The sequence below is a fragment of the Pseudomonas fluorescens genome, assembly GCF_000967965.1.
GTDB lineage: Bacteria > Pseudomonadota > Gammaproteobacteria > Pseudomonadales > Pseudomonadaceae > Aquipseudomonas > Aquipseudomonas grandcourensis.
In genome coordinates this window covers 1-97,056 of record NZ_LACC01000029.1, presented here as the reverse complement: position 1 = coordinate 97,056, position 97,056 = coordinate 1, and the positions used below count along the sequence as shown (strand labels likewise).

The 97,056-nt window shown below is 59.8% G+C and carries 100 protein-coding genes and 1 pseudogene; 53 read left to right on the top strand and 48 right to left on the bottom strand.

Going from position 1 to position 97,056, the window contains the following annotated elements; translation table 11 throughout:
• Positions 1-67: 67 nt before the first annotated feature.
• Positions 68-784 (bottom strand): response regulator transcription factor, encoded by a 717-nt coding sequence (locus tag VC35_RS22860; protein WP_046042736.1) that lies wholly within the window; start codon positions 782-784, stop codon positions 68-70.
• 170 nt (positions 785-954) lie between these two features.
• On the opposite strand from VC35_RS22860, the gene VC35_RS22855 reads away from it, so the two are divergent.
• Positions 955-2,490, top strand: coding sequence for a sensor histidine kinase (locus tag VC35_RS22855; RefSeq protein WP_046042735.1), 1,536 nt, complete (start codon positions 955-957; stop codon positions 2,488-2,490).
• Positions 2,491-2,706: 216 nt separating this feature from the next.
• On the opposite strand, the gene VC35_RS22850 is transcribed toward VC35_RS22855, so the two are convergent.
• From VC35_RS22850 to glyQ, 4 genes are all read right to left on the bottom strand, one after another.
• Positions 2,707-3,486 carry a lysophospholipid acyltransferase family protein gene (locus tag VC35_RS22850; RefSeq protein WP_046042739.1) on the bottom strand — a complete coding sequence of 260 codons (780 nt, stop codon included), beginning with the start codon at positions 3,484-3,486 and terminating at the stop codon, positions 2,707-2,709.
• An 83-nt stretch (positions 3,487-3,569) separates the two neighbouring features.
• Positions 3,570-4,109, bottom strand: coding sequence for a D-glycero-beta-D-manno-heptose 1,7-bisphosphate 7-phosphatase (gmhB, locus tag VC35_RS22845; protein WP_185754839.1), 540 nt, complete (start codon positions 4,107-4,109; stop codon positions 3,570-3,572).
• A gap of 4 nt (positions 4,110-4,113) precedes the next feature.
• Positions 4,114-6,168, bottom strand: a complete 2,055-nt coding sequence (glyS, locus tag VC35_RS22840) for a glycine--tRNA ligase subunit beta (RefSeq protein ID WP_046042733.1) — start codon at positions 6,166-6,168, stop codon at positions 4,114-4,116.
• On the bottom strand, positions 6,165-7,118 hold the full coding sequence (gene glyQ / locus VC35_RS22835) for a glycine--tRNA ligase subunit alpha (protein ID WP_003187265.1): 954 nt from the start codon (positions 7,116-7,118) through the stop codon (positions 6,165-6,167). The genes glyS and glyQ overlap by 4 nt, the downstream gene beginning before the upstream one ends.
• An 81-nt stretch (positions 7,119-7,199) precedes the next feature.
• Here glyQ and VC35_RS22830 point away from each other — a divergent pair, with 81 nt between their 5' ends.
• The 3 genes from VC35_RS22830 to VC35_RS22820 all read left to right on the top strand — a co-directional run bounded on the left by VC35_RS22830 (position 7,200) and on the right by VC35_RS22820 (position 8,997).
• Positions 7,200-7,757 (top strand): DNA-3-methyladenine glycosylase I, encoded by a 558-nt coding sequence (locus VC35_RS22830; RefSeq protein WP_007985082.1) that lies wholly within the window; start codon positions 7,200-7,202, stop codon positions 7,755-7,757.
• Between the two features lie 40 nt (positions 7,758-7,797).
• Positions 7,798-8,685, top strand: a complete 888-nt coding sequence (locus tag VC35_RS22825; RefSeq protein ID WP_046042732.1) for a lysophospholipid acyltransferase — start codon at positions 7,798-7,800, stop codon at positions 8,683-8,685.
• Between the two features lie 72 nt (positions 8,686-8,757).
• Positions 8,758-8,997: a pilus assembly protein PilZ gene (locus VC35_RS22820; protein ID WP_046042730.1), complete on the top strand. Its 240-nt coding sequence runs from the start codon at positions 8,758-8,760 to the stop codon at positions 8,995-8,997.
• On the opposite strand, the gene VC35_RS22815 is transcribed toward VC35_RS22820, so the two are convergent.
• From VC35_RS22815 to def, 5 genes are all read right to left on the bottom strand, one after another.
• Positions 8,998-9,315, bottom strand: coding sequence for a tetratricopeptide repeat protein (locus VC35_RS22815; RefSeq protein ID WP_185754838.1), 318 nt, complete (start codon positions 9,313-9,315; stop codon positions 8,998-9,000).
• A 144-nt stretch (positions 9,316-9,459) separates the two neighbouring features.
• Positions 9,460-10,836 (bottom strand): Trk system potassium transporter TrkA, encoded by a 1,377-nt coding sequence (trkA, locus tag VC35_RS22810; protein WP_046042728.1) that lies wholly within the window; start codon positions 10,834-10,836, stop codon positions 9,460-9,462.
• 22 nt (positions 10,837-10,858) lie between these two features.
• Positions 10,859-12,169, bottom strand: a complete 1,311-nt coding sequence (gene rsmB, locus VC35_RS22805; RefSeq protein WP_046042725.1) for a 16S rRNA (cytosine(967)-C(5))-methyltransferase RsmB — start codon at positions 12,167-12,169, stop codon at positions 10,859-10,861.
• A complete protein-coding gene (gene fmt, locus VC35_RS22800; protein ID WP_046042724.1) occupies positions 12,166-13,125 on the bottom strand; it encodes a methionyl-tRNA formyltransferase in 960 nt (319 codons plus the stop codon). The genes rsmB and fmt overlap by 4 nt, the downstream gene beginning before the upstream one ends.
• Before the next feature lie 69 nt (positions 13,126-13,194).
• Positions 13,195-13,701, bottom strand: a complete 507-nt coding sequence (def, locus tag VC35_RS22795; RefSeq protein ID WP_046042723.1) for a peptide deformylase — start codon at positions 13,699-13,701, stop codon at positions 13,195-13,197.
• Positions 13,702-13,885: 184 nt separating this feature from the next.
• Here def and VC35_RS22790 point away from each other — a divergent pair, with 184 nt between their 5' ends.
• From VC35_RS22790 to tsaC, 3 genes are all read left to right on the top strand, one after another.
• Positions 13,886-14,710 (top strand): hypothetical protein, encoded by an 825-nt coding sequence (locus tag VC35_RS22790; RefSeq protein WP_046042722.1) that lies wholly within the window; start codon positions 13,886-13,888, stop codon positions 14,708-14,710.
• Positions 14,711-14,791: 81 nt separating this feature from the next.
• On the top strand, positions 14,792-15,898 hold the full coding sequence (gene dprA, locus VC35_RS22785; protein ID WP_046042721.1) for a DNA-processing protein DprA: 1,107 nt from the start codon (positions 14,792-14,794) through the stop codon (positions 15,896-15,898).
• A 54-nt stretch (positions 15,899-15,952) separates the two neighbouring features.
• Positions 15,953-16,510, top strand: coding sequence for an L-threonylcarbamoyladenylate synthase type 1 TsaC (gene tsaC / locus VC35_RS22780; RefSeq protein WP_046042720.1), 558 nt, complete (start codon positions 15,953-15,955; stop codon positions 16,508-16,510).
• A 151-nt stretch (positions 16,511-16,661) separates the two neighbouring features.
• Here tsaC and VC35_RS22775 read toward each other — a convergent pair whose 3' ends face one another.
• Positions 16,662-17,639, bottom strand: a complete 978-nt coding sequence (locus tag VC35_RS22775; RefSeq protein WP_008045747.1) for an NADPH:quinone reductase — start codon at positions 17,637-17,639, stop codon at positions 16,662-16,664.
• A gap of 163 nt (positions 17,640-17,802) precedes the next feature.
• On the opposite strand from VC35_RS22775, the gene hemF reads away from it, so the two are divergent.
• Together hemF and aroE are read left to right on the top strand one after the other, a co-directional pair.
• Positions 17,803-18,717 (top strand): oxygen-dependent coproporphyrinogen oxidase, encoded by a 915-nt coding sequence (gene hemF, locus VC35_RS22770; protein ID WP_046042738.1) that lies wholly within the window; start codon positions 17,803-17,805, stop codon positions 18,715-18,717.
• A gap of 13 nt (positions 18,718-18,730) precedes the next feature.
• Positions 18,731-19,552 carry a shikimate dehydrogenase gene (gene aroE / locus VC35_RS22765; RefSeq protein ID WP_046042719.1) on the top strand — a complete coding sequence of 274 codons (822 nt, stop codon included), beginning with the start codon at positions 18,731-18,733 and terminating at the stop codon, positions 19,550-19,552.
• Positions 19,553-19,557: 5 nt separating this feature from the next.
• On the opposite strand, the gene VC35_RS22760 is transcribed toward aroE, so the two are convergent.
• The 3 genes from VC35_RS22760 to betC all read right to left on the bottom strand — a co-directional run bounded on the left by VC35_RS22760 (position 19,558) and on the right by betC (position 23,768).
• Positions 19,558-21,126: a SulP family inorganic anion transporter gene (locus VC35_RS22760; RefSeq protein ID WP_046042718.1), complete on the bottom strand. Its 1,569-nt coding sequence runs from the start codon at positions 21,124-21,126 to the stop codon at positions 19,558-19,560.
• 190 nt (positions 21,127-21,316) lie between these two features.
• Positions 21,317-22,237 (bottom strand): choline ABC transporter substrate-binding protein, encoded by a 921-nt coding sequence (gene choX / locus VC35_RS22755; protein ID WP_046042717.1) that lies wholly within the window; start codon positions 22,235-22,237, stop codon positions 21,317-21,319.
• A gap of 16 nt (positions 22,238-22,253) precedes the next feature.
• Positions 22,254-23,768, bottom strand: a complete 1,515-nt coding sequence (gene betC, locus VC35_RS22750; RefSeq protein ID WP_046042716.1) for a choline-sulfatase — start codon at positions 23,766-23,768, stop codon at positions 22,254-22,256.
• A 114-nt stretch (positions 23,769-23,882) separates the two neighbouring features.
• On the opposite strand from betC, the gene VC35_RS22745 reads away from it, so the two are divergent.
• Positions 23,883-24,833, top strand: coding sequence for a choline sulfate utilization transcriptional regulator (locus VC35_RS22745; RefSeq protein ID WP_046042714.1), 951 nt, complete (start codon positions 23,883-23,885; stop codon positions 24,831-24,833).
• On the opposite strand, the gene VC35_RS22740 is transcribed toward VC35_RS22745, so the two are convergent.
• Positions 24,830-25,492, bottom strand: a complete 663-nt coding sequence (locus tag VC35_RS22740) for an NAD(P)-dependent oxidoreductase (RefSeq protein WP_046042713.1) — start codon at positions 25,490-25,492, stop codon at positions 24,830-24,832. The two genes, VC35_RS22745 and VC35_RS22740, sit on opposite strands and share 4 nt — an antisense overlap.
• An 86-nt stretch (positions 25,493-25,578) precedes the next feature.
• Between VC35_RS22740 and VC35_RS22735 the strand changes: the two genes are divergently transcribed.
• Entirely contained in the window at positions 25,579-25,905 is a 327-nt protein-coding gene (locus VC35_RS22735) for a DOPA 4,5-dioxygenase family protein (RefSeq protein ID WP_046042712.1), read from the top strand.
• Here VC35_RS22735 and VC35_RS22730 read toward each other — a convergent pair whose 3' ends face one another.
• On the bottom strand, positions 25,906-26,307 hold the full coding sequence (locus tag VC35_RS22730; protein ID WP_046042711.1) for a GFA family protein: 402 nt from the start codon (positions 26,305-26,307) through the stop codon (positions 25,906-25,908).
• 321 nt (positions 26,308-26,628) lie between these two features.
• Between VC35_RS22730 and VC35_RS22725 the strand changes: the two genes are divergently transcribed.
• The 9 genes from VC35_RS22725 (at position 26,629) to VC35_RS22685 (ending at position 36,983) form a co-directional block, all read left to right on the top strand.
• A complete protein-coding gene (locus tag VC35_RS22725; protein ID WP_046042710.1) occupies positions 26,629-27,936 on the top strand; it encodes a CitMHS family transporter in 1,308 nt (435 codons plus the stop codon).
• Between the two features lie 85 nt (positions 27,937-28,021).
• Positions 28,022-28,789 (top strand): TerC family protein, encoded by a 768-nt coding sequence (locus VC35_RS22720; RefSeq protein WP_046042709.1) that lies wholly within the window; start codon positions 28,022-28,024, stop codon positions 28,787-28,789.
• Between the two features lie 293 nt (positions 28,790-29,082).
• A complete protein-coding gene (locus tag VC35_RS22715) occupies positions 29,083-30,741 on the top strand; it encodes a Na/Pi cotransporter family protein (RefSeq protein ID WP_046042708.1) in 1,659 nt (552 codons plus the stop codon).
• Between the two features lie 56 nt (positions 30,742-30,797).
• Positions 30,798-32,174, top strand: coding sequence for a M16 family metallopeptidase (locus VC35_RS22710; RefSeq protein ID WP_046042707.1), 1,377 nt, complete (start codon positions 30,798-30,800; stop codon positions 32,172-32,174).
• Positions 32,175-32,391: 217 nt separating this feature from the next.
• A complete protein-coding gene (locus VC35_RS22705; protein WP_046042706.1) occupies positions 32,392-33,420 on the top strand; it encodes a DUF5924 family protein in 1,029 nt (342 codons plus the stop codon).
• A 54-nt stretch (positions 33,421-33,474) separates the two neighbouring features.
• Positions 33,475-34,623 (top strand): ABC transporter permease, encoded by a 1,149-nt coding sequence (locus tag VC35_RS22700; protein WP_046042705.1) that lies wholly within the window; start codon positions 33,475-33,477, stop codon positions 34,621-34,623.
• Positions 34,620-35,423, top strand: coding sequence for an ABC transporter ATP-binding protein (locus VC35_RS22695; RefSeq protein WP_046042704.1), 804 nt, complete (start codon positions 34,620-34,622; stop codon positions 35,421-35,423). Before VC35_RS22700 ends, VC35_RS22695 begins: the two co-directional genes overlap by 4 nt.
• Position 35,424: 1 nt before the next feature.
• Positions 35,425-36,363: an MlaD family protein gene (locus VC35_RS22690; RefSeq protein ID WP_046042703.1), complete on the top strand. Its 939-nt coding sequence runs from the start codon at positions 35,425-35,427 to the stop codon at positions 36,361-36,363.
• On the top strand, positions 36,360-36,983 hold the full coding sequence (locus VC35_RS22685; protein ID WP_046042702.1) for an ABC-type transport auxiliary lipoprotein family protein: 624 nt from the start codon (positions 36,360-36,362) through the stop codon (positions 36,981-36,983). The genes VC35_RS22690 and VC35_RS22685 overlap by 4 nt, the downstream gene beginning before the upstream one ends.
• 37 nt (positions 36,984-37,020) lie before the next feature.
• Here VC35_RS22685 and VC35_RS22680 read toward each other — a convergent pair whose 3' ends face one another.
• Entirely contained in the window at positions 37,021-37,671 is a 651-nt protein-coding gene (locus VC35_RS22680; protein ID WP_046042701.1) for an HAD family hydrolase, read from the bottom strand.
• Between the two features lie 26 nt (positions 37,672-37,697).
• The gene (locus VC35_RS22675) at positions 37,698-38,243 is read right to left on the bottom strand and encodes a gamma carbonic anhydrase family protein (protein ID WP_046042700.1); all 546 of its coding nucleotides are present in this window, start codon (positions 38,241-38,243) and stop codon (positions 37,698-37,700) included.
• 88 nt (positions 38,244-38,331) lie between these two features.
• On the opposite strand from VC35_RS22675, the gene prlC reads away from it, so the two are divergent.
• Positions 38,332-40,383 (top strand): oligopeptidase A, encoded by a 2,052-nt coding sequence (prlC, locus tag VC35_RS22670; protein ID WP_046042699.1) that lies wholly within the window; start codon positions 38,332-38,334, stop codon positions 40,381-40,383.
• Complete coding sequence (locus VC35_RS22665) at positions 40,380-40,667, top strand: YheV family putative zinc ribbon protein (RefSeq protein WP_008018424.1); 288 nt, start codon at positions 40,380-40,382, stop codon at positions 40,665-40,667. The genes prlC and VC35_RS22665 overlap by 4 nt, the downstream gene beginning before the upstream one ends.
• Positions 40,668-40,709: 42 nt before the next feature.
• Here the strand turns inward: VC35_RS22665 and VC35_RS22660 are convergent, their stop codons facing one another.
• From VC35_RS22660 to VC35_RS22650, 3 genes are all read right to left on the bottom strand, one after another.
• Positions 40,710-41,354, bottom strand: coding sequence for a dual specificity protein phosphatase family protein (locus tag VC35_RS22660; protein WP_221174495.1), 645 nt, complete (start codon positions 41,352-41,354; stop codon positions 40,710-40,712).
• A gap of 108 nt (positions 41,355-41,462) precedes the next feature.
• Positions 41,463-42,002, bottom strand: a complete 540-nt coding sequence (locus VC35_RS22655) for a hypothetical protein (RefSeq protein ID WP_046042697.1) — start codon at positions 42,000-42,002, stop codon at positions 41,463-41,465.
• 86 nt (positions 42,003-42,088) lie between these two features.
• Positions 42,089-42,391: a hypothetical protein gene (locus tag VC35_RS22650; protein WP_046042696.1), complete on the bottom strand. Its 303-nt coding sequence runs from the start codon at positions 42,389-42,391 to the stop codon at positions 42,089-42,091.
• 223 nt (positions 42,392-42,614) lie between these two features.
• On the opposite strand from VC35_RS22650, the gene VC35_RS22645 reads away from it, so the two are divergent.
• From VC35_RS22645 to VC35_RS22635, 3 genes are all read left to right on the top strand, one after another.
• A complete protein-coding gene (locus tag VC35_RS22645; protein ID WP_046042695.1) occupies positions 42,615-43,673 on the top strand; it encodes a PA0069 family radical SAM protein in 1,059 nt (352 codons plus the stop codon).
• 244 nt (positions 43,674-43,917) lie between these two features.
• Positions 43,918-44,649, top strand: a complete 732-nt coding sequence (locus VC35_RS22640) for a carbonic anhydrase (protein ID WP_008045785.1) — start codon at positions 43,918-43,920, stop codon at positions 44,647-44,649.
• Positions 44,650-44,739: 90 nt separating this feature from the next.
• Entirely contained in the window at positions 44,740-46,266 is a 1,527-nt protein-coding gene (locus VC35_RS22635; RefSeq protein WP_046042693.1) for a SulP family inorganic anion transporter, read from the top strand.
• Positions 46,267-46,383: 117 nt separating this feature from the next.
• On the opposite strand, the gene VC35_RS22630 is transcribed toward VC35_RS22635, so the two are convergent.
• A complete protein-coding gene (locus VC35_RS22630) occupies positions 46,384-47,034 on the bottom strand; it encodes a hypothetical protein (protein ID WP_046042692.1) in 651 nt (216 codons plus the stop codon).
• 369 nt (positions 47,035-47,403) lie between these two features.
• Here VC35_RS22630 and coxB point away from each other — a divergent pair, with 369 nt between their 5' ends.
• The 4 genes from coxB (at position 47,404) to VC35_RS22610 (ending at position 51,878) form a co-directional block, all read left to right on the top strand.
• Positions 47,404-48,531, top strand: a complete 1,128-nt coding sequence (gene coxB, locus VC35_RS22625; RefSeq protein ID WP_046042691.1) for a cytochrome c oxidase subunit II — start codon at positions 47,404-47,406, stop codon at positions 48,529-48,531.
• Between the two features lie 82 nt (positions 48,532-48,613).
• Complete coding sequence (gene ctaD, locus VC35_RS22620; RefSeq protein ID WP_046042690.1) at positions 48,614-50,206, top strand: cytochrome c oxidase subunit I; 1,593 nt, start codon at positions 48,614-48,616, stop codon at positions 50,204-50,206.
• A gap of 207 nt (positions 50,207-50,413) precedes the next feature.
• Complete coding sequence (locus tag VC35_RS22615) at positions 50,414-50,965, top strand: cytochrome c oxidase assembly protein (protein WP_046042689.1); 552 nt, start codon at positions 50,414-50,416, stop codon at positions 50,963-50,965.
• Positions 50,966-50,990: 25 nt separating this feature from the next.
• Complete coding sequence (locus VC35_RS22610) at positions 50,991-51,878, top strand: cytochrome c oxidase subunit 3 (protein WP_046042688.1); 888 nt, start codon at positions 50,991-50,993, stop codon at positions 51,876-51,878.
• Positions 51,879-51,894: 16 nt separating this feature from the next.
• On the opposite strand, the gene VC35_RS22605 is transcribed toward VC35_RS22610, so the two are convergent.
• Positions 51,895-52,098: a twin transmembrane helix small protein gene (locus tag VC35_RS22605; protein ID WP_007969817.1), complete on the bottom strand. Its 204-nt coding sequence runs from the start codon at positions 52,096-52,098 to the stop codon at positions 51,895-51,897.
• Positions 52,099-52,169: 71 nt separating this feature from the next.
• On the opposite strand from VC35_RS22605, the gene VC35_RS22600 reads away from it, so the two are divergent.
• Genes VC35_RS22600 through VC35_RS22580 form a run of 5 tightly spaced genes read left to right on the top strand, consistent with a single transcriptional unit; the run spans position 52,170 to position 56,069 of the window.
• Positions 52,170-52,910 carry an SURF1 family protein gene (locus VC35_RS22600; RefSeq protein WP_046042687.1) on the top strand — a complete coding sequence of 247 codons (741 nt, stop codon included), beginning with the start codon at positions 52,170-52,172 and terminating at the stop codon, positions 52,908-52,910.
• Positions 52,876-53,469 carry a hypothetical protein gene (locus tag VC35_RS22595; RefSeq protein ID WP_046042686.1) on the top strand — a complete coding sequence of 198 codons (594 nt, stop codon included), beginning with the start codon at positions 52,876-52,878 and terminating at the stop codon, positions 53,467-53,469. Before VC35_RS22600 ends, VC35_RS22595 begins: the two co-directional genes overlap by 35 nt.
• Positions 53,470-53,479: 10 nt before the next feature.
• Positions 53,480-54,550, top strand: a complete 1,071-nt coding sequence (locus VC35_RS22590; RefSeq protein ID WP_046042685.1) for a COX15/CtaA family protein — start codon at positions 53,480-53,482, stop codon at positions 54,548-54,550.
• Positions 54,538-55,437 (top strand): heme o synthase, encoded by a 900-nt coding sequence (gene cyoE / locus VC35_RS22585; RefSeq protein WP_008045805.1) that lies wholly within the window; start codon positions 54,538-54,540, stop codon positions 55,435-55,437. The genes VC35_RS22590 and cyoE overlap by 13 nt, the downstream gene beginning before the upstream one ends.
• The gene (locus VC35_RS22580; protein ID WP_046042684.1) at positions 55,434-56,069 is read left to right on the top strand and encodes an SCO family protein; all 636 of its coding nucleotides are present in this window, start codon (positions 55,434-55,436) and stop codon (positions 56,067-56,069) included. The genes cyoE and VC35_RS22580 overlap by 4 nt, the downstream gene beginning before the upstream one ends.
• A gap of 87 nt (positions 56,070-56,156) precedes the next feature.
• Here VC35_RS22580 and VC35_RS22575 read toward each other — a convergent pair whose 3' ends face one another.
• The 7 genes from VC35_RS22575 to zur form a co-directional block, all read right to left on the bottom strand.
• On the bottom strand, positions 56,157-56,927 hold the full coding sequence (locus tag VC35_RS22575) for a MetQ/NlpA family ABC transporter substrate-binding protein (RefSeq protein ID WP_046042683.1): 771 nt from the start codon (positions 56,925-56,927) through the stop codon (positions 56,157-56,159).
• 63 nt (positions 56,928-56,990) lie between these two features.
• Entirely contained in the window at positions 56,991-57,665 is a 675-nt protein-coding gene (locus VC35_RS22570; protein WP_046042682.1) for a methionine ABC transporter permease, read from the bottom strand.
• Positions 57,665-58,672 carry a methionine ABC transporter ATP-binding protein gene (locus VC35_RS22565; protein ID WP_046042681.1) on the bottom strand — a complete coding sequence of 336 codons (1,008 nt, stop codon included), beginning with the start codon at positions 58,670-58,672 and terminating at the stop codon, positions 57,665-57,667. The genes VC35_RS22570 and VC35_RS22565 overlap by 1 nt, the downstream gene beginning before the upstream one ends.
• 295 nt (positions 58,673-58,967) lie before the next feature.
• Positions 58,968-59,684 (bottom strand): PA5502 family lipoprotein, encoded by a 717-nt coding sequence (locus VC35_RS22560; RefSeq protein ID WP_046042680.1) that lies wholly within the window; start codon positions 59,682-59,684, stop codon positions 58,968-58,970.
• Between the two features lie 37 nt (positions 59,685-59,721).
• A complete protein-coding gene (gene znuB, locus VC35_RS22555) occupies positions 59,722-60,510 on the bottom strand; it encodes a zinc ABC transporter permease subunit ZnuB (protein ID WP_046042679.1) in 789 nt (262 codons plus the stop codon).
• Complete coding sequence (gene znuC / locus VC35_RS22550; protein ID WP_046042678.1) at positions 60,503-61,288, bottom strand: zinc ABC transporter ATP-binding protein ZnuC; 786 nt, start codon at positions 61,286-61,288, stop codon at positions 60,503-60,505. Before znuC ends, znuB begins: the two co-directional genes overlap by 8 nt.
• Entirely contained in the window at positions 61,288-61,770 is a 483-nt protein-coding gene (zur, locus tag VC35_RS22545) for a zinc uptake transcriptional repressor Zur (protein WP_046042677.1), read from the bottom strand. Before zur ends, znuC begins: the two co-directional genes overlap by 1 nt.
• A 66-nt stretch (positions 61,771-61,836) precedes the next feature.
• Between zur and znuA the strand changes: the two genes are divergently transcribed.
• Entirely contained in the window at positions 61,837-62,757 is a 921-nt protein-coding gene (gene znuA / locus VC35_RS22540; RefSeq protein WP_185754837.1) for a zinc ABC transporter substrate-binding protein ZnuA, read from the top strand.
• 53 nt (positions 62,758-62,810) lie between these two features.
• Here the strand turns inward: znuA and VC35_RS22535 are convergent, their stop codons facing one another.
• Entirely contained in the window at positions 62,811-63,761 is a 951-nt protein-coding gene (locus tag VC35_RS22535; protein WP_046042674.1) for a homoserine kinase, read from the bottom strand.
• A 60-nt stretch (positions 63,762-63,821) separates the two neighbouring features.
• Positions 63,822-64,109 carry a DUF2782 domain-containing protein gene (locus tag VC35_RS22530; protein ID WP_046042673.1) on the bottom strand — a complete coding sequence of 96 codons (288 nt, stop codon included), beginning with the start codon at positions 64,107-64,109 and terminating at the stop codon, positions 63,822-63,824.
• A 74-nt stretch (positions 64,110-64,183) separates the two neighbouring features.
• Between VC35_RS22530 and polA the strand changes: the two genes are divergently transcribed.
• Positions 64,184-66,988 carry a DNA polymerase I gene (gene polA / locus VC35_RS22525; RefSeq protein WP_046042672.1) on the top strand — a complete coding sequence of 935 codons (2,805 nt, stop codon included), beginning with the start codon at positions 64,184-64,186 and terminating at the stop codon, positions 66,986-66,988.
• A gap of 409 nt (positions 66,989-67,397) precedes the next feature.
• Here the strand turns inward: polA and yihA are convergent, their stop codons facing one another.
• A complete protein-coding gene (yihA, locus tag VC35_RS22520) occupies positions 67,398-68,042 on the bottom strand; it encodes a ribosome biogenesis GTP-binding protein YihA/YsxC (RefSeq protein ID WP_046042671.1) in 645 nt (214 codons plus the stop codon).
• A 191-nt stretch (positions 68,043-68,233) separates the two neighbouring features.
• Here yihA and VC35_RS22515 point away from each other — a divergent pair, with 191 nt between their 5' ends.
• From VC35_RS22515 to VC35_RS22485, 7 genes are all read left to right on the top strand, one after another.
• On the top strand, positions 68,234-68,524 hold the full coding sequence (locus VC35_RS22515) for a c-type cytochrome (protein WP_008002190.1): 291 nt from the start codon (positions 68,234-68,236) through the stop codon (positions 68,522-68,524).
• Positions 68,525-68,569: 45 nt separating this feature from the next.
• Positions 68,570-69,199: a c-type cytochrome gene (locus tag VC35_RS22510; protein WP_046042670.1), complete on the top strand. Its 630-nt coding sequence runs from the start codon at positions 68,570-68,572 to the stop codon at positions 69,197-69,199.
• A 200-nt stretch (positions 69,200-69,399) separates the two neighbouring features.
• Positions 69,400-70,041, top strand: a complete 642-nt coding sequence (locus VC35_RS22505) for a thiol:disulfide interchange protein DsbA/DsbL (protein ID WP_046042669.1) — start codon at positions 69,400-69,402, stop codon at positions 70,039-70,041.
• A gap of 14 nt (positions 70,042-70,055) precedes the next feature.
• Positions 70,056-70,934, top strand: a complete 879-nt coding sequence (locus VC35_RS22500) for an endonuclease/exonuclease/phosphatase family protein (RefSeq protein ID WP_046042668.1) — start codon at positions 70,056-70,058, stop codon at positions 70,932-70,934.
• A complete protein-coding gene (locus VC35_RS22495) occupies positions 70,931-72,910 on the top strand; it encodes a GGDEF domain-containing protein (RefSeq protein ID WP_046042667.1) in 1,980 nt (659 codons plus the stop codon). The genes VC35_RS22500 and VC35_RS22495 overlap by 4 nt, the downstream gene beginning before the upstream one ends.
• 103 nt (positions 72,911-73,013) lie before the next feature.
• Positions 73,014-73,793, top strand: coding sequence for an N-acetylmuramoyl-L-alanine amidase (locus tag VC35_RS22490; RefSeq protein ID WP_046042737.1), 780 nt, complete (start codon positions 73,014-73,016; stop codon positions 73,791-73,793).
• Positions 73,794-73,869: 76 nt separating this feature from the next.
• Positions 73,870-75,483 (top strand): EAL domain-containing protein, encoded by a 1,614-nt coding sequence (locus tag VC35_RS22485; protein ID WP_046042666.1) that lies wholly within the window; start codon positions 73,870-73,872, stop codon positions 75,481-75,483.
• Between the two features lie 7 nt (positions 75,484-75,490).
• On the opposite strand, the gene VC35_RS22480 is transcribed toward VC35_RS22485, so the two are convergent.
• Together VC35_RS22480 and algB are read right to left on the bottom strand one after the other, a co-directional pair.
• A complete protein-coding gene (locus VC35_RS22480) occupies positions 75,491-77,281 on the bottom strand; it encodes an ATP-binding protein (RefSeq protein ID WP_046042665.1) in 1,791 nt (596 codons plus the stop codon).
• Between the two features lie 10 nt (positions 77,282-77,291).
• Positions 77,292-78,638 carry a sigma-54-dependent response regulator transcription factor AlgB gene (gene algB / locus VC35_RS22475; protein WP_046042664.1) on the bottom strand — a complete coding sequence of 449 codons (1,347 nt, stop codon included), beginning with the start codon at positions 78,636-78,638 and terminating at the stop codon, positions 77,292-77,294.
• Positions 78,639-79,073: 435 nt separating this feature from the next.
• Between algB and VC35_RS22470 the strand changes: the two genes are divergently transcribed.
• The 4 genes from VC35_RS22470 (at position 79,074) to VC35_RS22455 (ending at position 83,115) form a co-directional block, all read left to right on the top strand.
• The gene (locus tag VC35_RS22470; RefSeq protein WP_046042663.1) at positions 79,074-79,361 is read left to right on the top strand and encodes a hypothetical protein; all 288 of its coding nucleotides are present in this window, start codon (positions 79,074-79,076) and stop codon (positions 79,359-79,361) included.
• Between the two features lie 72 nt (positions 79,362-79,433).
• On the top strand, positions 79,434-79,598 hold the full coding sequence (locus tag VC35_RS29170; RefSeq protein ID WP_003177151.1) for a DUF1328 domain-containing protein: 165 nt from the start codon (positions 79,434-79,436) through the stop codon (positions 79,596-79,598).
• Between the two features lie 840 nt (positions 79,599-80,438).
• Entirely contained in the window at positions 80,439-81,770 is a 1,332-nt protein-coding gene (gene gltP, locus VC35_RS22460) for a glutamate/aspartate:proton symporter GltP (protein WP_046042662.1), read from the top strand.
• A gap of 115 nt (positions 81,771-81,885) precedes the next feature.
• Positions 81,886-83,115 (top strand): nucleoside recognition domain-containing protein, encoded by a 1,230-nt coding sequence (locus VC35_RS22455; RefSeq protein ID WP_046042661.1) that lies wholly within the window; start codon positions 81,886-81,888, stop codon positions 83,113-83,115.
• Here VC35_RS22455 and VC35_RS22450 read toward each other — a convergent pair.
• The gene (locus tag VC35_RS22450) at positions 83,097-84,191 is read right to left on the bottom strand and encodes an aminopeptidase (protein WP_046042660.1); all 1,095 of its coding nucleotides are present in this window, start codon (positions 84,189-84,191) and stop codon (positions 83,097-83,099) included. The genes VC35_RS22455 and VC35_RS22450 overlap by 19 nt on opposite strands.
• Before the next feature lie 58 nt (positions 84,192-84,249).
• On the opposite strand from VC35_RS22450, the gene VC35_RS22445 reads away from it, so the two are divergent.
• Together VC35_RS22445 and VC35_RS22440 are read left to right on the top strand one after the other, a co-directional pair.
• Positions 84,250-84,672, top strand: coding sequence for a PA0061/PA0062 family lipoprotein (locus tag VC35_RS22445; protein ID WP_046042659.1), 423 nt, complete (start codon positions 84,250-84,252; stop codon positions 84,670-84,672).
• 41 nt (positions 84,673-84,713) lie between these two features.
• Positions 84,714-85,136, top strand: coding sequence for a PA0061/PA0062 family lipoprotein (locus tag VC35_RS22440; RefSeq protein WP_046042658.1), 423 nt, complete (start codon positions 84,714-84,716; stop codon positions 85,134-85,136).
• 4 nt (positions 85,137-85,140) lie between these two features.
• Here VC35_RS22440 and VC35_RS22435 read toward each other — a convergent pair whose 3' ends face one another.
• Positions 85,141-85,374 (bottom strand): DUF1161 domain-containing protein, encoded by a 234-nt coding sequence (locus tag VC35_RS22435; RefSeq protein ID WP_046042657.1) that lies wholly within the window; start codon positions 85,372-85,374, stop codon positions 85,141-85,143.
• A 180-nt stretch (positions 85,375-85,554) separates the two neighbouring features.
• A pseudogene (locus tag VC35_RS29165) lies at positions 85,555-85,638 on the bottom strand (OsmC family peroxiredoxin); the annotation flags it as partial.
• A 219-nt stretch (positions 85,639-85,857) separates the two neighbouring features.
• Between VC35_RS29165 and VC35_RS22430 the strand changes: the two are divergent.
• Complete coding sequence (locus VC35_RS22430; protein ID WP_046042656.1) at positions 85,858-86,859, top strand: LLM class flavin-dependent oxidoreductase; 1,002 nt, start codon at positions 85,858-85,860, stop codon at positions 86,857-86,859.
• Between the two features lie 68 nt (positions 86,860-86,927).
• Here the strand turns inward: VC35_RS22430 and VC35_RS22425 are convergent, their stop codons facing one another.
• Both VC35_RS22425 and VC35_RS22420 read right to left on the bottom strand, forming a co-directional pair.
• Complete coding sequence (locus VC35_RS22425; protein ID WP_046042655.1) at positions 86,928-87,149, bottom strand: DUF1161 domain-containing protein; 222 nt, start codon at positions 87,147-87,149, stop codon at positions 86,928-86,930.
• Between the two features lie 121 nt (positions 87,150-87,270).
• Positions 87,271-87,486, bottom strand: coding sequence for a dodecin (locus VC35_RS22420; protein ID WP_008045871.1), 216 nt, complete (start codon positions 87,484-87,486; stop codon positions 87,271-87,273).
• Between the two features lie 157 nt (positions 87,487-87,643).
• Between VC35_RS22420 and VC35_RS22415 the strand changes: the two genes are divergently transcribed.
• Positions 87,644-87,967 carry an ElaB/YgaM/YqjD family protein gene (locus VC35_RS22415; protein ID WP_046042653.1) on the top strand — a complete coding sequence of 108 codons (324 nt, stop codon included), beginning with the start codon at positions 87,644-87,646 and terminating at the stop codon, positions 87,965-87,967.
• Here the strand turns inward: VC35_RS22415 and VC35_RS22410 are convergent.
• Positions 87,964-88,857 (bottom strand): LysR family transcriptional regulator, encoded by an 894-nt coding sequence (locus VC35_RS22410; RefSeq protein ID WP_046042652.1) that lies wholly within the window; start codon positions 88,855-88,857, stop codon positions 87,964-87,966. The genes VC35_RS22415 and VC35_RS22410 overlap by 4 nt on opposite strands.
• 124 nt (positions 88,858-88,981) lie before the next feature.
• Here VC35_RS22410 and trpB point away from each other — a divergent pair, with 124 nt between their 5' ends.
• Entirely contained in the window at positions 88,982-90,202 is a 1,221-nt protein-coding gene (gene trpB, locus VC35_RS22405) for a tryptophan synthase subunit beta (RefSeq protein WP_008002146.1), read from the top strand.
• Entirely contained in the window at positions 90,202-91,014 is an 813-nt protein-coding gene (gene trpA / locus VC35_RS22400) for a tryptophan synthase subunit alpha (RefSeq protein WP_015092933.1), read from the top strand. The genes trpB and trpA overlap by 1 nt, the downstream gene beginning before the upstream one ends.
• Positions 91,015-91,121: 107 nt before the next feature.
• Here the strand turns inward: trpA and VC35_RS22395 are convergent, their stop codons facing one another.
• The 7 genes from VC35_RS22395 to VC35_RS22370 all read right to left on the bottom strand — a co-directional run bounded on the left by VC35_RS22395 (position 91,122) and on the right by VC35_RS22370 (position 96,818).
• Positions 91,122-93,083 carry a DUF7844 domain-containing protein gene (locus tag VC35_RS22395; protein ID WP_046042651.1) on the bottom strand — a complete coding sequence of 654 codons (1,962 nt, stop codon included), beginning with the start codon at positions 93,081-93,083 and terminating at the stop codon, positions 91,122-91,124.
• Positions 93,080-93,400, bottom strand: a complete 321-nt coding sequence (locus VC35_RS22390; RefSeq protein ID WP_008002141.1) for a DUF2388 domain-containing protein — start codon at positions 93,398-93,400, stop codon at positions 93,080-93,082. The genes VC35_RS22395 and VC35_RS22390 overlap by 4 nt, the downstream gene beginning before the upstream one ends.
• A 27-nt stretch (positions 93,401-93,427) precedes the next feature.
• Entirely contained in the window at positions 93,428-93,745 is a 318-nt protein-coding gene (locus VC35_RS22385; RefSeq protein WP_046042650.1) for a DUF2388 domain-containing protein, read from the bottom strand.
• A 107-nt stretch (positions 93,746-93,852) separates the two neighbouring features.
• Positions 93,853-94,179 carry a DUF2388 domain-containing protein gene (locus VC35_RS22380; RefSeq protein WP_046042649.1) on the bottom strand — a complete coding sequence of 109 codons (327 nt, stop codon included), beginning with the start codon at positions 94,177-94,179 and terminating at the stop codon, positions 93,853-93,855.
• A gap of 142 nt (positions 94,180-94,321) precedes the next feature.
• Entirely contained in the window at positions 94,322-94,531 is a 210-nt protein-coding gene (locus VC35_RS29160) for a DUF1127 domain-containing protein (protein WP_080925372.1), read from the bottom strand.
• 258 nt (positions 94,532-94,789) lie between these two features.
• Complete coding sequence (locus VC35_RS22375; RefSeq protein ID WP_008018491.1) at positions 94,790-95,005, bottom strand: DUF1127 domain-containing protein; 216 nt, start codon at positions 95,003-95,005, stop codon at positions 94,790-94,792.
• A 319-nt stretch (positions 95,006-95,324) separates the two neighbouring features.
• Complete coding sequence (locus VC35_RS22370; protein WP_046042648.1) at positions 95,325-96,818, bottom strand: acetyl-CoA hydrolase/transferase family protein; 1,494 nt, start codon at positions 96,816-96,818, stop codon at positions 95,325-95,327.
• Positions 96,819-97,056: the final 238 nt, after the last annotated feature.

The window sequence follows — 97,056 nt, the reverse complement described above, 5'->3', positions numbered from 1 at the left end:
GGAACCGTACGTACGGTGGTGTGAGAGGACGGCGGGGTCAACCCCGCCTCCTACTCGATCCTGCGTTTCACTCGCTCGCTGGCGCCACACTCTCCAACCGATACCCATACCCGTAAATCGTCAGCAACTGCCAACCGCGATCCGCCGTCAGGCCAAGCTTGTTGCGCAGGCGATAGATGTGGGTGTCCAGCGGCCGGGACGACGACATTTTTTCATGGGGCCACAGTCGTTCGTACAGGTAATCCCGTGACAGCGGTCGGCCGAGGTTGCTGAACAGGCAATGCGCCAGGCGGTATTCGCGTTCGGTCATGACAATCGGTTTGCCGTCGCGGGTGATGGTCAGTTCGGCGTCGTCGAAAACCAGATCATTGAAGCTCAACCCTTCGGCCGCCGCGCGCTGCTGGCCATGTCGGCGCAGGACCGCGCCAACACGGGCTTTCAGTTCATTGGGGCGGAAGGGTTTGCTGACGTAGTCATCGGCGCCGGCATTCAGGGCCTGAACGATATCGCTTTCGCCGTCCCGACTGGTGAGCATGATTGCCGCAGGCGGCGCTTCCATGTGCTCGCGGGTCCAGAGCAGCAATGATAAACCCGTGAGGTCGGGCAGTTGCCAGTCGAGTATCAGCAGATCGAAAGTCTCCCTACGCAGTTGGCGCAGCAGGTCTTCGCCTCGTTCGAAGCTGTACAGCGACCACGGCTGCTCTCCGGCTTCGGCCATTTGTTGCAGGGTTTGCTCGACCCGGCGCAGTTCGGCGGGCTCATCGTCCAGAATCGCTACGCGCATACAGGGTGATTCCTTGTCGCTTGGGCAGCTCTTTATCGACCATAGCGGCTCAATCGAAACAGGGAAAGCAAGTGGCCCGCCGTTGGTCGCGGCGTCCGCTATGATTCTTTGAGTCGAAACTTCAGGCGTAGTAATCATGAAACCGTTTACCCCGTCCTGCCCTGTTGGCCATGTTTGACCAACGCCGCCGTGAAATCCGAGAGCCAAGCCAGGTACAGCGATTGTTTCGGCAATTGGTGCGCGAGTGGTTGTGGATAAGTCTTGTGCTGTTACCGCTGACGACGTTGCTGTCTTATCGCGTGCAAATCAACCTGGGCGATGCGTCCCCAGGTCTGAGCGCAGGGCTTTCCCTTGTTCTGGTGACGTGCGTGCTCGGGTTGTTGCTGTGGCGCCCGCGCCTGGCGCTCTGGTTGACGCTCACGGGGATGGCTTGTGCGTTGCTGACCAGCGCCGGCCTTGCGGAGTTCAAGCGCTGGTGGTGGTCACCGACGCCTGCGGTGCTGGGGATGCTGTTTGGTTATCTGATCTGGAACTGGCGGCGCCTCAGTGTGGTGCTGACCTATTTCGGTTGGGAATTGGCGCGGTTGGACAGCGAGCCGAAAGTGTTTCCGGAGCGCCGTCGTGCCCAGTATCCCGGTGGCGACCGTTTGCAGAAGCAGATCATGGCGCTGGAACAAGCCATGAGCCTGACCCGCGATACCCACCGATTCATCGCCGATGGTCTGGAGTACTTGCCGGTGGCCACCTTGATCAGCGATCCCCAAGGGCAGATTCTGCTCGGCAACCGCAAGGCTCGCGACCTGTTTGGCGGGGATCTGGTCGGCGATGATGTGCTCGGGCGACTTAAACAGCTCGGTTATCCGGATATGAGTCGTGGGCCGGGCTCGTCTTTATCGACACTGCCGCTGCTGGAGTTTCGCGACCTAAGGGAACGCAGCCTGCGTCTGGAGCGTGGCGGGTTGTTGCCGGTAGACGGTGATATTCCGGTCGGCTGGCTATGGAACCTGACTGATTTGAGTGTTGAGCGCGAGGCGGAGGAACAGCGCGCGATCCTGTTGCGGTTCCTGTCCCACGACCTGCGGGCACCTCACTCGGCCATCCTCGCGTTGCTCGATGTCCACCGTCATCAAGTGGGCGGTGATGCGCAACTCTTTGATCAAATCGAGCTACAGGTACGCCGGGCCCTGGAACTGACTGACGGTTTTGTACAACTGGCGAGGGCCGAGTCCGAGGCTTATCAGTTTCAGCCGAGCCTGTTTGCGATGCTGGTGCTGGATGTGTTCGACCAGGCGCTGCCCATCGCGCAGCTGAAACAGATCGAACTGGTTCATCAAGTGGAAGAGGAAGCCCAGGAAAGTCTGGTTCTTGCGGATCAGGCGCTGCTGACCCGGGCGTTGTTCAATCTGCTGGAAAATGCCATCAAATACAGTGTTTCAGGTACTCGTATCCGTTTGCGCGTCAGTCAACGCGACGGCTGGCTGATCTGTGATCTCATCGATCAGGGCAAAGGCATCGCCGCTGAGGAATTACCCGAATTGTTTAGCCAATACCGACGCTTTTCTTCCGCCCAGGGTATCGATGGCGTGGGGTTGGGATTGTCGATGGTCAAAGCCGTGGTTGATCGGCACGGCGGGCGAATCGAGTGTCAGAGCGAGGTGGGTCGGGGTACGAGATTCAGGCTGCAATTTCCGCTGCTTGCCGAATGAACGCGAGTGATTCAGGTCGCTCCGTCATAACGGAAGTCAGCAATTGTTCCGGGCATAAAAAAACCGGCTATATCAGCCGGTTTTTTTACGTCCAAAAAAAACTTATGCACGTTTTTATGGTTTTTATCATTCTAAGAAATATATAAAAAAATCATAAAGTTACGTGCAATAAACGACGTTTTTCGATGAAACGGTACACAGGTTATCCACAGAATCTCAGACAGCCACCTGATCGTTTGAAACCGGCGCTTGCGGAGCCGGTGGCAGCGAGCCCATTTCCCGTTGCATCTGCTCGTTCCACGCCTGGACCCGGTCGTTCAATTCAGCAATGGCTCGCGGTCCGGTGCCTGCGGCATACATCGGCTTGCCAATGATCACAGTGATGACGCCCTGCTTCTTCACCCAACCGGTTTTCGGCCAGAACTTGCCTGCGTTGTGCGCAATCGGCAGCACCGGCAATTCGGCATTGACCGCCAAGGCGCTGCCACCGCGCGAGAACTTTCCGACGGTGCCGAAAGGAACGCGCGTGCCTTCAGGGAAGATCAGCACCCAGACATTGTCCTTGAGCAATTCATCGCCCTTCTTCGCAACATGCTTGAGTGCGGCTTTCGGGTTGTCGCGATCGATGGCGATCGGTCGCAGCATGGCCATGGCCCAACCGAAGAACGGCACATAGAGCAATTCACGTTTGAGCACCTGGCTCAGCGGTGAAAAGTAAGCAGAGAGAAAGAACGTCTCCCACGTGCTCTGGTGGTTCGACTGAATGACGCAAGGCTGTTCAGGTACGTTCTCGGCACCTTTCACTTCGTAACGGATACCCAGAAACACTTTGCTCAGCCATAGGGCGCAGCGGCACCAATACACGTTGATGAAGCGATAACGCGCCTTGAAAGGCAAAAACGGCGCGATAAAAAAACTCAGGCTGCACCACAGCAAGGAACTGGTGCCCAGCAGCAGGTAAAAGAGGAAGGTTCTGATGGCCTGCAATATCGACATGGTGACGTTTACCGTTGCGGGCATTGCCCGCCTGTATAAAGCGCACTCCTGATGGATCCTTTATCAGGAATTTCAGAAGCACTCTAATTGTGGATAAGTTCTGCGGCAATCGCCGCCAGATCGTCAAAAATCAATGTGCCTACCGGTAGGGTCTTGCCCAAAGTCTTTTCGCCTTTCCCGGTCTTTACTAAAACTGGCTGTGAATCGACGGCTTTGGCGGCTTCCAGGTCACCAAGGCTGTCGCCGACGAACCAGAGATTGGTCGGCGACACGTTGTAATGAGCGGCGATGGTTTTCAACATCCCGGGTTTCGGCTTGCGGCAATCGCAGCCTTCGTCCGGCCCGTGGGGGCAGTAGACGATCAGCCCGACTTCACCGCCCTGCTCCGCCACCAGCGCGCGCAAGCGCTCGTGCATGGCATCCAGGGTGGCGAGGTCGTAATAGCCGCGAGCGATGCCCGACTGGTTGGTAGCGACCGCTACCGTCCAGCCGGCCTTGCTCAACTGCGCGATGGCTTCGATCGAACCGGGGAGCGGAACCCACTCCTCCACCGACTTGATGTAAGCGTCGGAGTCGTAATTGATCACTCCGTCCCGATCGAGAATCAGCAGTTTCAACAGCAGTCCCTCAACCCAGCAGCGAAATGTCGGCGACGCCGAGGAACAAACCACGCAGGCGCGCCAGCAACGCATAACGGTTGGCGCGGACTTTTGCGTCCTCCGCGTTGACCATCACGGCTTCGAAGAACGCATCCACCGGCTCGCGCAGTGCAGCCAGGCGTGCCAGGGATTCGCTGTACTGACGCGAGGCGGCCATTGGCTGTACAGCCTGGTCAGCCTGCTGGATCGCCGAGTACAGGGAGAACTCGTTGGCGTTGTCGAAGTACTTGGCTTCCACGACTGTCGGAACGGAGCCTTCGACCTTGCTCAGCAAGTTCGACACGCGCTTGTTCACGGCGGCCAGGGCGGCAGCTTCCGGCAGTTTGCGGAAAGCCTGTACCGCTTGCACGCGCTGGTCGAAGTCCAGGGCCGAGCCTGGCTTCAGGGCACGTACCGACAGGTAGGTCGCAACATCGACGCCTTCGTCTTCGTAACGGGCACGCAGGCGGTCGAAGATGAACTCCAGCACCGATTCGTTCAGGCCGGCAGCCTTGACCTTGGTCCCGAATGCATTCACAGCGAAGGCCACCGCGTCGTTCAGGTCCAGATCCAGTTGCTTCTCGATCAGGATACGCAACACACCCAGTGCGGCACGGCGCAGGGCGTACGGGTCTTTGCTGCCGGTCGGCAGCATGCCGATACCGAAGATACCCACGAGGGTGTCGAGCTTGTCGGCGATGGCCACGGCCGCACCGGTCAGAGTGCTCGGCAACTCAGCGCCGGCACCGCGCGGCATGTACTGCTCGTTCAGCGCCAGTGCGACATCTTCCGGCTCGCCGTCGTTGAGGGCGTAGTAGTAACCGGCGACACCTTGCATCTCCGGGAACTCGCCGACCATCTCGGTCGACAGGTCGCACTTCGACAGCAGGCCCGCACGGGCTGCCCACGCAGTGTTGCCGCCGATGCGCTGAGCGATGAACGCGGCGAGCTTGGAAACGCGTTCGGCCTTGTCGTAGACGCTGCCGAGTTTCTCCTGGAACACCACGTTCTGCAGGCGCAGGTTGAAGTCTTCGAGCTTCTGCTTCTTGTCTTGCTTGAAGAAGAACTCGGCGTCGGTCAGGCGTGGGCGAACCACTTTCTCGTTACCGGCGATGATCTGCTGTGGATCTTTGCTCTCGATGTTGGCCACGGTAATGAAACGTGGCAGCAACTTGCCGTCGGCATCCAGCAGGCAGAAATATTTCTGATTGTCCTGCATGGTAGTGATCAGGGCTTCCTGCGGCACGTCGAGGAAGCGCTCCTCGAACGAGCACACCAGCGGCACCGGCCATTCGACCAGCGCGGTCACTTCATCGAGCAGGGCTGGCGGAACGATTGCCGTGCCTTCCTGGCGGGTGGCCAGCTCTTCGGTGCGCTTGCTGATGATCTCGCGACGCTCGTTGGCGTCGGCCAGCACGTAGGCGGCACGCAGGTCGGCCAGGTAGCTGGACGGCGAACCGATGCGCACGTTTTCCGGGTGATGGAAGCGGTGGCCACGGGAGTCGCGGCCGGCCTTCTGGGCGAGGATGGTGCAGTCGATGACCTGGTCACCGAGCAGCATCACCAGCCACTGGGTCGGACGAACGAACTCTTCCTTGCGCGCACCCCAACGCATGCGTTTCGGGATCGGCAGATCGTTCAGGGAATCTTCGACGATGGTCGGCAGCAGGCTCGCGGTCGCCTTGCCGGCGATGCTCTGGCTGTAGCGCAGTTTCGGGCCGCTCTGATCGATTTCGCTCAGGTCGACGCCGCACTTCTTGGCAAAGCCCAGTGCCGCTTGGGTCGGGTTGCCTTCGGCATCGAACGCGGCCTGGCGTGGCGGGCCGTCGAGGTTGATGCTGCGATCCGGCTGCTGGGTGGCCAGTGCGGTGATCAGCACGGCCAGGCGGCGCGGCGCGGCGTAGACGGTTTTGCTCTCGTAGTTCAGGCCGGCAGCTTGCAGGCCCTTGTCGATACCGGCGAGGAACGCCTCGGCCAGGGTGTTCAGGGCTTTGGGTGGCAGTTCTTCAGTGCCCAGTTCAACCAGAAAATCCAGAGCACTCATTGTGCAGCCTCCAGCTTGGCCAGTACTTCATCACGCAGGTCCGGGGTCGCCATCGGGAAGCCCAGCTTGGCGCGAGCCAGCAGGTAGGCTTGCGCAACGGAACGCGCCAGGGTGCGTACACGCAGGATGTATTGCTGACGCGCGGTCACCGAGATTGCCCGGCGCGCATCCAGCAGGTTGAAGGTGTGGGAAGCCTTCAACACCATTTCGTAGCTCGGCAACGGCAGCGGCTGGTCGAGTTCGATCAGGCGCTTGGCTTCGCTTTCGTAGAAATCGAACAGTTCGAACAGCTTGTCGACGTTGGCGTGTTCGAAGTTGTAAGTGGACTGCTCCACTTCGTTCTGGTGGAACACGTCGCCGTAGGTCACTTTGCCGAACGGACCGTCAGCCCAGACCAGGTCGTAGACCGAGTCCACGCCTTGCAGGTACATGGCCAGACGCTCGAGACCGTAGGTGATCTCGCCGGTCACTGGATAGCACTCGATGCCGCCCGCTTGCTGGAAGTAGGTGAACTGGGTCACTTCCATGCCGTTGAGCCAGACTTCCCAGCCCAGACCCCAGGCGCCGAGGGTCGGCGATTCCCAGTTGTCTTCGACGAAGCGGATGTCGTGGACCAGCGGGTCCAGGCCGACATGCTTGAGGGAGCCCAGGTACAGTTCCTGGAAGTTGTCCGGGTTCGGCTTCAGGACCACCTGGAACTGGTAGTAGTGCTGCAGACGGTTCGGGTTTTCGCCGTAGCGGCCGTCAGTCGGACGGCGGCTTGGCTGCACGTAGGCAGCGTTCCAGGTTTCCGGGCCGATGGCGCGCAGGAACGTTGCGGTGTGGAAAGTGCCGGCGCCTACTTCCATATCGTAGGGCTGAAGTACCACACAACCTTGCTCGGCCCAGTATTGCTGGAGGGCGAGGATCAAGTCTTGGAAGGTACGCACGGCTGGCGTAGGCTGGCTCACGAAATTCACCTGTTTCTTGGGCTGCGATTTAAAGAGCGGGAGTATACCCGATTCATTGCTGCGCACGCCCCCTGGAGCCTTATGCCACGCTGCTTTTGGTGTTCAGAAGATCCGCTGTACATGGCATATCACGATCAGGAGTGGGGCACGCCGCTACGCGATGCGCAGGGTTTGTTCGAGTTGCTTTTGCTCGAAGGGTTCCAGGCCGGGCTTTCCTGGATCACTGTGCTGCGCAAACGCGAGCATTATCGCCAGGTGATGTTCGGTTTTGATGTCCAGCGCGTGGCGCAGATGAGCGATGCTGAAATCGACGAGTTGATGCTCGATCCCGGCATCATCCGCAACCGCCTCAAGCTCAATGCGGCCCGGCGCAATGCCCAGGCCTGGCTGGCGCTGGAGGACCCGGTGGCGTTTCTCTGGTCGTTCGTCGGTGGCACGCCTGTGATCAATCATTTCAAGGATCGCAGCGAAGTCCCGGCCGTGACGCCGACCGCCGTGGAAATGAGCAAAGGCTTGAAAAAAGCCGGTTTCACGTTCGTCGGGCCGACCATTTGCTACGCGCTGATGCAGGCCTCGGGCATGGTCATGGATCACACCCGGGACTGCGACCGCTACGCGCAGTTGGCGAACGGCGGTTAGAATGGCCGCCTCGCGCACAGCACAAAATCAGGAGTGACCTGTGGATAAGTTGAAAGGCGCCTTGCTGGTAGGCGCTCTGCGGCTGTTTGCCCTGCTTCCGTGGCGGGCCGTGCAGGCCGTGGGCTCGGCGATTGGCTGGGTCATGTGGAAAACCCCGAACCGTTCCCGCGACGTGGTGCGGATCAATCTGTCCAAGTGCTTTCCGGACATGGACCCCGTCGAGCGCGAACGTTTAGTCGGACAGAGCCTTAAGGACATCGGCAAGTCACTGACCGAAAGCGCCTGCGCCTGGATCTGGCCGGCCCAGCGCTCCATCGACCTGGTGCGCGAGGTCGAAGGCCTCGACATATTGAAGGACGCCCTTGCCTCCGGCAAAGGCGTGGTCGGCATCACCAGCCACCTGGGCAACTGGGAGGTGCTGAACCACTTCTATTGCAGTCAGTGCAAACCGATCATTTTCTATCGTCCGCCGAAGTTGAAGGCGGTGGATGAATTGCTGCAAAAGCAGCGGGTGCAGTTGGGTAACAAGGTCGCCGCTTCCACCAAGGAAGGCATCCTCAGCGTCATCAAGGAAGTGCGCAAAGGTGGTGCAGTGGGCATTCCCGCTGACCCGGAACCGTCCGAATCCGCCGGGATCTTCGTGCCGTTCTTCGCCACCCAGGCACTGACCAGCAAGTTCGTGCCCAACATGCTGGCCGGCGGCAAAGCAGTCGGCGTGTTCCTGCACGCCCTGCGCCTGCCGGATGGTTCAGGCTACAAAGTGATCCTTGAAGCCGCGCCAGAGGCCATGTACAGCACCGATACGGCGGAGTCCTGTGCGGCCATGAGTAAAGTGGTCGAGCGCTATGTGCGGGCGTATCCGAGCCAGTACATGTGGAGCATGAAGCGCTTCAAGAAGCGTCCACCGGGTGAAGAGCGTTGGTATTGATTCAATTGGCATGATCTGTGGATAACCCTGGACTTGGGGTTATCCACAACCGTTCATTCAAGGGCGCAGAAGATGTCCGAACACCGCAAGTCATTGCGCATCAAGATCAGTCACGAAAGCTTTGGCGATTGCCTGGGGCAGACGCGCAACCTGTCTACCACTGGTGTTTACGTCAAGCATCCGCAACTGTCGGCGCTGCCCCGGGGGGCGGTGGTATACGGTCAGGTGCAGGAATTACCCACAGGCGCGCCGCGGGTACGCATGGAAGTGGTGCTGGTGGATGCCGAGGGTATCGGTTTGCGTTATCTCTGATCAGTGAGCCTGACGCTCAAGCTTCTTCAGGAACACCGTCATTTCCTTCTCGGCCTGCTTGTCGCCATGGCCGCGAGCAGCTTCCAGGCCTTGCTCCCAGGCCTGCCGCGCGGCCGTAAAGTCCGCCAGCGCCAAATGGGCCTTGCCCAGTAGTTTCCACGCCGCTGAATACTTCGGATCGAATTCGACGCAGCGTTGGAAATGCTCCGCAGCCTTGGCGTTTTCCCCCAGATCCAGATAGCCCTTGCCCAGGCCGAAGCGCAGCAATGAGTTATCCACACCCTTGGCGAGCATTTTTTCCAGGGATTCGATCATCAGTGGATTCCTTGATAGAGGTGAATCAGGGGTTGATGGATTCCAGTGAAATTGCTATCGCGAGCAGGCTCACTCCTACAGGGGAATGCATTCCAAATGTAGGAGCGAGCCTGCTCGCGATGGGGCCAGTGCAGTCGCTGCAAAACCTCAGAAGAAGCTCAACCCCACATGGAACAGCTTCTCCACATCGCGAATATGTTTTTTATCCACAAGGAACAGAATCACATGGTCGCCCGCTTCGATCACGGTGTCATCGTGGGCGATGATCACTTCTTCGTCGCGGATAATCGCACCAATGGTAGTGCCCGGCGGCAGGCCGATGTTTTCGATGGCCTTGCCGATCACCTTGCTCGATTTCGCATCGCCATGGGCAATCGCCTCGATGGCTTCTGCCGCGCCCCGGCGCAGTGAGTGCACGCTGACGATGTCGCCTCGGCGCACGTGGGCCAGCAAGGTGCCGATGGTCGCCAGTTGCGGGCTGATGGCGATGTCGATGTCGCCGCCCTGGATCAGATCGACATAGGCCGGGTTGTTGATGATGGTCATCACCTTCTTCGCACCCAGGCGCTTGGCCAGCAGCGACGACATGATGTTGGCTTCGTCGTCGTTGGTCAGGGCCAGGAAAAGGTCGGCGTCGGCAATGTTCTCTTCCATCAGCAGGTCGCGGTCCGAGGCGCTGCCTTGCAACACCACGGTGCTGTCGAGGTGGTCTGAGAGATGACGGCAGCGTGCCGGATTCATCTCGATGATCTTTACCTGATAACGGCTTTCGATGGCCTCGGCCAGGCGCTCGCCGATCTGCCCGCCACCGGCGATGACGATGCGTTTGTAGGTCTCATCGAGACGGCGCATTTCGCTCATCACCGCGCGAATGTTCGCCTTGGCGGCGATGAAAAATACTTCGTCGTCGGCCTCGATCACCGTGTCGCCCTGGGGCAGGATCGGCCGGTCACGACGGAAAATCGCCGCGACGCGGGTTTCCACGTTCGGCATGTGTTCACGCAATTGCCGTAGTTGCTGGCCCACCAGCGGCCCGCCGTAGTAAGCCCGCACTGCCACCAGTTGCGCCTTGCCTTCGGCGAAGTCGATTACCTGCAAGGCGCCGGGATGCTGGATCAGGCGCTTGATGTAGTTGGTAACCACTTGTTCGGGGCTGATCAGCACGTCCACCGGAATCGCTTCGTTCTGGAACAATTGCTCTTCGCGGGTCAGGTACGCGGCTTCGCGCACCCGGGCGATCTTGGTTGGAGTGTGGAACAGGGTGTGGGCGACCTGGCAGGCGACCATGTTGGTTTCGTCGCTGTTGGTCACGGCGACCAGCATGTCGGCGTCATCCGCTCCGGCCTGGCGCAACACGGTCGGGAATGAGCCGCGACCTTGTACGGTGCGGATGTCCAGGCGGTCGCCGAGATCGCGCAGGCGTTCGCCATCGGTGTCGACCACGGTGATGTCGTTGGCTTCGCTGGCCAGGTGTTCCGCCAGCGAACCGCCGACCTGCCCTGCTCCGAGGATGATGATTTTCATCCAGTCACTCCATTGAATCCGTTTAACCGCGAGCGGCGGCGATCTTGATCAGCTTGGCGTAGTAGAACCCGTCGTGGCCACCTTCCTGGGCCAGCAACTGGCGACCATGGGGCTGCTTGATGCCGGCCGCCGTGGCGAGGTCCAGTTCACGAGCACCCGGCGTGCGGGCGAGGAAGGCTTCGATGACCTCGGTGTTCTCGGTCGGCAGCGTGGAACAGGTGGCGTACAGCAGGATGCCGCCGACCTCCAATGTGTTCCACATGGCGTCGAGCAACTCGCCCTGCAGCAGCGCCAGCGCGGCGATGTCGTCGGGCTGGCGGGTCAGCTTGATATCGGGGTGACGACGAATCACACCGGTGGCCGAGCATGGCGCGTCCAGCAGGATGCGCTGGAACGGCTTGCCGTCCCACCACGCCTGAGTGTCGCGGCCGTCGGCGGCAATCAGTTCGGCGCTCAGTTTCAGGCGTTCGAGGTTTTCCCGCACCCGCACCAGCCGCTTGGCTTCCAGGTCTACCGCCACGACGCCGGCCAGTTTTGGCTCGGCTTCGAGGATGTGGCAGGTCTTGCCACCGGGGGCGCAGCAGGCGTCGAGCACCCGTTGGCCCGGCGCGAGGTCGAGCAGATCGGCAGCCAGTTGCGCGGCTTCGTCCTGCACGCTGATCCAACCCTCGGCGAAACCCGGCAGGCTGCGCACATCGGCGGCGGCGTCGAGCACGATGCCGTCGCGGCTGTACACGCACGGCGTGGCGGCAATACCCGCCTCAGTCAGCAAACCGAGGTAGGCATCACGGCTGTGATGGCGACGGTTGACTCGCAGGATCATTGGCGGATGCGCATTATTCGCCGCGCAAATGGCTTCCCATTGCTCCGGCCAGAATGCCTTCAGGGATTTTTGCAGCCAGCGCGGGTGAGCGGTGCGCACCACCGGATCACGTTCCAGCTCGGCGAAAATCGTTTCGCTTTCGCGCTGAGCATTACGCAGCACTGCGTTGAGCAACGCCTTGGCCCAAGGCTTTTTCAACTTGTCGGCGCAACCTACGGTTTCACCAATGGCGGCATGGGCCGGGACGCGGGTGTAGAGCAACTGATAAAGCCCGACCAGCAACAGCGCCTCGACATCGGCGTCGGCGGCCTTGAACGGTTTCTGCAGCAGCTTGGCCGCCAGTGCCGACAAGCGTGGCTGCCAGCGCGCGGTGCCGAACGCCAGGTCCTGAGTGAAACCGCGATCACGGTCTTCGACCTTGTCCAGTTGAGTCGGCAGTGAGCTGTTGAGCGAGGCTTTTCCGCTCAGGACGGCAGCGAGTGCCTTGGCGGCGGCCAGACGCGGGTTCATTGAGCGTCCGCCGCTTGACCGAGGACAGTGCCGATGGCGAATTTCTCACGACGGCTGTTGAACAGGTCGCTGAAGTTCAGCGCCTTGCCGCCGGGCAATTGCAGACGGGTCAGGCACAAGGCCTGCTCGCCGCACGCGACGATCAGGCCTTCCTTGCTGGCGCTGAGGACTTCACCCGGGGCACCTTTGCCTTCGGCAAGGTTCGCGGCCAGCACTTTCAGGGCTTCACCGTTCAAGGTGCTGTGGGTGATCGGCCACGGGTTGAAGGCACGCACCAGACGCTCCAGCTCAATCGCCGGGCGACTCCAGTCGATGCGTGCTTCGTCCTTGTTCAATTTGTGCGCATAGGTAGCGAGGCTGTCGTCCTGCACTTCGCCCTTCAACGTTGCGGCGGCGAGGCCGGCAATCGCCTTGACCACGGCCGGCGGGCCCATTTCGGCCAGACGATCGTGCAGGCTGCCGCCGGTGTCTTCGGCGCTGATCGGCGTGGTGACCTTGAGCAGCATCGGCCCGGTGTCGAGGCCGGCCTCCATGCGCATCACGGTCACGCCGCTTTCGGCGTCCCCCGCTTCCACGGCGCGCTGGATCGGCGCCGCGCCACGCCAGCGCGGCAGCAGCGAGGCGTGACTGTTGATGCAACCCAGGCGCGGAATATCCAGCACCACTTGCGGCAGGATCAGGCCGTAGGCGACCACTACCATCAAGTCCGGCTTCAGTGCAGCCAGTTCAGCCTGAGCATCTTCGTTGCGCAGGGTCGGCGGTTGCAACACCGGGATACTGTTCTCTAGAGCAAGCTGCTTGACCGGGCTCGGCATCAGTTTTTGCCCGCGACCGGCCGGACGATCCGGTTGGGTGTAGACCGCGACGATCTCGTAAGGGCTGTCGAGCAGGGCCTTGAGGTGTTCGGCGGCGAATTCGGGGGTGCCGGCAAAGACGATGCGCAGTGGCTCAGTCATGGGTGTTCTCTATTGCAAAGCATCTTGAAAAGAAAAAGGCTTGCCGTGGCAAGCCTTTGAAGGAGGGCATCAAGCGTTTTGGCGATGCTGTTTTTCCAGCTTCTTCTTGATGCGGTCGCGTTTGAGCGTCGACAGGTAATCGACGAACAATTTGCCGTTGAGGTGGTCGCATTCGTGCTGGATGCACACGGCGAGCAAATCTTCGGCGATCAGTTCGTAAGGTTGGCCGTCTCGGTCCAGGGCCTTGACCTTGACCCGTTGCGGGCGATCGACGTTTTCGTAGAAACCCGGCACAGACAGGCAGCCTTCCTGATACTGGCCCATCTCGTCGGTCAGCGGTTCGAACTCGGGGTTGATGAACACTCGCGGTTCGGTGCGGTCTTCGGAGAGGTCCATCACGACGATACGTTTGTGCACGTTGACCTGGGTAGCGGCGAGGCCGATGCCAGGCGCTTCATACATTGTTTCAAACATGTCGTCGACCAACTGACGCACTTCGTCGTCCACTACGGCCACTGGTTTGGCAATAGTGCGCAGACGCGGATCAGGGAATTCGAGGATGTTTAAAATGGCCATAAGCTTGATTAGTGCACGTGTGAAGTAAGGTCGGGTCGATGGTCTGGCGGTCCGAAGATGCAGGCTACCGTTGTAAAACGTAGCTCCCTTCTGTTGACAAGCAAGTTTTGACAAGCAAGCCGGGAGCGAGCCACTGAGGGCTCTGGCGTTTCACGCGAACGTACATAATAAAGGGATTCACCGCATGAGGAAATCACTACTCGCCCTGCTGCTCCTGGCCTCGGCCGGTCTGGCGTACGGGCAAGTGCCACTTCGGGAAGATATTCCCACCATAAAGCTGTCGCCTCAGGTGCGCAGCAGCCCGGTAACCGAGGCTATCCCCAGCATTGCGCTGAAATCGATCAACAGCTTTCTGCTGAGCAACCGCATCGTCGACAAGGCCGAGGATTTCGACAAGGCGCCCTACGTCGTCGCCGGTGATGCCGAACGGGTGCTCAGCGGCGCGGGTGACCGCATCTTTGCCCGCGGCCATTTCGATCCGGCGCAACCGGCGTACGGCATCTTCCGCCAAGGCAAGGTCTACACCGATCCGCAGAGCAAGGAAATACTGGGGATCAACGCCGACGACATCGGCGGCGGTGAGGTCGTGGCCATTGAAGGTGACGTCGCCACCCTGGAATTGCAACGCACGACCCAGGAGGTCCGCCTCGGCGATCGCTTGTTCAGCGGTGAAGAGCACGCGATCAACTCGACCTTCACGCCCAGCGCACCGAGCCACGAAATCAATGGTTTGATCATCGATGTGCCGCGTGGGGTCACGCAGATCGGCGAGTTGGACGTGGTTACGCTGAACAAGGGGCAGCGCGACGGCCTGGCCGAAGGCAATCTGCTGGCGGTGATGAAGACAGGCGAAACGGTGCGGGACCGGATCACCGGTCAGCCGTTGAAAATTCCCGATGAGCGCGCCGGTCTGCTGATGGTTTTCCGTACCTACGACAAACTCAGCTATGGGCTGGTGCTCAGCGCTTCGCGCTCGCTGTCGGTGATGGACAAGGTGCGAAATCCGTAAGAGTGCTTCACAAGTTACCAACAGAGTTATCCACAGCTTATTCCCGTTTGTATGGGTGCTCATAACGATCAAGGATGATCCATGTCGCTGTCTGCCGTTACACCGGTTTCCCCTGCGGAACTGGAAGCTCGTTTACGTCTGCACCGTTTGCCGGAACTCGGTCCGGCGCGTTTCAAGAAGTTGCTCGAAGCCTTCGGCTCGGCATCCAAAGCCCTCAGTGCGCCACCCAGTGCCTGGCGCGCGCTGGGTTTGCCACTGGCCTGTTCAGAGGCCAGGCGTAGCACTGAGATCCGTGATGGCGCCAGTCATGCATTGGCCTGGCTGGAGCATCCGGCCCAGCATTTACTGATGTGGGACCAACCGGACTACCCGGCACTGCTGGCACAAATCAGCGATGCACCGCCGCTGTTATTTGTCGCGGGCGATCCGGGCATTCTGGAAAAACCACAACTGGCGATGGTCGGCAGCCGTCGCGCTTCCCGGCCGGGAATGGATACCGCTGCCGCGTTTTCCCGCAGCCTGGCCGGTGCCGGTTTTGTCATTACCAGCGGCCTGGCCCTGGGCATTGACGCCGCCGCGCACCAGGCCGCGCTCGACGTCGGCGGGCAAACGGTCGGTGTGCTCGGTACGGGGCTCGAAAAGTTTTATCCACAGCGAAATAGACGCCTGGCGGACGCCATGATCGCATCAGGTAGCGCAGTGCTTTCGGAGTTTCCACTGGATGCAGGCCCCAGCGCCGGCAACTTCCCCCGGCGCAATCGGATCATCAGTGGTTTGTCTCTCGGGGTGCTGGTGGTCGAAGCCAGTGTCGCCAGCGGTTCACTGATCACCGCGAGGCTGGCGGCGGAACAGGGGCGCGAGGTGTTTGCGATGCCCGGGTCGATCCATCACCCCGGCGCCCGCGGTTGCCATCAATTGATCCGTGACGGTGCGGTGCTGGTGGAAACCATCGAACATATCCTCGAAGCTTTGCGCGGTTGGCAACGACTGTCGTTATCTACAGAAACCTGCACCCCTGCAACGACTCACCCTCTGTTGAAGTTGTTGCATGCCGCGCCTCACACCAGTGAAGCGCTGGCCGATGCAAGCGGCTGGGCTCTGCCGAAAGTGCTGGTGGCGTTGACAGAACTGGAAATGGATGGCCGCGCCGTGTGCGAAAGCGGGCGCTGGTTTGCGCGGGTGAGCTAGGTTTTATAAACAAGATCGGTAAACTGCGCAGAGCCTTAGTCTGGAGTGTTTTTCATGGTCAACAGTTGGCGTGTGCAACAAGCCGCGCAAGCAATTCGCGCCGGGGCGGTGATTGCCTACCCAACCGAAGCGGTCTGGGGCCTGGGTTGCGACCCGTGGGACGAGGAAGCGGTGGAACGTCTGCTGCTGATCAAGGGCCGGTCTATGGACAAGGGGCTGATTCTGGTCGCCGACAACATCCGTCAGTTCGATTTCCTCTTCGAAGACTTTCCCGAGTTGTGGATGGACCGCATGGCCAGCACCTGGCCGGGTCCGAACACCTGGCTGGTGCCGCACCAGAACCTGCTGCCAGAGTGGATTACCGGCGTGCATGAAACCGTGGCGTTGCGGGTCAGCGATCACCCACTGGTGCGGGACTTGTGCGCGCTGGTCGGGCCACTGGTGTCGACGTCGGCCAACCCGCAGGGGCGCCCGGCGGCACGTACGCGGATTCGCGTCGAACAGTATTTCCGTGGCCAGGTGGATCTGGTGCTGGGTGGCAATCTGGGCGGGCGCAAGAACCCGAGCGTGATTCGCGATCTGGCCACCGGGAGGGTTGTGCGCCCGGACTAAAGCTGGATGAACATGTGGCGAGGGAGCTTGCTCCCGTTCGGGTGCGCAGCGCCCGCAAAAACTGCAGGCGCGTTGTAACTGAAACTACACAGTTGCCGAATGCAGGGCTGCTGCACAGCCCAACGGGAGCAAGCTCCCTCGCCACAGAGGGTTATGGCAACAAAACAACCGAACCGGTCGTGCGCCGCGCCGACAACTCGGTCTGCGCCTTCGCCGCGTCAGCCAGTGGATAACGCTGGCTGATGTCCACGGTCAGCTTGCCGCTGATGATCATCTCGAACAACTCGTCGGCCATGCGTTGCAGGTTCTCGGCGTTGTTCGCATAAGTGCCCAGGGTTGGCCGGGTCACGTACAGCGAGCCTTTCCCCGCCAGGATCCCCAGGTTCACGCCGTCGACCGCGCCGGACGCATTGCCGAAACTCACCACCAGCCCGCGCGGCGCGACGCTGTCGAGTGAAGTCAGCCAGGTGTCCTTGCCAACACCGTCGTACACCACCGGGACTTTTTTGCCGTCGGTCAATTCCAGCACGCGCTGAGCGACATTTTCATGGCTGTAGTCGATGGTCGCCCAGGCGCCGTTGGCCTTGGCCAGCGCGGCTTTCTCCGCCGAGCTGACGGTGCCGATCAGCTTCACGCCCAAGGCCCTGGCCCATTGGCAGGCCAGGGAACCGACCCCACCGGCCGCCGCATGGAACAGGATGGTTTCGCCACCTTTGAGTTCATAAGTCTGACGCAGCAGGTACTGCACGGTCAGGCCCTTGAGCATCACGCCGGCGGCCTGTTCGAAGCTGATGGCGTCCGGCAGTTTCACCAGATTGGCCTCGGGCAAGACGTGAACGTCGCTGTAGGCGCCCAGAGGGCCGCTGCCATAGGCGACGCGATCGCCGATCTTGAAGCGGGTCACGTCGCTGCCCACCGCCTCGACCACGCCTGCACCTTCTGAGCCGACACCCGACGGCAGGGACGGTGGCGGGTACAGGCCGCTGCGGTAATAGGTGTCGATGAAGTTCAGGCCGATGGCCTTGTTGGTCACGCGTACTTCCTTCGGACCTGGCTCGGCAGGCTGGTAATCCACATATTCGAGCACTTCGGGGCCGCCATGGGCGCGGAACTGGATACGCTTTGCCATCAGAACTCTCCATAGGTCGTTTTACCAAGCTCCCTATCGGACTCCTAAGCTTGATCTTCGTCAACTGCGGCGAGGTGACTTGCGATGGTATGCTACGCGCCCATTTGCGCAGGCTGAGCTCCAATGGAGCGCCGCGTTGTTTTGCCCGATTCAAGGTGATGACATGACGACCCGCACCGAGGCCGTAAAAGCCTACCTGCTCGACCTGCAAGACCGTATTTGCGCCGTCCTGGAAGCCGAAGACGGTGGCACGCAATTCGTCGAAGATGCCTGGACCAGGCCGGCGGGCGGTGGCGGTCGCACCCGTGTGATAGAAAACGGCGCGGTGATTGAAAAGGGTGGCGTCAATTTTTCCCATGTCTTCGGCAGCGGTCTTCCACCGTCTGCCAGCGCTCATCGACCGGAACTGGCCGGCCGTGGCTTCGAAGCCCTCGGCGTGTCGTTGGTGATTCACCCGCACAACCCGCACGTGCCGACTTCCCACGCCAACGTGCGCTTTTTCATCGCTGAAAAAGAAGGTGAAGAACCGGTCTGGTGGTTTGGTGGCGGCTTCGACCTGACCCCGTATTACGGCAACGAAGAAGACTGCATCCACTGGCACCGCGTCGCCGAGCAGGCCTGTGCGCCGTTCGGCCCGGACGTCTACCCGCGTTACAAGGCCTGGTGCGACAGCTACTTCCACATCAAGCATCGTCACGAGCCGCGCGGCATCGGCGGGTTGTTTTTCGACGACCTGAACGAGTGGGACTTCGATACCACCTTCGCCTTCATGCGCGCCATCGGTGACGCGTACATCGACGCCTATCTGCCGATCGTGCAGCGCCGCAAGAACGATGCGTTCACCGAAAAACAGCGGGAATTCCAGGAGTTCCGCCGTGGGCGCTATGTCGAGTTCAACCTGGTCTACGACCGCGGCACGCTGTTCGGCCTGCAATCGGGTGGGCGTACCGAGTCGATCCTGATGTCGCTGCCACCGCAAGTGCGCTGGGGCTACGACTGGAAGGCCGAGCCCGGCAGCGAAGAAGCGCGCCTGACCGAGTACTTCCTGCAAGACCGCGATTGGTTGGCCGAAGCCTGAACGAGGAATACTGATGGACCGTTATGTCGTTTTCGGTAACCCGATTGGCCACAGCAAGTCGCCGTTGATCCATCGCCTGTTCGCCGAGCAGACCGCGCAAAAGCTGGACTACAACACGCTACTGGCGCCACTGGACGACTTTTCCACCTGTGCCCGGACGTTTTTCCTCGAAGGACGGGGCGCCAATGTGACGGTGCCGTTCAAGGAAGAAGCCTATCGGCTGGCAAACAGCCTGACGGCGCGGGCGCAAAGGGCCGGAGCGGTGAACACCCTGAGCAAACTGGCCGATGGCAGTCTGCTGGGCGACAACACCGACGGCGCCGGACTGGTGCGCGACCTGACGGTCAATGCCGGGTTCAGCCTCAAGGGCAAACGCATCCTGCTGCTCGGTGCCGGCGGCGCGGTGCGCGGTGCTTTGGAGCCGTTGCTGGCCGAGCAACCGGCATCGGTGATCATCGCCAACCGCACGGTGGAAAAGGCCGAGTTGCTGGCGGAACTGTTCTGCGATCTGGGGCCGGTCTCGGCCAGTGGCTACGACTGGTTGCAGGAGTCGGTGGACCTGATCATCAACGCGACCTCCGCGAGCCTGACCGGTGATGTACCGCCGATTGCTGCCAGCCTGATCGAACCGGGCAAAACGGTGTGCTACGACATGATGTACGGCAAGGAGCCGACCTCGTTCTGCCGCTGGGCCAGCGAACATGGGGCGGCGGTGGCGATGGATGGCTTGGGGATGCTGGCCGAGCAAGCGGCGGAAGCGTTTTTCCTGTGGCGCGGCGTGCGTCCGGAGACGGCGCCGGTGTTGGCTGAACTTCGCCGACAGTTGGCCCTTTAAAGTCTTTAATCCTCAAACCGGATCGGGCACTTCTGCGCCCCTTCCAGCTTTCTCAGTTCTTCCACCACCTGCGGTCGGGCCCGGCGCAAGGTCAGGCTGCGGTTCTGGCGAAGCAGGCGCCGCGCTTCCTGGTGCAGCATTTCCACCCCGGAATAGTCGATGAAGTTGATCTGCTGCGCCTCGATCACCACGCGCGCGCCGTTCATGCGTTGTAGGCGCACTTGCAGGTAATGGCTGGCGCCGAAAAAGATCGAGCCGCCGACCCGCAGAATGTCTTCCTCGCCATCTCGCACATGCTGCACCCGTGGTTGCGATGTGCGCTTGAGGTAGAAAAAAAGCGAGGCCAACACGCCGGCGTAGATCGCCGTTTGCAGTTCCAGCAGCAAGGTGGCGACGCAGGTCAGCGCCATTACCACGAACTCAGCGCGGCTGACCCGCAACAACGCGCGAATGCCGCGATGGTCCACCAGCCCCCAGGCGATCAACAGAATGCTGCCCGCCATGGCCGGAATCGGGATGTGCGCGATCAGGCTCGCGCCGAAGATCGCAAACAGCGCCACCCACAATGCCGAAAAAATCCCGGCCAGGGGCGAACAGGCACCCGCTTCATAGCTCAGGCCTGAGCGAGTGAAGGAACCGGCTGACAGCGATCCGGAAAAAAACGCACCGACGATGTTCGACAGGCCTTGGGCACGAACTTCCTGATTCGCGTCGAGTATTTGCTGCGAACGTGCGGAGATCGAGCGGGCAATCGACAGGCTGGTCACCAGACCGAGCATTCCGACCGCCACCGCGCTGGGCAGCAGGCGCAGGATCAGATCGAGGTCCAGCGGCAACGGACTGAAAGGAGGTAGCTTGCCGGTAAAGGCGCTGACCAGTTGCACATGGCCGAACATGGATGGCCAGAGCCAAACCAGCAAGCCGCCGAGAACCAGGGTGATCAAGAGCGTCGGCCAGCGTGGCAGCAGCAGCTTGAGGATCACGCCCACCACCACCGTCGCCAGCCCCAGTGCCAGCGAAGGTTTGTCGATTTTGCCGAGATGGCGCAACAAGGTAATGAAATTATCCAGCGCGGTGGCCTGGCTGGGCAAGTCCAGCCCCAGCAGGTTAGGCAATTGACCGATGGCAATGACCACGGCGGCACCCAGGGTGAAGCCGAGTACCACCGAGTGAGAGACGAAATTCACCAGTGCGCCAAAGCGCAGCAACCCCAGCAGCCACTGAAAGAGGCCGGCCAGAAACGTCAGCAACAGGATCAACATGACGTAGTCCTGCGACGCTGGAACGGCCAGAGGACTGACGCTGGCGTACAAGACAATGGAGATGGCCGCCGTAGGACCGCAGATCAGATGCCATGACGAACCCCACAGGCAGGCAATTAGCACCGGAATGATTGCGGCGTACAGGCCGTATTCCGGCGGCAGGCCGGCAATCAGTGCGTAGGCAATGGATTGCGGCAACGCGAGAATTGCGCCGCTGAGGCCAACGATCAGGTCACGACCGACACTGGCGCGGGTTTGCCGGGGTAGCCAGGTGAGGAAGGGGAAGAGTGAATGGCGGCTTGGCAGGGCCATGGGGCCTCTCGGGTGGAGTTTTACGGAAGAGTATCAGGCCCAGGCAATCATTGTGGCGAGGGAGCTTGCTCCCGCTGGACCGCGTAGCGGTCCCAAAAGGGCAATCACGATGTGTCTGACTCATCGAGGTAACCGGATTGCGTCTGCTGCGCAGCCGAGCGGGAGCAAGCTCCCTCGCCACAGGTAATCATCAGAGTTTGGCTTTGACTGCCGGCAACGCATCCTGCCCATCCACGGTCTTCACTCCATCGAGCCACTTGTCCAGCACCGCCGGGTTGGCCTTGATCCACGCCTTGGCGGCGTCGGCATTGCTGACTTTCTTGTTCACCACCTCGGCCATGATGCTGTTCTCCATGTCTTGGGTGAAGCTCAGGTTGGTCAGCAGTTTGCCGACGTTCGGGCAGGCCTGTGCATAACCTTTGCGGGTCAGGGTATGCACGCTGCCGGTGTCGCCGAAGTATTTCTCTCCGCCCTTGAGGTAATGCATCTTCAGTTGCACGTTCATCGGGTGTGGGGTCCAGCCAAGGAAAGTCACGAATTTCTGTTTTTTCACCGCGCGGGACACTTCCGCCAGCATGGCCTGCTCGCTGGACTCGACCAGTTTCCACTGGCCCATGTCGAAATCGTTTTTCTTGATGATCTCTTGCAGCGAGATGTTTGCCGGCGCGCCGGAGCCGATGCCGTAGATCTTGTGGTCGAACTTGTCGGCGTATTTGTTCAGGTCGGCAAAGTTATGCACACCCGCGTCCCACACGTAGTCCGGAACGGCGAGGGTGAATTCGGTGCCGTCGAGGTTCTTCGCCAATTGCGTGACATCGCCGCTGGCGACGAACTTGTCATAGAAGCCCTGCTGCGCCGGCATCCAGTTACCCAGGAACACATCGACCTGGCCATCCTTGAGTCCGCCAAAGGTGATCGGTACCGCGAGGGTGTCGACCTTGGCCTTGTAGCCCATGCCGTCCAGCAGAAACCCGGTGATGGCATTGGTCGCGGCAATGTCGCTCCAGCCCGGATCGGCCATTTTCACGGTCTCGCAACTCTGATCGGCAAACGCCGATGCACTACCCAGAGCCAGGAGCCCGACCGTCAGTACTGTGGATAACCTTTGCATGGACTTCCCCTTAACATTATTGGTTTTGGCAGGGTTGTGGATAACGTGCTTTACGCTCCAGATCGTCGAGGTCGATGTGGTTGCGCATGTACTGCTGACTGGCGTCCACCAGCGGCTGGTGATCCCAGCTCTTCAGCTTGCCGAGGGTCAGCGCCTCGGCTACGAAACGCCGGCGCCGCTGGCTGGCGAGCACCTGCTGATGAATTGCCGGAATGTTCCATTTGGCCCGTGCTTCGGTGAGAAAGCCGTCGAACAGCTGGCGATGTTGCGGCGATTGGCTGAGTTCTTCCAGTTCACGAGGGTCATTCTTTACGTCGAAGAGCAGGCAGGGGTCGTCTTCGCTGTAGATGAATTTGTAGGCACCGCGGCGGATCATCATCAACGGACTGATGGTGCCTTCGGCCATGTATTCACCGAACACCTCGTCGTGACCGCCCTGCCCTTGCAGGTGAGGGACCAGCGAGCGGCCGTCCAGTGGCAAGCCGGGCTCCAGCGAGCCGCCGGCCAATTCAACAAACGTTGGTAACAGATCCGACGTGGAAACACTGGCGCTGACCCGACCGGCGCCGAACTGCCCCGGTGCGCTGATCAGCAGTGGCACTCGTGCGGCCATTTCGTACCAGTGCATTTTGTACCAGAGGCCGCGCTCGCCGAGCATGTCGCCGTGGTCACCGGAAAACACGATGATGGTGTCATCGATCAGCCCGGTATCCTCGAGCGTTTGCAGGAGTTTGCCGACGTTGCTATCGATATAGCTGCACGCGCCGAAATAGGCGCGGCGGGCATCGCGGATCTTATCCACAGGCAGTGGCTTGTCCCACAAGTCGTAGACCTTGAGCAGACGTTGCGAGTGCGGATCGAGGTTCTGCGGGTCCGGGGTTGCAGGCAGCGGGATATCGGCATCGTCGTACAAATCCCAGAAAGCCTTGGGAATTGTGTACGGGTCGTGTGGGTGAGTCATGGAAACGGTCAGGCAGAACGGCTGGTCGCCATCCTCGCGGATATGGTCGAACAGGTACTGCTGGGCCTTGAACACCACCTCTTCGTCGAAATCCAGTTGATTGGTGCGCACGCACGGGCCGGCTTGCAGCACCGACGACATGTTGTGATACCAGGTCGGGCGCACGTCCGGTTCATCCCAGTTCACAGCCCAGCCGTAGTCGGCCGGGTAGATGTCGCTGGTCAGGCGTTCTTCGTAGCCATGCAGCTGGTCTGGCCCACAGAAATGCATCTTGCCCGACAGGGCAGTGCGGTATCCGAGGCGGCGCAGGTAGTGGGCGTAGGTCGGTACGTCGGCGGGGAAATCGGCTGCGTTGTCGTAGGCGCCGATCTTGCTCGGCAACTGGCCACTGACCAGGGTGAAACGCGACGGCGCGCACAGGGGGCTGTTGCAATAAGCCGAGTCGAACACCACGCCTTGTGCGGCGAGGCGGCTGAGATGAGGCAGTTTGATGGGCGAAGGGCCGTAGAACGGCAACATTGGCGCGGCCATTTGATCGGCCATGATGAAAAGAATGTTCTTGCGCTTCATGTGATCGCGGCATTCCATAGTGGATGTTTATGCGAGAGTGCTGGCTTCGAGAATGAAACCCTCGCATCTTGCGGTAAAGCCCGCGCGCGGCAATGACTAGGATAAGCACAGCTTATGTATGACGCCCTTGGTGACCTGTCACTGGATCTGCTTCGTGCCTTCGAAGCGGCGGCCCGTCAGCGCAGTTTTACCGCCGCGGCGGTTGAGTTGGGCACCACGCAACCGGCCATCAGCCAGCAGATAAAGCGCCTGGAAGAGCAACTGGCGACACGCCTGTTCGACCGTATTTATCGCGGTATCGAGTTGACCGAGGCCGGGCAGATACTTTTTGAGCAGGTTCAGCTCGGTTTGCAGAATATCGATGCAGGATTGAGCGCAATCAGCGCACAGCAACAGCATGAAGTGCTGCAGGTGGCCACGGATTTTGCCTTCGCCGCCTATTGGCTGATGCCGCGTTTGCACCGCTTTCACGCGGCCAATCCGCAGGTGGATGTCAGCCTGGTCACCAGTGAACGCAGCCATAACATGCTACGTACCGATATCGATGTGGCGGTGCTGTTCGGCGATGGCCGCTTCAAGCAGGGTGAAAGCCACTGGCTGTTCAGCGAGGAAGTGTTTCCGGTGTGCAGCCCGCAGTTGTTGAGCGAACGCACTCTGCCCTTGCCGGCCCAGGCATTGCTGGAGTTTCCGTTGCTGCACCTGCGTGGGGAGCACAGCAGTAATTGGTTCGACTGGAGTGGTGTGTTCCGCGAGCTGGGCATCACTTCTCCCCCGGCGCCCGGGCAGTTGCGCTTCGACAATTACACTTTGTTGATTCAGGCCGCGATTGGCGGCCAGGGCGTGGCCATCGGCTGGCGCCACCTTGTGGATAACTTGCTGGCGCAAGGGCTGTTGTGTCGACCGATCGGTGAAACGGTGATGTCGAGGCTGGGTTACTACGTGGTGTTGCCCCAGCGCAAAAGACGTAGAGCATTGATCCAGCAGTTTGTGGATTGGTTGATGGCCGAACAGGCCAGTAGTGCGCAATCGCTCAACGGCCTGACGCTGCCGTCCATTGCGGTTTAGCTGTCGGTGGCGATGAAGTTGACGTGCTCTCGGATGTGCAGGTTCAAGTGCAATTCATCGGCAATGCCCACGGCGGTGCGGGCCAGGCGTCCGAGCGGTTCGGACAACCCCGGCTCGAGGTTGCCGCCGGGTTTGGCGAAATGTTCGATGGTCAGCCCAGGTACCCCGCGCGGCTCGTTAACCAGCGTCCACTTCAATGGACTGCTCTGCAGTGCCTCGCGGATTTCCTCGGCGGCGTGACGTTGCAAGCTGTCCTCGGATTCCGGTTCGTCCAGCACGTCGAAATCACCCACCAGAAACAATCGGGCGATGTTTGCTGCCTGCATGCCATCGATTAGCGCATCCACTGCCAGTACCTGCTCGACCGGGCCCGGCACGATGTTTTTTTCTACGTGTTCGCTGTTGAAGGGTAAGCCTGGAGCGTCCAGTAAGCAGATGACCACGGAACTGCCGGCCACACTCTGCTTGACCCGTTGCGCATCGAACAGGTCGCCAGTCTTGGTGCGCAGCCCCGGGCGGGGTGCCAGCGCATTGAGGTCATCGAGAATTGCGATCACTTCATGCTGGCGTCGCAGCATTTCAGCCATCAGCGCACTGCCCAGGCTACTCATGGCACCATAAAGCACCACTTTCACGACGGGGGTTTCGGCATTTTTCATGGCTGGGCTTCCTGTTTTCCAGCGCCTATATGATGTTTGACCCGCAGGAACCGGCGAGGGTTCGAACAGTTTTCAGAGGGGTTCAGATGCAGCAGATCACGGGTTACCACGCCCACGTTTATTTCGATGCCAGCACGATCGGGCAGGCGCGGGCCTTGTGTGAGCAGGCAGCGCGTTTGTTTCCACTGAAAATGGGTCGCGTGCACGAGCGGCCGGTCGGTCCGCACCCGGACTGGAGCTGCCAGTTGGCGTTCGAGCCGCAGGTGTTGGGCGACGTGCTGCCGTGGCTGGCGCTGAACCGCAAGGGGCTGGTGGTGTTTCTGCACCCGGACACCGGCGACGATTTGCTTGACCACACCGAGCATGCGATCTGGATGGGCGCTATTCGGCCGTTGGACCTGTCTATTTTTTGATCAGAGTGTTTCTTGAGCCTCACCGGGTAAGTGTTCGTCCAGATGCAGCCATGGCAAACGGCTGTCAGTCCAGATGTGCCGCTCGGCCGGTGCTTGCTCGGGATGGTCGAGGGTGGCGATGGTCAAGTCGATGCTTTCCGGGCTCAGGTGCGTCACCAGCGCCAGTTGCGCCCCACAGTGGCCGCAGAAATATCGTGCGCAGGTGGATGAAGAATCGTACCGCGACGGCGTCCCGGCCAGCCATTGAAAGGCCGATGCCGGCACGGTGATCCAGGTGGTCACGATGCCGCCGCTGACCCGTCGGCAAATCGAACAATGGCAGTGGGCGATATCGTGCAGCGGCCCGCTGAATTGATAGCGCAGTTGCCCGCAGTGGCAGCCGCCGGTGTGAAGTTTGACCATGCTTCGACCTCCCGCCCTGTGTTCAGGGACTTGAAACCCAATCCGACGACCGGTTGTACTTCCGGTCAACGCTTTCATCGGCGAAAGCTGGCTGAAAGCTTCCCCGATTAGGATCGCCGCCACTACCGGCAAAAGACCGGTTGGCCAATGCCAGCGTTTTATCGCTCGCACAGCCCATTTAACAACAACAATGGTGATTCTGATGTCCTCTTCTATCCGCCGCTTCGCTGCAACTCCGCCCGTACGTCTCGTGCTTCCCGTTCTGCGCTGATCCCGCCCGATCCGCCCATTCCCTAGCCGCGCTACGCCTGGAGTATTCCCATGCTGACTTTCCTTGGCTTCGCCATGGTCATCACGTTCATGTTCCTGATCATGACCAAGCGCCTGTCCGCGCTGATCGCCCTGATCATAATTCCAATCATCTTTGCCCTGTTCGGCGGTTTTTCGCCGAAGATCGGCCCGATGATGCTCGAAGGCATCACCAAGCTTGCGCCGACCGGCGTGATGCTGATGTTCGCTATCTTGTACTTCGCCCTGATGATCGACTCCGGCCTGTTCGACCCGGCCGTGCGCAAGATCCTCAAACTGGTCAAGGGCGACCCGTTGAAAGTTTCGGTCGGCACCGCCGTTCTGGCGCTCGTTGTCTCCTTCGATGGTGACGGCGCGACCACTTACATGATCTGCGTGGCCGCGATGCTGCCGCTCTACAGCCGTATCGGCATGAGCCCGCGGATCATGGCCGGTCTGATCATCCTCGCCGGTGGCGTGATGAACATGACCCCATGGGGCGGCCCGACCGCTCGCGCTGCCAGTGCGTTGCATGTGGACCCGTCCGACATCTTCGTACCGATGATTCCTGCGATGCTGGCCGGTGTGGTGGCGATCCTGGTCATCGCCTACTTCTACGGCAAGCGTGAACGTGCTCGCCTGGGTGAACTGCACCTGGTGGGCGATGAAATCGACCACAGCGAAATCAGCGTTTCGCAGTTCCCGGATGCCCGTCGTCCGAACCTGATCTGGTTCAACGGCGCCCTGACCCTGGCTCTGATGGGCGCCCTGATCGCCGGCCTGCTGCCATTGCCGGTGCTGTTCATGGTGGCGTTCAGTATTGCCATGATCGTCAACTATCCTTGCCTGCAACAGCAGAAGGATCGCGTCGCGGCCCACGCCGGTAGCGTGCTGGCGGTAGTCGGGTTGATCTTTGCGGCCGGTATCTTCACCGGTATCCTGACCGGCACCGGGATGGTCGACGCCATGTCGAAAAGCCTGCTGGCGGTGATTCCGGACTTCCTCGGCCCGTACCTGGCGGTGATCACGGCACTGGTAAGCATGCCGTTCACTTTCTTCATGTCGAACGATGCATTTTATTACGGCGTGTTACCGGTTCTTGCCGAAGCTGCCAGCCATTACGGTATAACCGCGGTGGAAATGGCACGTGCCTCGATCGTCGGTCAGCCCGTCCACCTGTTGAGCCCGCTGGTTCCATCGACCTACCTGTTGGTGGCCCTGGCCGGCATCGATTTCGGTGACCACCAGCGCTTCACCCTGAAGTGGGCAGTGCTGGTTTGTATCTGCATACTGATTGCTGCACTGCTGTTGGGGACTTTCCCGGTGTTCAGCACTCTATAAGCCCAAGACTCACCACTTCGGGTCCAGGCTTCGCTGTTTGAAGCCCGGGCCCGTTGTGGTTTAACAATCGCTCAAAGGAATACACATGGAATGGCTGACCAACCCTGAAATCTGGGTTGCCTTCTTCACCCTGACCGCCCTGGAAATCGTCCTGGGTATCGATAACATCATCATGATTTCGATCCTGGTCAGCCGCATGCCTAAACACATGCAGGCGCGCACCCGGATATTCGGTCTGGCGCTGGCCATGGTCACGCGAATCCTGCTTCTGCTGTCGATCACCTGGGTCATGCGCCTGACGGCGGACCTGTTCGTGGTATTCGGCCAGGGTATTTCCGGACGCGACCTGATCCTGTTTTTCGGTGGTCTGTTCCTGCTGTGGAAAAGCTCGCAAGAGATGTACCACGCGCTGGAAGGTGAAGATGAAAGCAACGACGAACCTTCAGGCAAGGGCGGCAACTTCCTCTACACCATCGTCCAGATCGCGATCATCGACATCGTGTTCTCCCTGGACTCGGTGATCACGGCAGTCGGCATGGTGTCCCACGTACCGGTCATGGTCGCGGCGATCATCGTGGCGGTACTGGTGATGATGTGGGCATCTGGCACCATCAGTGAGTTCATCGACAAGCACCCATCGCTGAAGATGCTGGCGCTGTCGTTCCTGTTGATTGTCGGTACGGTGCTGATTGCCGAATCCCTGGACGTGCACGTGCCAAAAGGCTACGTCTACTTCGCCATGGCGTTCTCGCTGGCGGTGGAAGCGATCAACATCAGGATGCGCACTGCCATCGCGAAAAAGAAGAAACAGCAGGATCCGGTAAAGCTGCGCAAGGACATTCCGGGCCAGTAACCCGGTAGCGGCAAATACGCAAAACCTGTGGGAGCGAGCTTGCTCGCGAAGACGGAGTGTCAGCCAGCATCAATGTTGCCTGGTACACCGCTTTCGCGAGCAGGCTCGCTCCCACTTTGTTTTTGGCTGGTTACATGAATCTGTTTTCATGACGGTTTTGTTTCAATCCCTTCTTTGGCTATGCGATGCTGGCGCGCAGACCGTTAGCCAACTACAGCTTAAGTACAGAACGTAGAACGTCGCGCGGTACCGTCAACTTGCTCCTTTGGGGCGCTACACCACAGGGGGTCATTATGCTCACCCTGCTCAATTTGCTTTCTGCCGTGGCCCTGCTGATCTGGGGCACGCACATCGTCCGAACCGGCATCCTGCGGGTCTACGGCACCAACTTGCGCCATGTCATCAGCCATAACATGTCCAACCGCTGGCTGGCTTTCCTCTCCGGGATCGCCGTGACGGCGATGGTCCAGAGCAGCAACGCCACCGCTATGCTGGTCACTTCCTTTGTTGGCCAGGGCCTGATGGCGCTTACGCCAGCGTTGGTCACCATGCTCGGTGCCGATGTCGGTACGGCCCTGATGGCGCGGGTGCTGACGTTCGATCTGTCGTGGTTGTCGCCCCTGCTGATTTTTGCCGGGGTGATTTTCTTTCTGTCGCGCAAGCAGACCAGGCTCGGGCAGATGGGTCGTGTCGCCATTGGCTTGGGGTTGATCATTCTGGCGTTGCAACTGATTGTCGAAGCCGCGCACCCGATTACCCATGCCAAAGGGGTGAAGGTGATTTTCGCCTCGCTCACTGGCGACATCCTGCTCGACGCCTTGGTCGGCGCGCTGTTCGCGATGATTTCCTATTCCAGCCTGGCCGCTGTTTTGCTCACCGCGACCCTGGCGGGCGCCAATGTGATCAGCCTGCCGGTGGCCATCGGGCTGGTGATCGGCGCCAATATCGGCAGCGGCGTACTCGCCTTCCTCAGCACCAGCATGCAGAACGCCGCCGGGCGCCAAGTGGCGCTGGGCAGCCTGCTGTACAAAATGATTGGTCTTTTATTGATCATTCCGGTGCTCGATCCGCTGGTGCACTGGCTCGATGGCCTGGATTTCAGCCCTCAAGAAATGGTCATCGGCTTTCACCTGCTCTACAACACCGCGCGTTGCCTGATCCTGCTGCCCAGCGTTGGGCCGATGGCCAGGTTTTGTGCCTGGGTGCTGCCGGAGCACCCGCTGGCCAACGGTACGGCCAAGCCCCGGCACCTTGACCCCACGGCGTTGGTCACCCCCGGTCTGGCGCTGGCCAACGCGGCCCGGGAAACCCTGCGCATGGGCGACCTGATCGACAACATGCTCGAAGCCATGCTCGACGTTTTGCGCGGCAAACAGACCGCCGTCACCCAGGAAATGAGGCGTCTGACCGACGATGTCGAAGCGCTCTACAGCGCGATCAAGTTGTACCTGGCGCAAATGCCCCGGGAAGATCTCAGCGATCAGGACAGCCGGCGCTGGGCGGAAATCATCGAACTGGCGATCAACCTGAAACTGGCCAGCGACTTGATCGAACGCATGCTGCGCAAGGTCCAGCAGCAGAAAACCTCGCAGCGCCGGTCGTTTTCCGAAGTCGGGCTGGACGAATTGACCGGGCTGCAAACTCAGTTGATCTCCAACCTGCGGCTCGGGATGTCGGTGTTTCTCAGTGGCGACCCGGAAAGTGCCCGCCAGCTGGTGCGTGAAAAACGTCGTTTCCGCGCACAGGAACGGCGCCTGGCCCACGCTCATGTCAGCCGCTTGCAACGTAAAATCGTGCAAAGTATCGAAACCAGTTCGTTGCACCTGGAGCTGATCGCCGACATGAAGCGTCTGAATTCGCTGTTTTGCAGCAGTGCCTACGTGGTGCTGGAAACATCGGACACCGGTGCGCTGGTGGTCGACGATTTGAGCGACATCACTCATTCACCCTGAACGTCCACAGTTGCCTGAAGTCTGTTGAACTTGCGCTAGTCGTACGGAAGCTTGTTATGCGTTGTCTGTTGTTCGCCTGTCTGTTGCTTGGTTCATTCCCGTCATTCGCCCTGGATCGCTTCCAGGTCGAGGGCTACACCCTGCGCAACGGTTTGCAATTGCTGCTCAAACCCGGCACCGACCGCGGGCATGTGGCGATCCGGCTGGTGGTCGGCGTTGGCCTGGACGATTTCAAGTGCGAAGAAAAGGAGCTGCCGCATCTGCTGGAACACCTGTTGTTCAGCGGTATCGACGCCAGTGGCGAAGGTGGCCTGGAGGAACGCATGCAGGCCCTGGGTGGTGAGTGGAACGCGTTCACCAGCAATGCCGATACGACCTTCGTCATCGAAGCTCCGGCGAAAAACCAGCGCAAGGTGCTCGACCTGTTGCTGGCGCTGCTGACCCAGACCCGATTCGACGACAACGCCATCAACGCGGCCAAGCAAGTGGTCGAGCGTGAAGACGGCGGCCACTACTCGCACCTGCAACGCTGGCTCGATCGTCAGGACCTCGGCCACACGGCCAGCAACCAGCTGGCCGTGGAGCTGGGCCTCAAATGCCCGGAGCGCGCGCAAGTCGGTGGCCTGACCCGTGAACAACTGGAGCAGGTGCGCAAGGATTGGTATGCGCCGAACAACATGACCCTGATCGTGGTAGGTGACCTCGACAAGTTGCTGCCGGCCTATCTGGAGCGGGCGTATGGCGTGCTGGAAGCGATTACGCCTGGCGAGCATCCGCCGCTGCCGCAAATCCAGGCCAGCGCCGCCCATGAGCGCACCTTGACCCACGGACTGGTCGGCAACGGCGCCAAGTTGCACTGGCTGGTGCCGGAGCCGGTACTGGAGGATGGGCACGATGAAACCTTCGATTTGCTCAAGGACTATCTGGATTGGGCGCTCTATCGCCAGTTACGCCTGGTTCACGGTTTGTCCTACGGTCCGTGGGCGGAACGCGAGGTGTTCGGCGGCGTGGGTTTCATGAGCCTCAATGCCGACCTTGAACGCGACGACGTGGCCGATGCCGAACAAGTACTCGAGGATCTGAAGGCCGGGCTGCTCAAGGACGGCCTCAATGCCGACACCTTCAACCGCCTCAAGCAGGCTGCAATTGCCCGCCAGGCCTGGGCCGTACAAGGCAATAGTGCGTTGGCCGACTACTACTGGAGCGCCATTGGCGACTACGAGGACGGTCGCTTCTCCAACCCGACCCGGGAGTTGCAAGGGGTGACCCTGGAAGAGGCGAACAAGGCCGTGCGTGAATTGCTCCTGCAACCGGGGTATTTGCGGATCGAGAAGCCGTTATTCAGTTATGACCAGTTGATGTGGCTGGTGGTCGGGGGATTGGGGTTGATTGTTTTGATCCTGCTGAGCTGGCGTTTGCATCGCAGGAAGTAACCATTCCAACTGGCGAGCGACTAACTGTGGCGAGGGGGCTTGCCCCCGTTGGGTCGCGAAGCGGCCCCAAAATCAGCAACTCCGATCTTAAAGATGCATTGCAGTAATCAGCTTCACGACTGCTTCGCAGCCGAACGGGGGCAAGCCCCCTCGCCACAAGGCCGCGCCAGCGGTACCCTGTCGAGGTTTTTTCCTACGACGACTGTGAAACCGCCGAATGCAAAACCTGACCCTTTTCGTACAGCGCATCCTCGAATTGATGAAGCGCTACCCTGGGGTCATTGCGCTCTGTGGTTTCATCTCCGGGGTGGGCAGTTTCATTCTGGTCGATCGCCAGCAAGGCCTGGCGAGCTGGATCACCACCATCATGCTGATCAGCTGGATCTGGCTGATGCTGGAAAACAGCCTGACCAAGCTGTTCACGCGCATCTTCAAGCGAGAAATCCCGGAACCCTTGCTGCGTTACGCAACGCAGATGATCCATCAGGAAAGCCTGTTCTTTGTCCTGCCGTTCTTTTTCATCACCACGACGTGGAACAGCGGCCAGTTGGTTTTCACCGGGCTGCTGGGCGTCGCGGCGCTGATTTCGATCATCGACCCGCTCTACTACAAATGGTTGGCTCCCCGGCGCTGGGCGTTTCTGGCCCTGCATACCCTGACCCTGTTCGCCGCGCTGCTCACCGCGTTGCCGGTGATCATGCACCTGACCACCGCGCAAAGTTTCAAATGGGCACTGGGTATCTCGGTGCTGTTGTCGTTCCCGAGCCTGGCGTCGATCTTCCCGATTCGTACCGTACGCAGTGCGTTGGCGATTTTGAGTATCACCCTGGGCATTGGCGTCGTCGGTTGGGAGCTGCGCTCGTGGGTGCCGCCGGCGACGCTGTGGATGACCGACGTGGCCATCAGCACGCAAATGCAGGACCGCACGCCTGGCGCCAGCCTCGACGAAGTCAGTGCTGAGCAGATCCGCAATGGCGGGCTCTACGCGTACACCGCGATCAACGCCCCGCGTGGCCTGGACGAGCGGATTTATCACGTCTGGCAGTTCAACGGTAAAGAGGTCGACCGCATCCCTCTGGATATTCGCGGCGGGCGCAAGGAAGGTTACCGGGCCTGGACCCACAAGGAGAATTTCCCGGGCAACCCGGTCGGCAAATGGCAGGTTCGGGTGCTGACCGAAGATGGCCAGGTCATCGGCGTGCTGCGCTTCAAAGTCACGGACAGCACAGCGATCAAAGAAAAGTAGTGCGGTTCGTGCTATTACGTAGAGCTGCGTAATCACTGAACAAGCACGGAGCCTATGATCAGCAGCACAATGGCCGGCAACGCCCGATTAGACACGTCGATTACCCCTGCGCGGTTGCGAGTGACGGGCGACTGGACGCTTGCCCATTACGCTGACCTCAAGCTGTTGAGCGAAAAACTCCACGGCCAGTACGACGCCAACACCCCCGTTGACCTCAATGGACTGGGCGCCCTCGACACCGCGGGCGCCTCGCTGTTGGTAGAGCTGCTCGGCTCCGAGCGCCTCGGCCGCTCCGCCGAACATCCTGATTGCACACTCTCCGCTGCTGATCGCGCGTTGCTGCAAACCGTCTACTGCTCGTTGACCGATTTCTGCGTACCGATCAAGGAGCCGGAAGTCAGCGTTACCATTCAGTTGCTGACCCGTATTGGTCGCGCGGTGGACATCGTCTGGCAGGACACCCTGCAACTGCTGGGTTTCGTTGGCCTGATCATCGAAACCATCGCCCGCGGCCTGTTCCGGCCCAAACGCTGGCGCGTCACGCCGATGATCGCCCATATCGAACAGACCGGCCTCGATGCCGCCCCAATTGTTGCCCTGCTGACCTTTCTGGTGGGCGCCGTGGTGGCGTTTCTCGGGTCGACGGTGCTGGCCACTTTCGGCGCCACTGTCTTCACCGTGGACCTGGTGGGATTTGCCTTTCTGCGCGAGTTCGGTGTGTTGCTGACCGCGATCCTGATGGCCGGGCGCACCGCCAGTGCGTTCACGGCGCAAATCGGTTCGATGAAGGCCAACGAGGAAATCGACGCCATCCGCACCTTGGGCCTCGATCCCGTGGAGTTGCTGGTGGTGCCGCGGGTCCTGGCGTTGCTGATCGCCCTGCCGATGCTGACCTTCCTGGCGATGCTGTCGGGGATTATCGGCGGTGCCGTGGTTTGCGCAGTGGCGCTGGATATCTCGCCGGCAATGTTCATATCACTGCTGCAATCGGACATCGGCGTTCAGCACTTTCTGGTGGGGATCGTCAAAGCACCGGTCTTCGCCTTCCTGATCGCGGCGATTGGTTGCCTCGAAGGCTTCAAGGTCAGTGGCAGCGCTGAGTCGGTGGGCGCACATACCACGTCGAGCGTGGTGCAGTCGATTTTCGTGGTGATCGTGATGGATGCGATAGCCGCGATGTTTTTCATGGAGATGGGCTGGTGAGTCGTATCCCCCGAGCGCCCTCCGAGGCGGTGATTGAAGTACGTGGTTTGTGCAATCGCTTTGGTCGCCAGAGCGTGCACGAGAACCTCGACCTGGATTTGTACAAAGGCGAAATCCTGGCCGTGGTCGGCGGCTCCGGCAGCGGTAAATCGGTGCTGCTGCGCAGCATTGTCGGGTTGCGCGAGCCCAGCGAAGGCGTGGTGAAAGTCTTCGGCAAGAACCTTCCTACTTTGTCCGAACACGAGCGCTCGCTGGTGGAACGACGTTTTGGCGTGCTGTTCCAGAAAGGCGCGCTGTTCTCTTCGCTGACGGTGACCGAGAACGTCGCCCTGCCGCTGATCGAACACGCCGGCTTGAGCCGCAACGATGCCGAGCACCTGGCAGCGGTGAAAATGGCCCTGGCCGGGTTGCCGCTGTCGGCGGCGGAGAAGTACCCCTCATCGCTGTCCGGCGGCATGATCAAGCGTGCTGCGCTGGCCCGGGCATTGGCTCTGGACCCGGATATCCTGTTTCTCGACGAGCCCACCGCCGGTCTCGATCCGATTGGCGCCGCCGCGTTCGACCAATTGATCCTGACCCTGCGCGATGCCTTGGGCCTGAGCGTTTTCCTGGTGACCCACGACCTCGACACGCTCTACACCATTACCGACCGGGTGGCGGTGCTGGCGCAGAAAAAAGTGCTGGTGGCAGACGCCATCGACAAGGTGTCGGAAACCAACGACGCGTGGATTCACGAATACTTCCATGGCCCTCGCGGCCGCGCGGCATTGACGGCCGCCCAACAGCTCAAAGAGGTCTGACATGGAAACCCGAGCCCATCATGTATTGATCGGCCTGTTCACCGTGATTGTGGTGACGGCCGCGCTGCTGTTCGGCCTGTGGCTTGCCAAGTCCAGTGTCGACACCGAGTTCAAGGACTACGAAGTCGTGTTCAACGAGGCGGTCAGCGGTTTGTCCAAGGGCAGTTCGGTGCAGTACAGCGGGATCAAGGTTGGCGACGTGATCTCGCTGCGTCTGGACCCGAAAGACCCGCGTCGGGTGCTGGCGCGAATTCGTCTGGCCGGCGATACCCCGGTCAAGGAAGACACCAATGCCAAGCTGGCCCTGACCGGGGTCACCGGGACCTCGATCATCCAGCTCAGTGGCGGCACGCCTCAGAGCCCGACGCTCAAGGGCAAGGACGGCAACCTGCCGACCATTGTCGCCTTGCCCTCGCCCATCGCCCGCCTGCTCAATGACAGTAACGATTTGATGTCCGGCGTGAACACGCTGATGCATAACGTCAACCTGATGTTTTCCACGGAAAACATCGAGCGCATCAGCAATACCCTGGAGCACCTGGAGCAAACCACCGGGACCATTGCCGAGCAGCGCGGCGATATCCGTCAGGCCATGCAGCAACTGGCATCGGTCGGCAAGCAGGCCAACACCATGCTGGAGCAGACCACGGCGCTGATGCGCAATGCCAACGGGCTGCTCAATGATCATGGCAAGGAGGCGCTGGGCAGCGCCGAGCAGGCGATGAAGTCGTTTCAGGAGAGCAGTGCCACCCTCAACAAACTGATCACAGCCAATCAGGATTCGCTCAACAGCGGCATGCAAGGCCTCAATGGCCTGGGCCCGGCCGTGCGCGAGATGCGCGAAACCCTGTCCTCGTTGCGCGTCATTACCAAACGTCTGGAGGCCAACCCCAGCGGTTACCTGCTGGGCAGTGAAAAGACCAAGGAATTCACGCCATGAAGCTGATTCGGATTGCCCTCCTCGCTGGCTTCACGCTGATTAGCTCGTGCTCGATCCTGCCCAAGCCAGAGCCCTTCGAGGTCTATCGATTGCCTTCGGCCCAGAGCGCATCGGCCAGCCATGGAACTCCGCAACGCTGGTCGTTGCGACTGAGCAAACTCCAGTCCAGCGAAGCGTTGAACAGTCCGAGCATTGCAGTGATTCCCCAGGGCGATGTGATCAGCCACTACAAGGGGTCACGCTGGAGCGACCCGACGCCGGTGCTGGTGCGCAATCGCCTGCTGGAAGGTTTCCAGCATGACGGACGGGTGCCGTTGTTGAGCACCGATGACAGCATTTTCCAGACCGATCTTGAATTGGGCGGCAGCCTGCAAGCGTTCCAGACTGAATACCAAGGTACGAATGCCAGCGCGGTCGTGCGTCTGGATGCATTGCTGGTGCGCAGCTACGACCAGCGCATCCTCGCCAGCCGCCGCTTTGAAGTGCGCCAGCCACTCAGCGATGTGCAGGTTCCGGCGGTGGTGGTCGGGTTCGGTCAGGCGAGCGATCAGTTGACCGCGCAGGTGGTGAGCTGGGCGGTTGAGCAAGGGCAGAAACTCGCCCCACCGCCAAGACCTTGAGCAAGCCAGCTCCCACAGTTGATTTGTGGAGGCCGCATCAGCGCTGCAAAAACGCCTGATGCAGTTCAGCCAGCGTTTCAAAGTGATACGCCGGCGCTTCGGCGCTCAACTCTTCATGACTGCCGAACCCGTAACCCACCGCCGCCGCGTCCAAGCCATTGCTGCGCGCACCGATCAGGTCGTGCTTGCGGTCGCCGATCATCAAGGTGTTGGCAGGGTCCAGGTTTTCTTCGGCCATCAGGTGAGCGATCAGTTCGATCTTGTTGGTCCGGGTGCCGTCCAGTTCGCTGCCGTAAATCACCTTGAAGTGTTTGGCAAAGTCGAAATGCCGGGCGATTTCCCGAGCGAACACCCACGGTTTCGAAGTGGCGATGTACAGTTGCCTGCCTTGTCCGACCAGGGTTTCCAGCAGCGGCGTGACACCATCGAACACGCGGTTTTCGTAGAGACCGGTGACCTTGAAGCGCTCGCGGTAGAAATTCACTGCCTCCCAGGCCCGGACTTCATCGAAGTCGTAGAACTGCATGAACGCCTGCAACAGCGGTGGGCCGATGAAGTGTTCGAGCTTGGCCAGGTCCGGCTCATCGATACCCAGTTTGCTCAGGGCGAACTGGATCGAACGGGTGATGCCCTCGCGCGGATCGGTGAGGGTGCCATCGAGGTCAAACAAAACGGTTTGGTAATGCATGTCGAATCCTGAATAAGGGGGCCGGGTCAAAGCTGGTCGTAGCCTTCGGCCAGATGCAGGTCCTTGAGCTTCACGTAGTTCGCCGCGCTGTAGGTGAAAAAGGCCCGTTCCTTGTCAGTCAGCGGGCGGATCTGCTTTACCGGGCTGCCAACATACAGGAAGCCGCTTTGCAGATGCTTGCCCGGCGGCACCAGGCTGCCGGCGCCGATGATCACATCATTGTCGACGACCGCGCCGTCCATGACGATGCTGCCCATGCCGATCAATACCCGACTGCCTACCGAACAACCATGCAGCATGACCTTGTGGGCGATGGTCACGTCATCGCCGATCAGCAGCGGAAAGCCATCCGGGTTGAACGGCCCGGCGTGGGTGATGTGCAACACGCAGCCATCCTGCACGCTGGTGCGCGCGCCGATGCGGATGCGGTGCATGTCGCCACGGATCACGGTCAGCGGCCAGACCGAGCTGTCTTCGCCAATTTCAACGTCGCCGATCACCACCGCCGAGCCGTCGACAAAAGCGCCTTTACCCAGCAGCGGCGTGTGGTTCTGATACTTGCGAAGGTTCACGATAGGGTTTCTCTCTGTTGCTGATAGCTGCGGTGAACGTCGATTGTAATTAAGATGGCTGCATGTTTCTCCAGCCAAGGTATCAACCGTGAGCGTGAACAACCCTCTTTTGCAGTCCTATGACCTGCCGCCGTTCTCCGCCATCCGCGCCGAGCACGTGCAACCTGCCATTGAACAGATCCTGGCTGACAACCGTGCCGCCATCGTCGAGATCCTCAAGACCCAGGTCAAACAGCCAACGTGGGCTGGCCTGGTGCTGGCGATGGACGAACTCAACGACCGCCTGGGCGCCGCCTGGAGCCCGGTCAGCCACCTCAATGCCGTGTGCAACAGCGCCGAGCTGCGTGAAGCCTACGAGTCATGCCTGCCGGCCTTGAGCGCCTATTCCACCGAAATGGGTCAGAACCGCGAACTGTTCCAGGCTTTCGAAGCCCTGGCCAACAGTCCGGAGGCCGCCGGTTTCGACGTGGCGCAGAAAACTATCCTGGAACACTCCCTGCGTGACTTCCGTCTGTCGGGTATCGACCTGCCGGAAGCCGAACAGAAACGTTACGCCGAAGTGCAGAGCAAGCTGTCCGAATTGGGCAGCCGTTTCTCCAACCAGTTGCTCGATGCCACTCAGGCGTGGACCAAGCACATCACCGATGAAGCCGCCCTCACCGGTTTGACCGACTCGGCCAAGGCGCAAATGGCCGCTGCGGCTCAGGCCAAGGATCTGGACGGCTGGCTGATCACCCTGGAATTCCCGAGCTATTACGCGGTGATGACCTACGCCCAGGACCGCGTACTGCGTGAAGAAGTCTACGCGGCCTACTGCACCCGTGCGTCGGACCAGGGGCCGAATGCCGGCCAGAACGACAATGGCCCGATCATGGAAGAAATCCTCGGCCTGCGTCAGGAACTGGCAAAACTCTTGGGTTTCAGCAGTTTCTCCGAACTGAGCCTGGCGACCAAAATGGCCGAGTCCAGCGATCAGGTGCTGAGCTTCCTGCGCGATCTGGCCAAGCGCAGCAAGCCGTTCGCTACTCAGGATCTGGAACAGCTCAAGGCTTATGCCGCTGAACAAGGCTGCCAGGACCTGCAAAGCTGGGACAGCGGTTTCTACGGCGAAAAACTCCGTGAACAGCGTTACAGCGTGGCCCAGGAAGCCCTGCGCGCCTACTTCCCGATCGACAAGGTGCTCGGCGGCCTGTTCGCCATCGTCCAGCGTCTGTACGGCATCGAGATTGCCGAACTCAAAGGCTTCGACACCTGGCACCCGGATGTCCGCCTGTTTGAAATCAAGGAAAACGGCCAGCATGTCGGCCGCTTCTTCTTTGACCTTTACGCCCGCGCCAACAAGCGCGGCGGTGCCTGGATGGATGGCGCCCGCGACCGTCGTCGCACCGCCGGCGGTGTATTGCAAAGCCCGGTGGCGAACCTGGTGTGCAACTTCACCCCGGCCGACAGCGGCAAGCCTGCGCTGCTGACCCACGACGAAGTCACCACCCTGTTCCACGAGTTCGGTCACGGCCTGCATCACCTGCTGACCCGCGTCGAGCATGCTGGCGTGTCCGGCATCAACGGCGTGGCCTGGGATGCCGTCGAACTGCCAAGTCAGTTCATGGAAAACTGGTGCTGGGAGCCGGAAGGTCTGGCGCTGATTTCCGGTCACTATGAATCCGGTGAACCGCTGCCTCAGGACTTGCTCGGAAAAATGCTCGCGGCGAAAAATTTCCAGTCCGGCCTGATGATGGTCCGCCAACTGGAGTTCTCGCTGTTCGACTTCGAACTGCACGCCACCCACGGCGACGGCCGCAGCGTGCTGCAAGTGCTCGAAGGCGTGCGCGACGAGGTTTCGGTGATGCGTCCACCGGCCTACAACCGTTTCCCCAACAGCTTTGCGCACATCTTCGCTGGCGGTTACGCCGCGGGTTACTACAGCTACAAATGGGCTGAAGTGCTGTCCGCCGATGCGTTTTCGAAGTTCGAAGAAGAAGGCGTGCTCAACGCCGACACCGGTCGTGCGTTCCGCGAAGCAATCCTGGCTCGTGGCGGCTCCCAGGAGCCAATGGTGCTGTTCGTCGACTTCCGTGGTCGTGAGCCATCAATTGACGCACTCTTGCGCCACAGCGGCCTGAGTGAGGACGCGGCAGCATGAGTGAGGGACCTGTGATTACGAAAAAACGCTTTATCGCCGGGGCGGTCTGCCCGGCATGCAGCGAGCCGGACAAATTGATGATGTGGAACGAAGATCAGGTCCCGCACCGAGAGTGCGTGGCCTGCGGTTACTCCGACACACTCAATGAGCAAGGGCTGTCGGTGCCCAAGGAGTTGGGTACGCGGGTTAATACCAGCGCACTCAAACCAGCCGACACCAAGGTTCAGGCGGTTCAGTTCTTCCCGAACCCAAAACTGAAGAAAAAGCCGGACGAACAGCACTGAGTGAAAAAAAGCCCCCGTTACGCCATGCAACGGGGGCTTTTCTTATTCGATATGAGCGGACTTGAACCAGCTCTTCATCGAGCACGCGGCGAACGGGCTGGTGCTGCAATCGCCATTGGCCAGGGCCGTGCGCAGTTTGTCGACGTCGGCCTGCATCATGTAGCGGATGCCGTCCTTGAAGTGGGTGCTGTCACCAAAGCCGCCCTGGGTCATTTCGTTCAGGGCCTCTTCCTTGCTCCAGCCCTGGATGACAACCCGATACATGGCCGCCATCAGACCGGTACGGTCGGAACCGTGTTTGCAGTGCATCAGCACCGGGCCTTTGGCTTCGGCAGACTTGATGGCACGCAAGGCCTTGAGCACATCGGCGTCATCCACATGGTTGGTGCGATAAGGCAGCTGTACTTGCGTGATGCCTGGCGTGGACAACCAACTGGAGTCTGCTTCGGGCAGGAAGTTGATCACCGTGCCCACCTTGAGTTTCTCCAGCAGCGGAACCGCGTCCTTGTCCGGCAAGGCGCTGCGATAGAGCGTCGGCGACATCTGGAAGAGGTTGTATTGCTTCTCGACCGGTTGAGCCCAGTCTGCCGGACGCTGCATCACACTGTCGTCAGCAAGTGCCGGTGTCAGGTTAACGAGTGCAGCCAGCGACAGGCATATTGCAGATAAAAAACGTGGAAAAGACATGCTTGGCGACCGTTCAGAAAGGGACGGGAAGATGGTGGCAAGGATCAGCCATGCACGGTCAAAGGCCTGTGAGCTGACTGTCAAAGAATCGTGAAGCCTGCGCTCAGGTTATAGTTTCAGTTTGATAAATGCTTTGAGCAAGCCGTTCAGTTCGGCCCCATAGTCAAACACCTGTCCAGTTTCAGGGTTGCGCTCATGACCTTCAAAAGGCGAGCCGGAATCCGCAGATTTGGTCTCGTACACACCGAGGCTATACAGTTGATGATCCTCTTCATCAATGTCAAATACCTCAACATCTACTCGAAGCTCAGCGGGAAGACAATAAAGGTACGCTATGCCCTCTGGAGCAATTACTTGTTGATGATAAAAAGCGAGTGCAAGTTGTGTAAGGGCGGCAATGTCCTTTTCGTCGATGCTATTGTCTGGAGTTACATTGATATCGGACCATGGATCAAAATCGAACTTTGAAGTCTTGCTATCATTTTTTATATGGAGTGTCACGGAGGGAGCGCTTGCAAGAACATCGGCGAACTGCTCCATTGTTTTGTTTGGATACTCGTCTGCCCTTATTAGCTTGATAACTACCTGTACATCTTCTGGCGTTTTTATTTTTTGTAGATAAGCACCGGTTTTTATGGGCTGGGACATTTTTTATCCTCGTGGCTGTCTGGAATGCATGCGGGAGCCCGCATGCATTCGGCAGTTGTGCTTTCCAGTGATTGGAAAGTCAGGGCTCAGGGATTGACGATACTGGCATAAGCCTTTGCCAGCGCCTGTAACTTGGCTTTGTCGTCGGCACCGATGTTTCCGTCTCCATCGACATCCTTGCCAACGGCCCTGATGCTGAACGAGTTACCACGGTCTGTGGAAACAGCAGTGTAAAACTCCGAGTCGACCAGGCTTTCAATTTGAACATTGTTTTCCGCGTCCCAACTTAACTCTTTTCGAGCCAGTTGTAGCGAAACCAGTGTGTTGGGCTCCGAAGGACTCGGTTGCATAAGTTGCAGAAAGATACCGCGCTGATTAAAGAAAGACATTAATAAATCCCTTTATTTGATGGCTGTTGAGGGTGTTGCTTGTCGGGCTGAATATACGGGTGGGTATTGGATCTAACCACTGACTATATGTTTCCTCAGTTTTCTCATCATTGTTGAACAGGTCAGCTCACGGCACCCTGTCGCCAGATGAATGGCTGAGCGGTACTGGTCGATTCGCAGCACTTCGGATACTGTATGGATATACAGATCAAGGAGTCCGCCGATGGTTAGCTCTCTGCCTCCCCGTGGTCGCGGCACCGCAACCAACCCGCACAATCGCTTTGCCCCCAGCCATTCGGTGGTTGAGGACGACGGCTGGTACCAGGAAGTACCACTCACCCAGGGCACCGAGGTGAGCATTGAAACGGCGAAAACCATCATTACCCGCAACACGTCACCGGACTTACCCTTCGACCGATCGATCAATCCCTATCGCGGTTGCGAGCATGGCTGTATCTATTGCTACGCGAGGCCCAGCCATGCCTATTGGGACATGTCGCCCGGGCTGGATTTCGAAACCAGACTCATCGCCAAGACCAACGCCGCGCAGGTGCTGGAGGAGCAACTCTCAAAACGTGGGTATCAATGTGCGCCGATCAACCTCGGCTCCAACACCGACCCCTATCAGCCGATCGAGCGTGAATACAGGATCACCAGGCAAACCCTCGAAGTACTCCTGCGTTACCGACAACCCGTGACTATCGTCACCAAGGGCTCACTGATTCTTCGCGACCTGGACCTGCTGACCGAGCTTGCCAGCCAAAGACTGGTGGCAGTAATGATCAGCCTGACCACCCTGGACGACGAACTCAAACGCATCCTTGAACCCCGCGCTGCGGCGCCCAAGGCCCGGTTGCGGGCGATCAGGGTCATGCGCGAGGCGGGCATTCCGGTGGGCGTGCTGTGTTCACCGATGATTCCGATGATCAACGACAGTGAGCTCGAAAGCCTGCTCACCGAGGCTCATGCGGCCGGGGCGAAAAGTGCTGCTTACATGATGTTGCGTCTGCCGCTGGAAGTGGCGCCACTGTTCGAAGAATGGCTGGGCGCCCACTATCCGCAACGGGCGGCGCATGTGCTGAGCCTGATTCGCCAGAGCCGTGGCGGTGAGCTCTACGACAGCCGCTTTGGCGCACGAATGCGCGGTGAAGGCCCTTTCGCCGACCTGCTGGCACAGCGCTTTGCCAAAACCATCAAGCGCCTGGGGCTCAATCACCGGGAAGGCTTTGACCTGGACTGCAATGCCTTTTGTCCGCCCGGTCGCCAAATGTCGTTGATTTGAGGACAATTGGCCTATGGTTGAGTACTGAAGACCGCGCTCACGCCTTAGGCTGGTCACGTTTTTTGTGACCTGTAACACGCATTCTAGAGCGTTTTATTCAGTTTCAATTAAGATTCGGCCGCTACCTTGTTCATCGAGTGACTGATGGGTCGAGATGCTTGACCTGGATGTTTTTTAACCAGCCACTGGCTTCACACCGGACCGCACGGGATGACTCCCTGAGCCCGCCAATGAGGATGAATTGATGAGTGACAAGGATAAACAGCCGTTGGCTGCGTCGGCTTCAGCCCAACCCGAGGCCGAAACCGCCGATGCAGCGTTGCAGCATATCGTTGACGGCTTTTTGCATTTTCATCATGAGATCTTTCCTCAGCAGGAAGAGCTCTTCAAGAAACTCGCCACGGCCCAGCGGCCACGAGCGATGTTCATCGCCTGCGCCGACTCGCGCATCGTTCCCGAGTTGATTACCCAGAGTTCCCCCGGCGACCTGTTCGTGACTCGTAACGTGGGCAACGTCGTGCCGCCCTACGGGCAAATGAACGGCGGTGTTTCTACGGCCATCGAGTACGCCGTACTGGCTTTGGGGGTGCATCACATCATCATTTGCGGGCATTCCGACTGCGGTGCCATGCGCGCGGTGCTCAACCCGGACAGTCTGGAAAAAATGCCCACGGTCAAAGCCTGGCTGCGTCATGCCGAAGTGGCCAAAACCATGGTGCAGGAGAACTGCAACTGCTCTAGCGAAAGTGAAAGCATGCACATCCTCACCGAAGAGAATGTGATTGCCCAATTGCAGCATCTGCGCACCCATCCGTCGGTGGCCTCGCGCATGGCCAACGGTCAGTTATTTATTCACGGCTGGGTCTACAACATCGAAACCAGCGAAATCAAAGCGTACGACGCCGATCAAGGCTGTTTCCTGCCACTCAATGGCAGCCTGCCAATTCCCGTGGCGACGCCCAAAGCGCGCTTCTAAACCCTCCTAAATCGTTGTGTGGTTCAGCCGAGGCTGCCATTCAGGCAGCCTGGCTTTGCCATGCCTGAAGAAAACATCGGGAGATTCACCATGCGTGCTGCTCGACTCAAAGCTGTTCTGCCACGGGAGCTGCTGGCTTCGGTGGTTGTGTTTCTGGTCGCCCTGCCCCTGTGCATGGGCATCGCGATTGCCTCGGGGCTGCCACCGGCCAAAGGCCTGATCACCGGCATCATCGGTGGTCTGGTGGTCGGCTGGTTGGCCGGTTCGCCGCTGCAGGTCAGCGGCCCGGCGGCGGGCCTGGCCGTTCTGGTATTCGAGTTGGTCCGCCAGCACGGTATCGCCATGCTTGGGCCCATTCTGTTGCTGGCGGGTTTGCTGCAACTGGTGGCTGGCCGTTTGAAGCTGGGCTGCTGGTTTCGGGTGACGGCACCGGCGGTGGTGTACGGCATGCTGGCCGGGATTGGCGTGCTGATCATCCTGTCTCAGGTGCATGTGATGCTCGATGCCGTACCCAAACCCTCGGGCCTGGATAACCTGGCGGCCTTCCCGGCGGCGCTGGCTCAGGCGTTGCCCACGTTTGGCTGGCAAGCCGGTTTGCTCGGTTTGTCGACGATCGCCGTCATGTGGCTGTGGGAGAAATTCCGTCCGCAATCCCTGCGCTTCATTCCTGGCGCATTGCTAGGCGTCGGTCTGGCCACGCTTGCCAGTCTGGTGCTGGCGTTGCAGGTCAAACGGGTTGAGGTTCCGGCCAACCTGACGGAGGCCATCGACTGGCTGAAGCCCGCGGATCTGCTCAACCTGGCTGATCCGAACTTGCTGATCGCGGCGTTTGCCGTGGCCTTCATCGCGAGCGCCGAAACCTTGCTCTCAGCCGCCGCAGTTGATCGCATGCACAGTGGTCAGCGCTCGGACTTCGACCGGGAACTGTCGGCGCAAGGTATCGGCAACATGCTGTGTGGCCTGCTTGGGGCGTTGCCGATGACTGGCGTTATCGTGCGCAGTTCGGCGAATGTTCAGGCCGGCGCAACTACGCGTTTTTCGACCATTTTCCACGGCCTGTGGTTGTTGGCGTTTGTACTGTTGTTTTCCAGCGTGCTGCAAAGCATTCCGGTGGCGAGCCTGGCGGGCGTGCTGGTTTACACCGGTTTCAAGCTGGTGGATCTCAAGGTCTTCCGTGGTTTGGGCCGGTATGGTCGGGCGCCGATGTTCACCTATGCGGCAACCGCGCTCGCCATTGTTTTCACGGACCTGCTGACCGGCGTGTTGATTGGCTTCGGCCTGACGCTGGTGAAACTGGCGCTGAAAGCTTCGCGGTTGAAAATCAGCCTGATCGACCTGCCGCAGGAAGGGGAAATGGAATTGCGCCTGGTGGGCGCGGCGACCTTCCTCAAAGTGCCGGCGCTGACCCAGGTGCTGGGCAGTATTCCACCCGGCGCGACGGTGCATGTGCCGCTCAACAACCTGAGCTACATCGATCACTCGTGTCTGGAGCTACTGGAGGAGTGGGGCCGGGCGAATGCGGCCAAGGGCTCGAAGCTGTTGATTGAATCGCGGGGGTTGAAGCGCAGGCTTGAGGGACGGGTGCGGACGAATACAGGTATAGGTGCGGCTGGTTGAGGTCCAATGTGTGCGAGCTTGCTCGCGATGGCGGCGGATCAGTCAACTTTGATGTTGAATGACATGGCCTCATCGTGAGCAAGCTCGCTCCTACAGGGGATTGTGATTACCGGTGGATCAAGCCGCCGGCTGATCCAGTTCCAGGCCTACACCCAAACGACGGGACATGCACGGCCAGCGTTTCCACGCGGTGCCGGTGTCCGGGCTGTTGAGCTTCTCGCGGTAGGCTTCTACCGACTCCAGTGCGAAGCTTTCGTCGTTGAGCATCTCGTCGATGGCGTGATGCACCACTTCGTCCAGTTGGTTGGCGAACGACTCACCGATCAATTGGTGAGCAATCAGGTTAGCGACAGTCATGTCCAAGGGGATCAGTGGCTGGCCGAAATGCTTGATGTACAGGTCGTTGACCTCTTCGACAAACCGGTGCGCCAGATAGGCTTCATCCAGCAGGCTGTCGAGCCCGACATGGCCGGCCATGATGGCTGGCGGCTGGAGGAAGTACTGCTCGGCGATTGTCAGCACCGGTTTGATCTGTGACTCAATGCCCGCTTCCCTGGCGACTTCATTGGCTGCATCCAGCAGATCGGGCACTTCTTCGATGTAGGCGGCGACAAATCGCGTCAGTACGCCGCTGGTATCGGTCTCCGGCAATTGGATCGCCGGGTGCAGATGAGGCAGCTTGCTTTCCAGCTGACGCGTCAGCAGGCCGGTCTCGGCTTCGTGTTGTTGGGCTTTTTGGATCTGCTCGCGCAATGCGGCGGTGTTCATGAAAACTCCAGGAAACAAGGCAATGAAATAGGGAAGACATAACTTAGCTGGCTTACGAAAAATGCTAAGACGCATTTGTCATAATTATTTCATCCTTGAGACGGCCCCGTTATATCGGTTTGCCACCACTCGTCTGCATCCTTCTCCATTCGTGCCCTGCAACGCAAGTTAATGCTGTTTCAGATCATTTACGCCTTCGCATTGCGAGGTGAGAGTCGCTGTCTATACTCGGGTTGGAATGGAGTTAGCTGATGACGCCCGACTGCATATGCAGCAAGGCCCGGTGCTCAAGTTCGTAGTCTGATGCAGCCGCTCCCTTGCCGCAGGTGAAAGCCGGCGGGATAACAAGAACGATAAGGGGAACCCGCAATGATGCGACATCCACATGTCTGGATGGGCCTCCTGTTGTGGTCGATTTTCAGTCAGGCGCAAGCGGCCTGGACTGTGAATATGGCGCCTGGAGCGACTGAAATCAGTCACGCAGTATTCGACCTGCACATGATCATTTTCTGGATCTGTGTGGTGATCGGCATCATCGTATTTGGTGCCATGTTCTGGTCGATGATTCTCCACCGCCGCTCGACCGGGCAGGTGGCCGCCAAATTTCATGAAAGTACCACCGTCGAAATCCTCTGGACCATCGTGCCCTTCCTGATCCTGGTGGCCATGGCGGTTCCCGCTACCGCGACCCTGATCAAGATGTACGACGCCAGCGAGCCGGAAATCGATATCCAGATCACCGGCTACCAGTGGAAGTGGCACTACAAATACCTGGGCCAGGACGTCGAGTTCTTCAGCAACCTGACCACCCCACAGGATCAGATCCACAACAAGGAAACCAAGGGCGAGCACTACCTGCTCGAAGTCGACAAGCCATTGGTGCTGCCGGTCGGTGCCAAAGTGCGCTTCCTGGTGACCTCCGCCGACGTGATCCACTCCTGGTGGGTGCCGGCATTCGCGGTCAAGCGCGATGCGATTCCCGGGTTCGTCAATGAAGCCTGGACCCGTGTCGACAAGCCCGGCATCTACCGTGGCCAGTGCGCCGAGTTGTGCGGCAAGGATCACGGCTTCATGCCGACCGTGGTCGAGGTCAAGGAAAAGGCCGATTACGAAAAATGGCTGGCCGATCGCAAGACCGAGGCCGCGCAGCTCAAAGAGCTGACCAGCAAGGAATGGACCCTCGACGAGCTCAAGGATCGCGGCGACAAGATCTATCACACCACCTGCGTGGCCTGTCACCAAGCCGAAGGCCAGGGCCTGCCGCCGATGTTCCCGGCGCTCAAGGGCTCGAAGATCGCCACCGGGCCCAAAGAGGCTCACCTGAGCATTGTCTTCCACGGCAAGCCTGGCACCGCCATGGCCGCGTTCGGCAAACAACTCTCGGAAGTCGATATCGCAGCGGTCGTGACCTATGAGCGTAACGCCTGGGGCAACAACAAGGGCGACATGGTCACGCCTAAAGAAGTGCTGGAGCTGAAACAGGCGGAAAGCAAATGACCCGGTCTATTGCGCACGTAAGGAACCGGTCGGGGCTACACACCCTGGCCTGCCCAGCCCATCTGTTTGCAGGAGACAGGACATGACTGCTGTAATCGATGAACATGTTCATACCGCCACCGACCACGCCCACGGCCCCGCCAAAGGCCTGATGCGCTGGGTGCTGACCACCAACCACAAGGACATCGGTACGCTGTACCTGTGGTTTGCGTTCTGCATGTTCCTGCTTGGCGGTTCGTTCGCGATGGTGATTCGCGCCGAGCTGTTTCAGCCGGGGCTGCAGATCGTCCAGCCGGAATTCTTCAACCAGATGACCACCATGCACGGTCTGGTGATGGTATTCGGTGCGGTGATGCCGGCCTTCGTCGGCCTCGCCAACTGGATGATCCCACTGATGATCGGCGCGCCGGACATGGCCCTGCCGCGCATGAACAACTTCAGCTTCTGGCTGTTGCCGGCGGCGTTCCTGCTGCTGGTGTCGACCCTGTTCACCCCCGGTGGCGGGCCGAACTTCGGCTGGACGTTCTACGCACCGCTGTCGACCACCTACGCCCCGGAAAGCGTGACCTTCTTCATCTTCGCCATCCACTTGATGGGGATCAGTTCGATCATGGGCGCGATCAACGTGATCGCCACCATCCTCAACCTGCGCGCCCCCGGCATGACGCTGATGAAAATGCCGTTGTTCGTCTGGACTTGGCTGATCACCGCGTTCCTGCTGATCGCGGTGATGCCGGTACTGGCCGGTTGCGTGACGATGATGCTGATGGACATCCACTTCGGCACCAGTTTCTTCAGTGCCGCCGGTGGCGGAGACCCGGTGCTGTTCCAGCATGTGTTCTGGTTCTTCGGTCACCCCGAGGTGTACATCATGATCCTGCCGGCGTTCGGCGCCGTCAGCTCGATCATTCCGGCCTTTTCGCGCAAGCCGTTGTTCGGCTACACCTCGATGGTCTACGCCACGGCGAGTATCGCGTTCCTGTCGTTCATCGTCTGGGCGCACCACATGTTCGTGGTCGGCATTCCGTTGGTGGGCGAGCTGTTCTTCATGTACGCCACGCTGCTGATCGCGGTGCCTACCGGTGTGAAGGTGTTCAACTGGGCCAGCACCATGTGGCAGGGCTCGCTGACGTTCGAGACGCCGATGCTGTTTGCCGTGGCGTTCGTGATCCTGTTCTCCATCGGCGGTTTCTCCGGGTTGATGCTGGCCATCGCCCCGGCAGACTTCCAGTACCAGGACACCTACTTCGTGGTCGCGCACTTCCACTATGTGCTGGTGCCGGGGGCGATCTTCGGGATCTTCGCCTCGGCCTACTACTGGATGCCGAAATGGACCGGCCACATGTACGACGAAACCCTCGGCAAGCTGCATTTCTGGCTGTCGTTCATCGGCATGAACCTGGCCTTCTTCCCTATGCACTTCGTGGGACTGGCGGGCATGCCGCGACGGATTCCGGACTACAACCTGCAGTTCGCTGACTTCAACATGGTGTCGTCGATCGGCGCATTCATGTTCGGCGCCACGCAGATCTTCTTCCTGTTCATCGTGATCAAGACCATTCGCGGCGGCCCGCCAGCACCGGCCAAACCGTGGGACGGGGCTGAAGGTCTGGAGTGGAGCATTCCGTCGCCGGCGCCGTATCACACCTTCACCACGCCGCCGGAAGTGAAATGAACATCACTTCTGTGAGCACAAGTCAAACCTTTGTGGCGAGGGGGCTTGCCCCCGTTCGGCTGCGCAGCAGTCGCAAAACCAGCCCATGCGGTCTACCTGGTGTAACCAGATTGCAGATATTGGGGCTGCTTCGCAGCCGAACGGGGGCAAGCCCCCTCGCCACAGGTCCGTGTTCATGTCTGGCAGGGCTTGTTGAGGATTGGAATCATGGCTGACTCGATTTCAATGAAGAAACTGGTCACGCGCCTGCTGACCGTGGTGGTGGCAATGTTTGTCTTCGGCTTTGCCCTGGTGCCGATCTACGACGTGATGTGCAAGGCCTTCGGCATTAATGGCAAGACTGGCGGGCAGTACGAGGGTGAGCAGACGGTCGACACCTCGCGGCAGGTGCGCGTGCAGTTTCTGTCGACCAACACCGCTGACATGCCCTGGGACTTCTATCCCAAGGGCGAGGAACTGGTGGCCCATCCGGGGGCGGTGAACGAAATGATCTTCATCGCTCACAACCCCACCGATAAGCCGATGAGTGCCCAGGCCGTGCCGAGCATTGCGCCGAGCACCGCGGCGGCGTACTTCCACAAGACCGAATGCTTCTGCTTTACCCAGCAAGTGCTGCAGCCCGGTCAACGGATCGAGATGCCGGTACGTTTCATCGTTGACCGTGACATGCCCAAGGATGTGAAGCACCTGACGCTGTCTTATACGCTGTTCGATATCACCGCCCGACATCCACCGGTAGCTGTAAACACTGGCGGCTGAGCGTGCCCGATAAGGAGAACAATAAATGGCAACTCATGAACATTATTACGTTCCCGCCCAGAGCAAATGGCCGATCATCGCCACGCTCGGCATGGTCACCACCGTGTACGGCCTGGCTACCTGGTTCAACGATCTGAAAGCGGCGCGTCCGGAGTCCCATGGGCCGCTGATCTTTTTCGTCGGCGGGCTGTTGGTGGCCTACATGCTGTTCGGCTGGTTCGGTACGGTGATCAAGGAAAGTCGCGGCGGCTTGTACAGCGCACAGATGGATCGTTCGTTCCGCTGGGGCATGAGCTGGTTCATTTTCTCGGAGGTGATGTTCTTCATCGCCTTTTTTGGCGCGCTGTTCTATGTCCGTCACATCTCCGGGCCGGCGCTCGGCGGTGAAGGCGCCAAAGGCATCGCGCACATGCTGTGGCCGAACTTCCAGTTCACCTGGCCGCTGCTGAGCAACCCCGACTCGAAACTGTTTCCACCGCCCAAGGAAGTCATCAGCCCCTGGGGCCTGCCGCTGCTCAATACCGTGTTGCTGGTGAGTTCCAGCGTGACCGTGACCATCGCCCACCATGCCTTGAAAAAGGGCCATCGCGGCGCACTGAAACTCTGGCTGGCGCTCACCGTATTGCTCGGTTGTGCGTTCCTCACCTTCCAGGCCGAAGAGTACATGCACGCCTACCATGAACTGGGCCTGACCCTGGGTTCGGGTATCTACGGCGCGACCTTCTTCATGCTCACCGGGTTCCACGGCGCCCACGTCACCATCGGCACCATCATCCTGTTCGTGATGCTGGTGCGGATCATGCGCGGGCACTTCGACAACGAGCACCAGTTCGGTTTCGAAGCGGCGAGCTGGTACTGGCACTTCGTGGATGTGGTGTGGATCGGGCTGTTTGTTTTCGTCTATGTGCTCTGAGGCTGTGAACTTTTAGTTACCAGGGGGCATGTGAAACCAGCTGGCCGCTGAAAAAACCCCAGGTGATCAGACCCAGGGTAATGGCGGCCAGAGTGACACGCACACTCAAGGCAATGACGAGGCGGTTTGAGCGGCTGTCGTCCTTGACCAGAAAAAACAGGCCGCTGAACAGGCTGACAACCGTGGCAATCAGCATCAGGACGATGGCTGCTTTGAGCATGGTGAGACTCCGGGGGGATAAGCGATGCACTTGAGTATAGCTATCGCGATGACCGACTTTCTGGCGATGCCATGAAACGCTTTCGGCCGGGTATCGTGCCAACGCTGGTGGTGGCGCTGTTGCTGCCGCTGCTGGTGTCCCTGGGGTTCTGGCAATTGAGCCGGGGCGCGGAGAAAAGCGCGCTGCTGCAAAACTACGCCGAGCGCCGGGCCGCTGAGCCGATGGCCAGCACCGAACTGCAACACACGACAGACCCGGCCTTCCGTCGGGTTCACCTGTACGGCCGGTTCGATGCCGAACACAGCCTGCTGCTGGATAACAGTCAACGCAACGGCAGGGTCGGCGTCGAGCTGTTGCAGCCCTTTCACGATCAGGCCAGCGGGCTTTGGCTGTTGGTCAATCGCGGCTGGTTGCCTTGGCCGGAGCGCCGCACACCACCGCAATTCAAGACACCTGGCGAAGCAGTCAGCCTCGACGCATGGGTCTACGTCTCCCCCGGGGCGACGTTCCAATTGCACGCAGACCCCACAACGTTGACATGGCCGAAGCTGATTACGGCCGTTGAGCCAGACAAACTCTGGACAGCACTGAGCCGCGAAGGCTTTGCCTACGAACTGCGCGCCGAAACCGGCCCCGCCACCTATCAGGCCGACTGGCCGGTAGTCGCCATGGGTCCTGAAAAACACATCGCTTATGCCGTGCAGTGGTTCGCCATGGCGATCGCCCTGTTCGGTCTTTATCTCTATCTCGGCTGGCACAACGCAAAGGAGAAACACCATGGGAGCGGCCATGAATCCACCCAGCATGTCTGAGGCGAAACCGTCGGTGAACCGGCGCAAGGGCCGTATGCAACTGCTGCTGATCCTGCTCGGGGTGATCGGTCCGATGATCCTCGCCACCGGCATGTACAAGCTGAATTTCTGGGTGCCCGAGGGCCGCAGTTATCACGGCGAACTGATCGGCAACGGTCAGACCCGCGCGGACATCGGCGTGCAGGCCCAGGAAGATCGCTGGCAGTTACTGGTGACCGCGCCTAAGGATTGCGCGGTGGATTGTCAGCAACTGGTGTATCTGGCGCGGCAAATCCAGATCGGCCTGGGCCGCGATGCATCCCGCGCCAGCCATGCATTGGCCGCCGCGCAGACGCTGAACAGCGATTACGAGACTAAACTTCAACGCGAGTACCCGCAGTTGCAACGCTATTCACTGGACTTGCCTGCCTACACAAAAGGCGCCCAGAGCAATGACGCGCCGCACCTGTGGATCATCGACCCCCACGGCAATCTTGTGCTGCGCTACGACCCGTCGGTGAAGGGCAAGGACCTGCTCAACGATCTGCGCCACCTGTTGAAACTGTCGAACATCGGATAAGGGCATCGTCATGGCCAAACCTGGATTTCGCCTCGCGTTGTTTGCCACCTTGCTGGCACTGATTGTGGTGTTGCTCGGCGCCTACACCCGCCTCACCCACGCCGGCCTCGGCTGCCCGGACTGGCCCGGTTGCTACGGCTTCATCAGCGTGCCGAAAAGCGAAGCCCAGCTGGCCCATGCCGAATTGCATTTCCCGGACGCTCCGGTCGAGGCCCACAAGGGCTGGAACGAGATGGTCCACCGCTACTTCGCCGGCACGCTGGGGCTGTTGATCGCGGTGTTGGCCGGTCGTTCGTGGATGCATCGCCGCCATCCCGGACAGCCGGTGAAGCTGCCGTTGTTTCTGTTGGCGGTGGTATTTGGCCAGGCCGCGTTCGGCATGTGGACGGTAACGCTCAAGCTCTGGCCGCAGGTGGTTACCGGGCATTTGCTGGGCGGCTTCGCGACCTTGAGCCTATTGTTTCTGCTGACCTTGCGCCTGTCCGGCGTACTGCCGGCGCTGACCGTGCCACGACGTTTGCAGCACTGGGCGACGGCGGGGCTGTTGCTGGTGATCGGGCAAATCGCTCTCGGCGGCTGGGTCAGTTCCAACTATGCCGCGGTGGCCTGTATCGACTTCCCGACCTGCCACGGCCAGTGGTTGCCAGCGGCGGACTTCGCCAATGGTTTTCACCTGACCCAGCACATCGGTCCGAACTACCTCGGCGGGCAACTGGACAGCGACGCCCGTACGGCCATTCACCTGACCCATCGCATCGGCGCGTTGCTGGTCACCCTGGTATTGCTCGGTCTGGCGTGGCAACTGAAGGCAGTTGGCATGACGCGCCTGGCAGGCCTGGTGCTGATCGCCCTCGGCGCACAAATCACCCTGGGCATCAGCAACGTGCTGTTTCATCTGCCGTTGCCGGTGGCCGTCGCGCATAACGCGGGCGGCGCGGCGCTGTTGCTGACCATGGTACTGGTCAATTACCACGCCCGAACCAGCCTGGTCCGGGTCAAGCAAGCGCGCTGGCACTTCAGCCCGCGTAAACATTCAGCCGGGCCCATAACAATAAAAGGAGAGATGCCATGGCGATTCTGATCGGCGAACGTCCCAGTCAGGCGATCTGGCGTGACTACCTGGAGCTGACCAAACCCAAGGTCGTGGTGCTGATGCTCATCACTTCACTGGTGGGGATGTTCCTCGCGACCCGCGCCGGGGTGCCGTGGACGGTGCTGATTTTCGGCAACCTGGGCATCGCCCTGTGTGCCGGCGGTGCGGCGGCGGTCAATCATGTGGTGGACCGGCGTATCGACGCGGTGATGGCGCGCACCCACAAACGGCCGCTCGCCGAAGGCCGGGTTTCGCCAACCGCCGCGCTGACGTTCGCACTGGTATTGGCGGTCCTCGGACAAGCCATGCTGCTGGCGTTCACCAACCCGCTGACCGCGTGGCTGACCCTTGCCTCGTTGCTCGGCTACGCGGTGGTCTACACCGGATTCCTCAAGCGCGCGACCCCGCAGAACATCGTCATCGGTGGTCTGGCCGGTGCCGCACCGCCGTTGCTCGGCTGGACTGCCGCCACCGGTCATGTCAGCGCCGAGCCACTGCTGCTGGTGCTGATCATATTCGCCTGGACCCCGCCGCACTTCTGGGCGCTGGCGATCCATCGCAAGGAGGAATACGCCAAGGCCGACATACCGATGCTGCCGGTCACCCATGGCGAACACTACACCAAGATTCACATCCTGCTTTATACCTTCGCATTGCTTGCCGTCAGCCTGATGCCTTATGTGATCCACATGAGCGGCACGCTCTACCTGGTCTGCGCGCTCGGACTGGGTGCGCGGTTTCTGCAATGGGCCGTGGTGCTGTACCGTGGCACTCGGCCGCACGCGGCGATCAACACGTTCAAGTACTCTATTTACTACTTGTTCCTGCTGTTTATCGCCCTGCTCGTAGACCACTACCTACTGTTGAACCTATGACTCGAACCCAGAAAACCGTCTTCATACTCGTCGCCCTGGTCGCCCTGATCCTGGGCCTGACCGTCAACAAGGTGCTGTCCGGGAAAAACCAGGGCGATCCGACGGCGCTGATCGACGCTGGCATCATCTTGTTGCCGCAGAGCCGGAATCTGCCGGACGTGATGATGACCAACCAGGATGGCCAGCCGGTCGCGATCAATGAATTGAAAGGCAAGTGGAGCTTGCTGTTCTTCGGCTACACCTTCTGCCCGGACATCTGCCCGACCACCCTCGCCCAGTTGCGGCAGATCAAGAGCGAGTTGCCACCCGAGGCTGTGGATAAATTGCAAATCGTGCTGGTCAGTATCGACCCCAATCGCGATACGCCCAAGCAGCTCAAGCAGTATCTGGGCTATTTCGATCCGCAGTTTGTTGGCCTGACCCCGGCGTCGACCGATGAGCTGCAAACGATCGCCAACGCGGTGAGCATTCCATTCATTCCGGCGGACACCAGCAAGCCGAACTACACCGTTGACCACAGCGGTAACCTTGCGGTGATCGGGCCGGACGGCACCCAGCGCGGGTTCATTCGGGCGCCGTTGAACAATGCGAAGCTGGTGGCGCAGTTGCCGGTGATGCTCAAGCGCAACTGAAAGCACCACCAAACCCTGTGGGGGCTGTGTTTCAGGCACAAAAAAAGGGCGCATTCGATGCGCCCTTTTTTCGTTGCAGCAGTTCGATCAGAACGCCGGCACCACCGCGCCTTTGTACTTCTCGAGAATGAAGGCCTTCACTTCCGGGCTGTGCAGGGCAGCGACCAGTTTCTTCATCGCTTCGCTGTCCTTGTCGTCCGGGCGAGCCACCAGAATGTTCACGTAAGGCGAGTCGCTGCCTTCGATGAACAGCGCGTCCTTGGCCGGATCAAGCTTGGCTTCCAGCGCGTAGTTGGTGTTGATCAGCGCCAGGTCGACCTGGGTCAGCACGCGCGGGATGGTCGCGGCTTCCAGTTCGCGGATTTTCAGGTCCTTGGTGTTCTCGGTGATGTCCTTGACGGTCGACAGGATGTTGTTCGAATCCTTCAACTTGATCAGGCCGGCCTTGGCCATCAGCAGCAGCGCACGGCCGCCGTTGGTGGCGTCGTTCGGGATCACCACGTTGGCACCGCCAGGCAGTTCGGCAATGGTCTTGTACTTGCTGGAGTAAGCGCCCAGGGGCTCCAGGTGCACGCCGGTTACGGAAACCAGGTGGGTGCCCTTGGCCTTGTTGAACTCATCCAGGTACGGCTGGTGCTGGAAGAAGTTGGCATCCAGGCGTTTTTCCGCGACCTGCACGTTCGGCTGGATGTAGTCGGTGAATACCTTGACCTTCAGGTCCACGCCTTCTTTGGCCAGGGTCGGCTTCACGAATTCGAGGATCTCGGCGTGTGGCACTGGAGTGGCCGCAACGGTCAGGGTTTCAGCGTGAGCAGAGAACGCGGCAACGGCCGCGAAGGCCACGAGTAGTTTTTTCATTCAGCTAACTCCTTGTGCGGCGCCGGTTACCGGCGCCTGCCAGCGAATGGCCGGCTCATGTCTTTATTTACGGGAGAAATGCACAACCAATTTGTCGCCAACGGTTTGCAGTACCTGGACCAGTACCAGCAGCAACACCACGGTCACCACCATCACATCGGTCTGGAAACGCTGGTAGCCGAAGCGGATCGCCAGGTCACCCAGACCACCGGCACCCACGACACCGGCCATCGCCGTGTAGGACACCAGTGTAATGGCTGTCACCGTAATCGCCGCGAAGATGCCCGGGCGAGCCTCCGGCAGCAAGGCATTGGTGATGATCTGTCGCGTGGTCGCGCCCATGGCCTGGGTCGCTTCGATGATGCCGCGATCCACTTCACGCAGGGCGGTTTCCACCAGGCGGGCGAAGAACGGCGTGGCACCCACCACTAGCGGCGGGATCGCACCGGCGACACCCAGGGACGTACCGGTGATCAACACGGTGAACGGAATCATCACGATCAACAGGATGATGAACGGCAGCGAACGCAGGATGTTCACCATCAGCGACAACATCGCGTAGACGCCTTTGGCTTCCAGCAACTGGCGCGGGCTGCACAGGAACAGCAGCACGCCCAGCGGCAAGCCGAGCAGCACGGTGAACAACAGCGAACCGCCGAGCATCAGCAGGGTGTCGCCGGTGGCCAGCCAGATTTCGAACCAGTCGATATTGGCGAAGAAACTTGTCAGGGCTTCCATTAGCGCAGCACCTCCATGTGGACGTCGGCTGCGGTGAAGCGGGCAAAGGCCGCTTCCATGTCACCGCCGGTCACGGCCAGGGTCAGTTGCCCGTAAGGGATGTCTTTGATGCGGTCGATACGACCGGCCAGGATGCTGTAGTCCACGCCGGTTTCCCGGGCGACAGTGCCCAGCAGAGGCGCGTAGGTCGCTTCGCCCTGGAAGGTCAGACGCAGGATGCGCCCCGGGACGTGAGCGAAGTCGTCACGCTGTTCGCTTTCGTCGATCTGCTCGTCTTCCTGCACGAAGCGCTTGGTGGTCGGGTGCTTCGGATGCAGGAACACTTCGGCCACCGAGCCTTGCTCGACGATCACGCCGGCGTCCATCACGGCTACCTGGTCGCAGACCCGGCGGATCACGTCCATCTCGTGGGTGATCAAGACGATGGTCAGTTTCAGCTCGCGGTTGATCTCGGCCAGCAATTGCAAGACCGATGCGGTGGTTTGCGGGTCGAGGGCGCTGGTGGCTTCATCGCACAGCAGGATTTTCGGCTTGGTCGCCAGCGCACGGGCAATGCCGACACGCTGCTTCTGTCCGCCAGACAATTGCGCCGGGTATTTCTTGGCGTGGTCGGACAAACCGACCCGCGCCAGCAACTCGGCCACGCGAGAATCGATCTCGCTGCGCGACAGTTCGCCGGCCAGGGTCAGCGGCAGCGCCACGTTGTCAGCGACAGTCTTGGAGGCCAGCAGGTTGAAGTGCTGGAAAATCATCCCGACCTGCTGACGGAAGCGGCGCAGGCCGTTGGCGTCGAGAGCGGTGACTTCTTCACCGTCGACAATGATCTTGCCGCCGCTGGAATTTTCCAGGCGATTGATCAGACGCAGCAGGGTACTTTTTCCTGCGCCGGAATGACCGATCAAGCCGTAAACCTGCCCGTTCTCAATCGTCAGACTGGTCGGATGCAGGGCGGGGATTTCCTTACCGGCGACGCGGTAGGTTTTATGGACGTTTTGAAACTCGATCACGTAGCGAACCTTGTGGGGCGCGTTAGAAAAGGATCAGCGGTTAGCCGGGCGCGCATTTTAGCCTGTCCGTATAGAGGTTCTTAGCATTTATTTCGCATTTGTCCTGTCATTTGGCAATAACGCGATCAAAGGTCAGGAAAAAGGAACGGCTGAAGAAGCTCGCCCAAAGCCGAAGGCAATTTCGACCTGGTGGGCAGCATCGGTTTTGGGACAGGGAGGCGAAGGCCAAGGTGATTCCGGCCTGAGAGTTTTTTTGCCAGATAGGACGCCTTCGCGGGCAAGCCCGCGAAGCTTTTCAGGGTTTCCGAGGGCTAAGAACCATCTGCGCCGGAACACTGCGCAAAATCTGCCGCTCCAGCTTCAGATCAAACTCGGGATCGAGCTTCTTCACTCGTTTGGTCAGCAAGTTAGCCAGCCAAGGGTAATCGTTGGTACGCGGAGCCTGAATGCTCACGTCGCACTGAAAGTTCACCACATCGGCGGCGATGGCATCCAGTTGGCGACGCAGTTTGCCCATATCGTTGATATTCAGCACGACCGTGGTGCTTTCAGCCGTCAGGTCGATAACCTTGGCTTTTGGCCTGGCTTCGGCAGCCTTGAGGGCGGCTTCGGCTTTTTCCAGCTCGGCCTTGCGTGCCTGGGCAATCGAGCCGTTGACTCCGCCGGTCAGTGCCGGAGCCTTGGGCATCAGCGCGCGGGCACGGCTCAAGGCGGTCGCGGCGGCATCCACATCACCCTTTTGCAGCACGATCTGGCTGCGACGCAGATAGGCTTCGGCCAACTGCCGCTGATATTGCTCAAGGGACGCATCGTTGGGCGATTCGGCCTGCAAGGCTGCCAATTGGTCCTCGGCGGTGGCCAGTTCATCGCTGGCGATGTTTTGTTCCAGCTGCACGATGGCCGTGGCCCGTGCATCGGCGGCCTTGGTGGCTTCCGATGGCGTGCTTTGGCAGGCGCCCAGCAGCAAAGAAAATGCGACAAGGAGCAGATAACGGGAGGCGAACGACTTCATTCCTGCGACTCTCTATTTGCGCAAAAAACGAGCAAGTCTACACCCCTCGACGGGGCAGAACAAAACTCAGCAGAAATAGCGCGGCGGCCGTCACCACAATCGACGGGCCGGCCGGGGTGTCCTTGAACCATGACAGCGCCAGCCCGCCACACACGGCGAGTATGCCCAGCAGGCTCGCGCCCAGTGCCATCTGTTCTGGCGAGCGGGCGTGACGTTGTGCCGCAGCCGCCGGGATGATCAGCAACGAAGTGATCAGCAATACCCCGACAATTTTCATCGCCACGGCAATCACTACGGCGATCAACAGCATCAGGGCCAGGCGCAATCCCGCCACCGGCAGGCCTTCGACCCTGGCCAGTTCTTCATGCACCGTGATCGCCAGCAGTGGGCGCCACAACGCAACCAGCAAGAGCAGTACCGCAGCGCTACCGCCGAGGATCCAGGCCAGATCGGTCGGGCTGATCGCCAGCAGGTCGCCGAACAGATAAGCCATAAGGTCGATCCGCACTTCGTGCATGAAGCTTAGTACCACCAGGCCCAGAGAGAGCGTGCTGGGTGCGAGAATTCCCAAAAGCGTGTCGGATGCCAGTGGCTGGCGTTGTTGCAAGGTCACCAGCATCACCGCCAACAGCAAGCAGCCAACGGTGACGGCAACGGTCGGGCTGACATCCAGCAGGAAGCCCAGGGCCACGCCGAGCAATGCCGCGTGGGACAGGGTGTCGCCGAAATAGGCCATGCGCCGCCAGACCACGAAAGACCCCAGCGGGCCTGCGACGACGGCCAGGGCCAGGCCTGCAAGCAGGGCGTAGAGCAGAAAATCAGCCATGCTTGCAGCTATCTCCGTGAACATGGGGTTGACCCGACGCGGGCGCCTTGACCACCGAACCATGCAAGTCGTGGGCGTGGTCGTGATGGTGGTGATAAATCGCCAGGCTTTGTGCGTTTTTTCCGAACAGCTCGACGAATGCCGGATCGCCGCTGACCTGCTCGGGATGGCCGGAACAGCAGACGTGACGATTGAGGCAAACCACCTGATCGGTGGTGCTCATCACCAGGTGCAAATCGTGGGAGACCATCAGCACGCCGCAACCGTGACGGTCACGCAGGCGGGTGATCAGGCTGTACAGCTCAGCCTGGCCGGCCACGTCGACACCCTGTACCGGTTCGTCGAGTACCAGCAGTTCCGGTTCGCGCAACAAGGCTCGGGCCAGCAACACACGTTGCATTTCGCCACCGGAAACGCTTTGCACCGGGCTGTCGATCACCTGTTCGGCACCGACTTCCTTGAGTGCCGCCAAGGCCATCGCACGGTCCACGCCCGGCACCAGGCGCAAGAAACGCAGGACCGACAGCGGGAGGGTTGGATCGACATGAAGTTTTTGCGGCATGTAACCGACCCGCAGTTTCGGCTTGCGCCAGACGCTGCCGCGGTCTGGTTTCAACAGGCCGAGCACGGCACGCACCAGGGTGGTTTTGCCGGCGCCGTTGGGGCCGATCAGGGTAACGATCTGCCCCGGCTCGACGCTCAGCTCGATGTTGTCCAGCACCGATTGCCCGGCGAACGTGACGGCAACCTGCTCAAGACGGATCAGCGCGTTGCTCATCAAGCCCCCTGACAACCCGAGCAGAGACCGACCACTTCGACAGTCTGGCCTTCGACCACAAACCCGACATCCCTGGCGCTGGCGATGATCGCGTCGCTGATGGATCTTTGCTCAAGTTCGATCGCGGCGTGGCACATACGGCAGATCAGGAACTGACCCTGGTGAGCATGTTCCGGGTGATTGCAGCCGATGAAGGCGTTGAGCGAAGAAATCCGATGGACCAGGCCGTTTTCCAGCAGGAAATCCAGCGCGCGGTACACTGTCGGCGGCGCGGCACGGCGACCGTCCTGCTCGCTGAGGACCGCGAGAATGTCGTAGGCACCCAAGGGCTTGTGGCTTTGCCACACCAGTTCCAGTACTCGCCGACGCAACGCGGTCAGGCGCAGGCCTTGACGTGCGCACAGGACATCGGCCTCGGACAAAGCGCTGTGAACGCAATGTGAGTGGTCGTGGGGACGGCTGGCGATCGGTGTTTTTAGCATGAGCGGCGACGAGTTTTGTGAGAGACGTTATTATGTTACCCGTTCTCGCCTCTTCGAGTGGTCATCGTGTCCCGACTTTTTTCTGTTTTTGTCGCATTTATCGCAAGTTTTCTGCTGATCGGTTCAGCGCAGGCCGAGGTCAAGGTCCTTACCAGCATCAAGCCTCTGCAGTTGATCGCCGCGGCGGTGCAGGACGGCGTGGCGATCCCCGAGGTTTTGCTGCCGCCGGGGGCCTCACCGCATAACTATGCGTTGCGCCCTTCCGACGTACGCAAGGTGCAATCGGTGGACCTTCTGTACTGGATCGGCCCGGACATGGAAGGCTTCCTGCCACGGGTGCTCAATGGTCGTACGTTGCCCAACGTCGCCGTGCAGGATTTGCCGGGCATGAAACTGCGCCGCTTTGCCGAAGATAGCCACTCCCACGCCGAAGAAGCCGACGAACATGACCACGATCACCGTCCGGGCAGCCTCGATGCGCACCTGTGGCTGTCGCCGGTCAACGCCCGGGTCATCGCCACGAAAATGGCCGCTGACCTGAGTGCCGCCGATCCTGACAATGCCGCGCGCTATCAGAGCAATCTGAAAGCCTTTGACGAGCGTCTCGATGCGTTGGATGCGCGCCTGAAGAAACGCCTGGCCGATGTTCAGGGCAAGCCCTACTTCGTGTTCCACGAAGCCTTCGACTACTTCGAAGACGCCTACGGCCTCAAGCACGTGGGTGTGTTCAGCGTCGCGGCCGAAGTGCAGCCCGGTGCCCAGCATGTCGCGGCAATGCGCGCGCGGTTGCAGGAAGTCGGCAAGACTTGCGTGTTCAGCGAACCGCCGCTACGGCCGCGCCTGGCGGAAACCCTGGTGGCGGGCTTGCCGGTGAAGCTGGCTGAACTGGATGCGCTGGGCGGGTACACGCCGGCGACTGCTCAGGGCTATGAGCAGGTGTTGGAGAAGCTGGGGAATGATCTGGCGGGGTGCCTGGAGTCGTTGTAACCGACACCAGACCCTGTGGGAGCGAGCAAGCTCGCTCCCACAGGTCAAAGCCTTTAAAGGGCGAAAGGCAATGGCGTATTGACCGTCTGCCGCTGCGCCAGGCGCAACTGGAACTCCATCGGATCGTGAATCAGCACATCCTGCCCGGCGAACGACTCCGCCGCGATCAGGCGTGACAACCAGAACCGTACGCAAGCCACCCGCAGCATGGTCGACCACAACTCGGCTTCGGCCGCGGTGAACGGTCGCAAGGCCGCGTAAGCGCCCAGCAAGGCCCGCGCTCGCGGTCCATCGATCACGCCATCGTCGTTCGAGCACCAGTCGTTCAAGGCAATCGCCACGTCGTAGAGCATCGGCCCGGAGCAGGCGTTGTAGAAGTCGATCAGCCCGGTCAGGTGCGTGCCTTCGAACATCGCGTTGTCGCGGAACAGGTCGGCGTGAATGTTCGCCCGTGGCAGTGCCAGGATTTTTCCTTTCTGCCGGGTGATTTCTTCCAGCGCCCGCTGCAGCAGGTCTTTCTGTTCGGCACCGAGGTGCGACAAAAACTGCGTGCCCTCTTCCAGCATCCAGTCCAGGCCACGATCGGTTTTGCGCTTGATCATGTTGGCCTGGGTCGCCAGGTGCAGATGGCCGAGCAACTCACCGACCTGCGCACAATGTTGCGCGTTGGCTTGCTTGATGTGCTTGCCGGCCAGACGCGGTTGCAGCAGCGCAGGTTTACCCGCCAGTTCGCGCAGGGCCACGCCGTCGGTGGTGCGCAAGGCGTAAGGCACCGGCAAGTTCGCGCCGTGCAGCACGTCGAGCAGTTCGATGAAGAACGGCATTTCCTGAACCGGGCCGCGCTCGATCAGGGTCAGGACAAATTCGCCCTGCTCCAGGCTGATAAAGAAATTGGTGTTTTCGCTACCGGCGGCAATCCCCTGGAAATCAAGCAGGCGGCCGAGGCCATAAGGGGCGAGAAAAGCTTCCAGCTCGGGCCGAGCCAGGGGGGTGAACACAGACATGTTTAAACTGCCAGTACGGGCGCCGCTGTTGAGCCAGCGCCGATTAAAGTTAAGGACGACTTACCACTTAAAAATTTCCCACGCCGGAATCAGCATATCCGGGTAATCCGAGCGAATGAAGTTACCGTCCGACCCATCGGCGCGCACGAGAAAATACGGCTTGCCGCCTTTGGGCGTGACTTTGATCGCATACAGGAAGCCGTTTTGGCGGTATTCCTGAATGAGCTTGTCCCCTTCCGTGCGGATCGTGACATCCGGGTCTGCCGAAGGGGCGTCATCCGCCGCCATGACGGCCAAAGGTGTGATAGCAAACAAGCCAGCCAGCAACAGGCGATTTAGTGTGCGCATGATAACCTTGTCCCTTTGTCGTCAACGGTCCCGCTATTCTAGCGCCGGACCCGCCGAAAAGGTTGATCCTGCTCATGAGCCAAGCCCCCCTCGTCCTGGTGGACGGTTCTTCTTACCTGTACCGCGCCTTTCACGCGCTGCCGCCGCTGACCACGTCCAAAGGCCTGCCGACCGGCGCGGTCAAGGGCGTCTTGAACATGCTCAAGAGCCTGCGCAAGCAATATCCGGATAGTCCGTTCGCCGTGGTGTTCGACGCCAAGGGTGGGACTTTTCGCGATGACATGTACGCCGAATACAAGGCCAACCGTCCGAGCATGCCCGACGACATGCGCGTGCAGATCGAGCCGCTGCACCAGAGCGTGATCGCCCTGGGCTTTCCGCTGCTGTGCGTCGAGGGCGTCGAGGCCGATGACGTGATCGGCACCCTGGCCCGCAGCAGCGCGGCTGCGGATCGTCCGGTGATTATTTCCACCGGTGACAAGGACATGGCGCAACTGGTCGACGGTCACATTACCTTGGTCAACACCATGACCGGTAGCAGCATGGACGTGGAGGGCGTGAAGGAGAAATTCGGCGTCGCTCCGGAGCAGATCATCGATTATCTGGCGCTCATGGGCGATTCTTCCGACAACATTCCGGGTGTTCCAGGCATCGGCCCGAAGACGGCTTCCGGCCTGCTGGTCGGTGTGAACGGCGGTCTGACCGAACTCTATGCGCAGCTCGACATCGTGCCGACCCTGCCGATTCGCGGCGCCAAGACCCTGCCGGCCAAGCTCGAAGAGCACAAGGAAATGGCCTTCCTCTCCTATCAACTGGCGACCATCAAGGTCGATGTACCGCTGGACGTTGGGCTCGACGACTTGCAAATGGGCGCGGAAGATCCGGCCAAACTCTACGAGCTGTACACCCTGCTGGAGTTCAAGAGCTGGCTGAACGACCTTGATCGCGACGCCAAACGCCTGGAACTGAGCGCTGCCGCCGAGCCTGCACCGGCCGCCGATCTGTTCAGCGAACCAGAGGCCGAAGCACCGGCCGCCGCTGCTGAAGCCGCCTATGAAACCATCCTCGATCAGGCGCGGTTCGATGCCTGGCTGGAAAAACTGAACAACGCCAAGCTGTTTGCCTTCGACACCGAAACAACCGGCATCGATGCGCAGCAGGCGCAACTGGTGGGCCTGTCGTTCGCCGTTCAGGCTAACGAAGCGGCCTACATCCCGTTGACCCATTCCTACATTGGTGTGCCGCAGCAGCTGGATCGTGACACGGTCCTGCGCGCGCTCAAGCCGATTCTGGAAGACCCGGCCAAGCTCAAGGTCGGCCAGCACGCCAAGTTCGACATGAACATCCTGGCCAATTGCGCCATCGGCGGCGATCAGGACAACGGCATTACCGTGCGTGGCATCGCCTTCGACACCATGCTTGAGTCCTACGTACTGAACTCCACGGCCACCCGCCATGACATGGACAGCCTGGCGCAGAAGTATCTGGACCACACCACGGTGAGTTTCCAGGACATCGCCGGCAAAGGCGTGAAGCAGCTGACGTTCGATCAGATCGCCTTGGAGCAGGCCGGGCCTTACGCCGCCGAAGATGCGGATATCACCCTGCGCCTGCACCAGACCCTGTTCGAAAAGCTCTCGGCCATTCCAAGCCTGGCCAGCGTGCTGACCGACATCGAGATCCCGTTGGTACCGGTATTGGCGCGTATCGAACGCCAGGGCGCATTCGTCGACGCCGCCTTGCTGGGCGTGCAAAGTATTGAACTGGGCGACAAGATGGTGGCGCTGGAGCGTGAAGCCTTCGAGATTGCCGGTGAGGAATTCAACCTCGGTTCGCCCAAGCAACTTGGCGTGATCCTTTACGAGAAGCTCGGCCTGCCGGTGTTGAAGAAAACCGCCAAGGGCCAGCCATCCACTGCCGAAGAAGTGCTGGCCAAACTGGCAGAAGACGACTATCGATTGCCGAAAGTGCTCATGGAATACCGCTCCATGAGCAAGCTGAAAAGCACTTACACCGATCGTCTTCCGGAGCAGATCAACCCGCGTACCGGGCGGATCCATACCTCGTATCACCAGGCGGTGGCGTCCACCGGGCGGCTGTCCTCCAGCGATCCGAACCTGCAGAACATCCCGGTGCGTACCGCCGAAGGGCGTCGCATCCGCCAGGCGTTCGTGGCCCCGACCGGCTACAAGCTGCTGGCGGCGGACTATTCGCAGATCGAACTGCGGATCATGGCGCACCTGTCCCGGGATGAAGGACTGATGAACGCCTTCCGCCACAATCTGGACGTACACACCGCGACCGCCGCCGAAGTGTTCAAGGTCGAACTGGCCGACGTGACCTCCAACCAGCGCCGCAGCGCCAAGGCGATCAACTTCGGCCTGATCTACGGCATGGGTGCGCAGAAGCTCGGCAAGGACATCGGCGTCGACACCAAGACCGCCAAGGCCTACATCGATACCTACTTCGCCCGGTATCCCGGCGTTCGCCAGTACATGGACCGCACGCGTGCCCAGGCCGCCGAGCAAGGTTATGTCGAGACGTTCTTCGGCCGTCGCCTGTACCTGCCGGACATCAACTCCAACAAGCCGCAAGAGCGCGCCGCCGCCGAACGCACGGCGATCAACGCACCGATGCAAGGCACTGCCGCGGACATCATCAAGAAAGCCATGGTCGCGGTGGATAACTGGCTGGCCGCGTCGGGCCTCGACGCCAAAGTCATTTTGCAGGTGCACGATGAACTGGTGCTCGAGGTACGTGAAGACCTGGTCGACCTGGTTCGCGATGAAATTCGCGTGCACATGAGCGAGGCGGCGAAACTGGATGTGCCGTTACTGGTCGAAGTGGGTGTTGGAAACAACTGGGATGAGGCTCACTGAGCCTTCTTGTAGGAGCGAGCTTGCTCGCGATGGAGTGTCAGACACATCGATTGCGACTGAAATTCCATCGCGAGCAGGCTCGCTCCTACAGAAAATTGTCGTGTTCTGCTGCGGCAGAGTGCCGCGGCAGAAGGGCGCAAAAAACAGCTTAGTCCGGAGGGCGATCAGGGTTATTTCAAAGCTATTTGAAAAAAATCTGAACTAATCTTGCACACCACCACTCAGAGTTACTGAATGGCTGGTGAAGCCCTTCGATGCTCCTATGTTGTGTTAAGTGTTGGCAGATATCTGGACCCCGCCCTAGCGGTCTAGAGCTTGAACCCCGGAACTTCTCCCTCCCCATATGAAGCCCGGGGTTTTTTTTGCCCAAAGAAAACTGCCTGCGTGCGCCGCAGGCAGTTCTCGGCACTTACTGAGCTTCTGCTTCGGCACCCTTGTCCGCCAGTTCCATCCAGCCAGCCAGTACGGTGTAGGCATCTTCCAGGCCCATGCGTTTTGGGGCCGAGAACAGCTGAATCGTCACGAGATCGCCCCAGCCCTTGCGGATTTCCGCTTGAACCTTGAGCAGCGTGTTCTTGGCTGCGCCATAGGTCAGCTTGTCTGCTTTGGTCAGCAGAATGTGCATCGGCATGCCGGCAGCAACGGCCCAGTCGAGCATCAGCAAGTCGAAATCGGTCATCGGATGGCGGATGTCCATCATCAGGATCAGACCTTTCAAACTCTCGCGACCACCCAGATATGCCTCCAGGTGACGTTGCCAGTGTTGCTTGAGCGGGATCGGTACTTTTGCATAACCGTAGCCCGGCAGGTCGACCAGACGGCGTTCATCGTCTAGCTTGAAGAAATTCAACAGTTGCGTGCGCCCCGGCGTTTTCGAGGTGCGCGCCAGGCTGGCGTGGGTCAGGGTGTTCAAGGCACTCGACTTGCCGGCGTTGGAACGCCCGGCGAAGGCGACTTCGAAGCCCTCGTCATCCGGACATTGGTCGACTTTGGCGGCGCTGAGCATGAAGGTGGACTGTTGGCACAGACCGAGGATGGGATTCTTGAGTTGCATGGGATTTCCGATGTGGGCGGCGCCAGGAATGGGTGCGGCAAGCAGTGTCGCTTCCGTTTCAGTGACGCCAGTATATAATGCCGCAGATTTTGTGTGCGCTTTGTCCCAGCGTAGGATGAAGTTCACGAGAGCGACAGACCTTGATTGCGCACTAGAACGCAGCTCGCTCTCAACCCTGAAAAGGTCGTTTTATGACGAAATGGCTGCTAGCTGCCGGTGTATTGATGCCGCTTTACAGCGCTCAGGCTACACAGGATCCGGAAGCTGTGTACAACCGTGTTTGTGGTGCCTGTCATTCCGGCCAACTCCCCATGGCGCCGAAAAAAGGCGATCAGGAAGCTTGGACGCCGAGGTTGGCGAAAGGTATGGAGACGCTGGTGCAACACGTGACCCAGGGTTTCAAGGCGATGCCGCCGCGTGGTTTGTGCATGGACTGCAGTGCCGAGGATTACCAAGCCATCATCCTTTGGATGAGCGAGTAAGCCCGGTCCATAACTCTTAACCCTTAGCCGTAGTTGGATTAGCTGATGAAGAAATTGATCGTGAGTCTGCTGTTGACCGTGGGCATCTCCGGCATGGCCCATGCTGCAGGTGAGGCAGTACAACCGGGTGATGCAAAAGCCGGCCAGGCCAAAGCCGCCGTCTGTGGCGCCTGCCACGGCCCGGATGGCAACAGCATGGCGCCAAACTTTCCAAAACTGGCAGGTCAGGGCGAACGCTACCTGACCAAGCAATTGCACGACATCAAGTCGGGCAAGCGCACCGTTCTGGAAATGACCGGCCTGCTGACCAACCTGAGCGATCAGGACCTGGCGGACATCGCCGCCTACTTCGCCAGCCAGAAAGGCAGCGTCGGTGCTGCCGATCCGAAGATCGTCGCTCGCGGTGAAGCCCTGTTCCGTGGTGGTGACCTGGCCAAGGGCCTGCCATCCTGCACCGGTTGCCACTCGCCAAATGGCGCAGGTAACGCGGCTGCCGGTTTCCCGCACCTGGGTGGCCAGCACGCTCAATACGTCGGCAAGCAACTGACCGATTTCCGCAGGGAAGAAGGCGGCCGTACCAACGACGGCGATACCAAACCCATGCAGACCATTGCCAAGAAGCTGAGCGACGAAGACATCGCCGCGGTGTCCAGCTACATTCAAGGCCTGCACTAAGGCTGGCGGATCGGGCGTTGAACGGGGTGCTTATCACCTGCAACGTTAACGCTCGATTAATCCGTTGCAACGAGTATAAAAAGGGTGGCTTTGGCCGCCCTTTTTTTTGGCCGCTGCCGTTACACTACAGAACTCAAGCCCGCCAGGACCTGTCTGATAACAGGTCGCGCGAGGCGAAAAAATTTGTCCAGGAGTGAAGCATGCGTAATCTGATCATCAGCGCCGTTTTTGCCGCTGCCAGCCTGTTCGGCATGACTGCCCAGGCCGCTGAGGCCCCCGCTGCACCTTATGTCGAACTGAGCAACCCGGTTCCGGTCGCCGTGCCTGGCAAGATCGAAGTGGTAGAGCTGTTCTGGTACGGCTGCCCGCATTGCTTCGCTTTCGAGCCAGTGATTAATCCGTGGGTCGAAAAGCTGCCTTCGGACGTGAACTTCGTGCGCATTCCAGCCATGTTCGGTGGCCCGTGGGACGCTCACGGTCAGATGTTCCTGACCCTTGAAGCCATGGGTGTCGAGCACAACGTTCACGCCGCGGTGTTCAATGCGATTCAGAAAGAACACAAGAAACTGACCGACAAGAACGACATGGCCGACTTCCTCGCTACCCAAGGCGTGGACAAGGACAAGTTCCTCGCGACTTTCGACTCTTTCGCTATCAAGGGTCAGATCGTCAAGGCTCGTGAACTGGCCAAGAAGTATGAAATCTCCGGCGTTCCAACCATGATCGTCAACGGTAAGTACCGCTTTGACGTGGGTTCTGCCGGCGGTGCCGAACAGGCCCTGCAACTGGCCGACAAACTGATCGACAAAGAGCGAGCGGCTAACAAGGCTGCCGCCAACTAAGGGCAGTCACTGCCATGCGCCGATGGGGTACTGAACGCATCGTTGGCCTGCATGATCCGCGGGTCAACGAACATCATCTGGAGTCCACGGGCCTGCCCGCAGACAGTCGTCTGCGCTTGCTCAGCTTCAATATCCAGGTCGGTATCAGTACCGAGCGCTACCGGCATTACCTGACCCGGGGCTGGCAGCACCTGCTGCCGCACACCGGGCGTGCCGACAACCTTCAAAAAATCGGCAACCTGCTGGGCGACTTCGATCTGGTCGCCTTGCAAGAGGCCGATGGCGGCAGCCTGCGGTCAGGCTACGTCAATCAGGTCGAACACCTGGCCCAACTCGGTGCCTTTCCCTACTGGTATCAACAACTCAATCGCAATCTCGGTCGCCTGGCCCAGCACAGCAATGGCGTGCTCAGCCGATTGCGCCCATGGGCAATTGAGGATCATCCGCTGCCGGGGCCAAAGGGTCGCGGAGCCATTCTGGTGCGGTTTGGCGAAGGTCCGGAAGCGCTGGTGGTGGTCATGATGCACCTGGCGTTGGGCGCCCGGGCCCGCAGCCTGCAACTGGCCTACATCCGTGAGTTGATTGGCGACTACAAGCACCAGGTGCTGATGGGCGACATGAACACCCATGCCAGTGACCTGCTGCTACATTCCCCGTTGCGCGATCTCGGCCTGCTCGCGCCGCAACTGGAAGCGACGTTTCCCAGCTGGCGCCCACAGCGCTGCCTGGACCATATCCTGCTGAGCCCGAGCCTGACCCTGGAAAAGGTCGAGGTGCTGGCACAGCCCATTTCCGATCACCTGCCGGTCGCGGTAGAGATTCGTTTGCCGGGTTCGCTCACGGCCGATGCATTGCCCGCGTTGAGTCCTGCCCCTCGCGGAACCCCTGAATGAGCGACGAAGCACAGCGCTGGAAAGAGAAATACCTCAAAAGCATCGAACAACAGGAAAAGCTCGAACGTCGCTGGGACGCGCGGCTCGACTTGCTGCGTCGCGGGCTGGTGCGCAGCACCCTGGCGGCGGAAGGTACTGACCGCGCCGTTGACCAATGCATGAAGGAAATGCGCGAGGTCGTGCGCACCGATGACATGGACGCTGGTCTGGCCGCGCTGATTCCACGCCTGGAAAAAGCCGTGCTCGACTCGGAGCAGCGTCGGGAAACCCGGGTCAACCAGACCAGTGCCGCCCTGACCGCGCTGGTCACGCAACTGCAAACATTGCCGCTGCCGCGGGATGTGAGCCGGCCACTCAAGAGTTTCGCCAAGCAACTGGATGCGCGGGTCAGTCAGGCACGTGAGATACCCTTGCTGCTCAGCGAGCTGAGTGGCTTGCAGGGCAAGGCCCTGAGCCAGCTGGAGACCCCGACGGAGTACGGCCGGCCGGGCTTGCTGCAGCGGTTGTTCGGCGGTCGTGAGGCGGAGGAGACGGTGGCATCAGCGGCTACATCTCCTGGCCTGGCCTCTGTAGCCGCGGCCCCTGCGGCAACTTTCGATAGACCCCCTGCTGAGCGAGTTGAAGGCGAGTCTGCGCCGACCAAGCCAACCGTGGCTGCGCCTGCTCCGGCAGTCGTGGCTTTTGCCCCTCCTCCTACGGAGCCTCAACCGGCCAGTGCCGCCGCGGCAGAAACCGGACCGGCCGAGCAACCGACCCCGGAAACCATCGCGACGCCTCCCGAGTCGGAAACAAACCCCGACGAGCTGACCGCGCAAACATCGCCGGATAGCTTGTCATTACCTCCGATGCCCATGGAGGACGTGGCCGCTGTCGATCAGGCGTCAGCTGAACACGACATCCTCTATGCACTCCCGGATTCCCCTGAGCCCTCCTATAGCTCGGTGGCCAGCCACATCGAAGACACGCTGCTGGGGCTGCTCGACGACCTGACATTGCCCGAGCGCCATCGCCCGCAAGCCGAATCCATGCGCGATCGTCTGAAAAACGGTCTGAACTGGTACGAGTTGCTGCCGATCCTCGACGATTTCGCCACCTTGATGCTGGCCATTACCGACAGCGGCCAGCACGAGTTCGAAGTCTATCTGCAACGGCTGAACGAGCGCCTCGAGTCCTTCCAGAGCAACTTGCAGGCCGCCACCGCCGGACACGCCGACAATCGTTCGGCCGCGCGGCAGATGGACACGCAGATCCGCGAACAGGTCGATGGCCTGCAAAGCAGCATGCAGGAAGCCGCGGACCTGGAAGATCTCAAGCACGTACTGGAAAACCATCTCGAAGGCTTGCTGGGCACCATGGACCAGCACCAGAAGCAGCGCGATGAACGCGAGCAGGAGGTCGCTGCGCGCCTGCACAGCCTGGCCGAACGGGTCGCCCATATGGAGCAGGAGGCCCAGGGTTACCGCGAGCACCTTGAAGAGCAACGGCAGAAGGCATTGGTCGACCCGTTGACCGGGCTGCCCAACCGCGCGGCCTGGAGCGAGCGGCTGGATCTCGAAGTCACACAATGGCAGCAACATGGCAACACGCTGTTGCTGGCCATGCTCGACCTCGATCATTTCAAGCGTATCAACGATAACTACGGGCACCTGGCCGGTGACAAAGTGCTGAAAATAATCGCCAGCGTGTTGCGCAAGCGGCTGCGCGGGACGGATTTCATTGCCCGGTTTGGCGGTGAGGAGTTTGTGCTGTTGATGCCATCCACGGTGCCGGCGGCAGGGTTGAAGTTCTTGGAAGGCTTGCGGGCCGCCATTGAGGCCTGTCCGTTCCACTTCAAGGGAGAGCCGGTGACCATCACAGTGTCTATCGGGATGACGGCCTTCAGGCCGGGTGAACATAGCGATCAGGTGCTTAAAAGAGCCGATCAGGCCCTGTATCGCGCAAAAAATGCCGGCCGCAACCGGGTGGAACCGAGCTGACGGTTATTTGTTCCATTTTGTTTAATTCGATGGGATTGCCGTCCACCCGCAAGGCATTACGTTACACTGTTGCATTATTGTCTTGCGTGTACTGCCTTTCGCCATGAAATATTTTGCTCTGATCGTATCGCTGATTGTGCTTGCCGGCTGTGCCAGCGGTCCCCGTTTCGACACCAGCCACCCTTCGGCCAATTACGATAGCCGCGTACAGTTTGTGGTGGTGCATTACACCAATGCCTCGCTGGAGCGTTCGTTGCAGTTGCTGACCCACGGTGAAGTCAGCAGCCATTACCTGATCGGCGACGACAAGGGTGCCACCATCTACAAGCTGATGGATGAAAATGTGCGGGCCTGGCACGCCGGGGAGAGCGAGTGGAATGGCCGGACCTGGCTGAACTCCAGTTCCATCGGTATCGAAATCGTCAACCCGGGCTTCAAGGACACCCCGACCGGACGCGTGTGGTATCCCTACACTGAAGATCAGGTCCAGTCGTTGATCGTGTTGCTCAAGGACATCAGCAAACGTCACGGCACAAAGCCTCGCGACATCATTGGCCATAGCGATATTGCACCCTTGCGCAAGCTGGATCCGGGGCCACTGTTCCCCTGGAAGCGTCTGGCCGCCGAAGGCTTGGGCATCTGGCCGAATGAACAGTCGGTGGCGCGCCAGCAAATGCTGTTCGCCGAGCAGTTGCCGAGCATCAGCTGGTTTCAGGCGCAGTTGGCTCGCCTGGGTTATGCCTCGCCACAAACCGGCGAGCTCGATGTCGCGACACGACATGTGATCGCGGCATTTCAGATGCATTTCCGTCCGGCGCGCTTCGATGGCACTCCGGATGCACAAACTGCCGCGCTACTGTTGGTGTTGAATCAGACAAAATAATGACGCCCGCCCGACGGTCAGGGCTTTTTTCCAATCAGCAGCTATAACTCATTGGTAATCCTTCGGATATTTCACAATGACCGCTGCTCGAGAGACCTTCCGTAGTTGGTTCCATCGCCCCTGGTTCCTGGGGCTGATGTCTGCTGTCTTGAGCGCAACGTTATTGATGGCCGGAAGCCTGTTCGTCGCCATACACCAGGTCGAGCAAAACGAAAGCGAAGAAATGAATGCTCAGGGCGAACGCTTCCTCGCCCGTCTGGAACAGCTTTTCGGGCAACTGCGTGAAAGCCTTGACGATCTTGAAGCGCAACCGTTGCGCGGTTGCGATGCTGAAATGATCGCAACCTTGCAACAGGTTTCGTTCAATTATCGCTTCGTCTACGAAGCCGCCTACATGGACTCCTCGCGAATCTGCTCCAATCGCCCTCGCCAGGAAGGGCTGTCGCTGAGTCGATCGCCAGACATCAAGGGCCCGACTTACAGCTATTGGCTCAACACCACCACCGAACCCGATGAAAACCGCGCCGCGCTGATGCTCGGGCGCGGGAATTTCCGGGTGGCGACCTCTCGCGGGCATTTGACCGATATGGTCGACCTGTCGCCGGGCAGCAGTCTGCTGGTAGTCCTGGACCATGGCGCGCGCGCAATTCCGGTGCTCGGCGCTTCTCAGGTCTGGCCGCCGGCCGAGGCCTGGCCACCGAGAAACCGTGATGCGCTGCAGATCACCCAGACACGCCTGATATACCGGATGCCCACCGACAACCCGGAGTATCAATTGGTGTTGATCAGCCCACGCACCGGCATGCATATCCCGGCGGTCTGGTGGTGGTTGCTGCCGGCCAGCCTCGCGCTGGGCATCTGCGTTGGGTTCCTGGTGTTTCTGCTGGTACGCCAGCGGCAGTCGCTGGACGCCGAACTGACCGGCGCGATTCGCCGTGGCGAGTTGCAGGTGCTGTATCAACCGATCTTCGACCTCGATAGCCGCAACTGTGTCGGGGCTGAAGCGCTGCTGCGCTGGCGCAGGCCGGACGGCACCCTGACCAGTCCCGACCTGTTCATTCCGATGGCGGAGAACACCGGGCAGATTCGCCAGATGACGGACTTCGTCCTGCAACGCCTGCTCGAGCAACTCGGCCAGTTGCTACGTGCCAACCCGCAGCTGTACATCTCGGTCAATCTCGCTGCGTGTGATGTGATGGTTCCGCGGATTGGCCAGGTGATGGCGCGGTTGCTGACCCTGCACCACGTCGCTGCGCGGCAAATTGCCTTTGAGGTCACCGAGCGCGGGCTGGTCGATGTGGTGGTGGCCCGGGAAAACCTGCAAGCGCTGCGGGATGTCGGGCACCAGGTGTTGATCGATGACTTTGGCACCGGCTATTGCAGCCTCGCCTATTTGCAAACCCTGCCGGTCGATTGCCTGAAAATCGACAAGGCGTTCATTGATGCGCTTGGCCATGACGCCGCCAGCAGCGGCGTGGCCCCGCACATCATTCACATGGCCCAGTCGCTGCACCTGAAGGTGATTGCCGAGGGCATCGAACATGAGGCCCAGGCCGCGTTCCTGTGTAGTGAAGGCGTGAAGTTTGGCCAAGGCTGGCTGTTCGCCCGCGCGCTGAGCGCAGTGCAGTTCACTGAATTGATTACCCGGGGGCGGCGTCGGGGAGGCCGGCGCCTGGATGATGAAGCGTGAGGGTGACCTAAACGGTCAGCGTCATATAGAACTGAGTACCCTGCCCCGGCCGTGAATAGACACCTATCCGCCCGCCATGCAATTGCACGATTTCCTTGCACAAGGCCAGGCCGAGTCCGGCCCCGCCCTTCTTGCGTCCAACCTGCACGAAGGGCTCGAAGATCCGCCCCTGCTGACCGTAGGCAATGCCTTCACCGTTGTCCTCGACACTGATGATGACCCGGTCGCCGTGGCGCCGGGCCTGCAAGCGTATTCGCCCGCCAGAGCCGGTGTGACGCAAGGCGTTGTCGAGCAAGTTGTCGAGTACCCGCTCCAGTTGTGGCTGGTCGGCCTGCAACCGCGGCAAAGGTCCCTGCACTTCCACCAGCAGATTGATTTCCTTCTCTTCGGCCGCCGTGGCAAAGCGGGACCGAGCCTGTTCCAGCAACGCCTCGATGGAACACGGTGTCAGGGTGAGCTTCTGCAAACCGTTCTGGTAGCGGGAGAAATTCAGCAGATCATTGATCAACTGCATCAGCCGCTGCATCTCTTCATTCACGGTATCGAGCAGGTCGGCTTCCCGGGAGTCCGGGGCAAAGTGCGCACGCTCACGGAACAATCCGAAGGCCATGTGCATGCCGGTGACCGGTGTGCGCAATTCATGGGAGGCGCGCAATACAAATTCGCTGCGTACCCGTTCGAAGGCACGCTGTTCCGTAACGTCATGCAGCACCATTACCGCACCCAGAATATGACCCTGGGTATGGCTGACCGGGGTCAGGCTGTAGGTCAGCAGTCGCGACTCGCCATCGACTTCAACACTCAAGTCTTCCGGCGCCCGCTCCAGCGTGCCGCCGCGCAGCACCAGTTGCAGCTGCTCATCGAGCTCGGGGCGCTCCAGCGCCGTGCCCAACCCCTGACCCAGGCGATCGGACTCCCAGCCCAGCTGACGCTGAGCCACCGGGTTAAGGTGTTCTAGATGACCCTGACGGTCGATCATCAGCAGTCCGTCGTCGATGCTGTCGAGCACGGCCTGCAAACGCTGCTGACCGGCCAGCAGCTCATCGACGTTGGTGGCCTGATGTTCACGCAGCGCCTGGGCCATGATCCCGAAACGCCGGGTCAGCTGGTTCAGTTCCACCGCCGAAGAAATTGGCAGGGTGACATCGAAATTGCCCTGGCCGATATTGTCCGCCGCCTTGGCCAACGCCTCGATGGGCTCCCCGAAACGCCGGGCGATGGCCTGCGCGGTCACGAAGCCGATGATCAGCACCGCCAGACCCACCAGGCCAAGTAACCCGGCAATCAGCAGTGCCCGTTCCCGGGCCTTGCGCTCGGTATCGCTGATGTTATCCAGCGCGCGCTTGTGCTCGGCGATCAGACCATTGCGTAGCGCGTTGAATTTTTCCGTCAGGTTGTCGTGGCTACTAAGCACATTCGACGGGTCCGGGGACGTTTCATAAGCCTGGATAAAACTCTCGTAGTCGGCTTTGGCTTTTCTGAAGCCGTAGTCGCTTGCGGTTTCTGCCGGCTCCTGGGCGATGCCTTCCTCCAGCAGTTCGAAGTAATGCTGCTTCGAGGCGGCGAAAGCGGCGGAGTCAGGCTTCTCGCTGAGCATGATGATCAGTTGATCACCCAGGGTCTGACGCAGCTTGAGCCCCAGGTCCAGGGTGATGAAGTTACTGCGGATCAGTGCTTCCTGGCTGCCGGCCATCTGCATCACGCTGACCAGCCCGAGCAAGAGCCCGAGCAACGCGACGGTGATCAGTGCGGAGATGCTCAGGAAAAGCCGGGTCCGCAATTTCAGCGCCAGTTTCATCGGCTATTGCTCACAAGTTGTACTGTTTGCGTTTGCGGTACAGCGTCGAGGCGTCGATGCCCAGGGTTTTCGCCGCTTGATCCAGGGTGTCGGCGGTGGCGAGGATCGCGCCGATGTGGGCCTTTTCCAGCTCATCCAGGCTCAGTGCCGCGCCGATGCGCGGTACATTGTTGACCGGGGTTTCGGCCATGCCCAGATGACTGATCTCGACCCGCTCCTGCGGACAGATGATGCTCGCCCGCTCGATCACGTTGCGCAGCTCACGGATGTTGCCCGGCCAGCGATAGCCCAGCAGTGCTTCCCGGGCCTCGTCGCTGAAGGCGCGCGCGGGACGGGCGTACTCCTTGACGAAGCGCGCCAGGAAACGGTCGGCCAGGTTAAGAATATCTTCGCGGCGTTCGCGTAGCGGTGGCAGGTGCAAGGTAATGACGTTCAGGCGATAGAGCAGGTCTTCACGGAAGCGACCGTCGCGCACCATGTCCTCAAGGATGAGGTTGGTGGCCGCAAGGATGCGCACATCGGCACGGCGGGTCACCGGATCACCGACGCGCTCATATTCCTTGTCCTGAATAAAACGCAGCAGCTTAGGCTGCAATGTCAGGGGAAAGTCGCCGATCTCGTCGAGAAACAGCGTCCCGCCGTCAGCCTGGTTGACTCGGCCCAAGGTGCTTTCGCTGGCGCCGGTGAAGGCGCCGCGGCTGTGGCCGAAGAGTTCGCTTTCCATGAGCTCGGCAGTCAGCGATGGGCAGTTGATCGTGACGCAGGATTTCTTCGCGCGTTTGCTCCAGCCGTGAATGGCTTGGGACAGTTCGCCCTTGCCGGTACCGGACTCACCCAGAAGCAGGATATTGGCATCGGTCGTGGCAACCTGGCGGGCGGTTTCGAGTACCACTTTCATGGCCGGGCTGTGGGAGTCCAGACCATCCTTGGGCTTGCGCACCTCGCCTTCCAGGGCTTCCAGTCGGGCCGACAGTTGCCGGACTTCCAGCTGCTTGGCGGTTGCCAGTCGCAATTGATCGGGGCTGCACGGTTTGACCAGATAGTCGGCGGCGCCGGCCTGAATCGCATCCACCGCCGTGTCGACGGCAGAGTGGGCAGTGACGATCACCACCCGCATCCAGGGCGCCTGGATACGCATCTGGGCCAGCACATCGAGGCCGTTGTCTTCACCCAGACGCAAGTCGAGGAAGCACAGGTCGAAGACCTGCCGCTGCAACAGGGCTTCTGCCTGCGCGGCACTGGTGGCGGTGGCCACGCTGTAGCCTTCGTCTTCGAGGCAGTAACGGAAGGTACGCAGGATGGCGGACTCATCATCCACCAGCAAAATGCGGCCTTGATGCTCAGTGGCGGATTCCATTTTCCTGCGCTCCTTAATGAATGATCTTAAGTTAGTCTCGGAGAAATCGGGCAAGTTGCATGATTGATTCTGAGCCATTCCTGTCATGGCAGGGTAGCTCTCATCCGATGTGTCGGTTAGCCACCTGATTTTGCGGGTCTTTTGATAGATACCCGGTCTCTGCCAGCGGCCAGCGTGAATTTCTGACCTGCGCACCCTCCTCTCAATTCAAAAAATTTACGCCTTCCTTCAAACCAGTCGTGCAATACGCACGACGGCACAAGGAGCATCGTGCAGGATGCGCGCGTAGTGCTTTCTTTTATGTTCATAAGATATTGATATTAAAGGTAATTAATTCGAATCAAGGCTGGCATGCGCTCTGCAATTGTCTGGTTAACCAGGGCATTAAAAAAACGCCCGCTATCGAATACCGACCCCAGAGGTAGGAGTTCCAGGATGAATCGTCAACGTGCCGCCCACCTGCACCTCTGGCCTGTGCATATCCAGCAAGAACTGTTTGCTGTTCTGGCGCTTTTGATCACCCTGATCGGCGGCCAGCAGTTTCTACGCTGGGAGCAGAGCCGGCAGCCGGAAGCGCCAGGCCTGTCGACTCTGCATCCGACCCAAACCCAATTCAGTGCTGTCAGCAGCGGTCAGGCCGATAGCACCCCGATGCGCATGATGGATGTCGACCAGGCCAGGCCTGTGGGTGAGATACATCATCAGGAGCGTTGGGTGTTCTAGGCAAAACTTCCGCCGCACCCCATGCGCCGGGAAAACGCAGCACCTCTAAACAGAAGCGTAAGGAGAATCACCATGTTGAGCTGGGCAATCACATTCCTGATCATCGCCATCATCGCCGCTGTACTGGGCTTCGGTGGTATCGCGGGCACCGCCACGGGTATCGCCAAGATTCTGTTTGTCGTGTTCCTGGTGATGTTCATTGCCTCCTTCTTCTTTGGCCGTCGTGGTCGAGGCTGATATGAGAGGGTTTTTCAAGACACTGGCAGCCGCCCTGCTGTTGGGCGGTAGTGCCATGGCATGCGGGCTGGCGTTGCCCCTACATGCCTGAGGCCCCCATGCAGGGCTGGTTGATAGAACAGAATTTGTACACGAAGGAGGCCACAGCGCCTCTTTCCACCTGCGCCACCTGAGGAAGGCCGGCGCATGACCAAGGGGTCGGGACGTTCTGCCTGTTTCAGGGGCGCAGTGACCTACGGGTACAGGGAGTGCCTGCGCAAGGGCCGGGTCAGGAAAAGCTACTGCGCAAGTTCGCCGGACCGACAAGGCTCGACGGGCTTGCGAAGGGCTTGATCAAGCAACACATTGAAATAGAGCGCTCGTCTCGATTTCATCACTGTTATCCCGTCCTTATCCTTGTTGCGTCGGAAAATACTTTTCCCGGTGTTTCATCTGCGACCGTATATCGAGAAAAATCACCATTCTTTGGCCGCGATTTTTCCCTTCGTCCTGCGGGATTTTGCTGAAAAATCAACGCTCGGACACTGCTCAAAAAATGTTCAATCTGCTCTGTGATGGCCGGTTCACGGCACTTATGCCTGCCGAAATGTCGTATTCGAACCGGTTGGGACGCGCGTTTCGCTAAAAAAACCTCATGCCGATTCGGCATAGGGTAGGCGTTTACGGCATTAGACGGCGCTTCCTTGCATCGGAATAGTTGCGCCTTTTTTCGCCTGCCAGAGAGCCGCAAACACGCGCTCCGGGGCACCTTATACGGGGGGAAGATGCACTGGACTTTTTCGCCACAAGCGTTCCAGTTCGCGCATCTCCCTGAGTCAAACAACAAGTAAGGGTAAAGATATGAAGAAGGCAAAGCTTAGCCTCGCCTGGCAGATCCTCATCGGTCTGGTATTGGGGATTGCAATCGGTGCGCTGCTCAACCATTTCAGTGCCGAAAAAGCCTGGTGGATCAGCAACGTCCTGCAACCGGCAGGCGATATCTTTATCCGTCTGATCAAGATGATCGTGATCCCGATCGTCATCTCCTCCTTGATCGTCGGCATTGCCGGCGTCGGAGACGCCAAGAAGCTGGGGCGCATCGGCTTCAAGACCATCATCTACTTCGAAATCGTCACCACCATTGCCATCGTGGTCGGTCTGCTGTTGGCCAACCTGTTCCATCCGGGTGCCGGCATCGACATGAGCACCCTGGGCACTGTGGACATTTCCAAGTACCAGGCCACGGCGGCCGAGGTACAGCATGAACACGCGTTCATCGAAACCATCCTCAACCTGATCCCGTCGAACATCTTTGCGGCCATGGTTCGCGGCGAAATGCTGCCGATCATCTTCTTCTCTGTACTGTTCGGTCTCGGTTTGTCGAGCCTGCAGGCGGACCTGCGCGAGCCGCTGGTGAAGATGTTCCAGGGTGTATCGGAAAGCATGTTCAAGGTCACTCACATGATCATGAACTACGCTCCGATCGGCGTGTTCGCACTGATCGCGGTGACTGTGGCCAACTTCGGCTTCGCGTCGCTGATTCCGCTGGCCAAACTGGTGATCCTGGTTTACTTCGCCATCGCCTTCTTCGCTTTCGTGATCCTGGGCCTGATCGCTCGCCTGTTCGGCTTCTCGGTGATCAAGCTGATGCGCATCTTTAAAGATGAACTGGTACTGGCCTACTCCACCGCCAGCTCCGAAACCGTGCTGCCGCGCGTGATCGAGAAGATGGAAGCCTACGGCGCGCCGAAAGCCATTTGCAGCTTCGTGGTGCCGACCGGTTACTCGTTCAACCTCGACGGTTCGACCCTCTACCAAAGCATCGCGGCGATCTTCATTGCCCAGCTGTATGGCATCGACCTGTCGATCAGCCAGCAACTGCTGCTGGTACTGACGTTGATGGTCACCTCCAAAGGCATCGCCGGCGTACCGGGAGTGTCCTTCGTGGTACTGCTGGCCACCCTGGGCAGCGTCGGTATCCCTCTGGAAGGCCTGGCGTTCATCGCCGGTGTCGACCGCGTCATGGACATGGCCCGTACCGCACTGAACGTGATCGGCAACGCCCTGGCTGTTCTGGTTATCGCTCGTTGGGAAGGCATGTACGACGACGCCAAGGGCCAGCGCTACTGGAACTCCCTGCCGCACTGGCGCAGCAAGGAAAAACTGCCGGCGGGTGAAATTTCCAAGAGCTGATGCAATACCCCATGTGGGAGCATCTACCGCACCAGACAAACCCCGGAGAAATCCGGGGTTTGTCGTTTCTGGCCACCCCGCTATCATTCGCGGATCTTTTGGGGGGATTTGACTGATGCTCAATGGCCTGTGGCTTGGCTTCTTCATCGTGGCAGCCGTATCGGCGCTGGCCCAGTGGCTGATTGGCGGCAACGCCGGGATATTCGCGGCGATGGTGGAAAGCATTTTTGCCATGGCCAAGCTGTCGGTCGAAGTCATGGTGCTGCTGTTCGGCACCCTCACCCTCTGGCTGGGTTTTCTGCGCATTGCCGAGAAAGCCGGCATCGTCGAATGGCTGGCCAAGGCCCTGGGGCCACTGTTCTTGCGCCTGATGCCGGAAGTCCCGCCGGGTCATCCGGCCATCGGCCTGATCACCCTGAACTTCGCCGCCAATGGCCTGGGCCTGGACAACGCCGCCACGCCGATCGGCCTCAAGGCCATGAAAGCGCTGCAAGAGCTCAATCCCAGCGCTACCGTCGCCAGCAACGCACAGATCCTGTTCCTGGTGCTCAACGCATCCTCGCTGACCCTGCTGCCGGTGACGATCTTCATGTATCGCGCCCAGCAAGGTGCGCCGGACCCGACACTGGTGTTCCTGCCGATCCTGCTGGCGACCAGTTGCTCTACCATTGTCGGCTTCCTGTCGGTGGCGTTCATGCAGCGCCTGCGCATCTGGGACCCCGTAGTGCTGGCCTACCTGATCCCCGGCGCCCTCGCCCTCGGTGCTTTCATGGCGTTGCTGGCGACCCTATCGGCGACTGCGCTGGCCGGCCTGTCATCGATCCTCGGCAACCTGACGCTGTTTGGCCTGATCATGCTGTTCTTAGTGATCGGCGCGCTGCGCAAAGTGAAGGTCTACGAGGCCTTCGTTGAAGGTGCCAAAGAGGGTTTCGACGTCGCCAAGAACTTGCTGCCCTACCTGGTGGCGATGCTCTGCGCGGTAGGCGTACTGCGTGCGTCCGGGGCGCTGGACTTTGGTCTGGATGGCATTCGCCATCTGGTGGAATGGGCCGGTTGGGACACGCGTTTCGTCGATGCGCTGCCTACGGCAATGGTCAAACCCTTCTCCGGTAGCGCCGCCCGGGCGATGTTGATTGAAACCATGAAGACCTCGGGCGTGGACAGCTTCCCGGCGCTGGTGGCGGCAACGGTCCAGGGCAGTACCGAAACGACGTTCTATGTTCTGGCGGTGTACTTCGGCGCCGTGGGCATCCAGCGTGCACGCCATGCCGTCGGTTGTGCATTGCTGGCCGAGCTTGCCGGTGTGCTGGGTGCGATTGGGGTTTGCTACTGGTTCTTTGGTTGATCGGCCCCTTCCAACGCTTTGAGCGCAGCCTTGCGCTCGCCTGTCGGCAAGGCGCCGAGCTTTTCCACAGAGGCGTAAAATTGGAGCCAGTCGCCATTCTCCTGATGGAACAGCGCGGCAAAAGCCGGCACCCATTGGTCGTACAAGCCAAACGGCAATAGCCGGGCATTGTTCATCGGGGCATAGATCCAGGCGTCGTAGCGTTTGTCGGCGGCCCACTGGCTGTCGCGCAATTGTCGGTATTCGCTGCGCAAGCGCTCGAACTCGGCCACCTTGCGCTGGCGCATTTGTTCAGTTGGCAGCGGCAAGGTGTAAAGCTGTTCCAGTCGGGTGCGGGTCTTGAGCACCAACTCAGTGAACTGGTCGCGCTGACGCGCCTGCGCATTGTTATCCGGTGGCAGGTGGCGGTAGGCGCGCCATTGGCGAGTACCTTCCTGCTCGACGAAGGTGGCGAAGGATTCGTTGAACTCCGTGTCGTCCTTCACATAGAAGCGCTGATGGGCCAGCTCGTGAAAGATCAGCGTGGCCAGTCGCTCATCCCCCCAGCCCATCATCGAACTGATGATCGGGTCGTTGAACCAGCCGAGTGTCGAATAGGCCTCGACGCCGCCTATCGACACGTCCATGCCCTGCAAGCGTTGCAAAGCCGCTGCGCCGCGGGCTGCGCTCTGGCTGTAGTAACCGCGATAGGCCACGCAACCGGCGATGGGGAAGCAGTGGTTTACGGGCTTGAGGGAGAATTCCGGCGTGGCGAATACATTCCAGACGACGAAGGGCCGCCCAATGTCCGCGTACAAGCGGTAACTCTGGTTATCCGGCAGGTGCAATTGCTGGCTGGCGAAAGTTCGGGCCTTTTGCGATTGCTCCAGGTGTGTACGCAGTTTTTGATCGCGCGCCGGGTCGGCAATCACGCTGAAAACCGGCTCCCTGGCCCGCAGCAACTGCAGTTGGCCGCTGGCCAGTTGGCTGTAATAGCTGGCGCTGGTGCAGCCGTTGAGCAACAAAAACAACAGGCTCGGAAACAAAACGCGAAAAACGCGATCAAGTAACCCAAGGCTAGGAAGCGGCCTGATCACAATAATTCTTCCTTGGAGAGTCTTTCCGCAAGACTATCCCGCCTGACTGGAGCTCGCTATGCGCATGTTGATACTGACAGGAGGCCTGCTGATGCTGGCCGGCTGTGCTTTTTTCGGACTACCCCGCCCTGATCCTGCGCAAGCCTGGATCGACCTGGACTCGAAGCAAGAAGATACGAAGCTGCAGGCACTGGAGGTCGATGACAAGGCCACCGACGATAAACGCTATTTCCAGGTCCAGCCCGGTAGCCATGAGCTGACGGTCCGCTACCAATTCACGGTCCAGCCCACCAACATCGGCCCCGACGCCGAGCCGTTGTGGCGCGATTGCCAACTGAGCGTGAAATTCAACGACTTCAACGCGGGCGAGCGTTATCAGCTGCAGGCGGGGAACATCGGCTTTCGGCCTTGGGCGAAACTCTACGATCAACAGCGAAAAGTGATTGGCCAAGGCACGCCTGCGGGCTGTCAACACTCCTGATCGGGGTTATGCTGAATGCATAACCCCTTGGGACATTCATCATGCGCAGGTTGATGCTGTTGCTGGCTGCCAGCGTTGTCGCTGGCTGTCAGAGCCCGATGCCGACGGCTAATCCAAAGATGGCCTGGGTCGATTTTTCCACGCCCTTCCCTAACGACAAATTGCTGATGGCCGAGCGTCTGGATAAACAACGCTTGGCCGACGGGCGTTATTTTGAGGTTATGCCCGGCAGCCATGAACTGATCGTCCGCTTCGACTTCGAAGTACCTGGTGGCGGGGGCTTGAACATGATGGGCGGCCCTTCTGAACGCATATGTTACTTGACCATCAACTTCGATCATTTCGAAGCCGGCCAACGTTATGTGCTTGAAGGCCGCTCGATTGCCTTCATTCCTGAAGCCAGGCTATACAACGCCAAGCGGGAGATCGTTGCAGAAGATCGGGAGTCTTACTGCTTGATGTGAGGTGTCAGCGGTCGTTCTTCTGGTAGATGATTTTCCTGGTGCCGTTTTCGCACGAGCCAACGACCATGTTCTGGTCGTGTACCTCGTCGTTGGTGACGATTTCAAGCGTGTAGGAAGTGACGCCGCTGGCCTGAATCTTGGCTTCGATCTCGGCCTTGAGTTCTTCGCAGGGTTTCGGTGCCGCCAAGGCCGAAGTGGCCAGTGCGCAACAGATAACCGCCAAGGCAAAACGTTTCATGGTTGAAGCTCCTTTGAGGCAGCACGCACAATCGTGGGTTTTCGCTGCTGTCATTTATTCGACCACAGTTTTAGCTGGCAAGTCTGTCGCGACACAAAAAAGATCGTAGTCTTGAGCACCTTTTACCGAATGATCCCGGCAGATTGCGCAAGGCTGCGATCTTTTGTTCTCAACGAAAATCTAGCCGACCAACGTTGCCTCCAGGCTGATCTTCGCATTCAGCACTTTGGACACCGGACAGCCCTCTTTGGCCTTGTTGCTGAGTTATTCGAACTGCGCCTTCGTGGTTTTCGCTTGCCAGGGTTGTGAGGATAGACGGCGGGGCAAAGTTCATCTCGTCAGATCAGTCTGCTTTTTTCACGGGATTTTTTACCCGGCTATTGAAACTCGGGTATATGCCCTCATTGCATGAACACGCTTTTGGATTCGGCAGGTTTGCGTTCGCAAGAACAAACCTGCGCCCTCAATTGGAGAAGCAGGTTTATGAAACGACTGTCCGATATCAAGTTCTCGACCCTCGATCTGGTGCCAGTGCGCGAGAACGGCAGCGCGGCCCAGTCGCTACGCAACTCGCTTGACCTGGCGCAGCACGTCGAGAAGTTCGGTTACAACCGCTTCTGGGTGGCTGAGCACCACAACATGGATGGCATCGCCAGTTCCGCGACTTCGGTGCTGCTCGGTTATCTGGCCGGTGGTACGTCGACCATTCGAGTCGGTTCGGGCGGGGTGATGTTGCCCAACCACGCACCGTTGGTGATCGCCGAGCAGTTCGGCACCCTGGAAAGCCTTTATCCGGGCCGGATCGATCTGGGACTGGGGCGTGCCCCCGGTTCCGACCAGATGACCGCACGCGCGCTGCGCCGCGAACGCTCCGGCAGCGCCGACGACTTCCCGGAAGATGTGGCGGAACTGGTGCGCTACCTCGGGCCACGTACCCCGGACCAACGCATCATCGCCATGCCGGGAACCGGGACTAATGTGCCGGTTTGGTTATTGGGATCGAGCCTGTTCAGTGCGCAATTGGCCGGTGAGCGCGGCCTGCCCTACGCCTTCGCCTCGCATTTCGCACCGCGCTACATGCATGAAGCGATTCGGGTCTACCGCAATCACTTCAAGCCGTCAGCCGTTTTGGACAAGCCCTACGTGATGCTCGGCGTGCCATTGGTGGCAGCCGATACTGACGAGCAGGCCGATTACCTGGCGACTTCGGTGTTCCAGCGGATTCTCGCCCTGATGCGTGGCCAAAGCCTGGTACAGCGTCCGCCGGTGAAGACCATGGACGGCCTGTGGCTGCCCCATGAGAAAGATGCCGTGCACGATTTCCTTGGATTGGCCATGATCGGCAGCCCGCAGAAAATCCGCGCCAAACTCGAGTTCCTGATCGAACAGACCCAGGCCGACGAGCTGATTTTCACCTGTGACCTGTACGAACATGCCGATCGCGTGCATTCCTACGAGCTGCTGGCGCAGGTCATGCGGGGCTGATGCTCAAACGACAGGCATGAAAAAGCCGGCGCCACGGCGTCGGCTTTTTCATTCGGGCGAGTATCTGTCTACTTTTTATAGACGATCACTTTGGCGCCCTCTTCGCATTTGCCAACAACTTTCCCGCCGGCAGCGGCACCTTTGTCGACAATCTCCAGCGAATAACCGGAAACGCCCTTGGCATCAAGTTTCGCTGCAATTTCGGCTTTCAGCTCTTCGCATGGTTTGCCGCCCGCCAATGCGCTCCCCGCAAGGCTCAACAAAGCTACTGCCAACATAAACTTCTTCATCGGTTGCATTCCCTGGTCGGATCATAGGGGTAACCAGCCGTCAGCCGGACGCACTCATGGAGTGCTTTGCCATTCCCTATGGCATTCGACCGGCGTGCAAGTTCAGAAGACTAGCCCAAAGTCAGCTGCTGGCAATCCGGAATCCGACTTTCAAGGTCACCTGAAAGTGTGCTGCCTTGCCGTCCCTGATGTGCCCACGGGTCTCGGTCACTTCAAACCATTCCATGTACTTGATGCTTTTGCTGGCTTCGGCCAGCGCGTTATTGATCGCATCTTCGATACTGCTGGTGGACGAGCCGATCAGCTCGACTTTCTTGTAGGTGTGATGGTCAGACATGGCGTTCTCCTCGGCGTGTGAATTACAGACTAGCAGTGATTTTTCCTATTTCTTCTGTTGGCCGTTCCGAGTGTGAAGTTCAGATTTTCTGCACTTTCTCGAACCCATGAAGTCCCAACCAACACACGCCACTCATCACCGATGCAGGAGAGCCACCATGGCCAACACCTCGTTACGCAAAGCCTCATTGCAAAGCATGGAAGCCGAGATCGAGAGTCTGCTCAAGTCTTTGGAAAGCCTGAAGGACGACGCCTCGGACGAGTCGCGTAAAACCCTCAAGACCCTGAAAAGCAACGCCGAGAATGCCTTGAAGCACTCGCGCCATCTGCTTGCCGATGCTTATGAAGAGGTCAAGGTCAAAACCCGCGAAACCGGGATTGCCACCCGGGACTACGCCCAGGACCACCCCTGGACAACAGCTGGTGTCGCCGTGGGCGCATTGGGCCTGCTGGCCGCTTATCTGTTGTGCAAGCGTGATTAATCCGCTCGACGCAGTTCGTTCTTGAGCCACTGCGCCAGCTGCCGGGCGCGCCCGTCCGCGGCGCGCTTGGGTAGCCACAACGCCAGTTGCGCCGGGGTTTCACTGAAGCCCCAAGGCGCAACCAGGCGGCCGGCCTTCAAGTCCTCCGTCACCAAGGGTTCGGGGGCAATCGCCACGCCCAGACCTGCGACAGCGGCTTCCAGCAAGTAATACAAATGTTCAAATCCCTGACCGTACTTCAGCGCCCTGGGGTCGAGCCCGCGTGGTTGCGCCCAGTTCGGCCAGGCTTGCGGGCGTGAGGTGGTGTGCAGCAAGGGTTCGTTCAGCAGCGCGGTTTCCGGCGCTTGCTTGAGCCGTTCATAGCCGACGAACCTAGGGCTCATGACCGGGCCGATACGTTCGCTGGCGAGTTCAAAAACCTGCATGTCCGCCGGCCAGGGTGGCTCGGCAAATACCAGCAAGGCATCGAGCCCCGGTCTTCGCGGATCCAGATCGCCTTCTCCGGCCGACAGGTGCAGGCGCAAGTCCGGCAGGTCGGCATTGAGTCGCCCCAGTCGCGGGATAAACCAGCGCGCCAGCAGGCTTCCCGAGCAACCGAGCACGAATGGCGCATCGGCTGTGCTTTGTGTGAGTTCGGCGCATACGCTGCGCAGACGCTCGAAGGCTTCGCTGCTGGCGTCACGCAGGCGCAACCCGGCATCTGTGAGTTTCAGGCCGCGACCGTCCTTGATGAACAGGCTTACGCCGAGGTGTTCTTCAAGCACCTTGAGCTGCCGGCTGACCGCGCCGTGGGTGACGTGCAGCTGTTCGGCCGCCTGACTGACGCTGTTCAGGCGGGCAGTGGCTTCGAAGGCGCGAAGCGCGTTCAGCGGAGGAAGGTCATGGCTCATTGGATCTGTGAGTTTTCCTGACAGGTTGTGGCGATCTTATCGGTTTTCAGGCCGGGGCGTCAGGGGTAGAGTGAAGCCCACTATCTCTTTATGCATCACTTCACGCATTCAACTGGAGCGCCCCATGACCCAGACTAATCTGCGCAACGGCCCTGATGCCAACGGCCTGTTTGGCGCGTTCGGCGGCCGCTACGTTGCCGAAACCCTGATGCCGTTGATCCTCGACCTGGCCCGTGAATATGAGTTGGCCAAGGAAGATCCTGCATTCAAGGAGGAACTGGCCTACTTCCAGCGTGACTATGTCGGACGTCCAAGCCCACTGTACTTCGCCGAGCGTCTGACCGAGTTCTGCGGCGGCGCGAAGATCTACCTCAAGCGTGAAGAGCTGAACCACACCGGCGCGCACAAGATCAACAACTGCATCGGCCAGATCCTGCTGGCGCGGCGTATGGGCAAGAAGCGCATCATCGCCGAGACCGGCGCTGGCATGCACGGTGTGGCCACTGCCACCGTCGCTGCGCGTTTCGGTCTGGATTGCGTGATTTACATGGGCACCACTGACATCGAGCGTCAGCAGGCCAACGTGTTCCGCATGAAGCTGCTGGGCGCCGAAGTGATCCCGGTGGTAGCCGGTACCGGCACGCTGAAAGACGCGATGAACGAAGCCCTGCGTGACTGGGTGACCAACGTCGACAGCACCTTCTACCTGATCGGCACCGTGGCCGGTCCACATCCTTATCCGGCGATGGTTCGCGACTTCCAGGCCGTGATCGGCAAGGAAACCCGCGAGCAGCTGCAAGCCCAGGAAGGTCGCCTGCCAGACAGCCTGGTGGCGTGCATCGGTGGTGGTTCCAACGCCATGGGCCTGTTCCACCCGTTCCTCGACGACAAGAGTGTCGAGATCATCGGCGTTGAAGCCGCCGGTTACGGCATCGAGACCGGCAAGCATGCGGCCAGCCTGAACGGCGGCGTACCCGGTGTGTTGCACGGCAACCGCACCTTCCTGCTGCAGGACGACGATGGCCAGATCATCGACGCCCACTCGATCTCCGCTGGCCTGGACTACCCGGGCATCGGCCCGGAACACGCCTGGTTGCATGACATCGGCCGCGTTCAGTACACCTCGGTGACCGACGACGAAGCCCTCGCTGCATTCCACCAGTGCTGCCGTCTGGAAGGGATCATCCCTGCCCTGGAAAGCGCCCATGCCCTGGCTGAAGTATTCAAGCGCGCACCGACCCTGCCAAAAGATCACCTGATGGTGGTCAACCTGTCCGGCCGTGGCGATAAAGACATGCAGACCGTGATGCACCACATGGAACAATCGAAGCAGGAGAAACACTGATGAGCCGCCTGCAAACGCGTTTTGCCGAACTCAAGGAACAAAACCGTGCCGCCCTGGTGACCTTCGTGACCGCCGGCGACCCGGGCTATGACACCTCTCTGGCAATCCTCAAGGGCTTGCCTGCGGCTGGTGCCGATGTGATCGAGCTGGGCATGCCCTTCACCGACCCGATGGCTGACGGCCCGGCAATCCAGCTCGCCAACATCCGTGCGTTGGGTGCCAAGCAGAATCTGGCGAAAACCCTGCAAATGGTTCGCGAGTTCCGCCAGGACAACAACGAAACGCCGCTGGTGCTGATGGGTTACTTCAACCCGATTCACATGTACGGCGTTCCGCGCTTCATCGCCGAAGCCAAGGAGGCCGGCGTTGACGGCCTGATCGTGGTCGACCTGCCGCCTGAGCATAACGGCGAGCTGTGCGACCCGGCGCAGGCCGCGGGCCTGGACTTCATTCGCCTGACCACGCCAACCACTGACGATGTGCGCCTGCCGACCGTTCTCAACGGCAGCTCCGGCTTCGTCTACTACGTCTCGGTGGCCGGTGTGACTGGCGCCGGCGCCGCCACGCTGGAACACGTCGAGGAAGCGGTCGCCCGTCTGCGCCGCCATACCGACCTGCCGATCAGCATCGGTTTCGGTATCCGGACTCCGGAGCAGGCAGCGTCTATCGCGCGTCTGGCCGACGGTGTAGTGGTGGGCTCGGCGTTGATCGATCACATCGCCAATGCCACCTCCCCGGAACAAGCCGTGGATGGCGTGCTGAGCCTGTGCTCGGCATTGGCCGAAGGCGTGCGTAAGGCCCGCGTCAGCTGAAGGTAAAGCTCCGATTCAGAGACTAAACAGCAAAAAGGGCTTCAGGACTGCGTTCTGAAGCCCTTTTTGCTGCGTGACTAAACGCTGTCAACCTTGTGGGAGCGGTATCAAGGCAACTCTATCCCGCCCGATGCCTTGTGCAGTTTGCGCAGGTGTTCACCAATCTGCTTCACGTTGGCCTCGTTGGCGGCCATTTCGGCGGCGCGGCCCGGTTCAAGCAGCGCTCTCACTTCCTTGTCCAGGTCCCCGGACAGCGCCAGGAGCTGCTTCTGGCGCTGACTGGTTTCCGCTTCCAGATGCTCCCACTCGCTTGGTTGCGGCAAGCCATAACCGTTGGTGCCCAGCAGTTCCGCCGGCCGGCTGAGGAAGCCACTGTTGGCGAGAATGTCCTTGAGCGTTTCGTTGGCCTTGTCCATGCCGCCATTCTTCAGCTCTCGGGCGCCCAGATAGCGCTGCTTCACTTCATCCTGGGCCAACAGCAACTGCTGACGGAAGCTGGCCTGTTCCAATAGCAACAACGCCGCGCTGGTGCGCAAGTCAGCCTGCTCGAACCATTGCCGACGTTCCGCGGCTTTCAAGTCGAGCCAGTCTTCGACGGTTTCCTGCTTGATCGGCAAGTGCTTTTTCAGGATTTCGAACATCGCCTGATAGCGCTCGCGGAAGGAGTCGAAACGATAACCCAGGCGCAAGGCTTCTCGTTGATCGTCCAGCACACTGGTGTCCGCCAGTCCGCGGCCCTTCAGTACTTCCAACAAGCCGTTGGGCATGATGTTGTCGAGCCCCACCAATTGCGGGTTATTGGTGCCGCCACGCAGTAATTTCAGCTCTTCCACCGCGCAGTTGTTCGACAGGAAGAAGTAGTTGCCGTCGTAGCTCCAGTGCATCTCTGCGGCACGTCCGACCACGTCTTCAATCTCACTGCGCGACAGGTTCAGGGGCACGGAGGCCAGGCTGCGCAGTTCGGTCTTGGTGTATTCGTCGATGACCTGGGACAGCGGCAGGATAAACAGCCGTGACGGGTATTTACCGACCAGGCCATCCCAGCTCGACAGCTGTACGTCGCCGACGAAGGCGCGGTACGACAGCACCAGATGCTGGTCCAGATCCAATCGGCAATCCGGTCCGCGTGGTCGGCCCGGCGCACAGATCACCAGGCGCAACATGCTGTGGCCCCAGCGACTGAACAGGTTCTGGTTGGCCTCGGCCAGCAGATAGTCAACGGCATAGACCCGCTCCGGATCGACCTGGCCCAAAGGTGTCTTGGCGAAGTCGTTGCCGGCATTGAGGAACGCGAAGGTCTTGCTGCAGGTGTCTTTGGCGGCGGGCGCCCAGCCGAAATGCTCCTTGTAATAGCTGTACAGCGCGGGACGGCGGCAGGCGTAGCTCGGGTCGAGGAGGAAATACTCCATGTTGACCGCGACGAACTCCTTCGGACTGCTGGTCTCGTAGATGTCCGGGCTGCGAGCAATCTGGCGATTGTGCTGTTCGCGCTCACCGCGACGGCCTACGTATTGCTGCCAGCCGGCGAGGTCGAGCAGACGCGGATCGTCACTGAGGGTAAAACGCCGATCGGACTGGCCCCGGCATTGGTCGGGAATGCCAACCAGCCCTGAGCTGTTGTTGCGCTGGGTGCAGCGCTGAATCAGCTTGCGTTCGGCATCCGGCCACAGGCGTGAGCGATCGTAGATGTGAGTCAACTCGTGCAACACCGTGGCCAGCATTTCCCGGCGCACGGTGCCGTGGGGGCGATGGGTCTTCTTGGTCGCGGCGCTGCCATCGGTGAGACCGGCCAGCAGGTTGCGGTTCAGATCGAGTTCGGACACCAGTGACGCCTGACCGTAGGCATTTCTCGGCATGTCATCGGTCCAGCCGACGTCGATGCGTCGATCGAGTTGCTCGATAAAGCGTGGCGGCAGTGCCTGCATGGCTTCATTGAGCAACGCCTGGCTGGCTTGCTGTTGCGCGGGAGTCAGACCTTCGGTCTTGAGCTGTAATTGAAGGCCTGCGTGGGCCGTGTTGCCGAGCAGCAACAGGGCCCAGGCCAGCAGCCAGGCGCCTGGACGCTTCACAGTGCGAGGATGGCTTCGGCGAGATCCTGGTCACTGGCGTCACGAGCTTCCGGCACACGGGTGCGCAGCAAATCGAAGGCGGATTCCAAGTGAGCGCCACGAATGTCGCCATTGCTGGCAACGAAACTGGCGGCGTCGTCCTGGGCTTCGCGCACGATTTTCGAATCGCGAATGGACGTGGTGGTGTCGGAGGTGAAATCGAGTGTGCGCTGGGTAGCACGGATCAGCATATTACTGGTGGCAACCAGAGTATGTGCCTGGGCCACATCGGCCAACAACAGTAGGCCTAAGGTGGCAGCAATCAGCGGGTTACGCATGGAACGACTCCAGAAAAACAGGGTTAACTATTGGACGAGAATTGCCTGTGCCAGTTCAAGGTCGCTGGCATGAAGTTTTGCCTGGGTTCGGCGCAGATACCGCAGGGCCGACTCCAGTCGTGCGCCTCTCAGTTGGCCGTCGCTGGCAATGAATGCCGCGGCGTCGTCATGGGCAGCGAGCAGCAGTTTATGGTCGAAGGGGGCGGAGGTCACCAAACTTGTGGCGTAACCACTGGCGACGATGCCCTGGGTGGACAGGTTGAAGGCGTCATAAGCGTGGGCCGATCCGCAGTAACCAAGAGTAAGAAAGACTGGAACGATCAAGAAACTTGAAGGGAAATGCATGAGACTCGACAGTTGAATGTGAGTCCCCAGCCTAGCGCAAGGCCCGGTCTAGAGCCAGTGCCGAAACATCGGGGCACGTTAGGCATGCCCCATGTCCATACAGTCGCTTAGATCGTCAGGATCGCCTGCGCCAGTTGTGCGTCGGTTGCGTTCAGCTGTGGCGCCTGGCGGTGGATGTGGTCGATGGCGCTTTCCAGCTTCACGCCGCGGATGGAACCTTCGCTGGCGACGAAGCTGGCAGCGTCGTCACGGGCCGCGAGGACGATCTTGTCATCTTTGAACGACGACGAGACGACATCGGTGGTCGCATCGGATGTGGCTTTGAGCGCGTTGACTACAGCGTCAGTGGTCACGATGAAGCTGGTTGCGCTGGCATTGGCTGCCACGGTAAACAGGGCTGCAGCGCTGAGCAGACGGAGACGGAGACGGGACATGGGTAACTCCTTTGGGTAAACCAATTGAAAAATGGCGCAGTATCTGCAAAGTCAGACGCCAAGCGCTTGGCGCTCGCCACGTTCTGGCTTGATATTAGGCCTGAGTGTGTCAGTTCGAACAGCCCGTCATGCAAACTGACCGTCAGCGCCAGAACGGTTTATCTAATTCATTGATGCGCTCAGCGTGGCTGATGCCAAGATCCGATAGCTGACGATCATCGAGTTGAGCCAGTAAGCGTCGTGTTCTCGCCCTTTCCAGACTAGCGAAGAGTCCTGATAGCAGAGCTCTAACCCGGTGCAAGCAAGGTCTTGATCGAACTGATGGGGTGGAAACATCCTGTAAAGAATTCATGGCGCGGTCCCTGTCCTGATAAGTGGAGGGCTCCATGCTGACACCGGTCGAATATCTGCTACAGACACACCGCGACGATATTGTACTCGTCAAGTTGGCAGTTTTTGCAAACTGTACTGGTGTTCGTAGCTCCCTACTGTAAAAGCGGATTTGACAGGTCAAAACGACAAAGCCCGTCGTGGTTTCCCACGACGGGCTTTGTTTGTTCAATTCGGGTTGCTGGCGGTGGACCTTAAGGTCAGAGCCAGCGACGCTAACTTAGCGCCAGAACGGCTTGCTCAGCTCTTCGTAGCGTTGTGCTTCGCTAATCCCGGCGTCAGCCAGCAGACGCGAATCCAGACGAGCCAGTTGATGGCGGCTGGTGATGCGGCGCTGCCACAGCATCAGGTTGGCAATAACGCGCAGAGGCAGGGAAGCCTGGGTTTTTGCAGCAGTGTCTTCGAAGAACAGTTCGGAACTGAGTGTACGTTCCATGGTTGACATCCTTCCGCTTATGGCGGGATTAGGTAGTGGTTTAACTGGTGCCCATGATCCTCTCGTTTGCCTAGTCTCTGTAGATACAGTTCATCTGTATTGTGAGAGCTCAGTTAACTGTTTATAGGGGGTGTACTGGTCTAAATTGAGGCAACTGTACCTATCAGCACCATTAAGGTGCAAAAATGCTGTTTTGACTCGGTGGAGTAGGAGTTTTCCCTAAGAAATGACCAGTACAGCAGTACAGTTTTTTTCATATTGCGAAGAGGCAAGAGCAAACTGACGAAACTGTGTTTGCGCCAGCTGCTATCTGTACCAATTACTTCTTCAGCATTTGCCCGGTTTCTTCCAGGTTGATGTGCCAGCTCAGGGCGTCACGCAGGATGTGCGGGGTGTGCCCACCGATGGCGCACGCGGCGGTGAAGTAATCATTCAGCGCCTGGCGGTAATCCGGGTGCACGCACTTGTCGATGATGATCCGGGCGCGCTCCCGGGGCGCGAGGCCGCGCAAGTCTGCCAGGCCCACTTCAGTCACGAGTATGTCGACGTCATGTTCGGTGTGGTCAACATGGCTGACCATCGGCACCACGCTGGAGATCGCACCGCCCTTGGCGATCGACTTGGTCACGAACACGGACAGGTGCGCGTTGCGCGCGAAGTCGCCCGAGCCGCCGATGCCGTTCATCATCCGCGTGCCGCAGACGTGAGTGGAGTTGACGTTGCCGTAGATGTCGAACTCCAGTGCCGTGTTGATGCCGATGATGCCAAGGCGACGCACGACTTCAGGGTGGTTGGAGATCTCCTGTGGGCGCAGGACCAGTTTGTCCTTGTAGCGCTCCAGATTGCCGAACACGTCGGCATTGCGCCGGCTCGACAGGGTGATCGAACTGCCCGAAGCAAAACTCAGCTTGCCCGCATCGATCAGGTCGAAGGTCGAGTCCTGCAGCACCTCGGAATACATCGTCAGGTCTTCGAACGGCGAGTCGATCAGGCCACACATCACCGAGTTGGCGATGGTGCCGATACCGGCTTGTAGCGGGCCGAGCTTGTTGGTCATGCGTCCGGCTGCCACTTCCTGTTTGAAGAAGTCGATCAGGTGGTCGGCAATGGCTTGGGTCTCGGCGTCCGGCGCCAGCACCGTGGAGGGCGAGTCAGCCTGGTTGGTGACCACGATGGCGACGATTTTTTCGGGTGGAATCGGGATGGCGGTGCTGCCAATGCGATCGTCGACCTTGACCAGCGGAATCGGCGTACGGGTCGGACGGTAGGTCGGAATATAGATGTCGTGCAGACCTTCGAGATTCGGGTTGTGCGCCATGTTGATCTCGACGATCACGTGCTTGGCGAAAATCGCGAAGCTGGCCGAGTTGCCGACCGAGGTGGTTGGCACGATATGCCCTTGCTCGGTGATCGCTACGGCTTCAATCACGGCGATGTCCGGCAGCTTCAATTGCTGGTTGCGCAATTGCTCCACGGTTTCCGACAAGTGCTGGTCGATGAACATGACCTCGCCGGCATTGATTGCCTTGCGCAGGGTGCTGTCGACCTGAAACGGCATGCGTCGCGACAGCACACCGGCTTCGGTCAACTGCTTGTCGAGGTCGTTGCCCAGGCTTGCGCCGGTCATCAGGCTGATCTTCAGCGGCGTGACCTTGGCGCGCTCGGCCAGCGCCTGAGGGACGGCCTTGGCTTCGCCGGCGCGAGTAAAGCCACTCATGCCGACGGTCATGCCGTCCTCAATCAGAGCGGCAGCGTCGGCGGCGCTCATCACTTTGTCCAACAACGAAGGCAGGCGAATACGGTCACGGTACATGGATTGTTATCTCGGGCAACAGGTAGCAGGACGTGCAGTCTAGTGAATTACGCCGGCTTCTGTCCCGCTACCAAGGTCGCAATCGAGGCGTCTATTCCGGGCCTTTCATGCAAAACACCGTTACCGGATCGGTAACAAAAGGATAGTTTGTCCGACGATTTGCGCAAACAAAAACGCCCCGACGAGTCGGGGCGTTCTGTGTGCCGCAGAGGGTTAGTCGACGGCTTTGACCATGTCT

Coding starts and splice junctions, on each gene's coding strand:
- VC35_RS22600 (WP_046042687.1), top strand. CDS start 52,170: ATGAAACGCTTTCGGCCGGGTATCGTGCCAACGCTGGTGGTGGCGCTG.
- algB (WP_046042664.1), bottom strand. CDS start 78,638: ATGGAATCCGCCACTGAGCATCAAGGCCGCATTTTGCTGGTGGATGAT.
- VC35_RS22630 (WP_046042692.1), bottom strand. CDS start 47,034: ATGAACACCGCCGCATTGCGCGAGCAGATCCAAAAAGCCCAACAACAC.
- VC35_RS22730 (WP_046042711.1), bottom strand. CDS start 26,307: ATGGTCAAACTTCACACCGGCGGCTGCCACTGCGGGCAACTGCGCTAT.
- glyS (WP_046042733.1), bottom strand. CDS start 6,168: ATGAGTGCTCTGGATTTTCTGGTTGAACTGGGCACTGAAGAACTGCCA.
- VC35_RS22690 (WP_046042703.1), top strand. CDS start 35,425: ATGGAAACCCGAGCCCATCATGTATTGATCGGCCTGTTCACCGTGATT.
- VC35_RS22370 (WP_046042648.1), bottom strand. CDS start 96,818: ATGTACCGTGACCGTATTCGCCTGCCTTCGTTGTTGGACAAAGTGATG.
- VC35_RS22715 (WP_046042708.1), top strand. CDS start 29,083: ATGCTCACCCTGCTCAATTTGCTTTCTGCCGTGGCCCTGCTGATCTGG.
- VC35_RS22580 (WP_046042684.1), top strand. CDS start 55,434: ATGACTCGAACCCAGAAAACCGTCTTCATACTCGTCGCCCTGGTCGCC.
- VC35_RS22685 (WP_046042702.1), top strand. CDS start 36,360: ATGAAGCTGATTCGGATTGCCCTCCTCGCTGGCTTCACGCTGATTAGC.
- VC35_RS22665 (WP_008018424.1), top strand. CDS start 40,380: ATGAGTGAGGGACCTGTGATTACGAAAAAACGCTTTATCGCCGGGGCG.
- cyoE (WP_008045805.1), top strand. CDS start 54,538: ATGGCGATTCTGATCGGCGAACGTCCCAGTCAGGCGATCTGGCGTGAC.
- rsmB (WP_046042725.1), bottom strand. CDS start 12,169: ATGAACCCGCGTCTGGCCGCCGCCAAGGCACTCGCTGCCGTCCTGAGC.
- aroE (WP_046042719.1), top strand. CDS start 18,731: ATGGACCGTTATGTCGTTTTCGGTAACCCGATTGGCCACAGCAAGTCG.
- VC35_RS22640 (WP_008045785.1), top strand. CDS start 43,918: ATGAGTGACAAGGATAAACAGCCGTTGGCTGCGTCGGCTTCAGCCCAA.
- VC35_RS22515 (WP_008002190.1), top strand. CDS start 68,234: ATGACGAAATGGCTGCTAGCTGCCGGTGTATTGATGCCGCTTTACAGC.
- znuB (WP_046042679.1), bottom strand. CDS start 60,510: ATGGCTGATTTTCTGCTCTACGCCCTGCTTGCAGGCCTGGCCCTGGCC.
- VC35_RS22710 (WP_046042707.1), top strand. CDS start 30,798: ATGCGTTGTCTGTTGTTCGCCTGTCTGTTGCTTGGTTCATTCCCGTCA.
- VC35_RS22445 (WP_046042659.1), top strand. CDS start 84,250: ATGCGCATGTTGATACTGACAGGAGGCCTGCTGATGCTGGCCGGCTGT.
- VC35_RS22820 (WP_046042730.1), top strand. CDS start 8,758: ATGTCCGAACACCGCAAGTCATTGCGCATCAAGATCAGTCACGAAAGC.
- VC35_RS22415 (WP_046042653.1), top strand. CDS start 87,644: ATGGCCAACACCTCGTTACGCAAAGCCTCATTGCAAAGCATGGAAGCC.
- VC35_RS22480 (WP_046042665.1), bottom strand. CDS start 77,281: ATGAAACTGGCGCTGAAATTGCGGACCCGGCTTTTCCTGAGCATCTCC.
- VC35_RS22735 (WP_046042712.1), top strand. CDS start 25,579: ATGCAGCAGATCACGGGTTACCACGCCCACGTTTATTTCGATGCCAGC.
- VC35_RS22390 (WP_008002141.1), bottom strand. CDS start 93,400: ATGCGTAACCCGCTGATTGCTGCCACCTTAGGCCTACTGTTGTTGGCC.
- VC35_RS22745 (WP_046042714.1), top strand. CDS start 23,883: ATGTATGACGCCCTTGGTGACCTGTCACTGGATCTGCTTCGTGCCTTC.
- VC35_RS22635 (WP_046042693.1), top strand. CDS start 44,740: ATGCGTGCTGCTCGACTCAAAGCTGTTCTGCCACGGGAGCTGCTGGCT.
- yihA (WP_046042671.1), bottom strand. CDS start 68,042: ATGCAACTCAAGAATCCCATCCTCGGTCTGTGCCAACAGTCCACCTTC.
- VC35_RS22760 (WP_046042718.1), bottom strand. CDS start 21,126: ATGGCCCTGCCAAGCCGCCATTCACTCTTCCCCTTCCTCACCTGGCTA.
- VC35_RS22860 (WP_046042736.1), bottom strand. CDS start 784: ATGCGCGTAGCGATTCTGGACGATGAGCCCGCCGAACTGCGCCGGGTC.
- VC35_RS22610 (WP_046042688.1), top strand. CDS start 50,991: ATGGCAACTCATGAACATTATTACGTTCCCGCCCAGAGCAAATGGCCG.
- VC35_RS22440 (WP_046042658.1), top strand. CDS start 84,714: ATGCGCAGGTTGATGCTGTTGCTGGCTGCCAGCGTTGTCGCTGGCTGT.
- VC35_RS22510 (WP_046042670.1), top strand. CDS start 68,570: ATGAAGAAATTGATCGTGAGTCTGCTGTTGACCGTGGGCATCTCCGGC.
- VC35_RS22505 (WP_046042669.1), top strand. CDS start 69,400: ATGCGTAATCTGATCATCAGCGCCGTTTTTGCCGCTGCCAGCCTGTTC.
- VC35_RS22425 (WP_046042655.1), bottom strand. CDS start 87,149: ATGAAGAAGTTTATGTTGGCAGTAGCTTTGTTGAGCCTTGCGGGGAGC.
- VC35_RS22435 (WP_046042657.1), bottom strand. CDS start 85,374: ATGAAACGTTTTGCCTTGGCGGTTATCTGTTGCGCACTGGCCACTTCG.
- VC35_RS22830 (WP_007985082.1), top strand. CDS start 7,200: ATGCCACGCTGCTTTTGGTGTTCAGAAGATCCGCTGTACATGGCATAT.
- VC35_RS22500 (WP_046042668.1), top strand. CDS start 70,056: ATGCGCCGATGGGGTACTGAACGCATCGTTGGCCTGCATGATCCGCGG.
- VC35_RS22485 (WP_046042666.1), top strand. CDS start 73,870: ATGACCGCTGCTCGAGAGACCTTCCGTAGTTGGTTCCATCGCCCCTGG.
- hemF (WP_046042738.1), top strand. CDS start 17,803: ATGACGACCCGCACCGAGGCCGTAAAAGCCTACCTGCTCGACCTGCAA.
- VC35_RS22850 (WP_046042739.1), bottom strand. CDS start 3,486: ATGTCGATATTGCAGGCCATCAGAACCTTCCTCTTTTACCTGCTGCTG.
- VC35_RS22680 (WP_046042701.1), bottom strand. CDS start 37,671: ATGCATTACCAAACCGTTTTGTTTGACCTCGATGGCACCCTCACCGAT.
- VC35_RS22660 (WP_221174495.1), bottom strand. CDS start 41,354: ATGTCTTTTCCACGTTTTTTATCTGCAATATGCCTGTCGCTGGCTGCA.
- choX (WP_046042717.1), bottom strand. CDS start 22,237: ATGCAAAGGTTATCCACAGTACTGACGGTCGGGCTCCTGGCTCTGGGT.
- VC35_RS22530 (WP_046042673.1), bottom strand. CDS start 64,109: ATGCGCACACTAAATCGCCTGTTGCTGGCTGGCTTGTTTGCTATCACA.
- VC35_RS22725 (WP_046042710.1), top strand. CDS start 26,629: ATGCTGACTTTCCTTGGCTTCGCCATGGTCATCACGTTCATGTTCCTG.
- VC35_RS22470 (WP_046042663.1), top strand. CDS start 79,074: ATGAATCGTCAACGTGCCGCCCACCTGCACCTCTGGCCTGTGCATATC.
- znuC (WP_046042678.1), bottom strand. CDS start 61,288: ATGAGCAACGCGCTGATCCGTCTTGAGCAGGTTGCCGTCACGTTCGCC.
- VC35_RS22420 (WP_008045871.1), bottom strand. CDS start 87,486: ATGTCTGACCATCACACCTACAAGAAAGTCGAGCTGATCGGCTCGTCC.
- VC35_RS22605 (WP_007969817.1), bottom strand. CDS start 52,098: ATGCTCAAAGCAGCCATCGTCCTGATGCTGATTGCCACGGTTGTCAGC.
- zur (WP_046042677.1), bottom strand. CDS start 61,770: ATGCTAAAAACACCGATCGCCAGCCGTCCCCACGACCACTCACATTGC.
- VC35_RS22590 (WP_046042685.1), top strand. CDS start 53,480: ATGGCCAAACCTGGATTTCGCCTCGCGTTGTTTGCCACCTTGCTGGCA.
- VC35_RS29170 (WP_003177151.1), top strand. CDS start 79,434: ATGTTGAGCTGGGCAATCACATTCCTGATCATCGCCATCATCGCCGCT.
- VC35_RS22385 (WP_046042650.1), bottom strand. CDS start 93,745: ATGCATTTCCCTTCAAGTTTCTTGATCGTTCCAGTCTTTCTTACTCTT.
- fmt (WP_046042724.1), bottom strand. CDS start 13,125: ATGACTGAGCCACTGCGCATCGTCTTTGCCGGCACCCCCGAATTCGCC.
- VC35_RS22380 (WP_046042649.1), bottom strand. CDS start 94,179: ATGTCCCGTCTCCGTCTCCGTCTGCTCAGCGCTGCAGCCCTGTTTACC.
- VC35_RS22430 (WP_046042656.1), top strand. CDS start 85,858: ATGAAACGACTGTCCGATATCAAGTTCTCGACCCTCGATCTGGTGCCA.
- VC35_RS22595 (WP_046042686.1), top strand. CDS start 52,876: ATGGGAGCGGCCATGAATCCACCCAGCATGTCTGAGGCGAAACCGTCG.
- VC35_RS22490 (WP_046042737.1), top strand. CDS start 73,014: ATGAAATATTTTGCTCTGATCGTATCGCTGATTGTGCTTGCCGGCTGT.
- VC35_RS22375 (WP_008018491.1), bottom strand. CDS start 95,005: ATGGAACGTACACTCAGTTCCGAACTGTTCTTCGAAGACACTGCTGCA.
- VC35_RS22560 (WP_046042680.1), bottom strand. CDS start 59,684: ATGAAGTCGTTCGCCTCCCGTTATCTGCTCCTTGTCGCATTTTCTTTG.
- VC35_RS22575 (WP_046042683.1), bottom strand. CDS start 56,927: ATGAAAAAACTACTCGTGGCCTTCGCGGCCGTTGCCGCGTTCTCTGCT.
- VC35_RS22570 (WP_046042682.1), bottom strand. CDS start 57,665: ATGGAAGCCCTGACAAGTTTCTTCGCCAATATCGACTGGTTCGAAATC.
- tsaC (WP_046042720.1), top strand. CDS start 15,953: ATGGTCAACAGTTGGCGTGTGCAACAAGCCGCGCAAGCAATTCGCGCC.
- VC35_RS22645 (WP_046042695.1), top strand. CDS start 42,615: ATGGTTAGCTCTCTGCCTCCCCGTGGTCGCGGCACCGCAACCAACCCG.
- VC35_RS22455 (WP_046042661.1), top strand. CDS start 81,886: ATGCTCAATGGCCTGTGGCTTGGCTTCTTCATCGTGGCAGCCGTATCG.
- gltP (WP_046042662.1), top strand. CDS start 80,439: ATGAAGAAGGCAAAGCTTAGCCTCGCCTGGCAGATCCTCATCGGTCTG.
- VC35_RS22650 (WP_046042696.1), bottom strand. CDS start 42,391: ATGTCTTTCTTTAATCAGCGCGGTATCTTTCTGCAACTTATGCAACCG.
- VC35_RS22790 (WP_046042722.1), top strand. CDS start 13,886: ATGAGGAAATCACTACTCGCCCTGCTGCTCCTGGCCTCGGCCGGTCTG.
- trpA (WP_015092933.1), top strand. CDS start 90,202: ATGAGCCGCCTGCAAACGCGTTTTGCCGAACTCAAGGAACAAAACCGT.
- def (WP_046042723.1), bottom strand. CDS start 13,701: ATGGCCATTTTAAACATCCTCGAATTCCCTGATCCGCGTCTGCGCACT.
- trkA (WP_046042728.1), bottom strand. CDS start 10,836: ATGAAAATCATCATCCTCGGAGCAGGGCAGGTCGGCGGTTCGCTGGCG.
- trpB (WP_008002146.1), top strand. CDS start 88,982: ATGACCCAGACTAATCTGCGCAACGGCCCTGATGCCAACGGCCTGTTT.
- VC35_RS22775 (WP_008045747.1), bottom strand. CDS start 17,639: ATGGCAAAGCGTATCCAGTTCCGCGCCCATGGCGGCCCCGAAGTGCTC.
- VC35_RS22410 (WP_046042652.1), bottom strand. CDS start 88,857: ATGAGCCATGACCTTCCTCCGCTGAACGCGCTTCGCGCCTTCGAAGCC.
- dprA (WP_046042721.1), top strand. CDS start 14,792: ATGTCGCTGTCTGCCGTTACACCGGTTTCCCCTGCGGAACTGGAAGCT.
- coxB (WP_046042691.1), top strand. CDS start 47,404: ATGATGCGACATCCACATGTCTGGATGGGCCTCCTGTTGTGGTCGATT.
- VC35_RS22615 (WP_046042689.1), top strand. CDS start 50,414: ATGGCTGACTCGATTTCAATGAAGAAACTGGTCACGCGCCTGCTGACC.
- VC35_RS22655 (WP_046042697.1), bottom strand. CDS start 42,002: ATGTCCCAGCCCATAAAAACCGGTGCTTATCTACAAAAAATAAAAACG.
- VC35_RS22535 (WP_046042674.1), bottom strand. CDS start 63,761: ATGTCTGTGTTCACCCCCCTGGCTCGGCCCGAGCTGGAAGCTTTTCTC.
- betC (WP_046042716.1), bottom strand. CDS start 23,768: ATGAAGCGCAAGAACATTCTTTTCATCATGGCCGATCAAATGGCCGCG.
- VC35_RS29160 (WP_080925372.1), bottom strand. CDS start 94,531: ATGAATTCTTTACAGGATGTTTCCACCCCATCAGTTCGATCAAGACCT.
- VC35_RS22700 (WP_046042705.1), top strand. CDS start 33,475: ATGATCAGCAGCACAATGGCCGGCAACGCCCGATTAGACACGTCGATT.
- polA (WP_046042672.1), top strand. CDS start 64,184: ATGAGCCAAGCCCCCCTCGTCCTGGTGGACGGTTCTTCTTACCTGTAC.
- VC35_RS22855 (WP_046042735.1), top strand. CDS start 955: ATGTTTGACCAACGCCGCCGTGAAATCCGAGAGCCAAGCCAGGTACAG.
- VC35_RS22740 (WP_046042713.1), bottom strand. CDS start 25,492: ATGAAAAATGCCGAAACCCCCGTCGTGAAAGTGGTGCTTTATGGTGCC.
- ctaD (WP_046042690.1), top strand. CDS start 48,614: ATGACTGCTGTAATCGATGAACATGTTCATACCGCCACCGACCACGCC.
- VC35_RS22495 (WP_046042667.1), top strand. CDS start 70,931: ATGAGCGACGAAGCACAGCGCTGGAAAGAGAAATACCTCAAAAGCATC.
- VC35_RS22705 (WP_046042706.1), top strand. CDS start 32,392: ATGCAAAACCTGACCCTTTTCGTACAGCGCATCCTCGAATTGATGAAG.
- VC35_RS22720 (WP_046042709.1), top strand. CDS start 28,022: ATGGAATGGCTGACCAACCCTGAAATCTGGGTTGCCTTCTTCACCCTG.